Annotated in this window: 93 protein-coding genes, 1 tRNA gene, 3 pseudogenes and 1 riboswitch; of the genes and pseudogenes, 50 read left to right on the top strand and 47 right to left on the bottom strand. The window is 57.9% G+C overall.

Annotated elements, in window-relative coordinates:
• The 10 genes from mdtD to B3797_RS11145 form a co-directional block, all read left to right on the top strand.
• Positions 1-1205: multidrug transporter subunit MdtD (mdtD, locus tag B3797_RS11190; protein ID WP_311791105.1), on the top strand; the 1205-nt coding region annotated here is incomplete at its 5' end.
• Positions 1202-2590, top strand: coding sequence for a two-component system sensor histidine kinase BaeS (gene baeS, locus B3797_RS11185; protein WP_311782601.1), 1389 nt, complete (start codon positions 1202-1204; stop codon positions 2588-2590). The genes mdtD and baeS, both read left to right, overlap by 4 nt.
• A gap of 6 nt (positions 2591-2596) precedes the next feature.
• Positions 2597-3304, top strand: coding sequence for a two-component system response regulator BaeR (gene baeR / locus B3797_RS11180; RefSeq protein WP_311791107.1), 708 nt, complete (start codon positions 2597-2599; stop codon positions 3302-3304).
• A gap of 120 nt (positions 3305-3424) precedes the next feature.
• Positions 3425-4786: a tRNA 5-hydroxyuridine modification protein YegQ gene (gene yegQ, locus B3797_RS11175; RefSeq protein WP_311791104.1), complete on the top strand. Its 1362-nt coding sequence runs from the start codon at positions 3425-3427 to the stop codon at positions 4784-4786.
• A gap of 222 nt (positions 4787-5008) precedes the next feature.
• On the top strand, positions 5009-5908 hold the full coding sequence (yegS, locus tag B3797_RS11170) for a lipid kinase YegS (protein WP_311791103.1): 900 nt from the start codon (positions 5009-5011) through the stop codon (positions 5906-5908).
• Between the two features lie 322 nt (positions 5909-6230).
• Positions 6231-7445, top strand: coding sequence for a D-mannonate dehydratase ManD (manD, locus tag B3797_RS11165; RefSeq protein WP_120453254.1), 1215 nt, complete (start codon positions 6231-6233; stop codon positions 7443-7445).
• Between the two features lie 10 nt (positions 7446-7455).
• Positions 7456-8463: a Zn-dependent oxidoreductase gene (locus tag B3797_RS11160; protein ID WP_120453252.1), complete on the top strand. Its 1008-nt coding sequence runs from the start codon at positions 7456-7458 to the stop codon at positions 8461-8463.
• 77 nt (positions 8464-8540) lie between these two features.
• A complete protein-coding gene (locus B3797_RS11155; protein ID WP_311791102.1) occupies positions 8541-9824 on the top strand; it encodes an MFS transporter in 1284 nt (427 codons plus the stop codon).
• A 64-nt stretch (positions 9825-9888) separates the two neighbouring features.
• Positions 9889-11349 (top strand): mannitol dehydrogenase family protein, encoded by a 1461-nt coding sequence (locus B3797_RS11150; RefSeq protein ID WP_311791101.1) that lies wholly within the window; start codon positions 9889-9891, stop codon positions 11347-11349.
• A gap of 100 nt (positions 11350-11449) precedes the next feature.
• Positions 11450-12136, top strand: a complete 687-nt coding sequence (locus B3797_RS11145) for a GntR family transcriptional regulator (protein WP_311791100.1) — start codon at positions 11450-11452, stop codon at positions 12134-12136.
• A 109-nt stretch (positions 12137-12245) separates the two neighbouring features.
• On the opposite strand, the gene fbaB is transcribed toward B3797_RS11145, so the two are convergent.
• The 3 genes from fbaB to thiM form a co-directional block, all read right to left on the bottom strand.
• Positions 12246-13298 (bottom strand): class I fructose-bisphosphate aldolase, encoded by a 1053-nt coding sequence (fbaB, locus tag B3797_RS11140; RefSeq protein WP_033750266.1) that lies wholly within the window; start codon positions 13296-13298, stop codon positions 12246-12248.
• Between the two features lie 148 nt (positions 13299-13446).
• The gene (gene thiD, locus B3797_RS11135; protein ID WP_311791099.1) at positions 13447-14247 is read right to left on the bottom strand and encodes a bifunctional hydroxymethylpyrimidine kinase/phosphomethylpyrimidine kinase; all 801 of its coding nucleotides are present in this window, start codon (positions 14245-14247) and stop codon (positions 13447-13449) included.
• Complete coding sequence (thiM, locus tag B3797_RS11130) at positions 14244-15038, bottom strand: hydroxyethylthiazole kinase (RefSeq protein WP_311791098.1); 795 nt, start codon at positions 15036-15038, stop codon at positions 14244-14246. The genes thiD and thiM overlap by 4 nt, the downstream gene beginning before the upstream one ends.
• 34 nt (positions 15039-15072) lie before the next feature.
• Positions 15073-15169, bottom strand: a riboswitch (TPP riboswitch).
• A gap of 615 nt (positions 15170-15784) precedes the next feature.
• On the opposite strand from thiM, the gene B3797_RS11120 reads away from it, so the two are divergent.
• The gene (locus B3797_RS11120; RefSeq protein ID WP_311782610.1) at positions 15785-16744 is read left to right on the top strand and encodes an AEC family transporter; all 960 of its coding nucleotides are present in this window, start codon (positions 15785-15787) and stop codon (positions 16742-16744) included.
• A 60-nt stretch (positions 16745-16804) separates the two neighbouring features.
• Here the strand turns inward: B3797_RS11120 and ahpF are convergent, their stop codons facing one another.
• Both ahpF and ahpC read right to left on the bottom strand, forming a co-directional pair.
• Positions 16805-18373: an alkyl hydroperoxide reductase subunit F gene (gene ahpF, locus B3797_RS11115; RefSeq protein WP_311782611.1), complete on the bottom strand. Its 1569-nt coding sequence runs from the start codon at positions 18371-18373 to the stop codon at positions 16805-16807.
• Positions 18374-18444: 71 nt separating this feature from the next.
• Complete coding sequence (ahpC, locus tag B3797_RS11110) at positions 18445-19008, bottom strand: alkyl hydroperoxide reductase subunit C (protein ID WP_103794092.1); 564 nt, start codon at positions 19006-19008, stop codon at positions 18445-18447.
• Positions 19009-19235: 227 nt separating this feature from the next.
• Here ahpC and B3797_RS11105 point away from each other — a divergent pair, with 227 nt between their 5' ends.
• Complete coding sequence (locus tag B3797_RS11105) at positions 19236-19664, top strand: GNAT family N-acetyltransferase (RefSeq protein WP_120453215.1); 429 nt, start codon at positions 19236-19238, stop codon at positions 19662-19664.
• A 23-nt stretch (positions 19665-19687) separates the two neighbouring features.
• Here B3797_RS11105 and apbC read toward each other — a convergent pair whose 3' ends face one another.
• On the bottom strand, positions 19688-20800 hold the full coding sequence (apbC, locus tag B3797_RS11100) for an iron-sulfur cluster carrier protein ApbC (RefSeq protein ID WP_311791097.1): 1113 nt from the start codon (positions 20798-20800) through the stop codon (positions 19688-19690).
• A gap of 163 nt (positions 20801-20963) precedes the next feature.
• On the opposite strand from apbC, the gene metG reads away from it, so the two are divergent.
• The 6 genes from metG (at position 20964) to sanA (ending at position 27877) form a co-directional block, all read left to right on the top strand.
• Complete coding sequence (gene metG / locus B3797_RS11095) at positions 20964-22994, top strand: methionine--tRNA ligase (protein WP_311782613.1); 2031 nt, start codon at positions 20964-20966, stop codon at positions 22992-22994.
• Positions 22995-23084: 90 nt separating this feature from the next.
• Positions 23085-23474: a CidA/LrgA family protein gene (locus tag B3797_RS11090; RefSeq protein WP_311791096.1), complete on the top strand. Its 390-nt coding sequence runs from the start codon at positions 23085-23087 to the stop codon at positions 23472-23474.
• Entirely contained in the window at positions 23467-24159 is a 693-nt protein-coding gene (locus B3797_RS11085; protein WP_311782614.1) for a CidB/LrgB family autolysis modulator, read from the top strand. Before B3797_RS11090 ends, B3797_RS11085 begins: the two co-directional genes overlap by 8 nt.
• A gap of 120 nt (positions 24160-24279) precedes the next feature.
• Complete coding sequence (gene cdd / locus B3797_RS11080; RefSeq protein WP_311791095.1) at positions 24280-25170, top strand: cytidine deaminase; 891 nt, start codon at positions 24280-24282, stop codon at positions 25168-25170.
• Positions 25171-25324: 154 nt separating this feature from the next.
• Positions 25325-27022 (top strand): NAD-dependent malic enzyme, encoded by a 1698-nt coding sequence (locus B3797_RS11075; protein ID WP_311782616.1) that lies wholly within the window; start codon positions 25325-25327, stop codon positions 27020-27022.
• 135 nt (positions 27023-27157) lie between these two features.
• Positions 27158-27877, top strand: a complete 720-nt coding sequence (gene sanA / locus B3797_RS11070) for an outer membrane permeability protein SanA (protein WP_120453202.1) — start codon at positions 27158-27160, stop codon at positions 27875-27877.
• 197 nt (positions 27878-28074) lie between these two features.
• On the opposite strand, the gene mglC is transcribed toward sanA, so the two are convergent.
• The 7 genes from mglC to B3797_RS11035 form a co-directional block, all read right to left on the bottom strand.
• The gene (gene mglC / locus B3797_RS11065; RefSeq protein ID WP_120453200.1) at positions 28075-29085 is read right to left on the bottom strand and encodes a galactose/methyl galactoside ABC transporter permease MglC; all 1011 of its coding nucleotides are present in this window, start codon (positions 29083-29085) and stop codon (positions 28075-28077) included.
• A 19-nt stretch (positions 29086-29104) separates the two neighbouring features.
• Positions 29105-30625 carry a galactose/methyl galactoside ABC transporter ATP-binding protein MglA gene (mglA, locus tag B3797_RS11060; RefSeq protein WP_311782617.1) on the bottom strand — a complete coding sequence of 507 codons (1521 nt, stop codon included), beginning with the start codon at positions 30623-30625 and terminating at the stop codon, positions 29105-29107.
• 69 nt (positions 30626-30694) lie between these two features.
• Positions 30695-31690, bottom strand: coding sequence for a galactose/glucose ABC transporter substrate-binding protein MglB (mglB, locus tag B3797_RS11055; protein WP_120453196.1), 996 nt, complete (start codon positions 31688-31690; stop codon positions 30695-30697).
• Between the two features lie 314 nt (positions 31691-32004).
• Positions 32005-33045 carry an HTH-type transcriptional regulator GalS gene (gene galS / locus B3797_RS11050; RefSeq protein WP_311791094.1) on the bottom strand — a complete coding sequence of 347 codons (1041 nt, stop codon included), beginning with the start codon at positions 33043-33045 and terminating at the stop codon, positions 32005-32007.
• A gap of 147 nt (positions 33046-33192) precedes the next feature.
• A complete protein-coding gene (gene yeiB, locus B3797_RS11045; RefSeq protein ID WP_311791093.1) occupies positions 33193-34353 on the bottom strand; it encodes a DUF418 domain-containing protein YeiB in 1161 nt (386 codons plus the stop codon).
• A 249-nt stretch (positions 34354-34602) separates the two neighbouring features.
• Positions 34603-35268, bottom strand: a complete 666-nt coding sequence (gene folE, locus B3797_RS11040; RefSeq protein WP_120453189.1) for a GTP cyclohydrolase I FolE — start codon at positions 35266-35268, stop codon at positions 34603-34605.
• A gap of 125 nt (positions 35269-35393) precedes the next feature.
• Complete coding sequence (locus tag B3797_RS11035) at positions 35394-36521, bottom strand: YbfB/YjiJ family MFS transporter (protein ID WP_311791092.1); 1128 nt, start codon at positions 36519-36521, stop codon at positions 35394-35396.
• 104 nt (positions 36522-36625) lie between these two features.
• On the opposite strand from B3797_RS11035, the gene ptrR reads away from it, so the two are divergent.
• The 3 genes from ptrR (at position 36626) to fghA (ending at position 39605) form a co-directional block, all read left to right on the top strand.
• On the top strand, positions 36626-37537 hold the full coding sequence (gene ptrR / locus B3797_RS11030; protein WP_120453185.1) for a putrescine utilization regulator PtrR: 912 nt from the start codon (positions 36626-36628) through the stop codon (positions 37535-37537).
• Positions 37538-37625: 88 nt separating this feature from the next.
• Positions 37626-38750 (top strand): S-(hydroxymethyl)glutathione dehydrogenase/class III alcohol dehydrogenase, encoded by a 1125-nt coding sequence (locus tag B3797_RS11025; protein ID WP_120453184.1) that lies wholly within the window; start codon positions 37626-37628, stop codon positions 38748-38750.
• 12 nt (positions 38751-38762) lie between these two features.
• Positions 38763-39605 (top strand): S-formylglutathione hydrolase, encoded by an 843-nt coding sequence (gene fghA, locus B3797_RS11020; RefSeq protein ID WP_311791091.1) that lies wholly within the window; start codon positions 38763-38765, stop codon positions 39603-39605.
• A 51-nt stretch (positions 39606-39656) separates the two neighbouring features.
• Here fghA and B3797_RS11015 read toward each other — a convergent pair whose 3' ends face one another.
• The 5 genes from B3797_RS11015 to B3797_RS10995 form a co-directional block, all read right to left on the bottom strand.
• On the bottom strand, positions 39657-40445 hold the full coding sequence (locus B3797_RS11015) for an ABC transporter ATP-binding protein (protein WP_311791090.1): 789 nt from the start codon (positions 40443-40445) through the stop codon (positions 39657-39659).
• A complete protein-coding gene (locus tag B3797_RS11010; RefSeq protein ID WP_033750328.1) occupies positions 40442-41500 on the bottom strand; it encodes a FecCD family ABC transporter permease in 1059 nt (352 codons plus the stop codon). Before B3797_RS11010 ends, B3797_RS11015 begins: the two co-directional genes overlap by 4 nt.
• 224 nt (positions 41501-41724) lie before the next feature.
• A complete protein-coding gene (locus B3797_RS11005; protein ID WP_311791089.1) occupies positions 41725-43191 on the bottom strand; it encodes an amino acid permease in 1467 nt (488 codons plus the stop codon).
• 129 nt (positions 43192-43320) lie between these two features.
• Positions 43321-44187 (bottom strand): DNA-binding transcriptional regulator YeiE, encoded by an 867-nt coding sequence (gene yieE / locus B3797_RS11000; protein ID WP_311782623.1) that lies wholly within the window; start codon positions 44185-44187, stop codon positions 43321-43323.
• 9 nt (positions 44188-44196) lie between these two features.
• Positions 44197-44577, bottom strand: coding sequence for a YkvA family protein (locus tag B3797_RS10995; protein ID WP_311782624.1), 381 nt, complete (start codon positions 44575-44577; stop codon positions 44197-44199).
• A 222-nt stretch (positions 44578-44799) separates the two neighbouring features.
• Here B3797_RS10995 and nfo point away from each other — a divergent pair, with 222 nt between their 5' ends.
• Positions 44800-45645: a deoxyribonuclease IV gene (gene nfo / locus B3797_RS10990; protein ID WP_311791088.1), complete on the top strand. Its 846-nt coding sequence runs from the start codon at positions 44800-44802 to the stop codon at positions 45643-45645.
• Positions 45646-45740: 95 nt separating this feature from the next.
• Here nfo and fruA read toward each other — a convergent pair whose 3' ends face one another.
• The 4 genes from fruA to B3797_RS10970 form a co-directional block, all read right to left on the bottom strand.
• Positions 45741-47432 (bottom strand): PTS fructose transporter subunit IIBC, encoded by a 1692-nt coding sequence (gene fruA, locus B3797_RS10985; protein ID WP_311782625.1) that lies wholly within the window; start codon positions 47430-47432, stop codon positions 45741-45743.
• A 16-nt stretch (positions 47433-47448) separates the two neighbouring features.
• Complete coding sequence (gene fruK, locus B3797_RS10980) at positions 47449-48387, bottom strand: 1-phosphofructokinase (protein ID WP_311782626.1); 939 nt, start codon at positions 48385-48387, stop codon at positions 47449-47451.
• The gene (fruB, locus tag B3797_RS10975; protein WP_311791087.1) at positions 48384-49514 is read right to left on the bottom strand and encodes a fused PTS fructose transporter subunit IIA/HPr protein; all 1131 of its coding nucleotides are present in this window, start codon (positions 49512-49514) and stop codon (positions 48384-48386) included. The genes fruK and fruB overlap by 4 nt, the downstream gene beginning before the upstream one ends.
• Positions 49515-49788: 274 nt before the next feature.
• The gene (locus B3797_RS10970; RefSeq protein ID WP_311791086.1) at positions 49789-50043 is read right to left on the bottom strand and encodes a YkgJ family cysteine cluster protein; all 255 of its coding nucleotides are present in this window, start codon (positions 50041-50043) and stop codon (positions 49789-49791) included.
• A gap of 160 nt (positions 50044-50203) precedes the next feature.
• Between B3797_RS10970 and yeiP the strand changes: the two genes are divergently transcribed.
• The 9 genes and pseudogenes from yeiP to yejF all read left to right on the top strand — a co-directional run bounded on the left by yeiP (position 50204) and on the right by yejF (position 61079).
• Positions 50204-50776, top strand: coding sequence for an elongation factor P-like protein YeiP (gene yeiP, locus B3797_RS10965; RefSeq protein ID WP_103794119.1), 573 nt, complete (start codon positions 50204-50206; stop codon positions 50774-50776).
• A gap of 73 nt (positions 50777-50849) precedes the next feature.
• Complete coding sequence (locus tag B3797_RS10960) at positions 50850-51827, top strand: GTP-binding protein (RefSeq protein WP_311782629.1); 978 nt, start codon at positions 50850-50852, stop codon at positions 51825-51827.
• A gap of 42 nt (positions 51828-51869) precedes the next feature.
• The gene (locus tag B3797_RS10955) at positions 51870-52571 is read left to right on the top strand and encodes a phosphatase PAP2 family protein (RefSeq protein WP_311782630.1); all 702 of its coding nucleotides are present in this window, start codon (positions 51870-51872) and stop codon (positions 52569-52571) included.
• Between the two features lie 545 nt (positions 52572-53116).
• Entirely contained in the window at positions 53117-53686 is a 570-nt protein-coding gene (gene mepS, locus B3797_RS10950; RefSeq protein ID WP_311782631.1) for a bifunctional murein DD-endopeptidase/murein LD-carboxypeptidase, read from the top strand.
• A gap of 226 nt (positions 53687-53912) precedes the next feature.
• Positions 53913-55504 (top strand): annotated as a pseudogene (locus tag B3797_RS10945) (cyclic di-GMP phosphodiesterase).
• A gap of 50 nt (positions 55505-55554) precedes the next feature.
• Complete coding sequence (locus tag B3797_RS10940; RefSeq protein WP_311791085.1) at positions 55555-57360, top strand: extracellular solute-binding protein; 1806 nt, start codon at positions 55555-55557, stop codon at positions 57358-57360.
• Between the two features lie 10 nt (positions 57361-57370).
• Complete coding sequence (locus B3797_RS10935; protein ID WP_311791084.1) at positions 57371-58456, top strand: microcin C ABC transporter permease YejB; 1086 nt, start codon at positions 57371-57373, stop codon at positions 58454-58456.
• Complete coding sequence (locus B3797_RS10930; protein ID WP_311791083.1) at positions 58456-59478, top strand: microcin C ABC transporter permease; 1023 nt, start codon at positions 58456-58458, stop codon at positions 59476-59478. The genes B3797_RS10935 and B3797_RS10930 overlap by 1 nt, the downstream gene beginning before the upstream one ends.
• A 2-nt stretch (positions 59479-59480) precedes the next feature.
• Complete coding sequence (gene yejF / locus B3797_RS10925) at positions 59481-61079, top strand: microcin C ABC transporter ATP-binding protein YejF (RefSeq protein ID WP_414693066.1); 1599 nt, start codon at positions 59481-59483, stop codon at positions 61077-61079.
• Here yejF and B3797_RS10920 read toward each other — a convergent pair.
• The 3 genes from B3797_RS10920 to rsuA form a co-directional block, all read right to left on the bottom strand.
• Positions 61066-61386: a hypothetical protein gene (locus B3797_RS10920; RefSeq protein WP_311782635.1), complete on the bottom strand. Its 321-nt coding sequence runs from the start codon at positions 61384-61386 to the stop codon at positions 61066-61068. The two genes, yejF and B3797_RS10920, sit on opposite strands and share 14 nt — an antisense overlap.
• 396 nt (positions 61387-61782) lie before the next feature.
• Entirely contained in the window at positions 61783-62979 is a 1197-nt protein-coding gene (locus B3797_RS10915) for a Bcr/CflA family multidrug efflux MFS transporter (protein ID WP_311782636.1), read from the bottom strand.
• Between the two features lie 10 nt (positions 62980-62989).
• A complete protein-coding gene (gene rsuA, locus B3797_RS10910; RefSeq protein WP_311791082.1) occupies positions 62990-63709 on the bottom strand; it encodes a 16S rRNA pseudouridine(516) synthase RsuA in 720 nt (239 codons plus the stop codon).
• 164 nt (positions 63710-63873) lie between these two features.
• On the opposite strand from rsuA, the gene B3797_RS10905 reads away from it, so the two are divergent.
• Both B3797_RS10905 and rplY read left to right on the top strand, forming a co-directional pair.
• A complete protein-coding gene (locus tag B3797_RS10905) occupies positions 63874-65628 on the top strand; it encodes a DEAD/DEAH box helicase (RefSeq protein ID WP_311791081.1) in 1755 nt (584 codons plus the stop codon).
• Positions 65629-65758: 130 nt separating this feature from the next.
• Positions 65759-66043 (top strand): 50S ribosomal protein L25, encoded by a 285-nt coding sequence (gene rplY, locus B3797_RS10900; protein ID WP_033750384.1) that lies wholly within the window; start codon positions 65759-65761, stop codon positions 66041-66043.
• Between the two features lie 71 nt (positions 66044-66114).
• On the opposite strand, the gene yejK is transcribed toward rplY, so the two are convergent.
• A complete protein-coding gene (yejK, locus tag B3797_RS10895; protein WP_311782639.1) occupies positions 66115-67119 on the bottom strand; it encodes a nucleoid-associated protein YejK in 1005 nt (334 codons plus the stop codon).
• A gap of 158 nt (positions 67120-67277) precedes the next feature.
• On the opposite strand from yejK, the gene B3797_RS10890 reads away from it, so the two are divergent.
• From B3797_RS10890 to B3797_RS10860, 8 genes and pseudogenes are all read left to right on the top strand, one after another.
• Positions 67278-67505 (top strand): YejL family protein, encoded by a 228-nt coding sequence (locus B3797_RS10890; RefSeq protein WP_033750387.1) that lies wholly within the window; start codon positions 67278-67280, stop codon positions 67503-67505.
• A gap of 21 nt (positions 67506-67526) precedes the next feature.
• A complete protein-coding gene (gene yejM, locus B3797_RS10885) occupies positions 67527-69281 on the top strand; it encodes an LPS biosynthesis-modulating metalloenzyme YejM (RefSeq protein WP_311791080.1) in 1755 nt (584 codons plus the stop codon).
• Between the two features lie 71 nt (positions 69282-69352).
• Positions 69353-69429: transfer RNA gene (locus tag B3797_RS10880), tRNA-Pro, on the top strand.
• A gap of 509 nt (positions 69430-69938) precedes the next feature.
• Positions 69939-70043: pseudogene (locus B3797_RS19600) on the top strand (STM2901 family protein); the annotation flags it as partial.
• Positions 70044-70067: 24 nt separating this feature from the next.
• Positions 70068-70400, top strand: a complete 333-nt coding sequence (locus B3797_RS10875; RefSeq protein ID WP_311782641.1) for a DUF1493 family protein — start codon at positions 70068-70070, stop codon at positions 70398-70400.
• 172 nt (positions 70401-70572) lie between these two features.
• A complete protein-coding gene (locus B3797_RS10870) occupies positions 70573-70905 on the top strand; it encodes a DUF1493 family protein (RefSeq protein WP_311782642.1) in 333 nt (110 codons plus the stop codon).
• Between the two features lie 483 nt (positions 70906-71388).
• Positions 71389-71592, top strand: a complete 204-nt coding sequence (locus B3797_RS10865) for a hypothetical protein (RefSeq protein ID WP_120453133.1) — start codon at positions 71389-71391, stop codon at positions 71590-71592.
• A 61-nt stretch (positions 71593-71653) separates the two neighbouring features.
• Positions 71654-72391, top strand: a complete 738-nt coding sequence (locus B3797_RS10860) for a 4'-phosphopantetheinyl transferase family protein (RefSeq protein ID WP_311791079.1) — start codon at positions 71654-71656, stop codon at positions 72389-72391.
• Between the two features lie 124 nt (positions 72392-72515).
• On the opposite strand, the gene B3797_RS10855 is transcribed toward B3797_RS10860, so the two are convergent.
• The 4 genes from B3797_RS10855 to B3797_RS10835 form a co-directional block, all read right to left on the bottom strand.
• On the bottom strand, positions 72516-74186 hold the full coding sequence (locus B3797_RS10855) for a multidrug ABC transporter permease/ATP-binding protein (protein WP_311791078.1): 1671 nt from the start codon (positions 74184-74186) through the stop codon (positions 72516-72518).
• A gap of 84 nt (positions 74187-74270) precedes the next feature.
• Positions 74271-74912, bottom strand: a complete 642-nt coding sequence (gene alkB / locus B3797_RS10850) for a DNA oxidative demethylase AlkB (RefSeq protein ID WP_311782645.1) — start codon at positions 74910-74912, stop codon at positions 74271-74273.
• A 17-nt stretch (positions 74913-74929) separates the two neighbouring features.
• Positions 74930-75961, bottom strand: a complete 1032-nt coding sequence (apbE, locus tag B3797_RS10845; protein ID WP_311791077.1) for an FAD:protein FMN transferase ApbE — start codon at positions 75959-75961, stop codon at positions 74930-74932.
• A gap of 526 nt (positions 75962-76487) precedes the next feature.
• On the bottom strand, positions 76488-76943 hold the full coding sequence (locus tag B3797_RS10835) for a nuclear transport factor 2 family protein (protein WP_311791076.1): 456 nt from the start codon (positions 76941-76943) through the stop codon (positions 76488-76490).
• A 105-nt stretch (positions 76944-77048) separates the two neighbouring features.
• On the opposite strand from B3797_RS10835, the gene B3797_RS10830 reads away from it, so the two are divergent.
• Positions 77049-77612: a TetR/AcrR family transcriptional regulator gene (locus tag B3797_RS10830; RefSeq protein ID WP_311791075.1), complete on the top strand. Its 564-nt coding sequence runs from the start codon at positions 77049-77051 to the stop codon at positions 77610-77612.
• A 25-nt stretch (positions 77613-77637) separates the two neighbouring features.
• Here B3797_RS10830 and ompC read toward each other — a convergent pair whose 3' ends face one another.
• Positions 77638-78750 carry a porin OmpC gene (gene ompC / locus B3797_RS10825; protein WP_311791074.1) on the bottom strand — a complete coding sequence of 371 codons (1113 nt, stop codon included), beginning with the start codon at positions 78748-78750 and terminating at the stop codon, positions 77638-77640.
• Positions 78751-79681: 931 nt separating this feature from the next.
• On the opposite strand from ompC, the gene B3797_RS10820 reads away from it, so the two are divergent.
• The 3 genes from B3797_RS10820 to rcsB are packed head-to-tail and all read left to right on the top strand — an operon-like array spanning position 79682 to position 84166.
• Entirely contained in the window at positions 79682-80836 is a 1155-nt protein-coding gene (locus B3797_RS10820) for an MFS transporter (RefSeq protein ID WP_311782650.1), read from the top strand.
• Between the two features lie 23 nt (positions 80837-80859).
• Complete coding sequence (rcsD, locus tag B3797_RS10815) at positions 80860-83514, top strand: phosphotransferase RcsD (RefSeq protein WP_120454172.1); 2655 nt, start codon at positions 80860-80862, stop codon at positions 83512-83514.
• A 1-nt stretch (position 83515) separates the two neighbouring features.
• Complete coding sequence (gene rcsB, locus B3797_RS10810; protein WP_033750421.1) at positions 83516-84166, top strand: response regulator transcription factor RcsB; 651 nt, start codon at positions 83516-83518, stop codon at positions 84164-84166.
• Positions 84167-84231: 65 nt separating this feature from the next.
• On the opposite strand, the gene rcsC is transcribed toward rcsB, so the two are convergent.
• A complete protein-coding gene (gene rcsC, locus B3797_RS10805) occupies positions 84232-87084 on the bottom strand; it encodes a two-component system sensor histidine kinase RcsC (RefSeq protein WP_311782651.1) in 2853 nt (950 codons plus the stop codon).
• Between the two features lie 192 nt (positions 87085-87276).
• Positions 87277-89916: a DNA topoisomerase (ATP-hydrolyzing) subunit A gene (gene gyrA / locus B3797_RS10800; protein ID WP_120453115.1), complete on the bottom strand. Its 2640-nt coding sequence runs from the start codon at positions 89914-89916 to the stop codon at positions 87277-87279.
• A 177-nt stretch (positions 89917-90093) separates the two neighbouring features.
• Here gyrA and ubiG point away from each other — a divergent pair, with 177 nt between their 5' ends.
• The 4 genes from ubiG (at position 90094) to yfaE (ending at position 94975) form a co-directional block, all read left to right on the top strand.
• Positions 90094-90822, top strand: coding sequence for a bifunctional 2-polyprenyl-6-hydroxyphenol methylase/3-demethylubiquinol 3-O-methyltransferase UbiG (ubiG, locus tag B3797_RS10795; protein ID WP_311782653.1), 729 nt, complete (start codon positions 90094-90096; stop codon positions 90820-90822).
• Between the two features lie 395 nt (positions 90823-91217).
• Complete coding sequence (gene nrdA / locus B3797_RS10790) at positions 91218-93503, top strand: class 1a ribonucleoside-diphosphate reductase subunit alpha (protein WP_311791073.1); 2286 nt, start codon at positions 91218-91220, stop codon at positions 93501-93503.
• A 78-nt stretch (positions 93504-93581) separates the two neighbouring features.
• The gene (gene nrdB, locus B3797_RS10785) at positions 93582-94712 is read left to right on the top strand and encodes a class Ia ribonucleoside-diphosphate reductase subunit beta (RefSeq protein WP_120453110.1); all 1131 of its coding nucleotides are present in this window, start codon (positions 93582-93584) and stop codon (positions 94710-94712) included.
• A 2-nt stretch (positions 94713-94714) separates the two neighbouring features.
• On the top strand, positions 94715-94975 hold the full coding sequence (gene yfaE / locus B3797_RS10780) for a class I ribonucleotide reductase maintenance protein YfaE (RefSeq protein ID WP_081140402.1): 261 nt from the start codon (positions 94715-94717) through the stop codon (positions 94973-94975).
• Between the two features lie 175 nt (positions 94976-95150).
• On the opposite strand, the gene B3797_RS10775 is transcribed toward yfaE, so the two are convergent.
• Positions 95151-96347 (bottom strand): nicotinamide mononucleotide deamidase-related protein YfaY, encoded by a 1197-nt coding sequence (locus tag B3797_RS10775; protein WP_311791072.1) that lies wholly within the window; start codon positions 96345-96347, stop codon positions 95151-95153.
• Positions 96348-96525: 178 nt separating this feature from the next.
• Positions 96526-96837, bottom strand: coding sequence for a stress response protein ElaB (elaB, locus tag B3797_RS10770; protein WP_120453106.1), 312 nt, complete (start codon positions 96835-96837; stop codon positions 96526-96528).
• 272 nt (positions 96838-97109) lie between these two features.
• Here elaB and B3797_RS10765 point away from each other — a divergent pair, with 272 nt between their 5' ends.
• Entirely contained in the window at positions 97110-98768 is a 1659-nt protein-coding gene (locus B3797_RS10765; protein ID WP_311791071.1) for a glucan biosynthesis protein, read from the top strand.
• A gap of 120 nt (positions 98769-98888) precedes the next feature.
• On the opposite strand, the pseudogene B3797_RS10760 reads toward B3797_RS10765, so the two are convergent.
• The 12 genes and pseudogenes from B3797_RS10760 to B3797_RS19595 all read right to left on the bottom strand — a co-directional run.
• A pseudogene (locus B3797_RS10760) lies at positions 98889-99343 on the bottom strand (GNAT family N-acetyltransferase).
• Positions 99344-99406: 63 nt separating this feature from the next.
• Entirely contained in the window at positions 99407-100864 is a 1458-nt protein-coding gene (gene nuoN, locus B3797_RS10755; RefSeq protein ID WP_311782658.1) for an NADH-quinone oxidoreductase subunit NuoN, read from the bottom strand.
• Between the two features lie 6 nt (positions 100865-100870).
• Positions 100871-102391, bottom strand: coding sequence for an NADH-quinone oxidoreductase subunit M (gene nuoM / locus B3797_RS10750; RefSeq protein WP_311782659.1), 1521 nt, complete (start codon positions 102389-102391; stop codon positions 100871-100873).
• A gap of 202 nt (positions 102392-102593) precedes the next feature.
• Positions 102594-104429 (bottom strand): NADH-quinone oxidoreductase subunit L, encoded by a 1836-nt coding sequence (nuoL, locus tag B3797_RS10745; protein WP_311782660.1) that lies wholly within the window; start codon positions 104427-104429, stop codon positions 102594-102596.
• Positions 104426-104728, bottom strand: coding sequence for an NADH-quinone oxidoreductase subunit NuoK (gene nuoK / locus B3797_RS10740; RefSeq protein ID WP_120453094.1), 303 nt, complete (start codon positions 104726-104728; stop codon positions 104426-104428). Before nuoK ends, nuoL begins: the two co-directional genes overlap by 4 nt.
• The gene (nuoJ, locus tag B3797_RS10735) at positions 104725-105264 is read right to left on the bottom strand and encodes an NADH-quinone oxidoreductase subunit J (protein WP_311782661.1); all 540 of its coding nucleotides are present in this window, start codon (positions 105262-105264) and stop codon (positions 104725-104727) included. Before nuoJ ends, nuoK begins: the two co-directional genes overlap by 4 nt.
• 10 nt (positions 105265-105274) lie before the next feature.
• A complete protein-coding gene (gene nuoI, locus B3797_RS10730; RefSeq protein ID WP_120453090.1) occupies positions 105275-105817 on the bottom strand; it encodes an NADH-quinone oxidoreductase subunit NuoI in 543 nt (180 codons plus the stop codon).
• A gap of 11 nt (positions 105818-105828) precedes the next feature.
• Positions 105829-106806 (bottom strand): NADH-quinone oxidoreductase subunit NuoH, encoded by a 978-nt coding sequence (nuoH, locus tag B3797_RS10725; RefSeq protein ID WP_033750471.1) that lies wholly within the window; start codon positions 106804-106806, stop codon positions 105829-105831.
• Positions 106803-109526, bottom strand: coding sequence for an NADH-quinone oxidoreductase subunit NuoG (nuoG, locus tag B3797_RS10720; RefSeq protein ID WP_311791070.1), 2724 nt, complete (start codon positions 109524-109526; stop codon positions 106803-106805). Before nuoG ends, nuoH begins: the two co-directional genes overlap by 4 nt.
• Positions 109527-109629: 103 nt before the next feature.
• The gene (gene nuoF / locus B3797_RS10715) at positions 109630-110970 is read right to left on the bottom strand and encodes an NADH-quinone oxidoreductase subunit NuoF (RefSeq protein ID WP_311783017.1); all 1341 of its coding nucleotides are present in this window, start codon (positions 110968-110970) and stop codon (positions 109630-109632) included.
• A gap of 2 nt (positions 110971-110972) precedes the next feature.
• Entirely contained in the window at positions 110973-111488 is a 516-nt protein-coding gene (gene nuoE / locus B3797_RS10710) for an NADH-quinone oxidoreductase subunit NuoE (protein WP_120453084.1), read from the bottom strand.
• A 2-nt stretch (positions 111489-111490) separates the two neighbouring features.
• Positions 111491-111572 (bottom strand): hypothetical protein (locus tag B3797_RS19595; RefSeq protein WP_414693069.1); only part of this gene is annotated, 82 nt, incomplete at its 5' end.

Below are 111572 nucleotides of genomic sequence, written 5' to 3'. Positions count from 1 at the left end.
TGGCGGATCGCTTCGGCGTGCGTAATATCTTCTTCAGCGCTATTGTGCTGTTCAGCGTCGGTTCGCTGCTCTGCGCCTTCTCCTCAACGCTGGACCAGCTGGTGATGGCGCGCGTGGTGCAAGGCATCGGCGGCGCGATGATGGTGCCGGTCGGTCGCTTAACCGTTATGAAAATCGTGCCGCGCGAGCAGTATATGTCAGCGATGACCTTTGTGACCCTGCCGGGACAGATCGGCCCGCTGGTCGGCCCGGCGCTCGGCGGCGTGCTGGTGGAGTATGCCAGCTGGCACTGGATCTTTCTGATTAATATTCCCGTCGGCATCGTCGGCGCTATCGCCACCATCACCCTGATGCCGAACTACTCCATGAAGACGCGGCGCTTCGACTTTCTCGGCTTTCTGCTGCTGGCCGCCGGCATGGCGACGCTGACGATGGCGCTCGACGGCCAGCGCAGCAGCGGTGGTTCGCCGCTGCTGCTGGGCGCGATGATCCTGATCGGCGTTTTCTCACTGCTGTTTTATCTGATGCATGCGCGCAGCAATGACAACGCGCTGTTCAGCCTGAAACTGTTTGACAGCCCTGTCTACTCGATTGGTCTGCTCGGCAGCTTTCTCGGCCGCATCGGTAGCGGCATGCTGCCTTTTATGACGCCGATTTTTTTGCAGGTTGGCATGGGCTATACGCCGTTTCACGCCGGGCTGATGATGATCCCGATGGTGCTTGGCAATATGGGCATTAAACGCGTGGTGGTGCGCATCGTTAACCTGTTCGGCTACCGCAATACGCTGGTTGGCACCACGCTGGCGCTCGCCTTAGTGGTGCTGCTTTTCCCGGTGGTGGCGCTGCTCGGCTGGATATGGCTGCTGCCGCTGGTGCTGCTGATGCAGGGCATGGTGAACGCGCTGCGCTTCTCCTCCATGAATACGCTGACGCTGAAAGATCTGCCGGACGAACTCGCCTCCAGCGGCAACAGCCTGCTGTCGATGATTATGCAGCTGTCGATGAGTATCGGCGTCACCATCGCTGGCCTGCTGCTGGGTGCTTTTGGCCAGGACGCGCTGGGCAGCAGCGACAATACCCATTCGCTGTTTATGACCGCTTACGCCTGCATGGCGCTGATTATCGCCCTGCCCGCGCTGGTGTTCTGGCGCGTGCCGAAGGAAACCAGTAAAAACGTCGATCTGCGACGCCGGAGAAAACCATGAAGTCCCCTTTGCGCCTGGGCATCAGCGCCAAACTCTTTTTAGCGATTTTTTCTACCTGCATGCTGGTGCTGATCACCATGCACTGGGGCGTGCGTTTAAGTTTCGAACACGGCTTTGTCGACTATATCAAGCGCGGCAACGAGCAGCGACTCGCCATGCTGGGCGACGCGCTGGCCGATCAGTATGAACAACACGGCAGCTGGGATTTTCTGCGTCATAACGATCGACTGGTATTCACCATGCTGCGCTCGCTGGAGCAGAATCCCGACAGCAGCAACCAGCTGCCGCCACACGGCTGGCGTACCCAGTTCTGGATTATCGACCAGCAGTATAAGGTGCTGGCAGGGCCGCGCGCGCCGGTGCCGCCGGAAGGGTCGCGGCGCAATATCACCACCAGCAACGGCAAAATTGTCGGCTGGGTGGTCGGTTCGCCGCCGGAGCGCCTGACGCGCAGCACCGATATTAACTTCGATCATCAACAGAGGCGCACCAGCTGGCTGATCGTCGGCCTGTCGACGCTGCTGGCGGCACTGGTGACCTGGCTGATGTCGCGCGGCCTGCTGGCGCCGGTTAAACGCCTGGTGGCGGGCACGCACCATCTGGCGGCGGGCAACTTCGCCACGCGCGTCGAAGTCGGCAGCCACGACGAGCTGGGCCAGCTGGCGCAGGACTTTAACCGCCTCGCCAGTTCGCTGGAGAAGAACGAGAGCATGCGTCGCGCCTTTATGGCCGATATTTCCCACGAGCTACGCACGCCGCTGGCGATCCTGCGCGGCGAACTGGAGGCGATGCAGGATGGCGTCCGCCAGCTGACGCCGGAGGCGATCGGCTCGCTGCTGAGCGAAGTCGGCGTGCTGAGCAAGCTGGTAGACGATCTGCATCAGCTTTCGCTTTCAGACGAAGGTGCCCTCGCCTACCGCAAGCAGGCCACCGATCTGGTACAGCTGCTGGAAGTAAGCGCAGGCAGCTTTAACGAGCGCTATCGCAGCCACGGCCTGACGCTGACGCTGCAAATGCCGGACGAAGCGCCCTTTTTCGGCGATCCCGACCGACTGATGCAGCTGTTCACCAACCTGCTGGAGAACAGCCTGCGCTATACCGACGCGCCGGGCCAGGTTGAGGTGCGGCTCTGGTATGAAGCGCCCTGCTGGCAGATGAGTTTTGCTGACAGCGCCCCGGGCGTGGACGCGCAGCAGCAGGCGAAAATTTTCGAGCGTTTTTACCGCACCGAGGGGTCGCGCAATCGCGCCAGCGGCGGCTCAGGGCTGGGACTGGCTATCTGCAAAAACATTGTTGACGCGCATGGTGGTCATATCGCTGCGGAGCACTCTGATTTAGGTGGACTGAAAATCACGCTACAATTGCGCTATGTCCCCCAGCCGTAACTGATGATGAACCCCGAAAAAACCGACCCGCTGATTCTGGTAGTGGAAGACGAGCCGAAGCTGGCGCAGCTGATGATCGACTATCTGGAAGCCTCCAACTACCGCACCCATCATATTGCCCACGGCAGCGAGGTGCTGCCTTTCGTCCAGCAGACGCCGCCCGATTTGATGCTGCTGGACCTGATGCTGCCCGGCAGCGACGGGCTGACGCTGTGCCGCGAAATCCGCCGCTTCTCTGAGCTGCCGATTATTATGGTGACGGCGCGCACCGAGGAGATCGATCGCCTGCTTGGCCTGGAGATTGGCGCGGATGACTATATCTGTAAGCCTTTCAGCCCGCGCGAAGTGGTGGCGCGAGTGAAAACCATTCTGCGCCGCGTCAGACGCGCGCCGGAAGAGACAGGCAAAACGTCACTGCTGAAAATTGACGAGAACCGTTTCCAGGCGAGCTGGCACGACCAGCCGCTGGAGCTGACGCCCGCCGAGTTCCGCCTGCTGAAAACCCTGGCGCTGGAGCCGGGAAAAGTTTTTTCGCGCGAACAGTTGCTGAATCATCTTTACGACGACTACCGCGTCGTCACCGATCGCACCATCGACAGTCATATTAAAAATCTGCGGCGCAAGCTGGAAAGCCTCGACGCCGACCAGCCGTTTATCCGCGCCGTGTACGGCATGGGTTATCGCTGGGAAGCGGATCTGTGTCAGTTGATCTAGATCAATTGATTTGCTCTCTCTGCCGCCTACAATTCCGCACCTTTTGCAGGGCCGTTAAGGTGACGACCGCTGCACGTGCCGCACCAGGCGGCATGCTGACCTGACATCAGTGAGAACACCATGAAACCAGAACTGCTTTCTCCAGCGGGAACGCTGAAGAATATGCGTTACGCCTTTGCCTATGGCGCAGACGCGGTCTATGCCGGACAGCCGCGCTACAGCCTGCGCGTGCGCAATAATGAATTTACCCATGACAACCTTGCCAAAGGGATCGCCGAGGCGCACGCGCTGGGCAAGAAATTCTATGTTGTGGTCAATATCGCGCCGCATAACGCCAAGCTGAAAACCTTTATTCGCGACCTGACGCCGGTAGTAGAGATGCAGCCCGATGCGCTGATCATGTCCGATCCCGGTTTAATTATGCTGGTACGCGACGCTTTTCCGCAGATGCCGATCCACCTTTCCGTACAGGCCAATGCGGTCAACTGGGCGACGGTAAAATTCTGGCAGCAGATGGGGCTGACGCGCGTGATCCTGTCGCGCGAGCTGTCGCTGGAGGAGATCGCCGAGATCCGCCAGCAGGTGCCGGAGATGGAAATCGAGATCTTCGTCCACGGGGCGCTCTGCATGGCCTACTCCGGCCGCTGTCTGCTTTCGGGCTATATGAACAAGCGCGACCCGAATCAGGGCACCTGCACCAACGCCTGCCGCTGGGAATATAAGGTTGAGGAAGGCAAGGAGGACGAGGCAGGCAATATCGTTGAGGTACAGGAGGTGACGCCGACGCTGGGTATTGGCCAGCCTACCGATAAGGTGTTCCTGCTGGAAGAGAAGATGAAGCCGGGCGAGGTGATGAGCGCCTTTGAAGATGAACACGGCACCTACATTATGAACTCGAAAGATCTGCGCGCGGTAGCGCACGTCGAGCGCCTGAGCGCGATGGGAGTTCATTCGCTGAAAATCGAAGGCCGCACCAAATCCTTCTACTATTGCGCGCGTACGGCGCAGGTTTATCGCCGCGCTATCGACGACGCCGCAGCCGGTAAGCCCTTCGATCCAGAACTGCTGACCACGCTGGAGGGGCTGGCGCATCGCGGCTATACCGAGGGCTTTTTGCGCCGCCATACGCACGACAGTTACCAGAACTACGCGCAGGGCTATTCAATTTCGGAGCGCCAGCAGTTTGTCGGCGAATTTACCGGCGAGCGTCGCGGCGACTGGGCAGAAGTAGCGGTGAAAAATAAGTTTTTGCTCGGCGACAGCCTGGAGATCATGACGCCTAACGGTAATCTGAACTGCAGGCTGGAAGCGATGCAGGATGCGCGCGGCGCGGCTATTGACGTCGCGCCTGGCGATGGCCATCGCGTCTGGATACCGGTGCCTGCGGATGTCGGGCTGGCGTTTGGCCTGCTGCTGCGCAATTTTACCGACGGCAGCAGCACGCGCGATCCCCATAACAAATTACTCACGTCGCGAAAGTAAACGGATGAAGTTAGAACAGGATCACAGACCGCCGCTGCGCGCTCCTTTATAGTCGCGCCTGCTGCGAACGAGTAACAACTAATAGCTGTTGTATCAGGAACCACCTCATTCACCCGCCCGGCTCCCCCGTGCGGGTTTTCTTTTTTCCGCTTTTCTCCCGTAAATTTTCCCTCCTGACTATGCTATAAGCAGAAATCTTTGTGGGTTTTCAAGGAACGGATAATGGAAAAACAATCGCTTACTCTACTCATTCTTAATGGCAAAGGTGCAGGTAATGAGGATCTGCGTGCGGCTGTCACGACGCTGCGCGATGAGGGCTTTGCCATCGCCGTACGCGTGACATGGGAGAAAGGCGACGGCGAACGCTACGTCGAGGAAGCGCTGCGGCTGGGCGCAGAGACTATCGTCGCTGGCGGCGGCGACGGCACCATTAACGAAATCGCCACCGCGCTGACCGCCGTCGAGGCCGCCCGGCGGCCGGTACTGGGCATTCTTCCGCTTGGCACCGCTAATGACTTCGCCACCAGCGTCGGCATTCCCGCCGAAATGGAGCCCGCGCTGCGCCTGGCGGTTCAGGGCAAGGCCCACGTTATCGACCTGGCGCGGGTTAATCAGGATCGCTTTTTCATTAATATGGCGACCGGCGGCTTTGGCACCCGTATCACGACCGAAACGCCGGAGAAGCTGAAGTCTGCGCTGGGCGGCGTCTCCTATTTTATTCACGGACTGATGCGGATGGACACGCTGAAGCCCGACAGCTGCGAGATTTCCGGCCCGGAGTTTCACTGGCAGGGCGACGCGCTGGCGATTGGCGTCGGCAACGGGCGTCAGGCGGGCGGTGGCCAGCGTTTGTGTCCGTCAGCGCTGATCAACGACGGCCTGCTGGACGTCAGCATCGTCACCGCGCAGGAGCTGCTGCCCACCCTGCTGCACTCGCTGACCAGCAACGACGACAATCCGAATATCGTGACCGCTAAACTCACCTCGCTGCGCATCGTTTCGCCAAATGAGATGACCTTTAACCTGGATGGCGAACCCCTCTCCGGCCGCGAATTCGACATTGAGGTACTGCCCGGCGCGCTTAGCTGCCGTCTGCCGCCGCAGTGCGCGTTGCTGGCCTGACGTTAGCCTCCCGGGCGCTGAGTTAAGCTCTGCCTTGACTAAAACCGGCTGCGCTGGCGTGCGCAGCATGGCCCGATGGTAAAAACGCAACAGAAATATCCCTGCCTGCTCGTCCCGCGTCATTCACGGCGCGGGACGTTTTGCTTTTCGGGCCATGCTGCCCGCTTGTTAGCTTTTCTGCCGCTGCCGCGGGCTTCAGGGCTGCGCGCCAGCCCTGAAATTCTCTCTGTGATTGTCTTCACAACTCTGCAACCTTAACTTGTATGGTAGTATAAATGCGCGTACTTTTTCAGCATTGATTGCTGAATGAAGGCCACGGAAAATGAAAATTGTTAACGCTGAAGTCTTTGTTACCTGCGCAGGCAGAAACTTCGTTACGCTGAAAATTACCACCGATGAAGGCATTACCGGCATCGGCGACGCGACCCTTAACGGCCGCGAACTGCCGGTCGCCTCCTACCTGAAAGATCATGTGTGTCCGCAGCTGATTGGCCGCGACGCGCATCAGATCGAGGATATCTGGCAATATTTCTATAAAGGCGCCTACTGGCGTCGCGGGCCGGTCACCATGTCCGCTATCTCTGCGGTCGATACGGCGCTGTGGGATATCAAAGGCAAAGCCGCCAATATGCCGCTCTACCAGCTGCTGGGCGGCGCCTCGCGCACCGGCGTTATGGTCTATTGCCACACCACCGGCCATACCATCGATGAAGTGATGGATGACTACGCGAAGCACAAGGAGATGGGCTTCAAAGCGATTCGCGCCCAGTGCGGCGTGCCGGGCATGAAAACCACTTACGGCATGGCGAAAGGTAAAGGGCTGGCCTATGAGCCAGCAACCAAAGGGAACTGGCCGGAAGAGCAGCTGTGGTCAACGGAGAAGTACCTCGACTTTACGCCGAAGCTGTTTGAAGCCATCCGCGATAAATTCGGCTTTAACGAACATCTGCTGCACGATATGCATCACCGCCTGACGCCAATCGAAGCGGCGCGCTTCGGCAAAAGCGTCGAAGATTACCGCCTGTTCTGGATGGAAGACCCGACGCCCGCTGAAAACCAGGCGTGCTTCCGCCTGATCCGCCAGCATACCGTTACGCCGATTGCGGTCGGCGAAGTGTTTAACAGTATCTGGGACTGCAAGCAGCTGATTGAAGAGCAGCTGATCGACTATATCCGCACCACCATCACCCACGCAGGCGGCATCACCGGCATGCGCCGCATCGCCGATTTCGCCTCGCTCTATCAGGTGCGCACCGGCTCTCACGGCCCCTCGGATCTCTCGCCGGTCTGCATGGCGGCGGCGCTCCACTTTGACCTGTGGGTGCCGAACTTCGGCGTGCAGGAGTATATGGGCTTCTCCGAGCAGATGATGGAGCTGTTTGACGCTAACTGGCGCTTCGAAGATGGCTTTATGCATCCGGGCGACAAGCCGGGGCTGGGTATCGAATTTAATGAAAAGCTGGCGGCGAAATATCCCTATGAACCCGCTTATCTGCCGGTGGCCCGTCTGGAAGACGGCACACTGTGGAACTGGTAAGGAGCGCATCATGAAAAGCGTTGTTATAGAACAACCCGGCACGCTGGTTCTGGCGGAGCGTCCGTTACCTGCACCCGCTGCGGGCGAAGTACGCGTAAAGGTGAAATACGCCAGCATCTGCGGCTCCGACGTGCATATCTGGCATGGGCATAACCCTTTCGCTAAATATCCGCGCGTCATCGGCCATGAATTTTTCGGCGTGATTGACGCCGTCGGCGACGGTGTTGACGCCAGCCGCATCGGCGAACGCGTGGCGGTCGATCCCGTCGTCAGCTGCGGCCACTGCTATCCCTGCTCGGTAGGCCGCCCTAACGTTTGCACCACGCTGAGCGTGATCGGCGTACATCGCGACGGCGGCTTCAGCGAGTATAGCGTCGCGCCCGCCAGCAACGCCTATACCCTGCCGACGACCATCCCTGACAGGCTCGCCAGTATGGTGGAACCTTTCACTATCGCGGCCAATATTACCGCGTTCCTTAAGCCGCAGCCGCAGGATGTGGCGCTGATTTACGGCGCTGGCCCGATGGGCCTGACGGCGATTCAGGTGCTGAAAGGCGTCTATAAGGTAGCGCAGGTGCTGGTGGTGGATCGTCTGCCGGAGCGTCTTGAGCTGGCGCAGGCCAGCGGCGCGGATCGTGTCTTCAACAACGCCGAAGTGGCGCTGGCGGCGCAGCTGGAAGGGGTGCAGCCGACGCTGATTATTGATGCCGCCTGCCATCCGTCGATTCTGGCAGAAGCAGCGGCGATCGCCTCGCCCGCCGCGCGTATCGGACTGCTCGGCTTCTCCGGCGAGCCGTGTAGCATCACGCAACAAAGTCTCACCAGCAAAGAGCTGTCGCTGTTTACCTCTCGCCTTAACAGCCATCGCTTTCCACAGGTCATTGAGTGGATGGAACAGGGGCTGATCCAGCCAGAAAAACTGGTTACGCACTACTTTTCGCTCGACGAAATCGAACGCGCGATGACGCTGTTCGAAAAAGACCCCCGCACCTGCTGTAAGGTCGTTTTAGAGATGTAGCCGCCTTGCCTCACCGGGGATTCAGCCGGCAGCGCGCTGCCGGCCTACTATCACTATAAAAAAGCGTTGGAGCCACTATGTTTAAAAATCTGCGCTGGACAATTGTACTGCTGTTGTTTCTTGTTTACATGATCAACTACCTCGATCGTGTCGCCCTCTCCCTTACCCTGCCGCTGGTAGAAAAAGATCTGGCGATCAACGCTGAACAGTTCGGCATGATCTTCGGCAGCTTCTTCTTCGGCTATGCCTTGTTCAACTTCGTCGGCGGCGTCGCCACTGACCGCTTTGGCCCGAAAATCGTGCTTGGCCTGGCGGTTGGCATGTGGTCGCTGTTCTGCGGCATGACCGCGCTGGCGACTGGCTTCTGGTCGATGCTGATCCTGCGCGTGCTGTTCGGCATGGCGGAAGGCCCAATTTGCGCCTCGGCCAACAAAGCAATTAACGGCTGGTTCCCGAAAAAACAGGCCGCCACCGCGATGGGCCTGCTGAGCGCCGGTTCGCCGCTGGGCGGCGCGGTAGCGGGCCCCATTATCGGCTACCTTGCGCTCGCCTTCGGCTGGCGTCCCGCTTTCGTTATTATCTGCCTGATTGGTCTGGTATGGATGGCGGTCTGGCTGTTTGTTTCAGCAGACAACCCGGCAAAGAGCAAGCATGTCTCGGATGAAGAGCGCGCGCTGGTTGATAAACTGAAAGCTGAGCAGCCGGGCGAAGAGGCAGATCTGGCGCAGGCGTCCCACGGCTTCGGCTACTATCTGCGCCAGCCGATTATTCTGGTCACCGCCTTCGCCTTCTTCTGCTACAACTATATTCTGTTCTTCTTCCTGAGCTGGTTCCCGGCCTATCTGGTGCAGGCACACGGCCTCGATATTAAATCGATGTCGATCACCACCATGATCCCGTGGATTGTCGGCTTCGTCGGCCTGGCGCTGGGCGGCTGGATCTCAGACAAGATCTTCAATATTACCGGCAAGTTACTGTTGTCCCGTAAAATTGTGCTGGTGGTCTCACTGTTCGCCGCCGCCGTTTGTGTGGCGCTGGCGGGTACGGTAAAAGAGGTCAACTCTGCGGTGATGATGATGTCGATATCGATCTTCTTCCTCTATATCACCGGGGCCATCTACTGGGCGATTATTCAGGACGTGGTGCACAAGAGCCGCGTCGGCAGCATCAGCGGCTTTATCCATCTGGTAGGCAGCCTCTCGGGCATCATCGGCCCGATCGTCACCGGCTTTATCGTGCAGCATACCGGCAAGTTTGACAGCGCCTTTGTGCTGGCTGGCTGCGTCGCCGCCGTTGGCGCCTTCCTGGTGCTGTTCGTTATCCGCAGCCCGAAAGCGAGCAAGAAGCCGGTTTCGGTGTAAGCAGAACGTTTTACATGACTGAATCACGGGGCGCAGGACGCCCCGTTTGCCATAAGGACGGACTATGTTAGAGATTGATCGCCTTCCCGCCGACGTGCAGCGCCCGCGCTACGATCGCAGCAAACTGAAAACCCGCATGGTGCATATTGGCTTCGGCGCTTTTCACCGCGCGCATCAGGCGCTGTGCAGCGACAAACTGGCGGAACAGGGCAGCGACTGGGGCTATTGTGAAGTCAACCTCAACAGCGGCGAGCTGATTCAGGCGCTGCGTCAGCAGGATCACCTGTATACCCTCACGGAAATGGCTGACGACTCGCTGAATACGCGTGTCATCGGCGTCATCACCTCAGCGCTACACGGCAAAGGCGATGGCATTGAGGCGGTCATCGCCGCCATGAGCCAGCCGGACGTGGCGATTGTCTCTATGACGGTAACGGAGAAAGGCTACTGTCATCATCCCGCCAGCGGCGACCTCAACCATGAACATCCCGATATCCTGCACGATCTGGCCCATCCCGATGCGCCGCGTTCGCTGCCGGGTCTGATTCTGGCGGCGATCCGCCGACGCCGCGACGCGGGACTGCCGCCGTTCAGTGTGATGTCCTGCGACAATATGCCAGAAAACGGCCACGTCACGCGCAATGTGATTGTGCAGCTGGCGCAGCGGCAGGATGGCGCGCTGGCGGACTATATTCAGCAGCATGTCACCTTCCCTTCCACTATGGTCGACCGCATCGTTCCGGCGATGACCGACAGCGCCTTTGCTCAGCTTGCCGAACGCCTCGGCTGTAGCGACCCGGTCGCGGTCGAAGCGGAACCCTTTTTCCAGTGGGTCATCGAGGATAATTTCGTCAGCGGTCGGCCAGCCTGGGAGCAGGCGGGCGCAGAACTGGTTAAAGACGTACTGCCCTTTGAAGAGATGAAGCTGCGCATGCTTAACGGCAGCCACTCCTTTCTGGCTTATCTCGGCTTCCTCTCCGGCTATGAATACATCAGCGACTGTATGGCCGATACCAGCCTGCGCACCGCCGCGCGCAGGCTGATGCTTGATCAGCAGGCGCCGACGCTGCGCACGCCGGGCGTCGATCTCACCGCCTACGCCGACTCGCTGATCGCGCGTTACGAAAACCGCGCGATTAAGCACCGCACCTGGCAGATCGCAACCGACGGCACGCAGAAGCTGCCGCAGCGCCTGCTCGACAGCGTGCGCTGGCACCTGCGCAACGGCAGCAACTGCGATCTGCTGCTGCTGGGCGTAGCGGGCTGGATGCGCTATGTCGGCGGCGTGGATGAGCAAGGCGCGCCAATCGAGATCCGCGATCCGCTGAAAGCGGAGCTGGCGGAGCGCGTGGCGGCCAGTGCCGAAGGCGAAGCGCGCGTGAAAGCGCTGCTGGGGATGAAAGCGGTATTTGGCGAAGATCTGGCGCAGAATGCGGAAGTCGTCGCCACGCTGACGCGCTTCTGGCTGCAGCTGCGCGAGCATGGCGCGCGCGCCACCGTGGCGCAGATTGTTCATGCGCTGTAATTGTTCAGTAGCAAAAGCGCTGGCGCAGTCGCAGCGCGCTGATTAGACTGACACTTTCCCAACGGGCTGGCTACGGCCAGCCGTAATACGGATATGCCGCATGTCAATCGCCTATACCATCACCACCAGCGAACCGGTTAACCAGCAGATCTATCGTTATCTGCGGAAGGATATCGTGACCTGCGTCATCCAGCCGGGTTCACTGCTGTCAGAAAAAGAAGTTTCAGCCCGGTTTAACGTGTCGCGCCAGCCGGTGCGTGAAGCCTTTATCAAGCTGGCAGAGGCGGGTCTGGTGCAGGTGCTGCCGCAGCGCGGCACCTTCGTGCGGAAAATCTCCGCGCGCCGCGTAGCGGATGGCCGGTTTATTCGCGAAGCGGTAGAGGTTTCGGTCGTGCGGCGTGCGGCGCTGGAGATTGAACCTGCGGCGCTGATGACGCTGGAGCACAATCTTCAGCTGCAAAAAATGGCGGCCAGCCGTCAGGACAGCCAGGCGTTTCTGAGCCTCGACGATGAGTTTCACCGGCTGATTGCCGAGAGCATTAACTGCGCGCTGGCGTGGGAGACGGTAGAAAATATCAAAGCGGCGATGGACCGCGTGCGCTTCCTGACGCTGAGCGAAGTCTCGCCGCCGGATAGCCTGATAGAGCAGCATGAGGAGATTTTGTCAGCCTTGAAAAATCACGATGCTGACGCTGCCGAAGCAGCAATGCGCCGTCATCTGCAGGAGATGATTTTCTCCATTACCCCCATTGCCGAGCGCAACAGCGAGTGGTTTGAGTCATTGTAATCTCATAATAAAGAAGGCCAGCGCCCGGCTGGCCTTTTTCATCTCTTCACCTCAGGATCCGTAAACATCTTATCCAGACCCCTTAAGCCGTCGGCGAAGCCGGGTTTAATCAGGCGATGGTGACCTCTTTAGAGAGATAGACATCCTGCACCGCATTGATCAGCGCCACGCCATCCTTCAGCGACTTTTTAAACGCCTTACGCCCCAGGATTAGCCCCATGCCGCCCGCGCGCTTATTGATGACCGCGGTGCGCACCGATTCTGCGATATCGGTTTCGCCCGCCGACGCGCCGCCGGAATTAATCAGCCCGGCGCGGCCCATATAGCAGTTCGCCAGCTGGTAGCGCACCAGGTCAATCGGGTTATCTGTGGTCAGGGTGCTGTAAACGCGTTCGTCGGTGTGACCGAACTTCACCGCCTTGTAGCCGCCGTTATTTTCTGCCAGCTTCTGCTTGACGATATCCGCGCCGATGGTCGCCGCCAGATGGTTAGCCTGTCCGGTGAGATCGGCGCTGGCATGATAGTCCACGCCATCTTTTTTGAAATCGTTATTGCGCAGGTAAGCCCAGAGTACCGTGACCATGCCCAGCTCGTGCGCGCGTTCGAAAGCGGCGGCGATCTCTTCAATCTGGCGGCGCGACTGTTCAGAACCAAAATAGATAGTGGCGCCGACGGCGACCGCCCCCATATTGAACGCCTGCTCGACGCTGGCATAGAGCGTCTGGTCGTACTGCGTCGGATAGCTCAGGGTTTCGTTGTGGTTCAGCTTCACCATAAAGGGAATACGATGCGCGTAACGGCGCGCCACCGAGGCCAGCACGCCATAGGTTGACGCCACGCAGTTACAGCCCGCTTCAATCGCCAGCTCAACGATATGTTTGGGATCGAAATAGTGCGGGTTGGCGGCAAAGGAGGCGCCCGCCGAATGCTCCACGCCCTGATCGACCGGCAGGATTGACAGATAGCCGGTGCCCGCGAGGCGGCCGGTATTGTATAGCGTCTGCATATTACGCAGCACCGCAGGCGAACGGTTATTGTCGATCATCACGCGATCGACATAATCGGGGCCGGGCAAATAGAGGTTTTCCGCGGGCAGTGCCAGACAGCGATGCTGAAGAAGAGAATCCGCGTCCTGGCCCAGTAACTGTACGATGTCCGTCATGTTAACTCCTGTCAGAAAAGAGGTGATGCGCCGGCGCAGACCGGCGCGAGCCACCACAGCCTGAACGTCGCAGCATCACGACGCAAATTGCTGACTCCATTTTTCAGACGGATCCGTAGCAAGATTTCTCATTCCAGGGCGTTCTGCCCTACCACCAGCGATGAAAATGGTGCACCGGCCCGATGCCTTTGCCTACTTCCAGCGTATCGGCCTGCATCAGCGCCTGTTGCAGCCACGCTTTCGCCTCGCGCAGCGTTTGCGCCCAGCTGTCATGACGTGGGCGCAGCGCCGCCAGCGCGGCGGAGAGCGAACAGCCGGTGCCGTGTGTATGGCGCGTGTTGACGCGCGGCGCGGTAAAGCGCTCTGCGCCCTCGCGCGTGATCAGCCAGTCCGGGCTTTCGCTGTCGCCAAGATGACCTCCCTTCATCAGCACCGCCTGGCAACCGAGCTCCAGCAGCGCGTTGCCCTGCTCCAGCATCGCCTCTTCGCTGCGCGCTGGCGCGCCCTCAAGCAGCGCTGCCGCTTCCGGCAGATTTGGCGTAATTAACGACACCTGCGGCAGCAGCAGCTCGCGTACGCTGGCGATCGCGCCTGGCGAGAGTAAGGGATCGCCGCTTTTCGCCACCATCACCGTATCCAGCACCACAAAGGGGATGTCGGCTCGTTTCAGCTTTTCCGCCACTTTTTGCACGATAGCGGTTTCCGAGAGCATGCCGATTTTCGCCGTATCGATGCGTACGTCGCTCAGTACCGAGTCGAGCTGCGCCGCCACAAAGTCTGGATCGATACGATAGACCGACTGCACGCCGCAGGTATTCTGCGCCACCAGCGCGGTAATGACGCTGGTTCCATAGGCACCGAGCGCTGAAAAAGCCTTGAGATCGGCCTGTATGCCTGCGCCGCCGCTGGGGTCGGTTCCGGCAATAGTCAGGGCGTTGATACGCTTCATGCGCGCGCCTCCTGTGCCAGCTGCCATAAGGCATCAATAAACAGCGTGGCGAAGCTGCCCGGCGCGCCTGTCTGCGCAGCGGCGCGTTCACCTGCGCACGCCATCACGCGGCAGGCGCTGGCGACGTTGTGCAGCCGCTCGCCAGGCAGGCTGCAAAAGGCCGCCACTACGGCGGAAAGCGCGCAGCCGGTGCCCACCACGCGGGTCATCAGCGCGCTGCCGCCGGGTACGCTCAAGGTCGTATCCCCGTCTGTGACGTAATCGACCTCGCCGCTGACGACCACCAGCGTTTGCGCGCGCTTCGCCAGGCTGCGCGCCGCCTCCAGCGCCGCTTCCGCCTGATGCTGCGTATCTACCCCACGCCCGCCAGCGCTCTGCTGCGCCAGCGCAAGAATTTCAGAGGCGTTGCCGCGCACCGCGGCAGGCCGCCGCGCAAGAAGCTGCTGGCTGAATTCAGTGCGCAGCCGCAGCGCGCCGACCGCGACCGGATCGAGCACCCAGGGCGTCTGCGCCGCCTCAGCGGCCTGTACCGCCGCCAGCATCGCATCGCGGCGGTCGCAGGTCAGCGTGCCGACATTGATCAGTAACGCATCGGCTATCGCGGCAAACTGCGCGGCCTCATCAGGGTCGATCACCATCGCGGGCGAAGCGTGAAGCGCCAGCAATACGTTGGCGGTGAAGTTCTGCACCACGTCGTTGGTCATACAGTGAACCAGCGGCTGCTGCTGAACGAAACGGGCGAGAACGGGCGCGAAATGCGCGTCGGAAAAGCGTTGAGGTTGGTGGATCATTATTACTCCCAACCGGCGAACAAGAAGGCGAATGCGGTCAGGCATCTGACTTCCCTACGCTGGCATTATCCAGATCAGGTAATACGGGTATTTCTCAGCCTTCACGAAGAAGGGCACCCCGAGTCGAATGGTACGCTAGCAGCATAAGAGAGGCGGCCAGGGAAAGCAATATAGCTACCTCTAAAGAGGTATTACCAGTTAGCGTAGTTCAGCATGATCTCGATCAACCAGCCCGGGAGAAAAAAAGGGCTTAATGCTGCGGGTTTTAAATTAAGCGGCTGCCAGCAAAATATTTTATTAAATATTAGCGAGCCAAAAATATAGCGCATGGATCGGTTAGCGAAGCCTCTGGTTTCGCCAGGCTGCCCTGTCTGCCGCATAAACCCCGCCTGCCTGAGACAGTGAATAATAATGATAATTATCATCGCGTTAAAAACTTTCACTCAATTGCCGCCAGGCTCAGGAAAACAAAATGACGTTTTTTCCATTTATTCCGCATTGTCACCGCTGGCAGGACATTCATATTTCTCGCGCTTACGCCGTTGCGCCTAACGGCAGATCCTATTTTTCTACTTTTATTTCCGCCCGCTGTCGAAGATGCGACGAAATTATTCATCGCATTTATTACCGTGATATCAGCGATGCGCAGGCGCGACGCTGGCTGGGTTAAAGAGCCTGTTGCAAGGTGACGCTTTTGGCAACGTCATGTTAGGCTGATGTTACCCGATGCAGAAAACAGACGTGCCATGCCCAGCTTGCTTGATACGCTTACCCATCAGATTTACCTTTCCGCTCCGCTGTTTATTTTGATTTTCCTTGGCTATGCCCTGACGCGCATCGGCAAATGGCCGATAACCATCAGCGAAGGCATGAACCGCTTCGTGTTTAACGTTGCCCTGCCCTGCATGCTGTTCCGCGTTATGAGCGACTTCTATAAAAGCCCGCCGGTGGATGTGCGGCTGCTGCTGGCCTTTTTCGGCAGCTGCCTGCTGATTTTTATCCTCGGGCGTATTGTGGGCGCGCGTCTGTTTAAGCTCGACGGCGTTGCAGGTACGGTTTTCGCGCTCGGTGGCATCTTCTCCAACAACGTGATGCTGGGTATTCCAGTGGCGACGGTGCTGCTCGGCCCGCAGGCGCTGCCTTCGGTGGCGCTGGTGCTGGTGTTCAACAGCCTTATCCTCTGGACGCTGCTGACGCTCTCCGTGGAGTGGGCGAAACAGGGAAGCTTTTCGCTGAAAGGCATCGGTCATACGCTGCTGAGCGTGGCAAAAAATCCGCTCATTATCGGTATCCTCAGCGGCACCGCGTGGAGCTTTTTAAAACAACCGCTGCCAACTATCGCTGCCGAACCGCTGCGTATGCTCGGCTCTATTGCCGCGCCGCTGTCGCTGGTGACGCTCGGCATGAGTCTGGCGCACTACCGCGTGCGCGACGGGCTGCGTGAAAGCTATACCATCTGTTTGTTCAAGCTGATTTTACAGCCGATGACCATCTGGGCGATCGCCTGGCTGGTGCACCTTCCGCCGCTGGAAAGCCGGGTCGTGGTTCTGTTGGGTTCGATGGCGGTGGGCGTAAACGTCTATCTGATGTCGCAGAAGTTTAACGTGCTGACAGGCCCGGCGGCGGCCAGCATGCTCTTTTCTACCCTCTTTGCGGCGGTGACAACACCGGTGTGGATGATGCTGATGTCGATGGCGGGCTATTAAAAAAAAGGCCCCGAGACAGATATCCCGGGGCCGTTGCGTGGCTATCGCAAAAAATTAAACTTATTCAGCCGGTTTGGTGCGGATCAGGTAGTCAAAAGCGCTCAGCGAGGCTTTAGCGCCTTCGCCGCTGGCGATAATGATCTGCTTGTAGGGCACCGTGGTGCAGTCGCCCGCCGCGAATACGCCTTTCAGGCTGGTTTCGCATTTAGCATCAATCAGGATCTCGCCCATTTTGTTGCGCTCTACCGCGCCTTCCAGCCAGGTGGTGTTCGGCAGCAGGCCAATCTGCACGAAGATGCCGCTCAGCGCGATATCGTGCGACGTCTGGCTGTTGCGATCGATATAGGCAAGACCGGTCACTTTGCTGCCGTCGCCTTTCACTTCCGTGGTCTGCGCGTTAAGGATCACGTCAACGTTTTTCAGGCTGCGCAGTTTGTTTTGCAGCACCTGGTCGGCGCGCATTTCGCCAGCAAACTCCAGCAGCGTAACGTGCTCGACGATACCTGCCAGGTCGATAGCCGCTTCAACGCCGGAGTTGCCGCCGCCGATAACCGCTACGCGCTTGCCTTTAAACAGCGGACCGTCGCAGTGCGGGCAGTAGGTAACGCCTTTGGTACGATACTGCTCTTCGCCCGGTACGCCCATGTTACGCCAGCGCGCGCCGGTGGCGATGATAATGCTGCGTGATTTCAGCACCGCGCCTGACGCGGTTTCAATCGCGTGCAGGCCGCCCTCTTTCGCCGCCGGGATCAGCTTGATCGCGCTCTGGGTGTCAATCACATCAACGTCGTAGTCGTCAACGTGAGCGCGCAGCGAACCAGCCAGCTTAGCGCCTTCGGTTTTCTGTACGGAGATGTAGTTTTCGATATCCACGGTGTCGAGCACCTGGCCGCCGAAACGCTCGCCCATCAGGCCGGTGCGGATGCCTTTACGCGCTGAGTAAATCGCCGCTGCCGCGCCCGCCGGGCCGCTGCCGACAATCAGCACTTCATAAGCGTCACGCTTGTTCAGCTCTTCCGCTGCGCGTTTTTCCGCGTTGGTATCAACCTTACCGACGATTTCGGCGAGGCTCATGCGGCCCTGACCGAACTCTTTGCCGTTCAGGTAGACCGCCGGAACGCCCATTACGTTGCGCTCGGTAATTTCATTCTGGAACATGCCGCCGTCAATCGCCGTGTGCGAGACGCGCGGATTGATAATCGCCATCAGGTTCAGCGCCTGTACTACGTCAGGGCAGTTGTGGCATGAGAGCGAGTAGTAAGTTTCGAAATGCAGGTCGCTATCCAGCGAGGCAACCTGGTCGAGCAGGCTCTGCGTCTCTTTCGACGGATGACCGCCGGTCTGCAGCAGCGCCAGCACCAGCGAGGTAAATTCGTGCCCCATCGGCGAACCAGCAAAGCGTGGGCCGCTGTGTGAGCCAGGGTTAGTGATCAAAAACGACGGTTTACGCACCGGACGATCGTTCTCTTCGCGGAAGCTGACTTTTTCAGACAGGCTTGCGATATCCGCCAGCAAATCGCGAATTTCCGCTGATTTGGCGCCATCGTCCAGGGTGGCGATCAACTCAACAGGCCTGGTTAATTTCTCAAGGTAGGCCTTGAGCTGGGTTTTTAAGTTGGTGTCGAGCATAGTGAGTTCCTGTCAGAAGAAATCGGGTGCCGTAGCACCCGATAGAGAAGATCGAAAAACCGGTACAGAAATTAGATTTTGCCAACCAGGTCCAGAGACGGAGCCAGAGTTGCGTCGCCTTCTTTCCATTTAGCCGGGCAAACTTCGCCTGGGTGAGAAGCGACATACTGAGCAGCTTTCACTTTACGCAGCAGGTCAGACGCGTCGCGGCCGATACCTTCAGCAGTGATTTCGATCGCCTGGATGATACCTTCCGGGTCAACGATGAAAGTACCGCGGTCAGCCAGACCTTCAGCTTCGCGCATGATTTCGAAGTTGCGGGTCAGCGCGCCAGTCGGGTCGCCGATCATGGCATACTGGATTTTCGCGATGGTTTCAGAAGAACCGTGCCAGGCTTTGTGGGTAAAGTGGGTGTCGGTAGAAACAGAGTAGATATCTACGCCCAGTTTCTGGAATTCTTCGTAGTGGTCAGCCACATCACCCAGTTCAGTCGGGCAAACGAAGGTGAAGTCAGCTGGATAAAAGAAGAATACACTCCATTTACCTTCAACGTCTTTCTCAGTTACGTCGATGAATTCGCCGTTTTTAAACGCCGTGTTTTTGAACGGTTTAATTTTGGTATTGATGATAGACATCTGAAGTCCTCCGCTAAAAGATGTGATGTACGTTACAAAATTTTCGGGCCAACTTCTAATATGCAGTCGTTATCAATCAGATAAACGAAAGCTATCAAACGCGGCAAGCCGCACCGCTATTGACGCCGCCCCGGCATTCTACACGCAAAGCACATTGATTTAACGTCGTTTATCTTTTCACGGCAGAACTGCTAATTTTGTAGAAAAGGCGTTAAGGGAGTTTATCTGTGCTGATCCGTTCTTATACCGAAGCCGATCGTCCGTTTCTGAGAACCCTGTTTCTGGCCGCGCGCCGTCATAACTGGCGCTGGCTCGACGACAGCCACTGGCAGCTGGAAGATTTTGACAGCGTGATCCTGGGAGAGACCGTCTGGGTCGCCGAGCTTGAGGGTCATCGCGTCGGTTTCGCCGGCGTGCTGGAGAATGATAATTTTCTCCATAGCCTGTATGTCGATCCCGCTTATCAGGGCCGCGGCGTCGGCGCCGCGCTGCTGGAGAAAGTGCAGGCGCGCTTTACCAGCACCGGCGCGCTGAAGTGTCTGCTGATGAACAAGGCGGCGCAGGCGTTCTACCTTAAACACGGCTGGAAGATGATCGCGCAAGGCGAGAGCGAACAGGGAAAATATGTGCTGATGCACTTTCCGCTGGCGTCCTGACGCGACGCCAGCGGTACGCTGGCCTACAGCGCGCGGAAGGCGATATCGCCGGGGATCACTTCGCCCTGCCAGTAGAGCCGCGACGCGACGCGGCCCGCCAGCTGGCGATAGAGCGCGGTAAACTCGCTCTCCGGACGACGGATCACCGTCGGTTCGCCGTCATCGAGATCTTCGCGCAGGTTAATATGCAGCGGCAGCTGCGCCAGCAGCTGCGTCTGATAATCCGCCACCAGCTTTTCCGCGCCGCCCGTGCCGAAAATGGGCTCATGGAAGCCGCAGTGGCTGCAGATATGCAGGCTCATATTCTCTACGACGCCCAGCACCGGCACGTTTACCTTCTCAAACATCACCATGCCTTTGCGCGCGTCGATCAGCGCAATATCCTGCGGCGTGGTGACGACGATGGCACCCGTCACCGGCACGTTTTGCGCCAGCGTCAGCTGAATGTCGCCGGTGCCCGGCGGCATATCAAGCACCAGATAGTCGAGGTCCGGCCACAGCGTCTCATTGAGCAGCTGCATCAGTGCCTTACTCGCCATCGGGCCGCGCCACACCATCGCGTTATCGTCCGTCACCAGATAGCCGATAGAGTTAGTGGCGAGACCGTGAGCCATAATCGGCGCCATATGGGTGCCGTCTGGCGAGGTAGGACGCTCGTGCTCGGTGCCCAGCATATTCGGCACTGACGGGCCGTAGATATCTGCATCGAGAATGCCGACGCGCGCCCCTTCCGCCGCCAGCGCCAGCGCCATATTGACGGCAGTGCTCGATTTGCCGACGCCGCCCTTGCCGGAGCTGACGGCAATAATGTTCTTCACGCCGTTAACGCCGGGCTGGCCTTTGACGCGCTTCAGCGTGGCGATATCGTGGCGCAGCCGCCAGTCGATCGCCTGCGCGCCGGTCAGGCGCAGCAGCTCGGCGCTGGCCTGCGCTTTCAGCTCCTCAAAGGCGCTCGCCCAGGCGAACGGCATAACGAGTTCGATATGCAGCTTGCCGTCCAGCAGCGCCACATGATGCAGCGCTTTCAGCGTGGTGAGATTGTGATCGAGGGTTGGATGCCGGAAGCCGCTTAACACGCCCATAACCACGGCGCGCAGGGCTTCAGGTGAATGTGATGTCCGGGATTGTGCTGTCATCCCCACTCCTTGTTATTTTTTCTGTCGCTGGGTTCAGCGGTAACACAACAATCATATCAGATGTCGGCACCGTCGACGCCAGGCCGCCCTTGTGTTTACGCCCGCCAGGGCATGAGTTACCATCTAAGCCCGTTTTTTCAATCAACAGAAAGCTACGCAAACTATGACTCAAGTCGCTAAAAAAATAATGGTAACGTGCGCCCTGCCGTACGCGAACGGATCGATCCATCTCGGCCACATGCTCGAGCATATCCAGGCAGACATTTGGGTGCGTTACCAGCGAATGCGTGGCAATCAGGTCTATTTCATCTGCGCTGACGACGCACACGGTACGCCGATCATGCTGAAAGCGCAGCAGTTAGGCATCTCGCCGGAGCAGATGATCGCCGAAATGAGTCAGGAACATCAGGTCGATTTCGCCGGTTTCAACATCAGCTACGACAACTATCACTCAACGCACAGCGATGAGAACCGCGTGCTGTCCGAGCTGATTTACACCCGCCTGAAAGAGAACGGTTTTATTAAAAACCGCACCATCTCTCAGCTGTACGATCCGGAAAAAGGCATGTTCCTGCCGGACCGTTTCGTCAAGGGCACCTGCCCGAAATGTAAATCGCCGGATCAGTATGGCGACAACTGCGAAGTGTGCGGCGCGACCTATAGCCCGACCGAGCTGATCGAGCCGAAATCAGTAGTCTCCGGCGCGACGCCGGAAATGCGCGACTCGGAGCATTTCTTCTTCGATCTGCCTTCATTCAGCGCCATGCTGCAGGCCTGGACGCGCTCCGGCGCGCTGCAGGAGCAGGTCGCGAACAAAATGCAGGAGTGGTTTGAGTCCGGCCTGCAGCAGTGGGATATCTCACGCGACGCGCCCTACTTCGGCTTTGAGATCCCGGACGCGCCGGGCAAATATTTTTACGTCTGGCTGGATGCGCCAATCGGCTATATGGGTGCGTTTAAAAACCTGTGCGACAAACGCGGCGATATCGATTTCGACGAGTTCTGGAAGAAAGACTCCACCACTGAGCTTTATCACTTTATCGGCAAAGATATCGTCTACTTCCACAGCCTGTTCTGGCCGGCGATGCTGGAAGGCAGCGATTTCCGCAAGCCCAACAACCTGTTCGTGCATGGCTATGTAACGGTAAACGGCGCCAAGATGTCTAAATCGCGCGGCACCTTTATCAAGGCCAGCACCTGGCTGCAGCACCTGGATGCCGACAGCCTGCGCTACTACTATGCCGCCAAGCTCTCTTCGCGCATCGACGATATCGACCTTAACCTGGAAGATTTCGTACAGCGCGTAAATGCCGACATCGTTAACAAGGTAGTCAACCTGGCGTCGCGCAACGCTGGCTTCCTGACCAAACGCTTTGACGGCCAGCTGTCGGCCGAACTGGCGGATCCGGCGCTCTACCAGACCTTTGTTGACGCCTCTGAAAAGATTGGCGAAGCCTGGGCGAGCCGCGAGTTCAGCCGCGCCATTCGCGAAATTATGGCGCTGGCCGATCTGGCGAACCGCTACGTAGACGAACAGGCACCCTGGGTGGTAGCGAAAGAAGAGGGTCGCGACGCCGATCTGCAGGCGATCTGCTCTATGGGCATCAACCTGTTCCGCGTGCTGATGACCTGGCTGAAGCCGGTGCTGCCGAGCCTGAGCGAGCGCGCCGAAGCGTTCCTCAACAGCGAATTAAGCTGGGACGCTATCCCGCAGCCGCTGCTCAGCCATCAGGTAGCGCCGTTTAAAGCACTTTATGGACGTATCGAAATGACCAAAGTTAACGCGCTGATTGAAGCGTCGAAAGAGGATGCCGCAGCGGCCAGCAAACCGGCCGCTGGCCCGCTGGCGGATGCGCCGATTGGCGACACCATTACTATTGACGACTTCGCGAAAGTCGATATGCGCGTGGCGCTGATTGAAAACGCCGAACTGGTGGAAGGCTCCGATAAGCTGCTGCGTCTGCAGCTCGATCTGGGCGGCGAGAAGCGTCAGATTTTCTCCGGCATTCGCGCCGCCTATCCCGATCCTTCGGTCTTGATCGGCAAGATGACGATTATCGTCGCCAACCTTGCGCCGCGTAAAATGCGCTTCGGCGTTTCGGAAGGCATGGTGCTGTCAGCCGGTCCGGGCGGGAAAGATCTGTTTGTGCTCTCTGTAGACAGCGGCGCGCAGCCGGGTATGCCGGTTAAGTAAGGGGTACAGGCTGGATAAGGGCGACAACCATGTCGCCCTTTTTCATACTGTGTCCCGTATTATGTTGTGCCGTGAAAACAGGAGCCTGCTATGCCCACCGTGCTGTCTCTGTGCTGGCGCTACGTACGCGCCTTCGTCATCATCTATCTCTGTCTCTATGCGGGTAACGCTATCGCCATACTGCTGCCGATCACTATTCCCGGCAGTATCCTCGGTATGCTGACGCTGTTCGCCCTGCTGGCGACGCAAATCCTCCCCGTGGACTGGGTTAAGCCAGGCTGCCATTTGCTGATCCGCTATATGGCGCTGCTGTTTGTGCCTATAAGCGTCGGCATCATGAACTACACCGACGTGCTGAGCGCTCAGTTCGGGCCGATTGTGGTCTCTATCGTGGTCAGCACCTTTCTAGTTCTGACCATTGTCGGCTGGAGCGCCCATAAAATTCATACGCGAAGCGTGCAGGAGAAACCCGGTGAGTGACATCTGGTGGTCGCTGCCGCTCAGCGTCGGCGCCTTTATGCTGGCGCGCCGCCTGGCGGCAAAGCTGAAAATTTCGTTACTCAATCCGCTGCTGGTAGCGATGGCAATCATCATTCCGCTGCTGCTGCTTTTGCAAATCCCCTATACGCGCTATTTTGCCGGCAGCCAGATCCTTAACCAGCTGCTGCAGCCGGCGGTCGTTGCGCTGGCGCTGCCGCTCTACGAGCAGATGCATCAAATCCGCGCGCGCTGGAAGTCGCTTATCGGCGTCTGCTTTATCGGCAGCCTGACCGCTATGGTTTCGGGCACCGCTATCGCGCTGTGGATGGGCGCGACGCCGGAAATCGCCGCCACTATTCTGCCTAAATCCGTTACCACGCCCATTGCGATGGCGGTCTCCGCCTCGCTGCACGGCATTCCCGCCATCAGTGCCATCTGCGTGCTGATTGCCGGGGTGCTCGGCGCGGTATTCGGCCATATGGTGCTCAACCTGCTGGGGATAAAAACCCGCGCGGCGCGCGGACTGGCGATCGGCAATGCGTCTCACGCGCTCGGTACGGCGCGCGCGGCGGAGGTAGATTACCAGGAGGGCGCGTTCAGCTCGCTGGCACTGGTTCTGTGCGGCATCATTACCTCGCTGCTGGCACCCTTTATATTCCCGCTGCTGCTGCACGCGTTTGGCTAAAAACTTTGCGATTGATCTCGCAAAGTTGAAACGATGCAAATCTGTTGCATTGTCAGAGCGATACAGATCACATATAACCCTTCAGGCGGCAATGGGCCGCCTGATTTTGACGAGGCAATCATGCATCCACGTTTCACCTCCGCCTTCGACGCGCTGCCCGCTGCTCTGCAAAGCGCGCTGCGTCCGGTTCTTGACGACGCGCAGTTTCAGGCGGTGCTGACGCCGGAGCAGGTCGCATCGCTGATGCAGCAGACACAGCTGGACGCCGATGCGCTTGCTCTGGCGCTGCTGCCGCTGGCGGCAGCCTGCGCCGTCGTGCCGCTCTCGCGCTTCAACGTGGGCGCCGTGGCACGCGGCGTCAGCGGCCACTGGTACTTCGGTGCCAACATGGAGTTTACGGGCGTGGCGCTACAGCAAACGGTACATGCCGAGCAGAGCGCGATTGCGCACGCCTGGCTGCGCGGCGAGCGCCGTCTGGAAGCTGTTACCGTCAACTACACACCGTGTGGCCACTGTCGCCAGTTTATGAACGAACTCAACAGCGGCACCGATCTGCGCATCAGCCTGCCTGGCCGCCCCGTCAGCACGCTGGGCGACTATCTGCCGGACGCCTTCGGCCCGCGCGACCTGAATATCAGCACGCTGCTGCTGGATAAGGTGGACCACGGCTATCTGGCGGAAGGCGATAGGCTGGCGCAGGCGGCAATCGCGGCTGCTAACCAGAGCCATGCGCCCTACAGTGGCTCCCACAGCGGCATTGCGCTGCGCACCTCGGGCGGCGCGATAGCCACCGGACGCTACGCCGAGAATGCCGCCTATAACCCGAGCCTGCCGCCGCTACAGGCCGCGCTGATCCTGCTGAATATGCAGGGCGAAGCCTGCGAAAATATCGAGGCGGCAGCGCTGGCTGAAGTGGAAAACGCCACGCTGAACCAGTTCGCTGCCACTCAGGCGACCCTGGCCGCGCTGGGCTGCACCCGGCTCGCACGCGTCACGCTGCGCAAAGGCTGAGGCGCGCAACACGCTTTTCAACAATTGCAATATCTTTTATTTACAAAAGCTGTACATCGGCGAGAAATTTCATAGGATCGTGCGCCAGCAGTACAAAAAAAGAAGACTGGCGTCTGAGCTTTGCCAGACAACATCGCAACCGGAGCATCAATTCATGGAACATGAGTACGAAAGTAAGCGTCCGCTGTACATCCCCTACGCTGGCCCGATCCTGCTGGAATTTCCCCTGCTGAATAAAGGCAGCGCCTTCTCGCTGGAAGAGCGCAACGAATTTAACCTCAACGGCCTGCTGCCTGAAGCGGTCGAGAGTATCGAAGAGCAGGCTGAGCGCGCCTGGCGTCAGTTCCAGGATTTCAAAAACAATAACGATAAGCACGTCTACCTGCGCAATATTCAGGACACCAACGAAACCCTTTTCTATCGCCTGCTCGACAATCATCTCGAAGAGATGATGCCGATTATCTATACCCCAACCGTCGGCGCGGCCTGCGAACACTTTTCCGAGATCTACCGCCGCGCGCGCGGCGTCTTTATCTCTTATCCGAACCGCGCCCATATCGAAGATATGCTGCAAAACGCCACCAAGCAGAACGTGAAGGTGATTGTAGTAACCGACGGCGAGCGCATTCTTGGCCTCGGCGATTTGGGCATCGGCGGCATGGGCATTCCTATCGGCAAGCTGTCGCTCTATACCGCCTGCGGCGGCATTTCACCCGCCTATACGCTGCCGGTGGTGCTGGACGCCGGTACCAACAACCAGCAGTTGCTTAACGATCCGCTCTATATGGGCTGGCGTCATCCGCGCATTACCGGCGAAGAGTATGACGCGTTCGTTAATGACTTTATCCAGGCGGTTAAACGCCGCTGGCCGAACGTGCTGCTGCAGTTTGAAGACTTTGCGCAGAAAAACGCCATGCCGCTGCTGCAGCGCTACCGCGATGAAATCTGCTGCTTCAATGACGATATTCAGGGCACCGCTGCCGTGACCGTCGGCACGCTGATCGCTGCCAGCCGCGCCGCGGGCAGCCGCCTGTGCGAGCAGAAAGTGGTCTTCCTTGGTGCGGGTTCCGCCGGTTGCGGCATCGCCGAGCAGATTATCGCCCAGATGAAATCTGAAGGATTAAGCGACGAAGAGGCGCGCGCCCGCGTGCTGATGGTCGATCGCTTCGGCCTGCTGACCGACAAACTGCCAAACCTGCTCGACTTCCAGAGCAAGCTGGTGCAGAAGAGTGAAAACCTGAAGGAGTGGGACACCTCAAGCGATTCAATCTCGCTGCTTGACGTGGTGCGCAACGCCCGTCCCGATATTCTCATCGGCGTTTCCGGCCAGCCGGGGCTGTTTACCGAAGAGATCATCCGCGAGATGCACAAACACTGCGCGCGCCCCATCGTGATGCCGCTCTCCAACCCGACGTCACGCGTGGAAGCGACGCCAGCGGACATTATCGCCTGGACAGACGGCGCGGCGCTGGTAGCGACCGGCAGCCCCTTCTCGCCGGTGAGCTGGAAAGGCAAAACCTATCCGATCGCGCAGTGTAACAACTCCTATATCTTCCCTGGCATCGGCCTGGGCGTTATCGCCTCAGGCGCGACGCGCGTTACCGACTCAATGCTGATGACGGCAAGCCGCGCGCTGGCCGACTGTTCGCCGCTGGTGAACGAAGGCGAAGGGCCGGTGCTGCCGGAGATTAAAGATATTCAGGGCGTATCGAAAATTATCGCCATGGAAGTCGGCAAAGCCGCGCAGCTGGCTGGCGTCGCGGTAGTCACGTCGGAAGATGTGCTGTCGCAGGCGGTGGCTAATAACTTCTGGCTGCCGCAGTATCGCCACTATCGTCGTACCTCTATCTGACAGACCAACGCCGGGCCGTCTCAGGCCCGGCAGTCGCGCAAAAATCCATCAGCCAGCCGGCGGTAACTTGCTTCGTGGCAGGTCCTCAAGTAGCCTTGATGCACCGAATTTTCCTGACCTCGAGCGCCCACGCGTATGTTGAAACGCGTTTTTATTGGTCTTCTGTTCATCATCTTACTGGTGGTGGCGACCGCGCTCGGCCTGGATCGCTGGATCAGCTGGAAAACTGCCCCCTATATTTACGAAGACGTCGCCTCGCTGCCGCATCGTCAGGTTGGCGTGGTACTAGGCACCGCGAAGTATTACCGCACCGGCGTCTATAACCAGTATTACCTTTATCGCATTCAGGGCGCGCTGAACGCCTACAACAGCGGCAAGGTTAACTATCTGCTGCTCAGCGGCGACAACGCCATGAGTAGCTATAACGAACCCATGACCATGCGCCGCGATCTGATCAAAGCGGGCGTCGATCCGCAGGATATCGTGCTGGACTATGCCGGTTTCCGTACGCTTGACTCCATCGTGCGCACGCGCAAGGTGTTCGACACCAACGACTTTATTATTATCACCCAGCGTTTCCACTGCGAGCGCGCCCTGTTTATTGCCCTGCATATGGGGATTCAGGCGCAGTGCTATGCGGTGCCCTCACCGAAAAATATGCTCAGCGTCCGTTTCCGCGAGGTGGGCGCGCGTCTCGGCGCGCTGGCCGATCTCTATGTCATGAAGCGCGAGCCGCGCTTCCTTGGCCCGCTGGTGCCGATACCGGCGGTGCATGAGGTGCCGGAAGATGCGCAGAGCTATCCGGCGGTGACGCCGGAGCAGCTGCTGGAAAGCGAGCAGAAAGCGCAAAAATAGAAAGAGCGGCCCTCGGGCCGCTCATGAAAAACAGAATTGTACTCGCGCGGATGGCATGGCTCGATCGCAAAGTCGCTCAAGGCATCCATGCTCGCTCGGCCCGCGACATCCCTGTCGCGGGACGCTTTGCTCTTCGATCCATGCCACCCGCGCTTTGACGCCCAGGCCGTTTGCAAGAAGCCTGAGCGCTGCCCTTATTACTTCTTACGCGAGTACTTCAGCGAGTCCAGCGCCACGGCGAAGATAATGATGCCGCCCTTAATAATGTACTGCCAGTAAGGGTTCACGCCGATATAGGTCAGACCGTAGTTGATCACGGTAAAGATGATCACGCCGGTCACCACGCCCGCTACCGTACCCACGCCGCCCGCAAAGGAGACGCCGCCCACCACGCACGCCGCGATAGCGTCCAGCTCATACATAAAGCCGAGGTTGTTGGTGGCGCTGCCGATACGGCCCGCTTCCAGCATCCCGCCGAAGGCGTAAAACACGCCGGAAAGCGCATAGATAAGGATCAGGTTAAAGTTCACGTTAACGCCGGAAACCTTCGCCGCTTCCGGGTTGCCGCCGATAGCAAAAATGTTTTTGCCAAAGCGGGTTTTATTCCACAGGATCCAGACGAAAACGATAGCGATAATGGCGTAGAAAGTAATATAGGAGAGCTTAAAGTCGCCAAAGCGGAAGAAGCCCTGCGTGAACTTTGAGAAGCCCGTATCAAACCCGGCAATCGGCGACGCGCCAACAAAATCGTAATAGAGCGAGTTGATGCCGTACACGATAATCATGGTGCCGAGTGTGGTAATAAACGGGGTCACCTTGAGATAGGCGATAATAACGCCGTTCAGCAGGCCGATCAGTCCACCAATAACGCACACCACCAGAATAACCAGCGGAATCGGTACGGTTTCCAGCGTCGGGAAGACCTTATTGGCGTTTTCCATCGACTGCAGCAGCGTTGCCGCCACTACTGCCGCCAGCCCCACCTGACGACCGGCCGAGAGGTCGGTACCCTGCGTAACGATCAGCCCCGCCACGCCCAGCGCGATAATAATACGCACCGAAGACTGGGTGAGGATATTACTCAGGTTCATCAGGCTTAAAAATGTCGGATCCTGGAAAATAATAATAGCCAGTAAAACCAGCAGAACGACATAAATGCCGCCCTCTTTCAGCCAGGTTAGCGCATTCTTTTTAGTAGTCGCTTTCATGTTAACAGCCCTTGCTTCATTAAAGGTGTAATGACGCTAAACGCAATATTTCGTTCTGCGTGGTTGTCTTGGTATCTACAATGCCCGCTACCTGACCGTTGCTCATCACCAGAATACGATCGGTAATGCCCAACAGCTCCGGCATTTCAGAAGAGATAATAATGATGCCCTTCTCTTTCTTCGCCAGCTCGGCAATCAGCTGGTAGATTTCGAATTTCGCGCCGACGTCAATACCGCGCGTCGGTTCGTCAAGCATCAATATTTCAGGCTGGGTCAGCAGCCAGCGGCCGATAATAACCTTTTGCTGGTTACCGCCCGAAAGCGATCCAATTTGCGTGTGGTGCCCCGGCGTTTTTACACGCATGGCGTCGATAACCCACTGGGTATCGCTCTTCATGCGTTTATTGTCCAGCAGCCCGATATTGTTTTTATACTTCTTAATATTCGAGATTAACGAGTTAAACCCGATATCCAGATAGGCATAAATACCGGTAGAGCGACGCTCCTCCGTCACCAGCGCAAACCCATGATTAATAGCTTCGTTGGCGCTGTGATTATTAATCGCTTTGCCGTGGAGCTTAATAGTGCCGCTAACTTTCTCGCGAATACCAAACAGGGTTTCGACGATATCGGTACGCTTGGCGCCCACCAGCCCGGCAATGCCCAGAATCTCCCCTTTACGCAGATCGAACGAAACGTCGCGAATCGACGGCTGACGCAGCGACGTTAAATTACGCACCTCAAGAATGGTTTCGCCCGGCACGTTAGTTTTGTTGGGAAAACGCTGGTTCAGGGAGCGGCCGACCATCATGGCGATGATCTTATCCATATCCAGCCCTTCTAGCGGCTGGGTGGCGATCCACTGCCCGTCACGCAGAATAGTAATTTCGTCGCACAGCTGGAAAATCTCTTCCATCTTGTGCGAGATATAGACAATGCCGCAGCCGCGATCTTTCAGCTTGCGGATAATGGTGAACAGATGGTTCACCTCTTTCTCCGTCAGCGAAGAGGTCGGCTCGTCCATGATGACGATTTTGGCGTCATAGGAGAACGCCTTGGCGATTTCAATCATCTGCATCTGCGAGACAGAGAGCGTCGCCACTTTGTCACGCGGATCGATATCAATATCCAGCTCGTCGAAAATCGCTTTGGTATCGCGATACATTTTATCCTGATCGACGAACGGGCCTTTTTGCGGATAGCGACCCAGCCACATATTGTCCATGACGGTGCGCTGTAAAACCAGGTTCAGCTCCTGGTGCACCATCGAAACGCCATTTTCCAGCGCCTCTTTTGAACTTTTAAAATCTATTTCCTCACCCTGAAACAGGATGCTCCCCGTATCTTTTTTATAAATACCAAACAGGCATTTCAATAATGTCGATTTACCGGCGCCGTTTTCACCCATCAATGCATGAACGGAGTGAGGCCGCACTTTTAAATTCACATTATCTAAGGCTTTAACCCCTGGAAATGATTTTGACACATTCGTCATTTCCAGCAGATATTCACGCTGCGCGGTCGGATTATCACTGGCCATAATTTACCTGGCTAAAAAAAGCGTTGGTCAAGTGAAAACAGGACGCGGCTCAGCCGCGCCCGGACAGGATTACTTCTGGAACTGAGACAGATTCTCTTTATCGACCGGAACGTAAGGTACGCGGACGATTTTGTCGGTAATTTTATAGCTGGTGCCTTCGGTCGCGGCTTTGCCGTCCGCCAGGTTTTTCGCCATATCCAGCGTTGCTTTCGCCTGGTTTTCAGCATCGTTCAGGACGGTGCCCGCCAGCGCGCCCGATTTTACCAGCGCCAGCGCTTCTGGCAGCGCATCGACGCCGAACACAGGAATAGAGGTCTTGTTATGTGCCTTCAGCGCTTCAACCGCGCCCATCGCCATGGCGTCGTTGTTAGCGATGACCACTTCGATTTTGTTGGCGTTCGGGCCAGAGAGCCACGCGTCCATCTTGTCTTTAGCCTGCGCGGTATCCCACATTGCGGTATCCATCGCCAGCTGCTGAGTTTTGATGCCGTCTTTGTTCAGGGTATCGATGACATACTTGGTGCGCGCTTCGGCATCCGGGTGGCCCGGCTCGCCTTTCAGCAGCACGAACTGAATCTGACCATCTTTGTTCAGGTCCCAGTTCGGCGAGGCTTTCCAGTGTTTCTCAATCAGCTGGCCCTGAATAATGCCGGACTCTTTAGAGTCGGTGCCGACATAGTAAGCTTTGTCGTAGCTGGCCAGCACTTTCGCGTTCGGCTCTTTGTTGAAGAACACCACCGGCACGTCATTGCTGCGCGCTTTATCGATCACCACGGCTGCCGCAGCCGGATCCACCAGGTTAATTGCCAGCGCCTTCACGCCTTTCGCCATCAGCACGTCGATCTGGTCATTCTGCTTGGACTGGTCGTTCTGCGAGTCATTCATCAGCAGCTGCACGCCGCCGAGGTTTTTGGCTTCTTTCTCGATGTCCTTGCGTACCATCGACATAAAGTTGTCGTCATATTTATAGATGGTCACGCCGATACGCGTGTCCGCTGCGTGTGCCGTTGCGCCGAACATCATGCTGGCAACCAAAGCTGTAAGCGTGAAAACCTTCTTATTCATGGTATCTCCGGTTTTTTGCAGGGTAGTACTGGCTCAGACGCGTCAAACGCGTAAGAGCTTTCGGTAAAATAAGATTCGGCGAGTCAAAAAGAGGCGAGTGGTATCCCGCTACCCCGCTGAATCGCCGTCCAGAAACCTGACTTCCTTGTGCGACAACGCATCCTGAAGATGTGATGAACCTTTTCAACGGGTTGCTGAAACCACGCCAGCTGCGGTTATGGCGGCGTTACATAATGTTTCAGTCCGGTAAGACGCAGCCATCATAGTGAGCGGCATGTTAATTAACTGTGAATACAATCACAGATTGAAAACGGTTACATCAGGCTATCGCCTGAATTAGTGACAGACTCCACATTTTGTCGCTGAGCCACAGAATGACGACGCACCAGCGTCGGCATAAAGACATACTGCGCGCTGGCGTCCAGCTGGCCCGCCGCGCCGCTCAGCGCCAGCTCTGTCGCCAGTTTTGCCATTGAAACAATGGGATAGCGCACCGTGGTCAGTTGAGGATCGGTGTAACGCGACATGGGAATATCATCGAAACCGATAATGGAGAAGTGCTGCGGCACCTGAATGCCGTTATCTTTCAGCGCGGTAAGCGCGCCGGCCGCCATGCCGTCGTTGTAGGCAAAAATCGCGCTGAGATGCACGTTGCGCCCCAGCAGCTCTACCATCGCCGCTTCACCGCCCTGCATATCGGGTTCGGCGCTGGCGATCCAGCTCTCCTGCGGACGGATGCCCTGCTCCACCAGCGCCTGCTCCCAGCCTTCACGGCGCTGCTGTACATCTTCGATCGGATGGCTGGAGCAGAGATAGCCGACGCGGCTATGTCCCTGCTGCAGCAGCATTCTTGTCGCCATCAGCGCGCCAGCCACGTTATCCAGGCTGACGCAGCGATGGGCGAAGCCCGGCACGATGCGGTTTACCATCACCATGCCCGGCACCTGCTGCATAAAAGAGGCCAGCTCTTCGTCTGAAAGCGTTTTCGCGTGCACCACCAGCGCATTGCAGCGCTGACGGATCAGCACCTCAATCGCATGGCGCTCTTTATCTTCCTGATGCCAGGAGTTGCTGATCAACACATGTTTGTGCAGACGCTGTGCCACGGTATCCACCGCTTTAACCAGCGCGCCGAAGAAGGGATCGGAGACGTCCATTACCACCACGCCGATGGTATCGCTCACCTGCGTCGCCAGCGCCTGCGCGTTGGCATTGGGGCGATAGCCCAGCGACTCCACGGCCTGCAGCACCGCATCGCGCGTGTCGGCAGTGACGGCGCTGCTGTTATTCAACACGCGTGAGACGGTCGCCACCGACACGCCAGCCAGACGGGCAACATCACGAATCGTTATCATGCAGCTGTTCCACAGAGGAAAAAAAGGCATCACGCCAGGAAGTAAACCCGGCGCTATTCTGTCAGGCGCGGCTAAACAGCAGCGTGAATTACGTCACACTGATGAAAACGGTTACATACAATTATGTAACCTTTGTGATGAACATCATTATCTGAATGAGGGACGATGCGGTGTTTTGCCTGCCGCCAGACGCGTCAGCCGCCGCCAGAGCCATTCAAGCGGCCCCTGTGGGAAAAAGCGCAGCCAGATCACCGAGAAGAGGATATTGACGAGCCAGACAGCAGGGACAAACGCGAGCAGCTGCAGGCGGTCGAAGCGCATAAAGAGGTCAAAGCGATAAAACAGCGTGGTGCAGATCAGCGTCTGCAGCAGGTAGTTGCTCAGCGCCATACGGCCGACGCACTGGATCGCCGCGCTGAAGCGCCAGCGAGCCAGCCGCGGCCAGTAGGCCAGAATAAGCGCGGCATAGCCGAGACTGATAAAGGGGCTGGCGAGATCGCGCGGCACCTGCAGATAGAAGCCGCTCCAGCGAAACGACCAGTGCAGCATCCACTGCGACACCACGCCGGACAGGGCAATGGCATAGCCTGTTATCAGCAAAAGCGCGGCGCAGCGGCGATAGTGCCGCGCGCTGAAGCCGCCGGTCAGCCAGCCGCAGCGCAGCAGCGCCGCGCCCATCATCATCAGGCCTGCCAGCTGCCAGCCATACTGCGCCGCCAGCGCCATCAGGCTGGAAGAGAGATGATCGAGACGGTTATGCACAGCTTCCCAGCCGCCGGCCAGCTTCCAGAAGCGTTCATACTCCAGATCGGCCGCGCCTGGCAGCCATGAACTGCTCGGTTCGGGAGCGGAGATGGAACCGAAAATAAGCAGCACGCCGCAGCCCACCAGATAAAGCAGCGCGCCGGTATGAAACAGGCTGCGCGTTGAGGGCACGTCGCGCAGCATACGCCAGACGATCAGCCCGATAATGGCGTAATCAAGCAGGATATCCCCTTCCCACATCACAATGGCGTGGAACAGGCCGATAATCGCCAGCAGCGTCAGGCGCGCCGACAGCCAGCGGCCGCCGCGCGGCAGCTGGAGCTGCAGGCCCGCGCCGAACAACAGCGCGAACAGGGTAAGGAATTTCAGCTGCGCCAGGGTATCAAGCACCGCCCAGGTCCAGACCTCGTCGGTAGCCGGCTCGCCGTGCCAGGCAGGATTCAGATAAGCGGCGGAAGGTAAAGCGAAGCCGACGATATTAAGCAACAAAATGCCGAGGATGGCGCAACCGCGAATAAAATCCAGCGCATGATAACGTTGCATATCGGTCCCTGTTGAGGTGAGAAACAGAGGCGGCTTAAAGCCTGCTGGGGGATGGCGCAGACCGAAGAGCAAACGCCCCGCGTCAGGAACAAACGTCGGAAGCGTTCTTGCACAACGCGGAGCCGTGGCCCGATAACAAAAGCGCCTCAAATAAGGCGCCTGTTCGCGAGCCGCGATCTCCTGTTTGCGTCTTTACGATCGGGCTTTCTCACCCTCGCAGGCGCATAGCCAACAGCCTCGCCCTGAGATTTAAATATGGCGTACCGCGCGCAGGAATTCCTGGCGGGTATTCTGGCTCGACTTAAACAGACCGCCCAGCGAAGTGGTGGTGGTTGCGCTGGTGGCATCCTTCACCCCGCGCGCTTTCACGCAGTAGTGCACCGCATCGATAGAAACCGCAACGTTGTTGGTACCAAGCAGCGTCTGCAACGCCACCAGCACCTGCTGCGTCAGACGCTCCTGCACCTGCGGACGCTGGGCGAAGAACTGGACGATACGGTTGATCTTCGACAGGCCGATCACCTTGTCTTTTGGAATATAGGCCACGGTGGCTTTGCCGTCGATAATCACAAAGTGGTGTTCGCAGGTGCTGGTCAGCGTGATATCGCGCACCGTCACCATCTCATCCACTTTCATCTTGTTTTCGATGACGGTGATTTTGGGGAAGTTAGCGTAATCCAGGCCGGAGAACACCTCATCCACATACATTTTGGCGATGCGATGTGGCGTCTCCATCAGGCTGTCATCCTCAAGATCCAGATTCAGCAGCTGCATGACTTCAGTCATGTGGCCAGCGATCAGGCGCTTACGGGTTTCATCATCCATTTCACGCGTCGGCGCGCGTAACGGCGTCTCCAGGCCTCGCGCCAGCAGCGCTTCGTGAACCAGGATAGCTTCCTGACTAAGGGTGCTCATCGTACTCATCTCCGCAGGTGTAACGCCCGCCGGAGAGACCGACGGGTTCAATTCTGAGCGCGTATTGTGAAGCTTTCCGTTTGGGTAATCCAGTAATCAATCCAATCGGCGATGAAAGCTTTTCATTATGATCGTCGCCAGACCAGAAGACCGCCCACGGCCAGCCCCAGACCGGCGATCCACAGCGCCGGCTCCAGCCGATGTAGCAGCGCGGTAGAGAGCGACGACAGCACCGGCCCCACCAGCTGCCCAATGGCGTAGCCAGTGGTCAGCAGTCCCGCCATATAGCGCGTATGCTGCGGCGCCAGCTCACGCGCACAGGCCAGCGCAAGCTGCACCACGCAGAGAAAGCCGCCGCCCACCAGCAGCGCACCAATCAGCAGGCCGCTAAAGCCCGGCAGCCACGCCGCCGCCACTACGCCCAGCGCCTGCGCCCAGAGCACCAGCGCCAGCCGCCGGTGCGTGCTGGCGAGGCCGCGCGTCAGGATCCCCAGCGCGATGCCGACTATCGCCGCGCCGCCGAAAATCGGCCAGACGAACTGGGCAAATGCGCCGTCGGGAAAGCGCGCCGCCGCCATCTGTGACAGAAAAGTCGCAGGCAGAATATAGCCGAAGCCCGCCAGGCTATAGCTCAGCACCAGCCGTCGTAAATTTCTGGTCAGCACCAGCGGCTGCGGCGCCTGATCGGGTCGATGCAGATCGCCGACGCGGCGCGGCAAATTGCGCGCGACAGCGGCGATAAAGAGCAGCGCCAGCAGGCCGTAAGCCGCCCAGGCCAGCGAGGCGGAAACCTGAAGCGCATGCAGCTGCACCGCCAGCAGGCCGCTGATGAAAATCCCCGCGCCGGGTCCGGCGAAGACCGCCGCTGACAGGCTGGGACGGCCGTAATGATGCAGCTGTTCGCTGCTCCAGGCGGCAACCAGCACCAGCGCCACGCCGCTCGCCCAGCCGATAAGAAAGCGCACTGCCCCGTGTAGCCAGGGGCCGCTGACGCAGGCGGAGAGCAGCGTCAGGATCACCGCGCCCCAGACGCCCAGCTGCAGGCGCAGCTCGACGTGGCGCCTGGCGCGCATCGCGTCAAAGGAGCCGCACAGGTAGCCGAGATAGTTAAGCGCCGCGACCAGGCTGGCGCTGGTCAGCGTCAGCTGGCCGTCGTGTATCATCAGCGGCACCTGCGGCGTAAAGGCGAAACGTCCAATCCCCATCACCACGACCAGCGCCAGAAAGGCGCTGAGCGCCACGCGAAAAGCCATTTCCCTACTCCTGCGTTTTATTATCTCTTGCTTATAACATGCCAGCTTATTAAACTCACGAAAACTGAATAATTCGCATCAAGTTGTTTACGAGAAGAGAATACATGGATCTTGTCCAGCTACGTATGTTCTGTTCTGTGGCCGAAACCGGTTCGCTGGCGCGCGCTGCGGAACAACTCCATCGCGTCCCCTCTAATCTCACCACGCGGCTACGCCAGCTGGAAGAGGAGATTGGCGTCGACCTGTTTATCCGTGAGAAACAGCGCATTCGCCTGTCGCCGATGGGCCACAACTTTCTTAACTATGCACAGCGGATCCTGACGCTGAGCGACGAGGCGCTGAGTATGGCGCGCGCCGGCGAACCGGCGGGTAACTTCGCGCTCGGCTCGATGGAGAGCACCGCCGCGACGCGCCTGCCGGGCCTGCTGGCGGCCTACCATCAGCGCTTCCCGAAGGTCGCGCTGTCGCTGATCACCAGCACCTCCGGCGAGATTATCGACAAAGTGCGCGAAGGCACGCTGGCCGCCGCGCTGGTCGATGGCCCGGCGCCTTATGACGATCTCAACGGCTGTATCGCCTTCCGGGAAACCCTGACGCTGATCACCAGCCTCGATCATGCGCCGGTGGAGAGCGCGCGCGACGCGCAAAACGATACGCTGTTCGCTTTTCGCAACAGCTGCTCCTATCGCGTGAAGCTGGAAGCCTGGTATCGCGACAGCGGCGTCGCGCCCGGCAGCGTCATGGAGATCCAGTCCTACCACGCGATGATGGCCTGCGTAGCGGGCGGCGCGGGTGTAGCGATGATCCCGGAATCGGTTTTAGCGCAGATGCCTGAGCGCGCCCGCGTGCAGGCGCATGAGCTGCCGCCGGCGTACCGCGATACTGCCACCTGGCTGATGTGGCGACGCGACGCTTTTACGCCCAACGTCGAAGCCCTGAAATATTTGATTATTGATATGTTTGACGACCGGCCGCAGGACGATCGGCTACTGCATCCGCTGCAGGTCGCAGACTAATTACGCAGTTACGCGCTATTTTTATTGATATCACGACCACGGACGCGACCGTTTCGGCGCGTCCTCATCTGACCGCAAGAGGGAATGCATGAACATGATCAAAACCCGCGCCGCCGTTGCCTGGGCCGCTGGCGAACCGCTGAAAATCGAAGAAGTGGATTTGATGCCGCCGCAAAAAGGCGAAGTGCTGGTGCGTATCGTTGCCACCGGCGTTTGCCATACCGATGCCTATACCCTGTCGGGCAAAGATCCGGAAGGCGTGTTCCCGGCAATTCTCGGCCATGAAGGCGGCGGCATTGTAGAAGCGGTAGGCGAAGGCGTGACCAGCGTCGAAGTAGGCGATCATGTGATCCCGCTTTACACGCCAGAGTGCGGCAAGTGCAAATTCTGCCTGTCGGGCAAAACTAACCTCTGCCAGGCGATCCGCTCTACCCAGGGCAAAGGCCTGATGCCGGACGGCACGACGCGCTTCTTTAAAGACGGCAAGCCGATTTTCCACTATATGGGCACCTCGACGTTCTCCGAGTACACCGTCGTGCCGGAAATTTCGCTGGCGAAAATCAGCAAAGAAGCGCCGCTGGAAGAAGTTTGCCTGCTGGGCTGCGGCGTCACTACCGGCATGGGCGCGGTGATGAATACCGCCAAAGTTAAAGAAGGCGATACCGTAGCGATTTTCGGCCTCGGCGGCATCGGTCTGTCGGCGATTATCGGCGCGAAAATGGCGAAAGCCGGACGCATTATCGGTATCGACATCAATACCAGCAAGTTCGACCTGGCACGCAAGCTGGGCGCCACCGATCTGGTGAATCCGAAAGATTATGAGAAACCGATCCAGGACGTTATCGTTGAGATGACCGACGGCGGCGTAGATTTCTCCTTTGAGTGCATCGGCAACGTCAACGTCATGCGTTCCGCGCTGGAGTGCTGCCATAAAGGCTGGGGCGAATCGGTAATTATCGGCGTGGCCGGCGCGGGCGAAGAGATCTCTACCCGTCCGTTCCAGCTGGTCACCGGTCGCGTCTGGCGCGGTTCCGCCTTCGGCGGCGTGAAGGGCCGCTCGCAGCTGCCGGGCATCGTGCAGGACTATCTGGACGGTAAATTCGCCCTGAACGACTTTATTACCCACACCATGCCGCTGGAAGAGATTAATGAGGCCTTCGATCTGATGCACGAAGGTAAATCTATTCGTTCGGTGGTGCACTTTAACAAGTAATCGGGAGGCGATATGGCAACCACGCTGGAACTGCTGGAAGAACACCGGATGTTCGGCGGCTGGCAACAACGCTGGCGACATCAGTCAGACGTGCTGAACTGCCCGATGACCTTCAGCATTTTTTTGCCCAGTCCGAAAGACGACACGCCGCCGCCCGCGGTGTGGTTTCTGGCAGGGCTGACCTGTACGGATGAGAATTTCAGCACCAAATCCGGCGCGCAGCGCGTCGCCTCGGAGCTGGGACTGGTGTTAATTATGCCGGACACCAGCCCGCGCGGCGATGCGGTCGCCAACGACGCCGCTTACGATCTTGGTCAGGGCGCGGGGTTCTATCTCAACGCCACCCAGGCGCCCTGGTCAGCGCACTACCGCATGTTCGACTACCTGAGCCAGGAGCTGCCGACGCTGATCGCCGGCAACTTCAGTATCAGCGAGCGGCAGTCGATTATGGGGCATTCGATGGGCGGCCACGGCGCGCTGATGCTGGCGCTGCGCCTCGGCAACCGCTTCGCGTCGGCGTCGGCTTTTGCGCCTATCGTCAATCCCAGCGAAGTGCCCTGGGGTCAGAAAGCGTTCAGCGCCTACCTGGGCGAGGACCGCGCAGCCTGGCGCGACTATGACAGCTGCGCGCTGATGCGCGAGGTGCAGTCGCGTCTGCCGATCCTGATCGATCAGGGAGACAGCGATCAGTTCCTGGCGGATCAGCTACAGCCGGAGCGGCTGGATGTGGTGGCAAGAGAGGTGGGATTCCCGCTGACGCTGCGCGTGCAGCCCGGCTATGACCACAGCTACTACTTCATCGCGACCTTCGTCGAGGATCATCTGCGCTTCCATGCGCAGCATCTGCTGGTGTAGAACGTTCAGGGCCGCAATGCGGCCCTGAATTTTAGCTGTGCGGCACGCTATTTAAACCAGCGCTGAATCCGCCAGCCCGTCGATCATCACCTGCGGCATCCCCTGCGAGCAGCGCTCAATACGTCCTTTCACGCCATAGACCTGCGCCAGCGTTTCTGGCGTAATCACCCGATCCGGCGCGCCGTCCGCTATTAGCGCGCCCTCTTTCAGCATCAGCGCATGGTGCGCATGGCGTAAGGCGATATTAATGTCATGCACCACCACCACGGTAATGATATTGCGCTGGGCGGTTTCGCGCCGCACCAGATCCATCACATGGAACTGATAGTTAAGATCCAGCGCGCTCAGCGGCTCATCCAGCAGCAGCAGTTCCGGGCGACGGATCAGCGACTGCGCCAGGCCCACCAGCTGTTTCTGGCCGCCCGAAAGCTGATCGAGATAGCGCATCGCCAGATGCGAAATGCCAAGCTGTTCCAGCAGATACATCACTTCCGCTTCGCTGGCAGCGTTATGCAGCCCGCCGGACGCGCGCTGCGCCACGATGATCGACTCCAGCACATGCAGATGCACGCCCGCAGGCAGCGACTGCGGCAGATAGACCACGCGCCGGGCGCGGCGGGCAAAAGGCTGCTGCATCAGCTCTTCGCCGTTCAGCCAGAGTTCGCCCTGCCCTTTGTTCAGCCCGGCCAGCGCGCGCAGCAGCGTCGATTTGCCGCAGCCGTTCGGCCCCAGCAGCACCGTAATTTTGCCGCGCGGCAACAGCGGTACGCTGAGATCCTCAATGACTTTGCGTTTCGGGTAGCCCGTCGTGAAGTGTTTTAACGTCAATCCCTGGCTCATACATTCCCCCGGTGGCGCAGAATAATGCTCAGGAAGAAAGGCACGCCAACCAGCGAGGTGACGATGCCAACGGGAATAATCACGCCAGGGATCAGGTTTTTCGACGCCACCGACGCCATCGAAAGCACCAGCGCGCCGGTCAGGGCGCTGGCAGGCAGATAGTAGCGATGATCTTCGCCGAAAATCATGCGGGCGATATGCGGCGCCACCAGCCCGATAAAGCCGATCGGCCCGACAAAGGCAACCGCCAGCGCGGAAAGAATACTGATGCGCAGCAGCGTCGCGAGGCGTAAGCGGCGCACGTCGATGCCGAAACTGACCGCGCGGTCTTCGCCGAGGCGCAGCGCGGTCAGCTTCCAGCTGCTGAGCAGCGAGAACGGCAGCAGCAGCGCAAACGCGGCGCTCAGCACGCCCAGCTTCTCCCAGGAGGCACGCGCGAGGCTGCCCATGGTCCAGAACACCAGGCCCTGCAGGGTATCTTCACTGGCGATAAACTGCATCATCGACACCAGCGCGTTAAAGGTAAACACCAGCGCAATGCCAAACAGCACCACGCCTGAGGTAGAGACCCGCGTCCAGCGCGTCACGCCGTCGAGCATCAGCGCGGCGAACAGGGCAAAAACAAAGGCGTTGGCGGAAATCAGCCACTGATCCGGCACGCCAGGAATGCCGATGCCGAGAATAATCGCCAGCGCCGCGCCAAAAGCCGCCGCCGAGGAGACGCCCAGGGTAAAGGGGCTGGCCAGCGGGTTATTCAGGATGGTCTGCATTTCGGCGCCTGCCAGCCCAAGACAAAATCCCACCACCACCGCCATCAGCGCATAGGGCAAGCGGATATCCCAGACAATGACGCGCGTACCGGCGTCGACGGTTGCGGGGTGAAGCAGAGATTGCCACAGCGTCGGCAGCGAGAGTCCAGCCGGGCCAAGCGTAAAATCCAGCACCAGCGAGGCAATAATGGCCAGCACCAGTACGGCGATCATCAGCATGCGGCGGCGCAATACCTGATGATAGCGGCCCATAGCGCCCTGCGCGGGCAGAGTTGAGTCCGTCATAAAAAGCCTGTTCTAAAGGTTCGGTCGAAAACGCTGCCACAATAGAGCAGATGATAATAATTATCAATTCTTCAACCTAAACAAAAAGGCACCTTAACGCAAAAAGCGCGGCCCCGCCGCGCTTCCTGTGCTACCGCAAATAACAAGGCCCGAGCGCAAAGGCAACCCACGCTTCTGTGAGTCAGGCGCTTTGCTCTGCGGGCCTCGTCATCTGTTCTGTAGCCTTACTCTTTGTGGATCGGGAATTCCATGTCGCTGTACTTCACGAAACGGGTGCCTCGCGTCAGCCTGTAGCCGAACCAGATAATCAAAAACAGCGGCAGTCCGATATAGGTAGCGGCGACGCCGTACCAGTCGATTTTGTCGTTAAGGAAAGCCTGATAGTTCTGGCCCAGCGTGATGATCAGACAGAGCACGAAGGCAAAAATCGGGCCGACCGGGAAAAAGCCTGAACGGTACGGCAGATCGTCAAGGCTGTGGCCCTGCGCGATATAGCCGCGACGGAAGCGATAGTGGCTGATGGCAATGCCCAGCCAGGCGATAAAGCCGGTCATACCAGAGGTATTCAGCAGCCACAGATAGACCTCCTGGTTGCCGAACTTCGAGGTCAGGAAGCAGAGACCCGCCACGACGGTGGTCGCCAGCAGCGCGTTGCGCGGCACGCCGCCTTTCGACAGCTGCGCGAAAATGCGCGGCGCTTTGCCTTCGCTCGCCAGGTTATAGAGCATGCGCGTTGAGGCATACATGCCGGAGTTGCCCGCCGACAGCACCGAGGTCAGAATGACCGCGTTCATCACCGCCGCCGCCGACAGCAGGCCCGCATTCTGGAACACCAGGGTAAAAGGACTGACGCTGATATCGGTTACATCGTTATGCAGCAGCTGCGGATCGGTATAAGGCAGGATCAGGCTGATAATCAGGATAGCGAAGATATAGAACAGCAGAATACGCCAGAAAACCTGACGCACCGCGCGCGGAATGTTTTTCGCCGGATCTTCCGACTCCCCCGCCGCGATACCGATAAGCTCAGTGCCCTGGAAAGAGAAGCCGACTATCATCGCCACGCCAATCATCGCGGCGAACCCACCCGCGAACGGCGCGTCGCCGACCTGCCAGTTATGCCAGCCGGCATGTTCGCCGCCGCGCAGAATGCCAAGGATCATCAGTACGCCGACGACGATAAAGATAATGACGGTGGCGACCTTAATCAGCGAGAACCAGTATTCCGCTTCGCCGAAGCCTTTCACGGAGATGAAGTTAAGCAGGAACATCAGGCAGAGGAACAGCGCGCTCCAGATCCAGCCCGGCGTATCAGGGAACCAGTAGTTCATTACCAGCTGCGAGGCGACGAGATCCACGGCGATGGTGACCGCCCAGTTGTACCAGTAGTTCCAGCCCAGGGCGAAACCAAAGCCTTCTTCAACATATTTTGAACCGTAGGTGGCGAAAGAGCCGGAAACCGGCATAAAAGCCGCCAGCTCGCCAAGGCTGGTCATCAGGAAGTAGACCATCAGGCCAATCAGCGCGTAGGAAAGCAGCGCGCCGCCGGGGCCTGCCTGAGAGATCGTGGCGCCGGAGGCGACAAAAAGGCCGGTGCCGATCGAACCGCCGATGGCGATCATCGTCAGGTGACGCGCCTTTAACTCGCGTCGTAACGCAGGTTGTTGTGTTGTATTTGTGTCGTTATGCATGTGTAAACACTAGGCTCGCTAAAAATGAGGCGCGATTGTAGCAATTCACCCTGCCCTGTATAGCACTGGCGCCGTGTTATTAGTTACCTTCATGATCGCCGCTGAATTATAAGCAAAAACCTCTTGCGGCTACTCGCGGCAGTAAGAGAGAAAGCGATTAAGCGCCCTGGAAAGATGCTTCTGACGATGGTGAATACGGTAGAGGGTGCGCGTCAGGCGCGGCAGCGGAATCGACAGTTCCACCAGCGTTCCCGCCTCCAGCAGATCGGCGATAACGCGACGCGACAGGCAGCTGATGCCCATATTGTGCCGCACCGCATGCTTGATCGCCTCTGAATTACCCAGCTCCATGCCCAGCTGAAAGGCTGGCAGATGCGAGAGCAGCAGATAGTCAACGATTTCACGCGTGCCGGACCCGCGCTCGCGCAGGATCCAGGGCGCGTTGCCGAGGCTCTCCAGCGTGACCGGCTGGCGCAGAATCTCCGCATCGGGCGCGGCGAACACCACCAGCTCATCCTCCAGCCAGGGATCGCTCACCAGTTCGGTCATATGACACGGCCCTTCAATCAGGCCGACATCAACGCGGAAATCGGCCACGGCGTTAATAACGTCCTGGCTGTTGCCGACGCTCAGCTCCAGCGGCAGGCCGGGAAAGTCGCGGCGAAAAGCGGCTATCATGCCCGGCAGCAGGTAATTGCCGATGGTGCTGCTGGCGTAAATACGGATTGCGCCGTTGTCCTCTTTAAACAGCTGTTCGATTTCACTCGCCTGCTCCAGCAGGCCAATGGCGCGCGGATAGAGCAAACGACCGTGTTCGTTCAGCACCAGCCGCTTGCCGACGCGATCGAACAGCTGTACGCCAAGCTGGCCCTCCAGGTCCGCCAGCGCCGCACTCACCGCAGACTGCGAGAGCGCCAGCACCTGCGAGGCCTGAGTCGTCGAGCCGCTTTTCAACACCTCGGTAAACACTTCTATCTGACGCAGCGTGATATGCATGGTTTCTCCTCACATGGCGTAGCGATGCACCAGGTAAAACAGCACCGCCAGCCAGATCAGCACCATTAAAACCAGGCCAAAGCCGCTGACGACCTTTTTGCCGCGCGCGCGCTGTACTTCGGCGCGCTCCGCGCTGCTGATGCGCACGTCGCGCGGCAGCAGACGCAGCAGGATCAGCACGCCCAGCGGAATAATAATCGCATCGTCCAGCAGGCCGATAATCGGGATGAAGTCGGGGATAAGATCGATGGGGCTGAGCGCATAGGCCACCAGCCCAAACGCCAGCAGCTTAAACCACCACGGCGTACGCGGATCGCGGCAGGCGAACCACAGCGTCAGCACATCTTTTTTGATCAGGGCGGCCCAGCGGCGCAAACGGGCAAATAACATCTTTCGGCCTTATCGGTTTATCTGGTTGATTGCAAATATATTAGCAATTTCACCTTTAAGCCAGCGCGGCGCGTGGTTCACATGACATATAAAGACTGTGCGATGCCCAGAACGCCACGATTGCCGCCAGCCAGGTTCAATCTGCTGGCGCAGCATTTCTTGCATCAGGCGCATCGGGTATGATGCGGGCTTCTTTTAGTCAGCCTTTTCAGGAGAAGCGGCATGAAATATATCGGCGCACACGTCAGCGCTGCTGGCGGCGTAGATCAGGCAGTGATTCGTGCCCATGAACTGGAAGCCACCGCGTTTGCCCTGTTTACCAAGAATCAGCGACAGTGGAAGGCGGCCCCGCTCTCTGCCGCCACTATCGACGCGTTTAAAGCCGCCTGTGAAAAATATAATTTTGGCCCACAGCAGATCCTGCCACACGACAGCTTTCTGATTAACCTCGGCCATCCGGTTATGGACGCGCTGGAAAAATCGCGCGCAGCCTTTATTGATGAGATGCAGCGCGCTGAGCAGCTGGGTCTGACCCTGCTTAACTTCCATCCCGGCAGCCATCTGAATCAGATCGAGGAAGAAGCCTGCCTGAAGCGCATCGCCGAGTCGGTGAATATTGCGCTGGATAAGACGTCGCAGGTTGTGGCGGTGATTGAAAACACGGCCGGTCAGGGCAGCAACCTCGGCTTCCGCTTCGAACACCTGGCGACGATTATCGAGCTCGTTGAGGATAAATCCCGCGTCGGCGTCTGTATCGATACCTGCCACGCCTTTGCCGGCGGCTACGATCTGCGTACCGAAGCGGCGTGCGAAGAGACCTTCGCCGCCTTTGAGCGCATCGTCGGCCTGCAGTACCTGCGCGGCATGCACCTTAACGACGCCAAAAGCGCCTTTGGCAGCCGCGTCGATCGTCATCACAGCCTGGGCGAAGGCAATATCGGCAAAACGGTCTTTAGCTGGCTGATGAAGGATGCGCGCTTCGACGGCATCCCGCTGATTCTGGAAACCATTAATCCGGATATCTGGAAGGATGAGATCGCCTGGCTGAAGTCAGAGCAGAAAAGTTAAAGGCGCGCTGCTGCTTTAAAGCAGCGGGTAAGGCTGAGGCAATAAAAAAGAAGGGAGCCATCTGGCTCCCTTCTCCTTTTCTGTTACGCCGGGGTTCAGGCTTTCGCCAGCTCCTCTTCCGGGCGTTTCAGAATGGCGTAACCCAGACCCGCTACTGCGGTGCCGACGATAATCGATACCAGGTAGCCCAGCACCGGCGTAATCGCGCCAGGAATAAGCAGCACGAACAGCCCGCCGTGTGGTGCCATCAGCTTCGCGCCGATATACATAGAGATCGCGCCGGTAATCGCGCCGCCGACGATACAACACGGCAGTACGCGCATCGGGTCACGCGCCGCGAAGGGAATCGCGCCCTCGGAGATAAAGCAGAGACCCAACACCAGCGCCGCTTTACCGCCCTCCTGCTGACCTTTATTAAACTTACGACGCGCAACCAGCGTCGCTACGCCCATCGCCAGCGGTGGCACCATACCCGCAGCCATAATCGCCGCCATCGGCGCGTAGGTTTGCGAACTGAGCAGCCCGACACCGAAGGCGTACGCCACTTTGTTCACCGGGCCGCCCATATCGGTACACATCATGCCGCCCAGAATCGCGCCCAGCAGCACCGCATTCGCCGTACCCATATTCGCCAGCCATGCGGTCAGGCCGCTCATGATCGCCGCGACCGGTTTGCCTACTACGTAGATCATCAGCAGGCCGGTGATCAGGCTGGCAAACAGCGGAATAATCAGGATTGGCTTCAGCGCTTCCATACTCTGCGGCAGTTTGACCTTGCCGCTGATCAGCTTCGCTGCGTAACCGGCAATGAAACCGGCGATAATGCCGCCGAGGAAGCCGGCGTTAATGCTGGTGGCGATCATGCCGCCAATCAGGCCTGGCGTCAGGCCGGGACGATCCGCGATGGAGAAAGCGATATAGCCCGCCAGCACCGGTACCATCAGCGCGAAGGCGCTGCCGCCGCCGATCTGCATCAGCGCCGCTGCCAGCGTGCCCGGCTCTTTAAAGGCGGTAATACCGAAGGCGAAGGAGAGCGCAATGCTCAGACCGCCCGCCACCACCATCGGCAGCATATAAGAGACGCCGGTCAACAGGTGACGGTAAGCGCCCGCTTTCTCTTTTTTCTCGTCCTGCTGCTCGCCGCTCTGCGCGCCAGCCGCTTTATAAGGTCTGGCTTCGACAACGGCTTTATCCAGCTCCTGCGCGGTTTTCTTCAGCGCCAGCCCGGTTGAGGTGCGGTACATTGGCTTACCGGCGAACTTCGCCAGATCAACCTCGATATCCGCCGCGACGATCACCAGATCGGCCGCCGCCACTTCTTCCGGCGTAATCGCATTGCCTGCGCCGACCGAGCCGCGGGTTTCCACTTTCACCCACCAGCCGCGTTTGGTCGCTTCTGCCTGAATAGCTTCGGCGGCCATAAAGGTGTGCGCCACGCCGGTCGGACAGGCGGTGACCGCAACAATACGTTTCTGACCGCCTGACTGCGCGGCGGCTGGCGCCGCAGCGACAGCGGCTGGCTGCCAGGGTTTCGCTTCCGCTTTCGCCTGAGCAAGGAACTGCTCTGGCGCGCGTACGGCCTGCTGCACATCGCCCAGCCAGACCGGTTTGCCGTTCAGCGCGGCGTCGTTCGGCAGCTCGCGGCCGGCAACGATCACCAGCTCCGCTTCCGCCGGGTTTTCCGTCAGGGTTAAGCCAGCCTGCGCGGCGGCCGCCGCCAGACGCTGTTGCGCCATATAGGCAGAGGCCAGCCCAATAGAAGGATCTTTTATCAGCAGCGTTTTCATTATCGCTCTCCTGCTGTCAGTTAACGGGTTGTAAGTCGACGCGCGCCATCATTGCGGCCAACTGGGTACGATCGGTCACGCCGACGTTGCTCTGGCTGACGGCCATCGCCGCCACTGCCGTCGCAAGACGCAGCGTATGCTCGCTGGATTCACGCATCAGCAGGCCGTAGATCAGCCCGCCGACCATTGAATCGCCTGCGCCCACGGTGCTGACTACTTCACACACCGGCGGTTTGGCGATCCATTCGCCTGAGGCGTTCACCCAGAGCGCGCCCTCGGCGCCCAGAGAAATCACCACATGGGCGATGCCCTGCTCGCGCAGTTCATGCGCCGCGCCAATCACATCCTGCAGCGTCGGCAGTTTGCGACCGGCCCAGATTTCCAGCTCGCGGCGGTTTGGCTTCACCAGCCAGGGCGCGGCTTTCAGGCCCGCCACCAGCGCTTCACGGCTGCTGTCGAAAATAATGCAGGGGCAAAGGGTGCGCAGCTCGCTCATCCAGCGGGTAAAGGCTTCCGGCTGTACGCCCGACGGCAGGCTGCCGCTGACGCACACCATGTCGAACTGGCCCAGCCAGGTGAGCGAGTCGCTGGTAAAGCGATCCCAGTCCTGCTGGCTTACTTCAAAACCGGAGAAGTTAAGATCGGTAACGTCGTTGTTCTGCTCGGTGAGCTTGACGTTGATGCGGGTGCGGCCCGGCACCACCTGAAAACGGTTGGCGATGCCCAGCTCGCTGAACAGCTGCTGAAAGCCGTCCTGATTCTCTTTGCCAAGGAAGCCGCCGACCGTCACGTCAATGCCGAGATCCTTCAGCACTTTTGCCACGTTAATGCCTTTGCCCGCCGCGTGCAGCCCGGTAGTTTTCACCAGGTTGACTTCGCCGCGCTCGATCTCCGGGGTAAAACCCACCAGATCATAGGCGGGATTCAGGGTAATAGTTGCGACGCGTCTGCTCATGCTGCCCCCTCACCCAGACCGGAATTGATCGCCTCTTCAATGGCGTTCAGCGCCTGCTGCGCATCGTCGCCGCTGGCGGTAAAACGCAGACGGTGACCTTTCTTCACGCCCAGCGCGACCACTTTCATCAGGCTACGGCCGTTGGCGGGTTTGCCGCTGCCGTCGAGGTTAGTGACGGTAATATCACTGTTGAACTGTTTGATAACGCTGACCAGCGCCGTACCGGGACGCGCATGCAGCCCATGCTCGTTACGAATGGTGAACTCTGCGCTCAGCACCTCGGCCTGCTCGTCCACTTCGCTGGTCAGCAGCGCATAGAGGCCCGCTGCGTCCGCTTTCAGCAGGCGATCCGCCTTACCGTTGAGCAGCAGCGCGCTGAGATAGCTCAATACCTCCAGCGGACGATCGTCGACGGCGGAAACCGTCACCAGCAGCGCCACTTTTTCCCCTTCGTGCTCGCCAGGGGTGGCGGTGCGGCTGACCGCGACCGCGCTGCGCAGATTGCCGCGGCGGCTGTCGCTCAGCCAGATGCCCTGCCCCAGGCTCAGCGGCGTCGCGGCCACTACGTCGGCGACAAAGCTGGCGTCTACCGCGCCAGCCGCCTGCAGGCGACCGGCATTGAGCGCCTGTAGCGTAATCAGATCGTTTGCGGCCACGTCTAAGGTAATCAGCGAGGTGTCGAAGCTAAATTCAGCCGGCTGTTTTTCACCCATCAGCAGCGCGCGCAGATCTTCCGCCGAGGCGGTTTTCAGCTGTTCGGCAATGCTGTCGTCGCTCAGCACATGCGTCAGCTGACGCAGCAGCGCCAGATGTTCGTCAGATTTCGCGGCGATGCCGATCGCCACATACGCGATCTGATCTTCGCCCCAGGCGATGCCCTGCGGAAACTGAAATACCTGTACGCCGGTTTTCAGCACCAGGTCGCGCGTATCGGTGGTGCCGTGTGGAATGGCGATGCCGTTGCCCAGGAAAGTTGAGGTCTGCTGCTCGCGCGCCAGCATGCCGTTAACATAGCCCTCCGCCACGTTGCCCGCCGCGGTCAGCGCCGCGGCGACCTGGCGGATAGCCTCTTCTTTGTTTTGCGCACTGGCTCCGGTGTGGATGGCCTGCAATTCGAGCTGGAACATATTTCTCCTCGCTTACTGAAATTGAATCGTTTCAGCCTGATGGCCGTTTAAAGCGCGGCGACGTTGCGCAAGGCGCGTGTCTGCTACGCTGAAACGTTTCAAGGAGTCTGGTACAGCGCACAAGGCCATGCAAGGAAATGCGTAAAATGCGTAGCAGATTTTTGACGTTACGCACAATTCAGAAGGGCCGGACGAAATTAAGAGGGTGTAAGCTGAAAGCGATGCTGTAACGGCGCCTTAACGCGGCGCGAAAACGTCAGCACCGTCAGCAGGCTCAGGGCGCGGTATCCGCTTCCAGCTGCAGCAGGTAGACCATGGCATCATGGCGAGTGGCGCCGCACATTTCGCGCGACGGCTGTAAGCCAGCGCAGACGGCGGGCCGCAGCGGGGAGCCGAACAGTTTGCAACGCAGATCGGCATCAAGCTGGATGCAGGACGTATTCGCCGGTTTGCCATGCGGCATACCGGGGATCGGCGAAGAGATAGAAGGCGCGGTACAGCAGGCGCCGCACTGACTACGGCATTGCATGATGCGCTCCAGCGGGTATGAAGCCGCGACAATAACAGCCCGCGTGAACGAAAGCCATGACTGCGTTATGGCGCGCATTTTTTCCAGCGCCATATTGCCTGTTTAATCTGGCGCGAGTAACGTGGCGCGCATCGGAATCCTCCTTTAAGCGAGAGTTGCAATGCCAAGAGCGAATGAGATCAAAAAAGGGATGGCGGTAAGCTGGAACGGCAAGCTGCTGCTGGTCAAAGATATCGATATTCAAAGCCCAAGCGCGCGCGGCGCCGTCACGCTGTATAAAATGCGCTTCACTGATATTCGTACCGGTCTGAAGGTAGAAGAACGTTTTAAAGGCGACGATATTCTGGACGTTATCCAGCTCAGCCGCCGCAGCGTCACCTTCTCTTATATTGACGGCGACGAATACGTTTTTATGGATGACGAGGACTATACGCCTTACTCATTCAAGAAAGATCAGATCGAAGAAGAGCTGCTGTTTATCCCTGAAGGCGGCATTCCGGGCATTCAGGTGCTGACGATGGACGGTCAGGTGCTGGCACTCGAACTGCCGCAAACCGTGGATATGGAAATTGTCGATACCGCGCCGGGCATCAAAGGCGCCTCCGCCAGCGCCCGTACCAAACCGGCCGGCATGAGTACCGGACTGAGCATTCAGGTGCCGGAATACCTGAGCAACGGCGACCGCATCCGCATTCATATCGCCGAACGCCGCTATATGAGTCGCGCTGACTAACCGCCGCAATTCATGTTATAAAGTAACATTATGGCCGCCTTCGCGGCCATTCTTGTTTAAAGAGGCAGAGAGCATGACGCGCGTAAATCTTATTACCGGCTTTCTTGGCAGCGGTAAAACCACCCTGCTGCGCCATCTGCTGGCGGGCAAGCCGGAGCAGGAAAAGTGGGCGGTTCTGGTTAATGAGTTCGGCGAAATTGGCATTGACGGCGCGCTGCTGCGTGACAGCGGCGCGGCGCTGAAGGAGATTCCCGGCGGCTGCATGTGCTGCGTCAACGGCCTGCCAATGCAGGTAGGGCTGAATATGCTGCTGAAGCAGAACCGCCCCGATCGTCTGCTGATTGAACCCACCGGGCTCGGCCATCCGCGCCAGCTGCTGGAGATGCTAAACGCGCCGGTCTATCAGCCGCACCTGCAGCTTAACGCCACGCTGACCCTGCTTGATGCGCGTCAGCTCGCTGACCCGCGCGTAACGGCGAATGAAAATTTCCGCGATCAGCTGGCGGCGGCCGACCTTATTATTGGCAATAAAAGCGATTGCTGGAGCGAAGATGACCGTCAGCGCCTGCAACAGTGGCAGGACGCCACGCTTAACGGCCGCCCTTTTATCGCCACCCGCTTTGGCGCAATCGACCCTGCGCTGCTCGATCTGCCGCGCACAAACCGTCAAACGCTGCCGCAGCCTGCGCATCATCATGCTCACCTTAAACGCGACAGCGGCCTGGCCGCGCTGCGCCTTGATGGCGGAACGCGCTGGCGGCGCGCGTTAAATGAAGGCCAGGGTTACGTTGCCTGCGGCTGGATCTTCGACGACGCGACGCTATTTGATGGCGCAGCGCTGCTCGACTGGGCGCGTCTTGCGCCGGTCGATCGCATTAAAGGCGTGCTGCGCACGCCGGACGGCTCGCTGCGCATTAATGGCCAAAAGGGCGCTATAGATGTCGAAACGCTCGCTGAGGTTGCGCCCGATAGCCGTATTGAACTGATCCACTCGCAGCCGGTGGACTGGAATCGTTTGCAGTCCCAGCTGTTGAGGCTTCGTTTAAACTAGCCAGGTTAGTTTCTGCCGTTAATTTTTATTTGAGTGAATACGATGCGCGCAACTCGTCTTATCACAATTTTGCTGCTCAACGCGCTTGGCGTTGTCCTGTTTCTTTCCTGGTATCTGCCACCCGATCACGGTTTCTGGGCAGCCGTCGATAAAGGGATTTTTTTCAGCTTCAATAACCAGATGGTCGATCACCCTGGCTTTGCCATGCTGGTGGCGATCACCAACTTCCGTGGTTTCGATCTGGTATCGCTGCTGGCGATGGGTGCGCTTTACCTCTTTTACTGGCGTCGTGAAACGCCGCCGGGCCGTCGTCGTCTGCTGGCGATCGGCATTACCATGCTGTTCAGCGCGGTTATCCTCAACCAGCTCGGCCATCTGTTACCGGTGCAGCATAAAAGCCCGACGCTGTTTTTCGAAAATGCGCATCGCGTCAGCGAGCTGACCGGCATCCCGGCCAAAGACGCCTCATCCAACAGCTTCCCTGGCGACCACGGCATGATGCTGATGATTTTTGCCTGTTTTATGTGGCGCTATTTTGGCTTCCGCGCCTTTCTTATCGGCGCGGCTATCGTGGTGATTTTCGCGCTGCCGCGCGTGATGGCGGGCGCACACTGGTTTACCGATATTGCCGTCGGTTCGCTTTCGGTGCTGCTGGCTGGACTAAGCTGGGTGCTGCTGACGCCGCTGAGCGATGCCATTGTCAGTTTCTTCTACCGTAAACTGCCGGGCAAATATAAGCCCTGAATATTCCTGAACAGAACAAGACGAAATAGATTGATAAGCGCGGATGGAAGAATGGCCTTTTTCTTATCCCTCCGCGCTTAATAAAATCAGCTCATTATTATTAGCAAGCTAATTATCTGCTGATATAAAGAAAAGATTATGATGTTTTTTGCTGATAAAGGCCCTTTTTCCTGGCCTGTCCAGCCTCAACGCTCTTAAAAAGCGTCCTACCCGTAGAATTAGCCCTGTTTGTGCCGCTTATTTTAAGGATGATTTCTTAAAATTGTCGATAAAGTAACCACTCTGTTACAGACTGATTTCACATCAAAAAAAGCTATTAGAAATTACGTAAAACCACTCGCCACGGCGTCTGGAATCGGTTAACCTCCCATGCGTTGAGGGTACGGCAGCAGAAAATGCGGTTCTTTTTTATACCAAAACGTGTTCGTTAACACATTTTAGTAATTAAGGAATTGTCTTAGCGAGCATCGCTTATTAATCTCAATCCGTTTTGTCATCTGGCTGGCGACATTCTGTCGTAAGGACATCGAAGGAATATACGAACAATGGTCAAGTCTCAACCAATACTGAGATATATCTGGCGGATTGTGCCTGCAGTAGCGCTGGCAACTCTCCTCTCGGCATGCAGCAGTACCGGTCAACACGCAAGAAACGAGAATCATGACGTTAAAAACCAGAATGGTTTTTTACTTCAGGCGTCTCAGGATGAATTCGAAGAGATGGTGCGGAGCGTGGATGTTAAGTCCCGCATCATGGAGCAATATGCCGACTGGAAAGGCGTGCGTTACCGTCTCGGCGGCGACACCAAGCGCGGCATCGATTGTTCTGCTTTTGTTCAACGTACGTTCCGCGATCAGTTTGGTTTAGAACTGCCGCGTTCAACCTCTGAACAGCAGGACACCGGCAGTGAGATTTCACGCAACAAGCTGCGTCCGGGGGATCTGGTTCTGTTCCACGCCGGTTCAACGGGGCGTCACGTCGGGATCTATCTGGGCAACGATAACTTTGTCCATGCGTCCACCAGCAACGGCGTTATGATCTCCAGTTTGAACGACAGCTACTGGAAAAAACGCTACCGCGAAGGGCGTCGGGTATTAAGCCGTAATCCCAGCTAATTCCTGACCTTTGATCGTTTCTCAGCCAGAGAAAACAGAACGCTGCTTCGGCAGCGTTTTTTTATGCCCCTGTGCCAGATAAATAAGTAGTAATAACGTAAAAAGCGATTGTTTATCAGAAGAATAACGAGACATTTCCTGTCATCTCGTTATATTCTCATGACCTTCGCCAGAGAGCAGTCGTGCACAGTCAATAATAAAAGATAAGACAAGGGGAAAGCACTTCATGCCACTGTCCAGGGCGCTGATGCGCCAGGCCACCTATCCTCGCCGCATCGCCTGGAGCAGCGCGATTTTCGGTAGCCTGTTCTTTATTCTGTTTACCCTGACTCTGCTGACTTACACCTGGCATAAGCGGCAGAATCAGCATCAGCAACTGCTGCACGACAGCCGCGCAGATTTGCAGCAATTGCTGGATACGCTTGTCGCCAATACCCTGAATCCCCTTCTCTCTTTTACCCGTTTTGACTGCCATGCCATTAGTCAGGAGCTGACTTCCCGCGCCGCTTTCGCCAACGATCTGCGGGCGATTTTACTGGTGCGCGAGGGCAACGCCTTTTGCTCCTCGGCAACCGGGGCGTTTTCCCTGCCGCTTAATGCCATTTCAGACCAGACCGATCTCAGCCGGGATCGCGACCTCCGCCTGCTGAGCGGCACGCCTTTACAGCCCGGCAAGCCTGTTTTTGCGCTCTGGCTGCGTAATCCGCAAAGCGTGCAGTCCGGCGTGTTTGCGACCATTAACCTTAACCTGACGCCCTATCAGCTGCTGGCCTCTTACCATTCGGAAATCTCCGGCATGGCGCTGGTGGCGCAAAGCAGCGCGCTTACCAGCTGGCGGCAGACCGTTATCCCCAACAGCGAACTGCCGCAGCAGCCGCTGATGCAGCTGCCGCTCGACGGCTATCCGCTGCAGTTTGTTCTCTATGGCGATACGATATCGACGCGCGATATTCTTATGATTGTGCTGAGCGGTATTCTGCTGTCGCTGCTGGTCGGCGGCGGCTGCTGNNGGGCTGCTGGTTGCTGCTCTCGCTGAACCAGCGCCCCGGCAAAGAGATCCTGCTCGGCATAAAACGTGGCGAGTTCCATGTGGAATATCAGCCGCTGATCAGCACCCATAGCGGACGCGCTTACGGTCTGGAGGCACTGCTGCGCTGGAACCATCCCAGCGAAGGCATGATCCCGCCAGATATGTTTATCAGCTACGCGGAGTCGCTAAACCTGATTATTCCGCTGACGCGGCATCTGTTCGAACTGGTGGCGCGGGACGCCCACAGGCTCAATCCTTACGTGCCCGCCGGCACCCATATGAGTCTTAACCTTTCGCCGCTGCACCTGGCGTCGGAGAGTTTTCAGCAGGACGTTAAGCGCTGGATAGCGGCGATGCCGGATAACCATTTTAACTACGTATTTGAAGTGACTGAGCGCACTATGGTGCGGGATAAAAACGCCGGAGAAATTTTCGCCTGGCTTCATCAGAACGATATCCAGATTGCGATAGATGACTTCGGCACCGGCCACAGCGCGCTGATCTATCTTGAAAAATACCCCTTCGACTATCTCAAGATCGACCGCGGCTTTGTGCAGAGCATCGGGACGCAGACCCTGAACTCCCCGGTGCTGGACGCCGTACTCCATCTGGCGAAAAAGCTGAATCTGAAAACCGTGGCGGAAGGCGTGGAGACGGGCGAACAGGCGGCCTGGCTGGTGAAACACGGCGTCTGTCATATGCAGGGCTATCTGTTCAGCCGTCCCCTGAAGCCGGACCGCCTGATTGACTATTACCGCAGCCGCAGCCTGGCGACGCTGGCAGGATAGCGGGCCGCGCCGCCCCGGATGTTGAATGACGACAGGAGAGCGCTAACCTTATGCTGTTTCGCCTGATACTGCTGTTACTGGTCGCCCTTAGCGCCCCGCTGCGCGCGGAAGTGGTGCATGAAAGCCGCGCATTTGCCACGCTGGGCGAGCCCAAATATGCGGCCGACTTTAGCCACTTCGACTATGCGGATCCCGCTGCGCCTAAAGGCGGCAGGCTTATCCAGGCGGTAGTCGGCACCTACGACAACTTTAACCGTTACGCCTCGCGCGGCAATCCCGGCGCAGGCACCGAGGCGCTCTACGATCGGTTGTTTGTCGGTTCTGACGACGAGCCGGGCAGCTACTATCCGCTTATCGCCGAGTCGGCGCGCTATGCCGAGGATTTCCGCTGGATGGAGATACGCCTCAATCCGCGCGCGCAGTTTCACGACGGCACGCCGATTACCGCGCAGGACGTCGCCTTCACCTTCGATAAATTTATGCGCGAAGGCGTGCCGCAGTTTCGCGTCGTTTATCGCGGCGTGACGATCAAAGCGCTGGATAGCCAGCGCGTCCGTATTGACCTGCCGAAGCCAGAAAAAGATTTGATGCTGGGACTGCTGACCTTGCCGGTGCTGCCGCAGAAAGAGTGGCAGGATAAAAAATTCAATGAGCCACTGAGTTCGCCGCCGCTCTCCAGCGGCCCTTACCGTATCAGTCGTTACAAGCTGGGTCAGTATATCGAGTACAGCCGGGTGAAAAACTACTGGGCGGCCGATCTGCCGGTGAACCGGGGCCGGTTCAATTTCGATACCCTGCGCTATGACTACTATCTTGACGATAATGTCGCGTTCGAAGCCTTTAAAGCGGGCGCGTTCGACCTGCGTGAAGAGACCTCCGCTAAAAAATGGGCGACCCAGTATCGCGGCCGTAACTTCGACGATCAGCAGATTGTCAAAGAGACCACGCCCAACAGGGTGTCGACCAATACCACCTGGCTTGCCATGAACAATGAAAAGGAACTGTTCCGCGATCGTCGGGTTCGCCAGGCGATCACCCTGGCCTTCGATTTTGAGTGGATGAACAAAGCGCTTTTCTATGGCGCCTATCAGCGAGTCAGCAGTTATTTTCAGAATACCGAGTACGCCGCGCAGGGTCTGCCGGATGCGGCGCAACAGGCGCTGCTGACGCCTTTTAAAGATCAACTGCCGCCTGAGGTTTTCAGCGCGCCCTACGCGCCGCCGCGCACCGATGGCAGCGGCTACGATCGGGCTAACCTGCTGAAAGCGCTGGATCTGTTGCGTCAGGCGGGCTGGCAAGTGAAAAACCAGCAGCTGGTGAATGACCAAACCGGCCAGCCGATGCGCATTGAACTGCTGCTGCGCAGCGGCGCCAGCAACGACTGGGCCCTGCCTTTCCAGCATAGCCTGTCGCGTCTCGGCATCAGCCTGACGCTGCGCGTGGTGGATGCCTCACAGTACCTGCGCAGGCTGCGCGAAGGCGATTACGATATGATCGCCCGCGTTTATCTGGCGATGCCCACGCCCAGCTCAGATCTCCAGACCAGCTGGCAATCTGACTTTATCGACTCCTCATGGAACAGCGCGCGGCTCAAAGATCCGCTGGTCGATCACTTTGTCAAAGCCATCGTGGCGCATCAGGGCGACAAAGCGGCGCTGTTGCCGCTCGGCCAGGCGCTGGATCGCATCCTGCTGTGGAATGCGTATATGATCCCGATGTGGTACAACGCTGAAGATCGCATGGCCTACTGGGATAAATTCTCCCATCCCACGGTAAAGCCCGCCTATGCCAGCGGTCTGGAAAACTGGTGGTATGACGTGAACAAAGCCGCGCGTTTGCCGGCCGAACGACGCTGAGGAGCCTGAGTTGGCCGCCTATTTCTTGCGCAGAATGCTGCTGATTATTCCCACGCTGTGGGCGATTATTACGCTGAACTTTTTTATCGTGCAGATCGCGCCCGGCGGCCCGGTTGACCAGGCGCTGGCTAACATACAGTTCGGCCAGACCACGGGCCTGCCCGGCGGCGGCGAGAGCGGCGCGCGCGCGTCCCTGAACCGCGCCAGCCCCGGCGATAACCAGTACCGCGGCGCGCGCGGCCTCGACCCGGAAGTGATTGCTGAAATTAAAAAACGCTACGGTTTCGATAAGCCGATGTGGCAGCGCTATGTCGAGATGCTCTGGAACTATGTGCGGTTCGATTTTGGCGACAGCCTGTTCCGCAGCGCATCAGTGCTGCAGCTGATTAAAGAGAGCCTGCCGGTTTCCATCAGTCTGGGGCTGTGGAGCACGCTGATTATCTATCTGGTATCGATACCGCTGGGCATCAAAAAAGCGGTGCGCAACGGCAGCGCCTTCGACGTCTGGAGCAGCACCTTTATTATCATCGGCTATTCAGTGCCCGCCTTTCTGTTCGGCATTATGCTGATTGTCCTGTTCGCCGGCGGCAGCTATCTCGACTGGTTTCCGCTGCGCGGCCTCACCTCGCCGCAGTTTGACTCTTTCTCCTGGTACGGCAAAATCGCCGACTACCTGTGGCATATCAGCCTGCCGGTGCTGGCGACGGTGATTGGCGGCTTCGCCACTCTGACGATGCTGACCAAAAACAGCTTTCTCGATGAGATCCGCAAGCAGTATGTGGTGACGGCGCGCGCCAAAGGCGTGAGCGAGCGACGCATTCTTTACCATCACGTGTTCCGCAACGCCATGCTGCTGGTTATCGCCAGCTTTCCCGCCACCTTTATCAGCATGTTTTTTACCAGCTCGGTGCTGATAGAGGTGATGTTTTCGCTGAACGGGCTGGGCCTGCTGGGCTATGACGCCACTATTCAGCGCGACTACCCGGTGATGTTCGGCACGCTCTATATTTTTACCCTGATCGGCCTGCTGATGAATATCCTCAGCGACCTGACCTATACGCTGGTCGATCCCCGTATTGTTTTTGAGGGCCGCTGATGCGCTTGTCTCCCGTCAATCAGCAGCGCTGGCTGCGTTTCCGCCACAACCGGCGCGGCTACTGGTCGCTGTGGATTTTTCTGGTTATCTTCGTGCTTTCACTCGGCGCCGATCTGCTCGCCAATGAGAAGCCGCTGCTGGTGCACTACCAGCAGCGCTGGTTTGTGCCGCTGCTGGTTAGCTACAGCGAAAGCGATTTCGGCGGCGCGCTGCCGACCGCCGCCGACTATCAGGATCCCTGGCTGCAGAAACGGCTGAATGAGAATGGATGGGCGCTGTGGGCGCCGATCCGCTTTAGCGACAGCACCATCAACTTCGCGACCTCAACGCCCTTTCCCTCGCCGCCTTCGGCGCAAAACTGGCTGGGTACCGACGCCAGCGGCGGCGACGTGCTGGCGCGCCTGCTTTACGGCACGCGCATCTCGCTGCTGTTCGGGATTATGCTGACGCTCTTTTCCAGCGTTATCGGCATTATCGTCGGCGCGGTTCAGGGCTATTTCGGCGGCCGCATCGATCTTATCGGTCAGCGCGTGATCGAAGTCTGGTCCGGCATGCCCGCGCTGTTTTTACTGATCCTGCTCTCCAGCGTCATCCAGCCCAACTTCTGGTGGCTGCTGCTGGTGACGGTGATTTTCGGCTGGATGGGACTGGTCAGCGTGGTGCGCGCCGAGTTCCTGCGCACGCGCAACTTCGACTATATCCGCGCCGCGCGGGCGCTGGGAGTCAGCGACGGGCGCATTATGCTGCGGCATATGCTGCCCAACGCCATGGTCGCCACCCTCACCTTTCTGCCGTTTATCCTGTGCGGTTCAATCGCTACCCTGACCTCGCTCGATTTTCTCGGCTTTGGGCTGCCCGTGGGGTCACCGTCGCTCGGCGAACTGCTGTTGCAGGGTAAGAATAATTTGCAGGCGCCCTGGCTGGGGCTGGCAGGCTTCTTTACGCTGGCGATCCTGCTGTCGCTGCTGATCTTTATTGGCGAAGCGGTACGCGACGCCTTCGATCCCGCCTGGGGAGGCTGATTATGTCGCTGCTGGCCATTCACCATCTTTCCGTCGCCTTTACCCGCGGCGGCGTGACGCGCACCCTGGTGGAGGATCTCTCCTTCAGTATCGACGCCGGCGAAACGCTGGCGCTGGTGGGCGAATCCGGCTCGGGCAAAAGCGTGACTGCGCTTGCGGTGATGCAGCTGCTGCCTGCGCCTCCGATGCACTATTCGGGCGGCGAAATTCTGTTTAACGGCGAGGATCTGCTGCGCGTCAGCGAGCGCAGAATGCGCGGCCTGCGCGGCAACCAGATGGCAATGATCTTTCAGGAGCCGATGGTCTCTCTGAACCCCTTACACACCATAGAGAAGCAGCTTTATGAGGTGCTCTCCCTGCACCGCGGCATGCGGCGCGAAGCGGCGCGCGGGGAGATCCTCGGCTGCCTCGATCGGGTCGGCATCCGCCACCCCGCCTCGCGGCTGAACGATTTTCCTCACCAGCTCTCCGGCGGCGAGCGCCAGCGCGTGATGATCGCCATGGCGCTGCTTACCGAACCTGCGCTGCTGATTGCCGACGAGCCAACTACCGCGCTGGACGTCACCGTTCAGGCGCAAATCCTGCGCCTGCTGCGCGAGCTGCAGCGCGAACGTAATATGGGCATGCTGTTTATTACCCACGATCTGGGTATCGTGCGGCAGCTGGCGGACAACGTCAGCGTGATGCGCCAGGGTAAAATCGTCGAGCACAACAGCAGCCATGCGCTGTTCAGCCAGCCGCAGCATCCCTATACGCAGCAGCTGCTTGCGGCGGAGCCGGAAGGTCGCGCCGTACCGCTGCGTCCCGACGCGCCGCTGCTGTTGCAGGTGCGCGACCTGCGCGTGAGCTTTCCGGTCAGGCGCGGCCTTTTCAGACGGCAGGTGGCGGAAAAGGTCGCCGTCAGCAACCTCAGCTTCTCGCTGCGGCGTGGCGAGAGCCTCGGGCTGGTGGGCGAATCTGGCTCCGGCAAAAGCACCACCGGTCTGGCGCTGCTGCGGCTGCTCAGCGCGCAGGGCGAGATCTGGTTCGACGGCCAGCCGCTGCACGATCTGTCGCGCAGAGATCTGTTACCGCTGCGCCGTCGCATACAGGTGGTGTTTCAGGATCCGAACTCATCTCTGAATCCGCGTATGACGGTGCAGCAGATCATTGCCGAGGGGCTGGCGGTGCACGAACCCACTCTCGACGCTGCCCAACAGGAAGCGCGCGTGATTGCGGTGATGGAGGAAGTCGGATTAGATGCGGCGAGCCGCCATCGCTATGCGGCGGATTTTTCCGGCGGTCAGCGCCAGCGGATCGCTATTGCGCGCGCGCTGGTGCTTGAGCCGCAGCTGATAGTGCTGGACGAGCCAACCTCTTCGCTGGATCGCTCGGTACAGAAACAGATTCTGACGCTGCTGCGCAGGCTACAGCAGCAGCACCAGCTGACCTATCTCTTTATCAGTCACGATCTACAGGTGGTACGTTCGCTGTGTCATCAGGTGATGGTACTACGTCAGGGTGAAGTCGTGGAGCAAGGCGACTGCGAGAAGCTGTTCGCCGCGCCTGCCGCAGGCTATACGCGCGAGCTGCTGGCCTCAGCGCAACTCAGTGACCGTTAAAGGTTTCCGCGATCGCCACGCCCTGGTTTTTCAGGCAGCAGTTAGTTGCGCTTTCGTCGCTGCGCAAAATAAAGAGACAGGGCGACCCTTCGCACTCCGCCACTTTGCACTCGACCTGAATCGACGCCAGCGAATCCTGCAACTGATGCATGATCTCCCAGCCAAGATGGCCGTCATGGCTAATCAGGCGCAGCGCAATAAGATCCTGCTCGTTGGCGACGCCCTCTTCCGCCACGATAGCGCTATGAAGCTCGCTGGCCCAGCGAAAGCGCTGCGGCAGGCGATGCACGATGGAAAGTTGCAGCATAGTTAACAGATATCCCCAGAGCGATTAACTTCAGTCACGATGAACGTCGCATGCTGTTGCTGCTAAACGGCAGAAACGGACGTCAAGGCCTGCTCTCTCGTTTCCCACTAAACGAAGTGTGGAAAGATTGTTATTTGCGAGTCGGCTCGCATTTTGGCCTATTAGTACCGCGTTCATCGACAGTTAACAATCAGTTTAGACGCATTTCCGTTACTTTCTTAATCATTAATTTTCACATATAAGAAACATAACGGCTGTTGTGTCAGAGAACGAAGCGGGGAAAATGTAAAAAAGGGCGAGCGAAGGTGCTGTTGCAACGCGTTGACGCTGAAGGGGTTCCCCCTGTCGCAAGGCCGCTCAGGACATACCTGCGCGGCTTTACGCCAGGGCTGGCGCTTAGCGTCTGATTGCGCGGGGTCGCGACGCGTAGATAAAAAAGAGAACAGAGAGCGTGGCGCACGCCGCGATGGTGCCTACCATCGGCCAGGCGCTGTTAAAGCTGGCCGTTGACAGCAGCGCGCCGACCAGCGCGCCGACGCCAAAGCGCAGCGTGCCCGCCAGCGATGAAGCGGTGCCCGCCATATGGGGAAACTCATCCAGAATAACCGCCATGGCGTTAGATGAGACCATCGAGACGCAGCCGATAAACATGGCGACGCCCAGCACCATCGGAATAAAGCCCATGTGCAGCGCGCTAACCGCCAGCAGCCAGATGCCCATCGCGAACTGGATCAGCAGCCCGGCGCGGAACATCGCCAGCGGGCCAAAGCGGCGCACCGCGCGGCTGTTGATCAGCGTCATCACAAACAGAAACACCACGTTCAGCGCGAAGTAATACCCGAAGTTCTGCGGCGAAACGTGGTTTACCTCGATATAGACGAACGGACCGGCATTCAGAAAGGTAAACAGCCCGGCAAAAGAGAAGCCGCTCGCCAGCATATAGCTGAAGGCGCGCTTGTGGCGGAACAGCGTGACGAAATTACCCAGCATGGTGCGCAGGTGAAAACGCTGACGCTGTTCCGGCCTGAGCGTCTCGCGGATCTGCGTCATCACCATTACGGTGGTGATCAAGGCGGCGATTGCCAGCGTCCAGAAAATGGCGTGCCAGTCCCATGCCAGCAGCAGCCAGCCGCCGATAATCGGCGCCAGCAGCGGCGCGATGGTGGTGATCAGCATGACAAAGGACATCATGCGCGAGAAATCCTCTTTCGAGTAGCTGTCACGCATCAGAGCGTTAATCACCACGCTGGCCGCAGCGGCGGAAAGGCCGTGTAGAAAGCGCATAAGAATCAGCTGGTCAATCGACTGCGACAGCGCGCAGGCGGCGGCCGCACAGGCGAAAATCAGCGTGCCGAGCACAATCACCGGTTTGCGGCCGTAGCTGTCCGCCAGCGGGCCATATACCAGCTGACCGATGGCGAAACCAAGGATATAGAGATTAAGCGTCATCTGCACGCGACCCGCCGCTACGCCGAATTCGCGGGCGATCTGCGGCATCGCGGGCAGATACATATCAATGGAAAGCGGCATCAGCATCGCCAGCAATCCCAGAATCACTACCAGTCCTACCGCTGAGTTTTTATCCTTGCGCACGGCCGCTCCGCTATTTCTGTTTTAACTCGTCGGGCAGCCCGACGCTGGCAATTTCATCTTCCGTCAGCGGACGATATTCGCCCGGCTCCAGATCCGCATCCAGCACGATGCCGCCGATGCGCTCACGATGCAGCCCGACCACGCGATTACCAACGGCGGCAAACATGCGCTTCACCTGGTGGTAGCGCCCTTCGCTGATCGTCAGCAGCACCTCGGTCGGCGTAATCTCTTCCAGCCGCGCCGGTTGGGTCAGGGATTTTTCGCCGTGTAGCTGAATGCCTGCGGCGAACTGCTGCGCCACCTCTTCGGCGACGGGATGCTCCAGCGTGACGCGGTAGGTTTTCTCGCAGTGATGGCGCGGCGAGGTAATACGGTGCGACCACTGACCGTCATCGGTCAGCAGCACCAGACCGGTGGTATCGATATCGAGGCGACCTGCGGCGTGCAGCTTCCACGCGGTCGGCTCTTCAATAAAAAACAAGATGGTCGGATGATCGGGATCGTCCGTAGAGCAGACGTAGCCCTGCGGCTTGTTCAGCATAAAATAGCGCGGCCCTACCTGCAGCTGCAGCGGATTGCCGTCATATTCCACCTCATGCTCGGGCAGGATTTTGAAGGCGGTGTCGCGCACCACTTCGCCATTAACGGTGACTTTTTGCCCCCGGATTTCACGACCGGCAATAGCCCGGCTGACTTCCAGTTGCTGAGAGATGAATTTGTCGAGTCGCATGAATTCGCTTTGCCTGTTACTGCGGAGGGAAACTGAAACGGGGTTTTACCCGTTGAAAAAGTAGGGGAAGTATAGCCGGAACCGAGGCTGTCGCACAGAGCCGTTCCTGCGTTTCCTCTATTTTCATGGCATAATCTCGCTCAGTTTCGCAAAAGTGATCGGCAATGGCTTTTACTCTACGTCCCTATCAGCAAGACGCGGTTAACGCGACTCTCAATCATTTTCGTCGTCACGCCGAACCGGCGGTGATCGTACTGCCGACCGGCGCAGGCAAAAGCCTGGTGATCGCCGAGCTGGCGCGGCTGGCGCGCGGACGCGTGCTGGTGCTCGCACACGTCAAAGAACTGGTGGAGCAGAACCACAGCAAATATCAGGCCTATGGCCTTGAAGCGGACATCTTCGCCGCCGGTTTGCAGCGCAAAGAGAGCCAGCGCAAAGTGGTATTCGGCAGCGTGCAGTCGGTGGCGCGTAATCTGGATCAGTTCGACAGCGCCTTTTCGCTGGCGATCGTGGATGAGTGCCATCGCATCAGCGATGACGACAACAGCCAGTATCAGCAAATTTTCAATCATCTGCGCCAGCATAATCCGCAGCTGCGCCTGCTGGGCCTGACGGCGACCCCTTTCCGCCTCGGCAAAGGCTGGATCTATCAGTTTCACTATCACGGCATGGTGCGCGGCGATGAGAAAGCCTTTTTCCGCGACTGCATCTACGAGCTGCCGCTGCGCTATATGATCAAACACGGCTTTCTGGTGCCGCCGGAGCGGCTTGATATGCCGGTGGTGCAGTATGACTTTAGCCGTCTGACAGCGCAGGCCAACGGGCTGTTCAGCGAGTCCGATCTCAATCGCGAGCTAAAGCAGCAGCAGCGCGTGACGCCGCATATCATCAGCCAGATCGTGGAATTCGCCGAGGATCGGCGCGGCGTGATGGTGTTTGCCTCGACGGTAGAACATGCGCGCGAGATCCTTACGCTGCTGCCGGACAATAGCGCGCTGATCTCGGCGGAGACCCCTGCTAAAGAGCGCGATGCGACGATCGCCGCGTTTAAGGCGCAGCAGCTGAAATTCCTGGTTAACGTCGCGGTGCTGACGACCGGCTTCGATGCGCCCCACGTCGATCTTATCGCTATTTTGCGCCCTACCGAGTCGGTCAGCCTCTATCAGCAGATTGTCGGGCGCGGCCTGCGCCTGTCGCCGGGCAAAACCGACTGCCTGATTCTCGACTACGCCGGCAACCCGCACGATCTCTTTACGCCGGAAGTGGGCACGCCGAAAGGCGCCAGCGACAATGAGCCGGTACAGGTGTTCTGCCCCGCCTGCGGGTTCGCCAACACCTTCTGGGGCAAAACCACCGCAGACGGCATGATTATCGAGCACTTCGGCCGCCGCTGTCAGGGCGTGCTGGAAGATGACGAAGGCAACCGCGAACAGTGCGATTTCCGCTTCCGCTTTAAAAGCTGTCCTGACTGCGGCGCCGAAAACGATATCGCGGCGCGCCGCTGCCATCAGTGCGACAAAGTGCTGGTCGATCCCGACGATATGCTGAAGGCGGCGCTGAAGCTGAAGGATGCGCTGGTGCTGCGCTGCGGCGGCATGACGCTGGCGCATGGCCGCGATGATAAAGGCGAATGGCTGAAGGCGACCTATTTCGACGAGGATGGCACCAGCGTCGACGAGCGCTTTCGTCTGAGTACGCCCGCTCAGCGTAAGGCGTTCGAACAGCTTTTTATGCGGCCGCATCAGCGCGCGCCGGGCGTGCCGCTCGGCTGGCAAACCGCGGCCGACGTGGTCGCGCTACAGCCGCTGCTGCGCCACCCCGATTTTGTGGTAGCGCGCGCTAAAGGGCAGTTCTGGCAGGTGCGCGAGAAGCTGTTCGACTATCAGGGACGCTTTCGCCGCGCCAACGAGCTACGCTAAACGGCGGAATCATTTGCCCGCCCCGCCCATTACCGCTATACTGCCGCCCGCTTTTGCATTCGCATTAGCCTTTGAACAACCCTCCTGTTGCTGGGTCGCCTGTAGCAGGAATTATTAAAGAGACATGATAATGTTGACCATCAACGCAGAAGTACGTAAAGAGCAGGGTAAGGGTGCGAGCCGCCGCCTGCGCACAGCGAACAAATTCCCGGCCATCATCTATGGTGGTAGCGAAGCCGCTGTTTCTATCGAACTGGACCACGACTCAGTAATGAACCTGCAGACCAAGCCAGGCTTCTACACTGACGTTCTGACTCTGGTTGTCGACGGTAAAGAAACCAACGTCAAAGTGCAGGCTGTTCAGCGTCACCCGTTCAAGCCAAAACTGCACCACATCGACTTCGTACGCGCCTAATCCCCTGCGAATCGATATAAAAAACGCCGCTTATGCGGCGTTTTTTTTTCTGGCTGACAGCGCCTGCGCGCTTATTTGCCGCTGGTGCGTCGCTGCAGCTGATCGCGCAGGTTCGGCGGCGTGCCCTTAATGGTTAAGGTGTCGGTGGCCGGATCCCAGAAGATGCGCTCTCCCAGCAGCCCGGCGTCGAAGTTCAGCGTCAGACCGCCGCCGCTGCCAGAGAATTTGGTCAGCTGGCGCAGCGTGCTGCGATCCGCCGGAAAGTGCTCCTCCAGCTCATAGCCCTGCTCCTGCGTAAAGGCCTGAAAAGATTTCTCGCCAAGCGGCGGCAGTTCCTTCGACAGATCCTCCAGCGCGATCTCCTCGCCCGCCTGCAGCTGCTCGTTGCAATAGCTGTAAACCTGCTGGCGATAGTTCTGCCGCTCGTTCTTATCAAGCGCCGATTCCGCGCAGTAATCATCCACCGCCTGCAGCAGGCCGCGGTTTTGCGCTTTCGTATCAAGACCGACGCTGGCGCCGAGGAAGTCCATAAAGAAATCGGCGACTTTGCGCCCTACGCGGCCGCGCAGAAAAGTCAGATAGCGCGTGGAGTCCGGCGTCAGCTCCCACTCGGTTAAGTCGATGCGCGCCACGATATCGGCATGGTTGATGTCCAGATAGTGGGTGCTGCTGATGTCGAGCTGCTCATTGACGCGCATGCTGCTCTGGCTGTTGAGCACCGCCACCAGCAGATACTCCACCGCCAGATAGCGATAGTGCACAAACAGCACTACGCCGCCTTCGGCGAAAGGATATTTGGCCAGCTCGTCGCGAAGACGGCCGGTCGCCGCGCGGCTGAACGCCAGGAAGTCATCATTGCCCTTCCGGCAGTTGCGCAGCGCTTCGGCCAGTTCGCTATCTTCGTTAAACAGACCGTAAGCTTTATTTTTAGCGCTGTAGACGCGGTGCAATTCCTCTACCATCGCTTCCACGGTAGCGTTGGCGGGCAGCAGCGTATCGCGCAGCACCAGCTCAAGCTGATTCTCGTCGCGCTTGATAAGCTGATGCAGGGCAATCTGGTCGATATCCAGACTCATGGTAGACTCTCCTTTTGGTTCAGGCGCGTATTCAAACACCGCCCGCACCGGCTTTCAACTCCATGCGATAGCCGATCGGTGCGCTTTCGATAAAATTGCGGTAAAAACCCTGTTGTTACGGTACTATATCGCCTTTTGAAACGAGATTAGTCGACGATATGCCACAATCATCCCGTTACAGCGACGAACGCGTGGAAAAACTCCTCGCGCAACTGGCCCAGGTGCTGCAGAAAGACAATGCGCCGACCGACCTTTCCCTGATGGTGCTGGGGAATATGGTAACCAACGTGATCAACAGCGACGTTGCGCCGGCGCAGCGCCGTTCACTGGCACGATCTTTCGCGGAAGCCCTTCAGGCCTCCGTACGTGACGACAACGCCCATTAATCGCTGATTTGACCGCATAATATGGTAACCAACCGGCAGCGCTACCGCGAAAAAGTGTCCCAGATGATCAGTTGGGGGCACTGGTTTGCTCTGTTTAATATTTTATTCGCGTTGATTTTAGGCAGCCGCTATCTGGTGGTCGCCGACTGGCCTGCTTCGCTCGCCGGGCGCATTTACGCCTTCAGCAGCTGGATCGGCCACTTCAGCTTTATTGTTTTTGCCGTCTACCTGCTGGCGATATTTCCCCTGACCTTTGTTGTGATGTCGCAGCGGCTGCTGCGCGTCCTGTCGGCGATTATCGCCACCGTCGGGCTGACGCTGATTATGGTCGACAGCGCGGTGTTCAACCGCTTCCATCTGCACCTTAATCCGGTGGTGTGGGAGCTGGTGATCAACCCGGACCAGAGCGAGATGGCGCGCGACTGGCAGCTGATGTTTATCAGCGTGCCGCTGATTTTCCTGGTGGAGATGCTGTTCGCCACCTGGAGCTGGCAGAAGCTGCGCAGCCTGAACCGGCGCTCGTTCGGCAAGCCGCTGGCGGCGCTGTTTATCAGCGCCTTTTTCGCCAGCCATCTGCTCTATATCTGGGCCGATGCCAATTTCTATCGTCCAATTACCATGCAGCGCGCTAACCTGCCGCTCTCCTATCCGATGACTGCCCGACGCTTCCTTGAGCGCCACGGCTTGCTGGACGCGCAGGCTTATCAGCAGCGCCTGATCCAGCAGGGCGATCCAGAGGCGGTTTCGGTGCAGTATCCGCTTAGCGATATCACTTTCCGCGATGGCGGCACGCGCAATAACCTGCTGGTAATCACCGTGAAAACGCTGAACGGCGGCGATATGGCAAAAACGCTGCCGCAGCTTAATCAGTTCGCCAGCGATAACGTGCGTTTTACCCAGCATTACAGCGCGGGCGATATCCCGGAAAAAGGGCTGTTTGGCCTGTTCTACGGTATTTCCGCCAGCTATATGGACGGCGTGCTGGCGGCGCGTATGCCGTCGGCGCTGCTTAGCGCATTAAGTTCGCAGGGCTACCAGTTTGGGCTTTTCTCATCGGAGGGCTTTAACCAGCCTCTCTATCGCCAGGCGCTGCTGACGGACTATACGCTGCCGAATACCGACAGCCAGCCCAACGCCAGCACTGTCACCCAGTGGCAAAACTGGCTGAACGGGCAGAAAGGCGACGGCAATCCCTGGTTCTCCTGGCTTGCACTGGACGGCGTCGATCTGAGCGGCACGACGGTAAAAACGCGTCAACGCAGCTACTTGCGCCAGGCTGCGACGATTGATGAGCAAATTCATAACGTGCTCGCCACGCTGGAGCAGCGCAATCTGTTGAAAAATACCGTGGTGGTGATTACTGCGCAACAGGGCGTGGCGCTGGACGGCACCGCTGGTAACGTGGGCAATCGCGCGAACCTGCAGGTTCCGCTGGTCATTCACTGGCCGGATACGCCTGCGCAGACCATCGATCGTCTGACCGACCATCAGGATGTGATGGCGACGCTGATGCAGCGCCTGCTGCATGTGCGCACCAGCCCGGTGAATTATTCGCAAGGGGAAGATCTCTTCGCCGCGCAGCGCCGCCACGACTGGGTCGCCAGCAGCGAAGATAACCGTCTGGTGGTGACTACGCCTCAGGTGACGCTGGTGCTCAACAATAACGGCAGCTATCGCGCCTACGATGCGCAGGGCAATCTCCTGAAAGATCACCGGCCAGAGCTGGCGTTATTGCTGCAGGTGCTGACGGAAGAGAAGCGCTTTATCGCTAACTGATTATTTATGAGGCAGTTAGACGCCAGCTGCTTGCATTCCGGCGAAGAAACAGTAGACTAAGCCCCACTGTTCGGCACGTAGCGCAGCCTGGTAGCGCACTGTCATGGGGTGTCAGGGGTCGGAGGTTCAAATCCTCTCGTGCCGACCAAAATTCCCAACTAAAGCAGCCTGTTAAGGCTGCTTTTTTTATGCCTGGATTTTACGATGACAAAACCAGAGCAAGAAAATGCGTCTATGTAATGGCTTTACAGGCTCGCTATCCTTCCAGACGCGCATAATGATGTAAGTTACGTTTCCGGCACACTGGCCTCAGCGGTCGCCTTGCCCGCAATGTTTTATCCGTCGTCTGTGCGCCCTTCCAGGTTTTTAACCTGCTTAGTACCTCTTCGCCGCGCTCTGTGAACGGTGTGCTTCGAACTTATGTGCCATGACGAGTGCTTCATCGAAGGATGGATACAAAAACAGCCAGAGCACGCGAAATTTTATCAGGTTAATTTCATTCTCAAATGAGAAGGAATACGTTCACCTCTTCTGTTTACTGAAGAGAGAATTTTCTTAATATAGAAAACGGTTCGCTGGTCGCCCTTTCTGAAGAATTGTATTCTGATAATCCTGCGGCCAGTTCCTCCTCCACAAGAAAAGCGTCGAGGGCAACGTATGGATACAGTTGAAGAGCTTAACGGAACATATTTCTATGCAGGACGATCAAACCTTACCGCCCCTGAGCTTTTTTTCATGGTTTTTGTAATGAATACTGCGAATTACTGCACGAGGTAAGGATAAATCATGGCAGATGATATTGAGAAGCGTATTTACTCGTTAGTCAGACGCTACAACGGCGTTTATTTATTTAATAACGAGAAAAAACAAAGAAAGCTCAATCCAAAGACCGATTTAGATACAGATATGCAGTTAGATGTAGGTGAAGCCGAAGATCTTATGGACGATTTTTTTACAACTTTCAACATTGATAAGGGCAACTTTAAAATAGAGACCTATTATCCTGACGTGCCTGTTTCATGGAACCCCTTTAAAAAAGTCCCGCCGATACCCGTCCCGGATTTCACCATCGGTATGCTGATTGAATCAGCGAAGGCCGGTCGCTGGTTATACGATTAAACACAAGCAAGGAGCGTCAGGACGGCCAAACTGATAACGGTGCGTAAGGTCAGCACCTTCACTGGGCGAACGGTTCCGCTGACTGGTGAAGTTATTTTAATTACCGATGTCTCCCGTATCATTTACTGTTCTGTACGTGACTACAAGGCTCTGACACAGAACAAAGTAAATTATGGTAGATGATATTGAACAACGTGTTATCGCTTTAGTTACCCGCTATAGCGGGAAATATATGTTCAGAAAGAAAAAGTATGACACCTACACAGCATCCTCAAGCATTCATTTTGACGTAAAGTTAGATCAGGATGATGTTGAAGCGTTTGTCGAAGATTATTCACGCGATTTGAGTGTAAACATGTCAGATTTTGATATGCAAATCTATTATCCTGAAGTGAAATTTTCCTGGAACCCATTTAAAAAACCAGAGCCGGTTGATATTCCTGATCTCACTATTGACATGTTTATTCAGTCTGCGAAAGCAGGAAAATGGTTATATAAAAAATGAAAAGCATGAAGCGTTACTATGGGCGTAACTGTTCACTTATTTTTTGACCGATGAGGACGGTTCAGTGAGCCAGGGAGCTTGCCGCCCCCCTTTTGTTACTGCTGTGCCGGGCCTGAACCGCTCCTTTCCGCCATCGGGTCAGAAACATGGTCTATACTGACCTTTATGTGTGGGTAACAAGAGGAGAGTTTATGCATTACATAGAAAAAGACGATCCAAACAACGCGCCGGAGTCAGGCGATAAACGTCCTGAGCCGGATCAGAAGCAGTAACCCACCAAGGCCGCCATGCGCGGCCTTTTTAATGGCTGTAATATATAAGAGAGTAAAAGATTTCTAACCCCTTCAGCTGCTTACTCTGTGCAATTATCCCTGACCGGTCTCACAAAAGTCGCAAGCCGCCGCGCTTTTTAACCTTATTGAAACAAAAATGTCATAAAAAGTGATTATTCTAAAGTCCTCTGAATTTCGGATGGATATCACAATGGTTATCAAAGCGAAGAGCCTGCAGGATGCGGAAGAACTGCTTCATTCAGGCGTCAGTAAAGTGGAACTGGCTTACAATATCGGCAGCGACGATTTTTTTCGGCTGGCCTCTCGCTGGTGCGATCGCGGCGCGCGCATCACCAAGGGTCACAACCATTTCGTCGTTTCCGTGAAGGGTTTTGCCATTCCGCCTAACGACTAAACGGTTGTCGCAACCATGGCGGGCTGCTTTAATGCCCTTTTGCGCACTGCCGTGGAACCTCATGAATCTTCAAATGATTTCCCTGCCGCCTCCCGAAGGCGGCTTTATTTATGCTTCCCATATGCGCTGTGGCGATAACGTGCTGGCGCAGGCGCGCTTCGATCTAAACCTGTATGACGACGACCTCAGCCTGCGCTGGAACCTGCCCATCCCTCCCGCTTTGCACCGGGCGGTGAAAAAGCGTCGCGCCGAGTACCTTGCCAGCCGCTGGCTGACGCGCGAAGTGATGCGCAGCTTTGGCATCTCTGATTTCCTGCTGCAAAACCACAGCGATCGCTCTCCTGTCTGGCCGCCGGGCATTCAGGCGTCGCTGTCGCACACCGATGGCGCGGTGGCGCTGGCCGTTACGCAGCAGCCGCGCTGCATTGGCGTCGATATCGAAATGACCATGAGCCAGCGCACCGCCGAGGAAACCGCCGCGGTACTGATGAACGATGATGAGAATGCACGACTGCGCGCGCTGCCGCTGCCCTTTCCACAGGCCGCGACGCTGCTCTTCTCGCTGAAAGAGAGCCTGTATAAAGCGCTGTGGCCGCAGCTGCATCAGCCGATGGATTTTCATCAGGCGAGCCTGCAGGAGATCGACTTAACAACGAGCAAGGCGGTAATTTGTCTGAATGACTCTTTTAGCCGGGCTTTTGCCGCTGGTACGCGGCTGGAGGCGGAATTTCAGCTGGAGGCGGATCGGGTGCTGACGCTGCTGACCCATCCGCTTGTGGGCAATAAAAAACCGGCTTAGCAAGAGAGGCTAAACCGGTATAAACACAAGACGACAGAAAATATTCCAGGGAGGCAAAAACAGCTGTTTTTGCTGAAGCACAGCTTAACGCCAGCGCCAGGACCCCCGCCACTAACCCTTTACGCTAAGCTTTTTCATTTTGCGGATAAGACAGATCGGTGCGCTGTACCGCATCCAGCGTCGCCATTTCGCGCTCGCGTCCGGTCAGTTCGCTGAGTTTACCTTCGCGCATTTCAAGCAGACGGTCAGCATGAATAAAGTAGTGATCGTCGTGGCTGATAGCGAACACGGTTTTGCCTGACGCCTGCAGCCAGGGCAGCAGTTCGCGATAGAAGACGCGGCGGAAATGGGGGTCCTGATCCGCTGCCCACTCGTCCAGCAGCAGCACGTCGCGCTCCTCAGCCGCCGCCAGCAGCAGCGCCACCCGCTTGCTCTGCCCTTTCGACAGCTGCAGGTTGAGTATTTTGTTGCCTTCGATTTTTAGCTTGTCCTGCATTTTCAGACGCTCAAGCCAGGCCTGTACCAGTTTAGGATTAGCGGGCACGCCCTCCCGGCCAATCAGCCTGTCGAACAGGTGCACATCGGTAAACACGGCGGAGAAATGCTTGCGCCAGTGGTCAAGCGCTTCCGCGCCGATCGGCTTGCCGTCCAGCAGCAGCGTGCCGGCGTGCGGCTGATAAAGGCCCGTCAGCAGCATCGCCAGCGTTGACTTGCCGCTGCCGTTGCCGCCAATCAGAAACACCAGCTCGCCGCGTCGCAGCGTCAGGTTGATCGGCCCGACTTCAAAGCCGTTTTTCCCGTAGTGGAAACTGACGTCGCGCAGCTCCAGCGTGCGCCACTCCGCCAGCGGTGGCAGCGTATGGAAGCCTTCCTGATAAGGAGCAAGATCGAAGGCGTTAAGCTTGCGAAACGCCACCTGCGCGCTGAGCAGCGTCGGCAGCGCGCCAACCGCCGACAGCAACGGCGTGCGCAGAAACAGCAGCGTCAGCGAGAAGGTAGCCGCCACCGCGGTGTTCGCCCAGCCAAGACTGTTCGCCATAAAAAACACCATGCCGATAGCGCCAAGCGTCATGATATTTGACCAGTTCACCGCGCTGAGATGGTAGGTGTCGGCGCGCACAATATGGTGACGGTAAGCCTTCGCGTCCTCCTGATAAACGGTCTCGTAGATCAGCTGGGCACGCTCGCGGTTAAGATGCAGCTCTTTGCGCCCTTCCGTCACCGTCTGGAAATCGCGGTAGAGATCATCTTCAACCTCGCGCAGTTTCGCCATATGGCGATAAACGCGCGACACCAGCAGCCAGCCGCCCACCAGCGTAATCGCCATCCACAGGCTGGAGACCATCAACATTTTCGGCGACAGCCAGGCGAGATAGAGAGCAGAGCCCAGCGTGATGATGATGCCCTGAATCAGCTCCGGCAGGCGGACAAAGGCGATCGTAATCGCGCGGATATCGCTGGTCAGCCCGGCCAGCAGCTGCGCGTTGCCGATCTGCTCCAGCCGTTCGACGCGGGTATCAAGAATGCGCTTAATAAATTCGCCGCGCAGCCGCCAGACAAACTGGTGCCCCAGCAGCGTCAGCGCCAGCTGCGCGGCGAGCGTCACCGCCATCAGCAATACCAGCTGCAGCAAAAAGCCGGGCAGCACAGAGAAAGAGGTATTGATGGCCGAGATCATTTCGCTGTTGATATAGGCGATCATGGCGATGCCGAGTACGGCGCTGAGCAACGTCAGCAGAATGACGCCGATAAAAGGCCAGCGAAACTGGCGGAAAACAACCTTGAGCAACGCCATAAATAAATCCAGCAGTCAGGAAAGCAGCCAGCAGTTTAAAGCGATGCGGAATGATAGCAATAGTTATTCGCAACAACGCCGCGCTCAGAAGGCGCGGCGGAAGGTCAGGTTGTAGCGGAATGCACCGGTAAGCGGATGGTCGCCAGGCTTGAGCGGTAAAATCCCGTGATAGCGCAGGCGCGACGGCCCGCCCCATACCACCACGTCGCCATGCTCCAGCAGCACGCGCTGGGTGGCGTCACCGCGCGCGAAACCGCCGAACTGAAACACCGCCGGTAATCCCAGCGAAACCGATACGATCGGCTGATGCAGATCCTTCTCATCTTTGTCCTGATGCAGCGACAGCTTTGCGCCAGGCTCGTAGCGGTTTATCAGGCAGGCGTCGGGATTAAAGTGCGGGAACCCCGCCTCGCGCGCACAGTCGAGCGCCAGCTGACGAAACAGCGGCGGCATTGGCGGCCACTTGCGTCCACTCTCGCTGTCCTGTTCGGTGTACTGATAGCCGCGCGAGTTGCTCGACCAGCCGAAATCACCGCAGTTAGTCATCGCCACCGACATGCGATGGCCGCCCGGCGTGATGCGATGATAAAACGGATTTTGCTGCGCTACCGCCAGAATTGCCGCCATCAGGGCAGGCGACTCTTCGCGCGCGCGACGGCGCAGGATCACCGCGCCTTCAGCCAGCGGCTCCTGCCACGGCGCTTCTTCGCTAAACAGGTCGAGCATTATTCCCCCTTGCGCTTTTATTCGCTGTCGATCAGAAATGCAGCAAACTGAGGCGACATCCAGCTGACGAATTTATCGCCCTCTTTACTGATAAGGTAGACCGCCAGATGCTGCTGCAGCGCCAGCGCTTTCGCCTTCTCGCTGCCCAGCACCATCAGTCCGGTATCCCAGCCATCCGCCTCCAGCGCCGTCGTGGCGATAACCGTGGCGGAGACCAGTTTATGCTCGATGGGACGGCCGGTCGCCGGATCGATGACGTGCGAAATGCGTTTGCCATCCAGTTCATAATAGTTGCGATAGCTGCCGGATGTGCTGATGCCGTGTCCCTGCAAATCGACGCGCGCCTGTACGGCGTTCTCGCTGTCGGTGGGCTTCTGAATCGCCACGCGCCAGCTCTGTCCCTGAGCATTCTGGCCACGGCTCAATACCGCCCCGCCTACCGAAACCAGATAATTATTGATCCCTTCGCGCTCCATCAGCCGCGCCAGATGGTCGGTCGCGTAGCCTTCGCCCATCGTAGAGAGATCGACATAGAGCCCGGGTAGATCTTTTTGCAGCCACTGCCCTTCCACCGTTTCGATCACGCGCAGGTGCTGCAAGCCGGTTTGCGCTTTCGCCGCGGCGATTTCGGCATCCGTTGGGGGGTGCGCAGGCTGTTTTGCCGGGCCGAAGCCCCAGAGATTGACCAGTGGCCCCACGGTGATATCCATCGCGCCGCCGGTTTTCGCGCCGATACGCAGCGACTCAGTCACGATATCCGCCATATCGGCGCTGACCGGCTGCGGCGCGCTCCCCTGATAGCGGTTAAAACGTGACAGCACCGAATCGGGCTTCCAGGTTGAAAGGGTCTGGTCGTCCGCGTCAAGCTGCTGCTGGATCGCCTGCTGCAATCCCGCTTTGCGAGCGGCGTCGACGCCCGCCAGCGATACGCGCCACACTGTCCCCATGGTTTTGCCTTCCAGCACCATCGCCTGTTGCGGCGTCGCCTTATCGCAGGCGCTCAGGAGGCAGATCGCCGCTGTCATTAGCAGAATATTCCAGTATCGCATTCTTCCCTCATCTGTAACGCTATATTCCAGCCTGAAACAAAGCATAACTAGTCAGTAAAGTAACCAAAAGCGGCTTGTAAACCCGCACAGCCTGGCACACTCTCTGGTGCTGTCCCGGCTGATAACAGGAGGCTTCTATGATCTATCTGATTCTCGCCATCGCTGGCGGCGTATTTATTTTCAGCATCATCAAGCTGCTGCAACAGCGGCGTCAAAAGCGGCTCGCATGGGGCGCGGCGCGCCAGCGCTGAGCAGAGCTGCACCAAAATGCTGCGGCAGTGTAGCAAAGTGCGTAAAGAATCCGTGGCTGTGAGAGCGATCGAGCTGGCATGAATAGTGCACTGTTTAGACCGGGTTTAATTCCGGGAGGTGCAGCATGCACAAATCATCGTCAATGTTCAGTCAGTGGCAACAGTGGCTGAGTTTTTCCGCGTTTACTCTGGCAGGAACAGGATTTGAAGGCAGCATCCCGCCGAAGCCTGAGAAAAAACAGGCGGCAAGGCGCAGGCGCATGCCGCAGTCATAATCACATACCCAGCTCGCTAAGCCCCGGATGGTCATCCGGGCGCCTGCCGAGCGGCCAGTGGAAACGTCGTTCGCTGGCCGTAATCGGCAGATCGTTGATACAGGCGAAACGCTCGATCATCAGGCCATTAGCTCCGAAGCGCCAGTTTTCATTACCGTAGCTGCGAAACCAGTTGCCGCTGTCATCATGCCATTCATAGGCAAAGCGCACCGCCAGCCGATCCTCATGCCACGCCCACAGCTCTTTAATCAGCCGGTAATCCAGCTCTTTCGCCCATTTGCGGCTGAGAAACGCTACCACCGCGTCGCGCCCCTGCACGCTTTCGCTGCGATTGCGCCAGCGCGTCTCCAGGCTATAAACCTGTGATACTCGCTGTGGATCGCGGCTGTTCCAGGCATCTTCCGCCATACGTACTTTTTGTATTGCACTCTGTTCGCTAAACGGAGGAAGCAGCATTGTCGTCTCCTGTGGTTGAAGTCAGTATGTAGACAGGTTTGTCTACTTGCTTTACTCTGCTGCATGTAGACAATTCTGTCTACTAAAAAAATCGCAGGCCTGATTATGCTCGCTCCGCTCCTTTTTGATCCTGACGCTTCGGCTCGTGACCGCATTCTGACCACGGCGCAGCGGCTCTTTTACCAGCAGGGTATTCGCGCCACCGGCATCGACAGAGTGATTGCAGAGGCAGGCGTGACCAAGGTGACTTTCTATCGCCATTTCCCGGCGAAAAACCAGCTTATCGCTACGGTGCTGGATTTACGGCATCAGCGCTGGATGCAGGGATTTCAACAGGCGCTGGCACAGATACCCCTGTTGCAGCACGCCCTGCCCGCCGCGCTGAAAAGCTGGTTTGATGAAGAGGACTATCGCGGCTGCGCCTTTATTAACGCCAGCGCAGAACTGGGCGATAGCCTGCCCGATATCGGCGAGCTGATTCGGCGGCATAAGCGAGAGATGGCGGAAGCCATTGCGCTGCGGCTGGTGCCAGAAGAGCGGCGGAAAACCGGACAGATTATGTTGCTGGCGGAAGGCGCGATTGTGCGGGTACAGCTGGGAGAGGAGGCGGAAGCGGTAACGGCGGATTTAGCGGCTGCGCTGGCGGCCATTCTGCAAACGGGAGCGTAACCCGCAGGCTACGCTCCTGACGGGTTTAGAACTGATAAACCAGGCCCAGCGCGACGATATCGTCGGTATTGATACCGGCAGCGTCGGTGAAGGCGTTGTCGTCCAGCAGGTTGATCTGGTAATCAACGTAGGTCGACATGTTTTTGTTGAAGTAATAGGTCGCGCCTACATCAACATATTTTTTCAGGTTCTGTTTGCCCCAGTTCTGCACGTCGGTGCCGCGTGAGCTAACGAACGCCAGAGACGGACGCAGGCCGAAATCGAACTGATACTGCGCCACCAGCTCCCAGTTATCCGCTGTATCAGCGAAACCGTATATCGTGTTTTTCGTGGAGCCGAAGCGCGTCGCGTTGTAGGAACGGCTGTACATCGCCGCCAGGTAGATGTTGTTGGCATCATACTTCAGGCCGCCGGTATAGACTTCCGCCTTGTCGCCGCGGCCCAGGACGCCTGGCGCTGCGCCGTTCTGGTTGTTGGTGCGGTCAGACTGGAACATCGCCGCGCCGATACCGAAGCCGGAGCCGAGATCGTAGGTGGTGCTCAGGCCCCAGCCGTCGCCGTTCTCGCCCAGCACGTTACGGCCAGAGGTTTCGCGGCTCGGGTTGTCGTTTTTGCCCTGATACTGAACGGCGAAGTTCCAGCCGTCCACCAGACCGAAGAAGTTAGAGTTACGGTAGGTTGCCATACCGTTACCGCGCTGGAACATAAAGTTGTCCGCGCCGTAGGTATCGCCGCCGAACTCCGGCAGCACGTCGGTCCATGCGCCGATATCGTAAGCTACGCCGTAGTTACGGCCGTAGTCGAAGGAGCCTGCATCGCCGAACTTGATACCGGCGAAGCCAACGCGGGTGTAGCTGTCAGCGGTGCCTTCATTTTCCGACGTGTTCAGCGCCGCCTGATACTCCCACTGGCCGTAGCCGGTCAGCTCGTTGGAAATCTGGGTTTCGCCTTTAAAACCGAAGCGCAGGTAAGACTGATCGCCGTCATTACCGTCGTTATCTGAGAAATAGTGCAGACCGTCGACTTTACCAAACAGGTCTAATTTGTTGCCGTCTTTGTTGTAAATTTCCGCTGCGCTTGCAGAACCTGCTGCAACCAGCAGCGCGGGGATCATCAGGGAGAGAACGCGACGTTTCATTTTATTTACCCTCTGTTATGTGCCTTATTTTTGCCACTGCGAGCTGAACGCTTAAAAATTCAGCCGGCAAGCCATTGTTATTTTATAAAGGGCAATAAGCTATCACGAAAATGCTACGAAATTTCCAAAACTGTTTCATATTTCGAAATAGTTATTTCTAGATGTAAATTTTGCGGAACTAATAACCAGCACGTATCGGTAAAAATTATCGCACAAAATAACAAGTGAATTTTTTATCCTTAAATTTCATGTTATTAGAATCACTAATTTCTGAGCACTGAATGATAAAACACAGACGTCATCTGTGAATACAATAGATCCCGCTATCATCATTTATTTCATTATTACCTTCATTCACCCCGAATGAGATGTTTACCCTAATTCCCGCCGGGCCTGTATGCCCGGCATTTTTTTGCCCGAAAATTCCCTTTTAACCTGCCTCGTAAGTCAAAGCGGTAAATACGTTTAAAATATTCGCGCCTCGTCTTAGCACTTATTGTTAATAATCGCACATCAAGTTAATCGTTGTGTTTAATATTCTCACTAATAATTTATCACGGTAACAAAGCGTTATTTATCTTGTAGCTACTGGACTTATTTCTCTTCAGCGCTGCGTTCGTCGGGCTATATTTCGCTGGAAAATGCGCATTTCCTTATCGCTTTGCTTATGACCAGAACGGCCATTATGCGCCCTGCCTCGGGCGAGGTTTTAAACGCGCTAAACAGGCTTTTTTCAGAGAGGGGCCTGGCTTTAGCGTCGCGGCATGTCACAGGTGAGCCAGGAAAGTTCTGGAAAAGCGTTATGGCGGGGTAAAAGTCGTTAAAATGCCGGTTCTTATATGGAATTATCGTTACCCTGCCTTTACCGGCAACGCGTGCGGCTATGGCTTTAATGCTACACTTCGTCGCTTTAACACTCACGAAAATGACTATGACCGCACTGGACGCCGCATCACCCAGGAAACTTCACAACCGTGTCAGTCTGGGGACACGCCTCGTTTTTCTTATCGCCGGTCTCGGCATGTCCTCCTGGGCGCCGCTGGTACCCTTCGCCAGCCAGCGTCTGGCGCTGAGCGGCGCTTCGCTGGGCGCGCTTCTGCTCTGTCTGGGTATCGGTTCGCTGGCGGCAATGCCAGTAACCGGATCGCTGGTCGGCCGTTTCGGCTGCCGCCGGGTGATGCTCGGCTCTACGCTGGTGATCCTGGCGACGCTTCCGCTGCTGGCGACGCTGAACGTCATGTGGATGATGGCCGCGACGCTAATGATCTTCGGCGCCGGGCTTGGCATGCTGGATGTCGCCATGAACGTGCAGGCGGTTGAAGTGGAAAAAGCGGCGCGCAAACCGATGATGTCCGGTTTCCACGGCTTCTTTAGCCTTGGCGGCATCCTGGGCGCAGGCGCGATCAGCCTGCTGCTGGGCGTTGGCCTGTCGCCGCTCATGTCGGTCACGCTGGTGATGGCTCTGATGCTGCTACTGCTGGCTGTAAGCCTGCCGACGCTAATGAGCGAGCGCCTGCATCAGCCCGATCAGCCGTGGCTGGTGGTTCCGCGCGGCTTCGTCGCTTTTCTTGGCCTGCTCTGCTTTATTCTGTTTCTTGCCGAAGGCGCCGTACTCGACTGGGGCGCGCTGCTGCTGTTGCAAAGCCCGGATATGACGACCGCGCACGCGGGCCTGGGCTATGCGCTCTTCTCAGTGGCGATGACCATTGGCCGTCTGACCGGTGACAGGATCATTCACCGTTTCGGCCGTTTTCTCGTTATGCTCACGGGCGCGCTGACGGCGGCGGCCGGTCTGGCGCTGGCGGTATTTCTGCCCTGGCCGCAGATGGCCCTGCTCGCTTTTCTGCTGGTGGGCTTTGGTTTATCCAATACGGTGCCGATGTTATTTAATGCCGTCGGGAATCAAAAGGATATGCCCTCAAATCTGGGGATTTCCGCCATGACAACGCTGGGATATGCGGGTATTCTCTCAGGTCCGGCCTTAATCGGATTTATTTCTCAATGGCTGAGCCTCAGCGGTGCCTTTCTGCTCATCGCGCTGCTGCTGCTGGCTGTGGCCGCCAGTGCCCGACTGGTTGCGCGATGATTTCAGGTGCCTGACACGCTATGTTGCCCTTTAAGTTTCCACTGACATCCGGCAATGTCACTCGCTTTTTTGTGATTTTTAATCTGGTGCTGCTGCTGGCGCTGGGCTTTATGGTACACAACTCGGTCAACGCCTGGCTGACCGAGAAACGCTATGCTATGACCGATCTGGCGCGAGCGACGCAAAAACGTATTGACGCCTATCGCTTCGCCACCTGGCAAATCTATGAAAATCTCGCCACCAGCGCGGCGGGAAGCTCGCCGAACAGTAGCCTGCAGGAGACGCGGCTGCGTCCGGACGTCTACTATCTGGAAAAAACCCGCCGCAAGACGGAAGCGTTGATTTTCGGCTCGCACGACAGCAGCACGCTCGATATGACAATGCGCATGTCGAGCTACCTGGATACGCTGTGGGGCGCGGAGAATCCGACCTGGTCGATGTATTTCCTCAACGGTCAGGACAACAGCCTGATTATGATCTCTACCCTGCCGCTGAAAGATATGGCGACGCGCTATAAAGAGAGTGCCATCAGTTCGCTGGTGGATGGCCGTCGCGCCGAGATGCTGCAGCAGGCCAATGCGCTGGACGAGCGCGAAAGTTTCTCGCCGCTGCGCCATTTCGCCTTTCAAAACGATCACTACTTTACGCTGCGCACGACTTTTAACCAGCCGGGCCATCTGGCGACGGTGGTCGCCTTCGATCTGCCGATCAACGATCTCACGCCGCAAAACATGCCGATTGAGAATTTCCAGCTGCGCCAGGACGCCACCCTGCCTGCCGCAAACGATCAGGAAGAGAGCGAGAACACGCAGATCGCTATCGTTAATCCAGACCTGGAGATAGCCGCCACCCTGCCGAGCACGCCGCTGCAGCTGGTCTACCGCGTGCCGCTCACCAGCCTGATGATGGATACGCTGCATAATCTGCTGTGGCCGCTGCTGGTAAACCTGGTGCTGTTTCTGCTCTCTTTCGCTGGCATGACGCTGCTGCGCCAGCAGTCGCTGCGCCCGAGCGAAAACCAGAGCGCAGAGCTGGATTCGCTGCGCGTGCTGAACGAAGAGATTGTCGCCAGCCTGCCGGTCGGCCTGCTGGTGTATGACTTCGCCAGCAACCGCACCATTCTCAGCAATAAGATCGCAGAACATCTTTTGCCGCATCTGAACCTGCAAAAAATCATTAATATGTCTGACCAGCATCAGGGCGTTCTGCAGGCGACCATTAACAACGAAGTGTATGAGATTCGCCATGCGCGCAGCGTGCTCTCGCCGCATACTCAGCTCTTTTTGATGCGCGACCAGGATCGCGAGCTGCTGGTGAACAAAAAGCTGCAAAAGGCGCAGCAGGTGCTGGATCGCAACCATCAGATGCGGCAACAGCTGCTGCAAAACCTCGGCCACGCGCTGAATCGTCCGCTGGAGAAAGTGGTGGCGCAGCTGGTGCAGCTTAGCCAGCGCGACGAAGATGAAACCGTACTCGACCTGCTGGACCAGAGCCAAAGCCTGGCGCGGCTGGTAGACGATATTGTGCTGCTTAACCGGCTGGAAGCGCACGACTGGTCGCCCGACGCCAGCGTTTTCAGCCTGCAGGAGCTGCTGGATGAGATCGCCCTGGAAAGCCTGCCGCTGATGCGGCGTAAAGGGCTGTCGCTGGTGGTGAATAATCTGCAGCCCAATGATGAACAGCGTTTCGGCGACCGCCGCGCGCTGCGTAAAGTGCTCGCCACGCTGATGCACTATGCGCTGACCACCACGCGCTGGGGCAAGATTTCCCTGACGGTGAGCGCCGATGAGGCCCGTCCGGAGCGTCTGATGATTGAGCTGGTGGATACCGGCGCGGGGCTGACCGTCGATGAGCTGGCGAACGCCGACTTCCCGTTCCTGGGCGAAACCAGCCAGGATCGTTACGGTCAGGCGTCCGGCATGGCCTTTTTCCTCTGTAAGCAGCTCTGCAAGCAGATGGGCGGCAGCCTGGACATTATCGCCAAGCCGGACATCGGCACGCGCTACTCTATTCAGCTTCCGCTGGCGGTAGAGCCGCAGACGGAAGAAGAAGAGGAGAAGCTGCTGGATGGCGTGACCGCGCTTATCGAGATTGAGGTGGAAGACGTATACAAAATCGTCTGTCGCCATCTGGAAAACTGGGGCGCGCGCTGCCTGTCCCCTGAAGAGCGGCTGTCAGGCCAGGAACATGACGTGCTGGTGACCGACGATCCCGCCAGGCTGAGCGGCTGGGCGCTGCTGCTGGCGGAGGATGAGTTGGGACATCACGCGCTAAACGATCGGCAATACCGGGTCAACTTCAATCTCAGCAATGCGCTCCAGGATGCGCTGCTGGCTCTGATTGAACAACAGCTGGCCCATGATTCCATGGAGGAGAGTACAGAAGACGAGGAACTGACCCCGCTGCTCAGCGGTGGCTACTTCCAGCTGTTTACCGAGACAGTACCGCCTGATGTAAAGAGACTGTATACTGAGTCGGCGGAAAAGGACTACGCCATGCTTGCTCAGACAGCGCATCGCCTTAAAGGCGTGTTTGCCATGCTCAACCTGACGCCGGGCAAACAGCTTTGTGAAGAGTTAGAACAGCACATCAAAGCATGTGACGATTCAAACATTACAAATACCACCAGTGCCATCGACGCTTACGTCAATGAACTGCTGCAGCAAGGTAACCAATAAGATGAATAACTTAAATGTAATTATTGCCGATGACCATCCAATTGTTCTTTTCGGTATCCGAAAGTCTCTGGAGCAAATTGAATGGGTCAACGTTGTAGGTGAGTTCGAAGACTCAACAGCACTGATTAACAGCTTGTCAAAGCTTGACGCCAACGTCCTGATCACCGATCTCTCCATGCCTGGCGAGAAATATGGCGATGGCATCACGCTGATCAAATACATCAAACGTCACTATCCCGATCTGTCGATTATTGTTCTGACCATGAACAATAACCCGGCAATCCTCAGTGCCGTACTGGATCTCGATATCGAAGGCATCGTGCTGAAACAGGGCGCGCCAACCGATCTGCCGAAAGCGCTGGCCGCTCTGCAAAAAGGTAAAAAGTACACGCCGGAAAGCGTGGCGAAGCTGCTGGAGAAAATCAGCGCCGGCGGCTATGGCGATAAGCGTCTGTCACCGAAAGAGAGCGAAGTGCTGCGCCTGTTTGCCGAAGGCTTCCTGGTAACAGAGATCGCCAAGAAACTGAACCGCAGCATTAAGACCATCAGCAGCCAGAAAAAATCGGCGATGATGAAGCTGGGCGTAGATAACGATATCGCCCTGCTGAACTACCTCTCTTCCGTCAGCGCCACTCAAATCGACAAGGATTAACGCGCTGCACAGACGGCGCTAACGCGCCGTCTGTTTTTCCTTTCTCAAACCACGCTGACGCCAGCCTACCCTTCCCGCGTTTTCCTTACGCGCTCGGCGTAAATCGCCAGCGTGGTTTTCAGCACATCCAGCGTTACGGGTTTCGACAGGCAGTTATCCATACCGGCTTCCATACAGCGCTGCTTCTCTTCCGCCAGCGCGTTGGCGGTCACGCCGATCACCGGGAAAGCATGGCCGAGCTGGCGCAGACGCTGCGTCAGGCGATAACCGTCCATATTCGGCATATTCACATCGCTCAGCACAATATCGATCTCGCTGCGGCTGATTACGTTGAGCGCATCGACGCCATCCTGCGCGGTTTTCACCTGATAGCCCAGGGTGCCCAACTGTTCCGACAGCAGCATACGGTTGATAGGATGATCGTCGACAATCAGAATCATAATGTCGTCGTTGCTGATCACCTCCTCCGCCGGCGCAGAGAGCGCCAGGTTGGTCGCCGTATCGCTCTGGATAGCGATGCGGTAGATGCGCGCCAGCAGGCTCGGCAGCTCGTGCGGCGTCGCCGTACTGTGCAGCCAGCGTCCCGGCGCGATTTCACGCGGCATATCGATATGCGCGCCGCTGAAGATAATAACCGCGTGCAGCGGCTGGTCGGTTTCGGGTTCGTAGTCGGTGATTAATACGTCGTCACTGCCCGCCTTGCCGGTATAGGGCTGGATATAAATGCCCTGCTGTTGCAGATCGCGCTCGATAAAGCTGGCGAGATAGTCGTTGCGCATATCGATCCACAGGGTTTTATCGTGCAGCCCGTCGAGAAGCGGCGGCGCAGGATGCTGGCCGTTATAGATCGGAATACGCACAATAAACTGGCTGCCCATGCCAGGCTCGGAGTCCACTTCAATATCCCCGTCCATCATATTGGTCAGCTTTTCACAAATGGCCAGCCCCAGCCCGGTGCCCTGGAAGTTGCGCTGTACGCCGTTACCCACCTGGAAAAAAGGATCGAACAGTCGCGTAATCTCTTTCGCAGGGATGCCGACGCCGGTATCGCGAATGCGGAACGCCAGATAGCCCTCTTTCACGCTGGCATGCAGGATAATGCAGCCGGTGTGCGTGAACTTAATGGCGTTACTGAGCAGGTTGGAGATCACCTGCTGCAGCCGCAGCGGATCGCCATCCAGCGCCAGCGGCACGTCATGCTCGATAAAGCAGTAGAGCGTCAGCCGCTTTTTCATTACCAGCGACAGGTAGTTCCCGGCGATATGGCTAAGGACCTCACGCGGCGAGAAAGGACGCGGCTCGATTTTCAGCTGTTCCGACTCGATTTTTGAGAAGTCCAGAATATCGCTGATGATCTTCAGCAGCAGGCTCGACGAGTTATTCATCGCGGTCACCAGCGAATCGACCTCTTTCGGCAGCTGTTTGGTCTGCAGCAGGTCAAGATTGCCGATAATGCCGTAGAGCGGCGTGCGCAGCTCATGGCTGACGGTGGCGAGGAACATCGACTTCGACTGGCTCGCCTGCTCCGCCGCCTGCGCCATCTCCTGCAGCGACTGCTCCATGCGCACGCGCGCGGAGACATCCACCAGCACGCAGATCGCCACATTCTCATTGCGATAGCGCGAATGCACGAAGCTGATTTGCAGGTTGGTGTTGCTGCCGGTCAGCACGTCGACGAAATTAACCTGCTGGCTGCCGATAATTTCATTGAGCCGCTGGCGGTCTTCCTGCGTCAGCAGCGTCAGATAGTTATGCGCCAGCTCGTTACTGAGGATATTCGTGCCGTCGCGGGTGCGTAAAATACAGATGCCCACCGGCGCCGACGCGACGATTTTGCGGTTGAACTGCTCATGCTCCTCTAGCCGGTGCGCATTCTCTTCGGCTGGCAGGAACATCCGCCGCTCGAAAAGCCAGGCCAGGGTAAAAAGCACAATCGCACTTAGCAGATTCAGCAGCAGCGCGTTAATGATCATCAGCTTGAGCTGATCGACCAGCACGCGCGTCGATACCGACCACACCACGCTTAAATCAGAGGGCGGCAGCGGCTTTTTCAGCACCAACTGCCGGTAGCCGTCAAGGTAGCCGAACCAGCTTTTATCATCCGACAGATCGTCCAGCGAGAAGCCAGCACCGCCGCGGCGCGACGTCAGCAGCGGGCGGTAATTCTCATCAATAATGGTGGCCACCACCGGCAGGCTGCCCGGCTGAATAAACTCGTCCAGGCGGATATTCTGCTCGACGCCCAGCAGCGCCTGCAGCTTATTGGCGACATAGACCGGCACCATCATATAAAAGGTGCCGACGCCGGGCTGCGCGCTGGCGTTGACCCAGTAGATCGGGTTGCGGCGCTCTTCGTCGTTGCCGTTGCGATAGCGCAGCACGCGCTCGCGCAGCGCCTTCAGGCTGCGTTCGCGATCCACCTTGCTGCTGCCGATGCTAAAGTCCGCCAGACACTGGCTTTCGCCGCCGATAAAAAATACGCGGTTCAGCTCGTAGGTTGAGGCGAAGTTGCTTTTCCAGTAGTTGATGTAGTAGCTGAGGGTGTCCAGCGAGTTGCGCCAGGTATTGCTCATCGAGGAGCAGTCGCCATCGGAAAAGAGCGGCGTAAACTGCGGCAGCGTCGATTTGCCCGGCAGCACGCCGTTAAGCATATCCAGACCGCTGCTGGCGCTGGTAAGGCGGTTTTCAGTAATGTACTTCAGTTCGCGCATCACGTCGGCGGAGTGGCGCACATACCATTCCGCCTGACCGTAGTTGCTGGCGAACTCTTGCCGCACGCTGCTCTCTTTATCATGCAGCACGCTGATGATAAAGAAGGTGGTCAGCACCGCGCCCAGCGTCCAGAGCAGCAGCGCCAGCGCACGGAACAGGTAGCGTGAGATACGCAGCGTGGTTCGGAAAGAGACCAGATATTTCAAGGGAAACTCACTACGGCAAGGTTAATGACGGGCTGGCTTCAGAATGCTCATTACACTAGCTTTATCAGGAAAGAAAAGCCAGTCGGCATCTGCGCGTAACAAGCCGCGCCGTAAAAAACAACGGCAGGTCGGGTTGCCCTTTCCTGCCGTAAAATTCAGTGCCGCCCTCCCTGGCGGCGTGAGCCTGAAGCGTTACTCTTCTTCGTCCGCTTCCGGCGCGTCGTCGTCCGTTTCAGCTTCCGGCGCGATATCCTCTTCGCCTTCCGCCACGCTGCCGTCGATGGCGTCGAGCTCTTCCTCTTCCACCGGTTCGGCTACGCGCTGCAGGCCAACCACGTTCTCATCTTCCGCAGTACGGATCAGGATAACGCCCTGGGTGTTACGACCCACGATGCTTACCTCAGAGACGCGGGTGCGCACCAGGGTACCGGCATCGGTAATCATCATGATCTGATCGCTGTCGACAACCTGTACCGCGCCAATCACCGGGCCATTACGCTCAGTGACCTTAATGGAGATCACGCCCTGAGTCGCGCGCGACCGGGTAGGATACTCGCTAATCGCGGTACGCTTGCCGTAGCCGTTTTGCGTCACGGTGAGAATCGCGCCCTCGTCGCGCGGCACAATCAGCGACACCACGCGATCCCCTTCCGCCAGCTTGATGCCGCGCACGCCTGATGCCGTACGGCCCATGGCGCGGACGGCGCTTTCCGCAAAGCGCACCACTTTACCGCCGGCAGAGAAGAGCATCGCCTCGTCGTTGCCGTTGGTCAGCGCAACACCGATCAGCTCGTCATCTTCGCGCAGGTTCACGGCGATGATGCCCGCGCTGCGCGGACGACTGAACTCCTGCAGCGCCGTTTTCTTCACGGTGCCGCTGGCGGTCGCCATAAAGATATTGAAGCCTTCGGTATATTCGCGCACCGGCAGGATGGCGGTAATACGCTCGTCAGGCTGCAGCGGCAGCAGGTTGACGATCGGGCGGCCACGCGCGCCACGGCTGGCTTCTGGCAGCTGGTAGACCTTCATCCAGTAGAGACGGCCGCGGCTGGAGAAGCAGAGGATAGTGTCGTGGGTATTGGCTACCAGCAGACGATCGATAAAATCCTCTTCCTTGATGCGCGCCGCCGACTTGCCTTTGCCGCCGCGACGTTGCGCTTCGTAATCCGAAAGCGGCTGATATTTGACGTAACCCTGATGCGACAGCGTTACAACCACATCTTCCTGATTGATCAGATCTTCGATGTTGATATCGGCGCTGTTGGCGGTGATCTCGGTGCGGCGTTCGTCGCCGAACTGGTCGCGCATGGCGATCAGCTCTTCCCGGATCACTTCCATCAGACGCTCGGCGTTCATCAGGATATTGAGCAATTCAGCAATCTGTTCCAGCAGCTCTTTGTACTCGTCGAGCAGTTTTTCATGCTCAAGTCCGGTGAGCTTCTGCAGACGCAGATCGAGGATCGCCTGCGCCTGCTGTTCGGTCAGGTAGTAGCGACCGTCGCGGATGCCGAACTCTTCGTCCAGCCATTCCGGACGCGCGGCGTCATCGCCCGCACGTTCCAGCATGGCGGAGACGTTGCCCAGATCCCACGGCTGCGCGATCAGGCCCGCTTTCGCCTCGGCCGGGTTCGGCGCGCGGCGAATCAGCTCGATAATCGGATCGATGTTAGCCAGCGCGATCGCCAGACCTTCAAGGATATGCGCGCGGTCACGCGCTTTGCGCAGTTCGAAAATGGTGCGGCGCGTAACGACTTCACGACGATGGCGCACAAAGGCTTCGAGGATCTCCTTCAGCGTCATGATCTTCGGCTGGCCCTGATGCAGCGCCACCATGTTGATGCCGAAAGAGACCTGCAGCTGCGTCAGCGAGTAGAGATTGTTCAGCACCACTTCGCCGACCGCATCACGCTTCACTTCGATCACGATGCGCATACCGTCTTTATCGGACTCGTCGCGCAGCGCGCTGATGCCTTCGACGCGCTTCTCTTTCACCAGCTCGGCAATTTTCTCAATCAGGCGCGCTTTGTTGACCTGATAAGGGATCTGGTGCACCACGATGGTTTCGCGGCCGGTTTTGGCGTCGGTTTCCACCTCGCCACGCGCGCGAATATAGATTTTGCCGCGCCCGGTGCGGTACGCCTCTTCAATGCCGCGGCGGCCGTTGATAATGGCCGCAGTCGGGAAGTCGGGACCCGGGATGTGCTCCATCAGCCCTTCGACGCTGATATCTTCGTCGTCGATATAGGCGAGACAGCCGTTGATCACTTCCGTCAGGTTGTGCGGCGGAATATTGGTCGCCATACCTACGGCGATGCCGGATGAACCGTTCACCAGCAGGTTAGGGATTTTGGTCGGCAGAACTTCAGGGATCTGCTCGGTGCCGTCATAGTTCGGAACGAAGTCGACGGTCTCTTTTTCCAGGTCAGCCAGCAGATCGTGCGCGATACGCGACATACGCACTTCGGTATAACGCATCGCTGCGGCGGAGTCGCCGTCAACGGAGCCGAAGTTGCCCTGTCCGTCCACCAGCATGTAACGCAGGGAGAAAGGCTGAGCCATGCGGACGATGGTGTCGTAAACGGCGGAATCCCCGTGTGGGTGATATTTACCGATAACGTCACCGACCACACGGGCGGATTTCTTATAGGGTTTGTTCCAGTCGTTACCCAGTTCGCTCATCGCGTAAAGTACGCGGCGGTGGACAGGCTTCAGGCCGTCACGAACATCGGGTAAGGCTCGGCCAACAATGACCGACATGGCGTAATCGAGATAGGAGCTCTTTAACTCTTCTTCGATATTGACCGGTGTAATTTCTCTTGCAAGGTCGCTCATGGAGCCGCTTTCCCTCTACATATGCCCGGATTTTAAAGGTGCGAAAGTATATCACACCCCAGCCCGCTGGTGAACGTTAACCACCGTTTTCACGCGCTTTTCCTCGTGCCGGAAAGGTGCCCCCGGCGGCAATAAGCGTTTATACTCAGTCAACATTTTTTCCGGAGTAATGATTCAATGAATGCACAACCGCAGGAAACGCAGCCCAACGTCGATGCGCAGGAAATCGCTAAGTTTGAGGCCGTCGCCTCACGCTGGTGGGATCTGGAAGGCGAATTTAAACCTTTGCACCGCATTAACCCGCTGCGTCTGGGCTTTATCGCGCAACACAGCAACGGTCTGTTCGGCAAGAAGGTGCTGGACGTAGGCTGCGGCGGCGGCATCCTGGCGGAGAGCATGGCGCGTGAAGGCGCAGAGGTTACCGGTCTCGATATGGGCGCCGAGCCGCTGCAGGTGGCGCGCCTGCATGCGCAGGAAAACGGCGTGACGCTCGACTACGTGCAGCAGACGGTGGAAGACCACGCCGAGGCGTTTGCCGGTCGCTATGACGTGGTGACCTGCATGGAGATGCTGGAGCATGTGCCCGATCCCCGTTCGGTGGTGCACGCCTGCGCGCGTCTGGTGAAGCCGGGCGGCGAGGTTTTCTTTTCCACCATCAACCGCAACCCGAAGGCCTGGCTGATGGCAGTGTTCGGGGCGGAATATGTGCTGCGCATGGTGCCGCGCGGCACGCACGACGTGAAAAAGTTTATCCGCCCTTCTGAACTGCTGGGCTGGGTCGATGAAACTGCGCTGCGCGAGCAGCACATCACCGGACTGCACTACAACCCGCTGACCAACAAATTTCGTCTGGGGCGCGGCGTCGACGTGAACTACATGGTGCATACCCGCCACGTCAAAAAGTAACCCTCTGGCGCGCAAGCTTTTTGCGCGCCTGTCATCTCGCTGTCATCACTTTTTCTTACCCTGCCGCTCCTTCGGTAGACGGTTGTCGGGAAAAAACACAGCGATGTGCGAAAAATCAGCGGTCGATCAAAATCTCGAATTTTTTACCGCGGCAGTTGACACGCCATTGAGCCTTATAAGTCGCGGGGTTAAGAAATTCCGCAAAAAATACAAGTCCCAGGGGCATCATTTTTCCGTCTTGTTATCTGGCGTCAGGTCACTAGAATAACCCCCATATTGTTACTTAATCTCTCCCAACCCCCAACATATAGTGTTTATCCACAGAATTATTCACATTGAATAACCCTGTGAATAAACAGGGGACTCTTTTTCACTTACGGATGGTATAACGCGACATGAATCAAAGTCTGCTCGTTACTAAACGCGATGGCCGCCAGGAACGCATTGATCTCGATAAAATTCACCGGGTACTCGACTGGGCCGCTGAAGGGCTGAACAACGTCTCTGTTTCCCAGGTTGAACTGCGCTCCCATATCCAGTTTTACGATGGCATCAGAACTTCTGATATTCATGAAACCATCATCAAGGCCGCAGCAGACCTGATCTCGCGCGACGCGCCAGACTATCAATACCTTGCTGCCCGCCTGGCGATCTTCCACCTGCGTAAAAAAGCGTACGGCCAGTTCGAGCCGCCGAAGCTTTACGATCAGGTGGTGCGCATGGTGGAGATGGGCAAATATGACCGTCACCTGCTGGAAGACTACACGGCTGAAGAGTTCGAGCAGATGGACGGCTTTATCGACCACTGGCGCGATATGAACTTCTCCTACGCGGCGGTAAAACAGCTGGAAGGCAAATATCTGGCGCAGAACCGCGTCACCGGCGATATCTACGAGAGCGCGCAGTTCCTCTACATCCTCGTCTCCGCCTGCCTCTTCTCCGGCTATCCGCGCGATACCCGTATGGACTACATCAAGCGCTTCTACGACGCGATTTCGACCTTTAAGATCTCGCTGCCGACGCCGATCATGTCTGGCGTGCGCACCCCGACGCGCCAGTTCAGCTCCTGCGTGCTGATTGAGTGCGGCGACAGCCTCGACTCTATCAACGCCACCTCCAGCGCCATCGTGAAGTATGTGTCGCAGCGCGCCGGTATCGGCATCAACGCTGGCCGCATTCGCGCGCTGGGCAGCCCGATCCGCGGCGGCGAAGCCTTCCATACCGGCTGCATCCCGTTCTATAAGCATTTCCAGACTGCGGTGAAATCCTGCTCGCAGGGCGGCGTTCGCGGCGGCGCGGCGACGCTGTTCTACCCGATGTGGCATCTGGAAGTAGAAAGCCTGCTGGTGCTGAAGAACAACCGCGGCGTTGAAGGCAACCGCGTCCGCCATATGGACTACGGCGTGCAGATCAACAAGCTGATGTATCAGCGCCTGCTGAAGGGCGAAGATATTACTCTATTCAGCCCGTCCGACGTGCCCGGCCTCTACGACGCTTTCTTTGCCGATCAGGAAGAGTTTGAGCGTCTGTACACCAAATATGAGCAGGACGAGAGCATCCGCAAGCAGCGCGTTAAAGCGGTCGATCTCTTCTCGCTGATGATGCAGGAGCGCGCCTCCACCGGTCGTATCTACATTCAGAACGTCGACCACTGCAACACCCACAGCCCGTTCGACGCCAGCATTGCGCCGGTGCGCCAGTCTAACCTCTGCCTGGAGATCGCGCTGCCGACCAAACCGCTGGAAGACGTTAACGACGAGAACGGCGAAATCGCGCTCTGTACGCTGTCGGCGTTTAACCTCGGCGCGATTGAAAGCCTGGACGACCTGGAAGAGCTGGCGACCCTGGCGGTACGCGCGCTCGACGCCCTGCTCGACTATCAGGACTACCCAATTCCAGCCGCCAAACGCGGCGCGATGGGCCGTCGTACCCTGGGTATTGGCGTTATCAACTTCGCTTACTATCTGGCGAAGAATGGCGTGCGCTACTCCGACGGCAGCGCCAACAACCTGACGCACAAAACCTTCGAAGCGATTCAGTACTACCTGCTGAAAGCCTCGAACGAGCTGGCGAAAGAGCAAGGCGCCTGCCCGTGGTTTAACGAAACCACCTACTCGCAGGGCATTATGCCGATCGATACCTATAAGAAGGATCTCGACAGCATTTGCAACGAGCCGCTGCACCTGGACTGGGACGGCCTGCGCGAGTCGATCAAGACTCACGGTCTGCGCAACTCTACGCTCTCTGCGCTGATGCCTTCTGAGACCTCTTCGCAGATCTCCAACGCCACTAACGGCATTGAGCCGCCGCGCGGCCATATCAGCATCAAAGCCTCCAAAGACGGCATTCTGCGTCAGGTGGTGCCAGAGTACGAGCGTCTGAAAGATCAGTACGAGCTGCTGTGGGAAATGCCGTCCAACGACGGTTATCTGCAGCTGGTCGGCGTTATGCAGAAGTTTATCGACCAGGCGATCTCCTCTAACACCAACTACGATCCGTCGCGCTTCGCCAACGGCAAGGTGCCGATGAAGCAGCTGCTGAAAGACCTGCTGACCGCCTATAAGTTCGGCGTCAAGACGCTCTACTATCAGAACACCCGCGACGGTGCGGAAGACGCGCAGGACGATCTGGCGCCTTCCATTCAGGATGACGGTTGCGAAAGCGGCGCTTGTAAGATTTAAGGTTGGGCGGGAGCGCGTCTCCCGCCTGCGTCATTTCACGGGGCTGCGCTGCGCCCCGTTCACATTTGGACAGTTTGTATGGCTTACACTACGTTCTCACAGAATAAAAACGATCAGCTGAAAGAGCCGATGTTCTTTGGTCAGTCCGTCAACGTGGCGCGCTTCGACCAGCAGAAATATGACATCTTTGAAAAGCTGATTGAAAAGCAGCTCTCCTTTTTCTGGCGTCCGGAAGAGGTAGATGTCTCGCGCGACCGCATCGACTATCAGGCGCTGCCGGAGCATGAGAAGCACATCTTTATCAGCAACCTGAAATATCAGACCCTGCTCGACTCTATTCAGGGCCGCAGCCCGAACGTCGCGCTGCTGCCGCTGATCTCGATCCCCGAGCTGGAAACCTGGGTGGAAACCTGGGCCTTCTCCGAGACTATTCACTCGCGCTCTTACACCCATATCATTCGTAATATCGTTAACGACCCTTCGCTGGTCTTCGACGATATCGTGACTAACGAGCAGATCCTCGCGCGCGCGCAGGATATCTCGAAGTACTACGACGATCTGATCGAGATGACCAACTACTGGCATCTGCTGGGCGAAGGCACGCATCAGGTTAACGGTAAAACCGTGACCGTGAATCTGCGCGCGCTGAAAAAGCAGCTCTATATCTGCCTGATGAGCGTTAACGCGCTGGAAGCGATTCGCTTCTACGTCAGCTTCGCCTGCTCTTTCGCCTTCGCCGAACGCGAACTGATGGAAGGCAACGCCAAGATTATTCGTCTGATCGCACGCGACGAAGCGCTGCACCTGACCGGCACCCAGCATATGCTGAATCTGATGCGCACCGGCGAAGACGATCCTGAAATGAAAGAGATTGCCGCCGAATGCCGTGAAGAGTGTTTCGATCTCTTCAAGAAAGCGGCCGAGCAGGAGAAAGAGTGGGCGGAATATCTGTTTAGCGGCGGTTCGATGATCGGCCTGAACAAAGATATTCTCTGCCAGTACATTGAGTACATCACCAATATCCGTATGCAGGCGGTGGGCCTGGATCTGCCCTTCCAGACGCGCTCCAACCCGATTCCGTGGATCAACTCCTGGCTGGTATCGGACAACGTGCAGGTGGCGCCGCAGGAAGTAGAAGTAAGCTCCTATCTGGTGGGTCAGATTGACTCGGAAGTGGGCGAAGACGACTTCAACGATTTCCAGCTGTAAGTATGAGCCGTGCCGTTGTTATCCTGCGCAGTTCCGGTCAGCGACTGGAGTGCGCAGAGCATCATCCCAACCTGCTGACGACGCTGGAAGCGCATAATCTGTGCGTGGAGTTTCAGTGCCGCGAAGGCTACTGCGGTTCGTGCCGCACGCGGCTGCTGAAGGGCGAAGTGCACTACGCCGAAACGCCGCTGGCGTTTGTTCAGCAGGGGGAAATTTTGCCCTGCTGCTGTCTGGCGAAGGGTGAGATTGAAATCGAGCTATAGCAAGGCCGGTTATCTGCGATAGCAGTGCCAACGCGGGTGTCATGGCCCGATCGCAAAGACGCAAAAGCGGCATCCCTGCCAGCTCGGCCTGCGCCATCCCTGGCGCAGGACGCTTTGCTCCCCGGGCCATGACACCCGCGCTTTAACATTTCAGCCGTCTGTTATCGGTGCCCCACTACAGCTTCACTGACTCCAGAATATCAATCCAGCCGTGACCGGTGCTGACCTCGCTGCCGTGTAGCCAGCGACGCAGCATATTCATCGCCATCATCGCCACCACCTTCTGCCGCGTTTCCAGATTATGGCGGCCGTGGGTGAACTTCACTCGCTGTCCCCAGCTCGCTTCCGGCGTATGCAGCGCCAGCGAGACCTCGCCCTCTTCCAGCGCGCCGGTCGATAATGCCAGCACTGTGCCGTGATGCGCCGCCAGCGCGCGTGTACGTTGAACCTGCTCTTCCAGCCCCTCCTGATGCGCCGGGAGGATTTCCGCCGCGCTAAGGGGTACTTCTGCCGCGGCCAGCTGCCAGTTCAGCAGCCCGGCGGTGTACTGCTCGCTGAGCGCCAGACGGAAACCGCGCTCCTTCAGCTCGCGCGCCAGCAGCGCTGGCAACCCTTCGGTGCCTTCAAAAATAGTGCACTCCGCCAGCAGCAGACGCACCTGCTGCCAGACCTGCTCCATGGCCACGCGCTGGCTGGCTGGCCCGGTCAGCTTTATCTCAATAATCGGCATTGAAGAGCGATAACCCATTACTACGCCCTCGGGGAGCGCCAGCGGCTCCAGCTCGGCGGCGATGTCGCTTTCGCCGCGACCGAACGTCGTCAGGCGCAGACAGAGCGGCGGCTCCGGCAGCTCAAAATGCTGTTTGAGGCGCGGCAGAATCTGCTGCTCCACCATCACCTTAAATTCAGACGGCACGCCAGGCGTAAAGAAGATCCAGCAGCGGTTAAGCCGCAGCGCAAAGCCGCAGGCGGTGCCTACCGGGTTATCGATCATCTCAGCATTGGCGGGTATCTCCGCCTGCTTGCGGTTGCTTGCCGCCATTACGCGTCCGCGGCTGGCAAACCACGCCTCGATGTTATCGAGCCATTCCTGATGCAGCACCAGCTCGACACCGCTCGCTTTCGCCGCCGCCAGCGCGCTGAGATCGTCGCTGGTTGGGCCGAGGCCGCCATTCACGATAAGCACATCTGCGACTTCGCTACGCGCCTGAAGCGTTTCCACCAGCGATGACAGCGAATCGCCTACTGTGCTGCGGCTGGTCATTGGCAAACCGTGTTGAAACAGCAGATCCGCCAGCCAGGCGGCGTTGGTATCCACGATTTGGCCGTGTAGCACCTCGTCCCCTGTAGACAACATCTCGACTCTTATCACGTTTGATCTCCTTTTGTCCGTCGATCTACTGTAGGAAGCGCGCTGATTAAACTCAACACTATCCTGCGCTTTTCGCATCAGGAGCATAGAGAGGGAGAAGAAGAACGGCGCGGGGGTAATACGAGGAAGGTAGCAAAACAAACGGCGGGAAAGTCCCGCCGTTTTCAGTGGCGTAGCCTTAGCGACGCGCCAGCAGCAGACCGAGCACCAGGCCAGCGGCTGCGCCGATGCCGATACCCTGCCATGGCTTCTCATGCACGTAGTCATCGGCGCGGTAAGCTACATTTTTAGCGCGATAGTAGTAGCTGTCAGAGGCCTGGCTGACGCGTGATTTCACATCTTCCAGCGCCTGCTCCGCTTTGGTTTTAAGCTCAACATACTTCTGATCGGTCGGATCGCCTGATGACTTCAGCACCTCTTCCAGCGTCTCGGTCAGCAGCGCCAAATCATCATCCAGATTGGTGTCGAAAGCTTCTGTCTCTTTTACCATCATTTCCTCCGTGTCATTTATAAAGCAGTCTCTTAACTATAGCGGCTAAATCGCCTTTTGCAGGATGGTTTCGCCAGGATTCTCCTGAGTTTCCTGCTGAAGGAGTCAATACGAAATTCCTCAGCCTTCTTGATTAATCTGATAAATTTAAGGCGGACTGAATTTTTCATCTACCAGACTGTCGTACCCTGCTGTTATCTGCGCTTTTGGCTCACCTGGGCGCAGAGCTGGACAGTCACAACACACTCGAACGCTAAGGAATAATTTCTGGCATGAATCGAAGAATGTTTATGAAAGCGTCAATGGCCTTCTCCGCCGTCAGCGGCATGACCGGCCTGTCCACGCTGTTTGCGCAATCCGCCTGGGCAGAAGATGGCATTGCTGACGGCGCCGCTGTGCGCTTCGATTTCGATGTACTGAAAAAGAAAGCCGCCGCGCTGGCGAAACAGCCCTGGGGCGGAGCGCCAGGCGCGCTGCCGGAGACGCTGGCGACGCTGACGCCGCAGGCGTACAACGAAATTCAGTACGACGCCGGTCATTCGCTGTGGAACACCATCCCCGATCGTCAGCTCGACGTGCAGTTTTTCCATGTCGGCATGGGCTTTAAGCGTCGCATCCGCATGTTTTCCGTTGACGCTGACAGCCGTGAGGCGCGTGAGATCCATTTCCGCCCTGAGCTGTTTAACTATAACAACGCGAAGGTAGATACCCAGCAGCTGGTGGGCAAAAACGATCTCGGCTTCGCCGGTTTCCGCGCTTTTAAAAAACCAGAGCTGGCGCGGCGCGATATCGTCTCCTTCCTTGGTGCCAGCTATTTCCGCGCGGTAGACGATACCTATCAGTACGGCCTCTCCGCACGCGGCGTGGCGGTCAATACCTTCAGCAACGGCAGCGAAGAGTTTCCCGACTTCACCGCGTTCTGGTTTGAGACGCCGAAAGCGGACGACACCACGTTTGTCGTTTACGCCCTGCTGGATGGCGCCAGCGTTACCGGCGCCTATAAGTTCACCATCTACTGCGAAGCGCAACGCGTAGTGATGGAGGTGGAAAACCATCTCTTCGCGCGCAAAGAGATCCGCCAGCTCGGCATCGCGCCGATGACCAGCATGTTCAGCTGCGGCACCAACGAGCGCCGCATGTGCAACACCTATCATCCGCAGATCCATGACTCCGATCGCCTGGCGATGTGGACCGGCAGCGGCGAATGGATCGCGCGTCCGCTGAATAACCCGCAGAAGTTACAGTACAATGCCTATCAGGATGAGAACCCGCGCGGTTTTGGCCTGTTACAGCTTAACCACGACTTCAAAGATTATCAGGACGTTATCGGCTGGTACGACAAGCGTCCCAGCCTGTGGGTCGAGCCGGTGGGCAAATGGGGCAAAGGCGCTATCAACCTGATGGAGATCCCGACCACCGGGGAAACGCTGGATAATATTGTCTGCTTCTGGCAGCCAGCCGAGCCGGTGAAAGCCGGTAGCGAGTTCAGCTTCTCCTATAAACTCTACTGGAGCAGCCTGCCGCCGGTTCGCAGCGGACTGGCGCGTGTCGATGCGACCCGCACCGGCATCGGCGGCTTCCCGGAAGGCTGGGCGCCGGGCGAGCACTTCCCGGAGCAGTGGTGCCGTCGCTTCGCCATCGATTTCGTCGGCGGCGATTTGAAAGCAGCTGCGCCGAAGGGCATCGAGCCGGTTATTACTCTCTCATCCGGCACCTTCAAACAGGTCGAGATCCTCTACGTCGAGCCGATGAACGGTTATCGCATCCTGTTCGACTGGTATCCCAACAGCGATGCTACCACGCCGGTAGAGATGCGCCTGTTCCTGCGCACCAAAGATGAAACCCTGAGTGAAACCTGGCTCTATCAGTATTTCCCACCGCCGCCGGACCAGCGCAAATATGTGGATGACCGGCAGATGACGTCAGGCTAAAAGAGAGAGCGGCGAGCCCAGGCTTGCCGTTTAAAGTCAGCTATCGAACTGTGCGGGTGCTGTAGCCATCTCACCTGCTTAGCTGTCTGTAACGGCGAGTCGCTGCTGGCTCGCCGTTTTTTATTTGCGCATATTGATATGGGGAATATTGTCTTCGAGGTAGATATCCCCGACCGCCTGAAAACCGAGACGTCCATAGAAATTTTGCAGATGCGCCTGCGCAGAGAGATAAACCTCGCGCCCTGGCCAGTGCTGTTCGCAGCTGAGCAGTGCCTGCTCCATCAGCCGGTTTCCGAGGTTCAGACCACGCGCGCTGGCGGAGACAATCACGCGCCCTATCGCCACAGGCGCAGCGTCATCCGCAGGGGTAAGAATACGCGCATAAGCCACCAGCTCATCGCCGCGCATCCCCAGAATATGGCGGTTATCGGCCGTCAGATCCTGGCCGTCCACATCCAGATAAGGGCAGGTTTGCTCGACGATAAAAACGGCGCAGCGCAGCGCAGCGCCAGCACCGCATAAAGCTGCTTCGCGCTCAGTTCGCTGTGATGCTTATCTTGCCAGTTAATCTCCATAGGCTCTCCTGAAGGCAAAAAAAATCAGGCCCGTGGGCCTGATTTCATCAAGGGAAAAACAGTTTACATCAGCGGCTGAGCCATCTGCACCAGCGTAATCAGCGGCTGCGGATAGACGCCGAGCAGCAGCACCAGAATCGCTGAAATCAGCACGACTACGCCGCCCGCGGTAAACGCCCAGTTAGCTGGCGTATCGCGCGTATGCAGCTCCGGCGGGCTGAGGTAGAGGCTCACAGTCACGCGCAGGTAGTAGTAGAGGCCGATGGCGCTACCGATAACCACTGCTGCCGTCAGCCACCACAGGTGGGCATTGACGCCTGAAGCGATAACGTAAAACTTGCCGATAAAGCCGAGCGTCATCGGGATACCCGCCAGCGACAGCATCATCACCGTCATTACCGCCGACAGCACAGGACGATGCCAGAACAGGCCGCGATAGGAGTAGAGCGAATCAGCATCCGGGCCGCGGTAAGGGCTGGACATCAGGCTGACGACGCCGAACGCGCCGAGGCTGCTGAACAGGTAACCCGCCAGATAGACGCCCGCAGTCTCCAGCGACAGCTGATGGGTTTTCACCGCAATCAGCGCCACCAGCAGGTAGCCGAGATGCGCGATAGAGGAGTAACCCAACAGACGTTTGATATTGCTCTGCGAAATCGCCATCAGGTTGCCGAACAGAATCGACACGAAAGCGATCGCGCCCAACACGGTGCGAACGGCTTCGCTGTCGGTCAGCGGTGCGTACATAAACAGACGCATGATAACGCCGAAAATAGCGATCTTGCTGGCGGTCGCGAGGAAAGTCGATACCGGCGCAGGCGCGCCCTGATAAACGTCCGGCGTCCAGAGATGGAACGGCACCAGCGACAGCTTAAAGCCCAGGCCGATAATCATCATGCCCAGACCAACCAGCAGCAGCGGCTGTTGGATCATGGTGTCGTTCAGGCTCTCTCCCAGCTTAACGAAGCTCAGGCTGCCGGAATCGGCATAGACCAGCGCGATGCCGAACAGCAGGAAAGAGGAGGCAGCCGCAGACAGAATGGTATATTTCAGCGCCGCTTCTAAAGAACGCTTCTGACGGAAGGCGTAGCCAATCATACCGAACAGCGGCAGCGACAGCAGCTCGACGCCAATAAACAGCGACGCCAGATGGTTGGCGCTGGCCAGTACGATCCCGCCCAGCGCCGCGATCAGCACCAGCAGATAGAACTCATCCTTGTTGTCCGGGAAACCGGCCAGCCACGGATAGGCGAAAGTACAGGTTGCCAGGCTCGCCAGGATCACCAGCGCGGTATAGAACACAGAGTAAGGATCGACCCGCAGCAGCGGCGTCACGTCCATTGCGCCCGCGTGCGCCACAAACCAGAGCGAAACCAGCGCCAGGTTCAGGCCAATGACCGTCAGCGTGGCGTTAACAAAGTGGTTGCGTCGCCAGGCAATGGACAGCATCACAACTACCACCGTCAATCCGACGATCAACAGCGGCAGTAGCGCGATCAATTGTTGAAAAGTTATTGTCATGGCGAATTACGGCCTTGTAGTTGAAATTGAAGCGGTAAACCACTGCTGAATATTGCTCATGGCGGCATGGGACGTATCCAGAATCGGCTGTGGGTAAACGCCCAGCAGCACCAGCAGAACCACCAGCACCATGATCATCGTGAATTCACGCGGCGACATGCCCGGCAGCGGATCTTTCGATTTCGCTTCGCCGTAGTAGGCGCGCTGCATCATGATCAGCGAGTAAACCGAGGCGAAAACCAGGCCGAAAGTACCGATCACGATAATCACCGGCACCACCTGGAAACTGCCCGTCAGGATCATAAACTCGCCCGCGAAGTTGCCGGTACCCGGCATCCCCAGGTTCGCCACTGCAAAGAAGAGCGACAGGCCCGGGATCCACTTAATGCGTGACCAGAGACCGCCCATCTGACGCATATCGCGCGTATGCAGACGCTCATAGAGCTGACCGCACAGGATAAAGAGCGCGGCGGCGGAGAGGCCATGCGCAATCATCTGCACGACTGCGCCCTGGAAGGCGAGCTGGCTGCCGGTGTAGATGGCGATCAGCACAAAGCCCATATGCGAAATCGACGTGTAGGCGATCAGGCGTTTAATGTCGGTCTGCGAGAAGGCCATCCACGCGCCGTAGAAGATGCCGATAATGCCCAGCCACATAGCGATCGGAGCAAACTCCGCCGAAGCGTTGGGGAACAGCGGCAGGCTGAAGCGCAGCAGACCGTAGGCTGCGGTTTTCAGCAGGATCCCCGCAAGGTCCACCGAACCGGCAGTCGGCGCCTGGCTGTGTGCGTCAGGCAGCCAGCCGTGTAGCGGCACCACCGGCATTTTTACCGCGAAGGCGATAAAGAAGCCCAGCATCAGCAGATATTCCACCGTGTGCGACATCGGCGTTTTCAGCAGTTGCTCGTAGTTAAATGTCCAGACGCCGGTCGCGTTATAGTGCACAAACACCAGCCCCAGAATCGCAATCAGCATCACCAGACCCGAAGACTGGGTATAGATGAAAAACTTGGTGGCTGCGGTGATACGGGTTTTGCCGTCGGATGCCTTATGACCCCAGAGCGCGATGAGAAAATACATCGGCACCAGCATCATCTCCCAGAAGAAGAAGAACAGGAACATATCGATAGCCAGGAAGACGCCGATGACGCCGCCCAGAATCCACATCAGGTTAAGGTGGAAAAAGCCCTGATACTTTTCGATCTCGTTCCAGGAACAGAGCACCGCCATCAGGCCGAGCAGGCCGGTCAGCACCACCATCAGTAGCGACAGACCATCCAGCGCCAGATGGAAATTGATGCCGAAACGCGGGATCCAGGAGGCGGAGAACTCCGACTGCCACTGCGGCATGCCCGCTGCCTGCGTCAGTGAATAGCCGCCCTGCAGCCAGAGCTGCAGCGAAATCGCCAGCGTCAGGCCCATGGTAATCAGGGCTATCCAGCGCGGCGTCTTCGCGCCAAGGCGCTCAGCCAGCCAGCAGAGTAAACCGCCGACGAATGGAATGATTATTAGCCAAGGTAATAGCACTGAAGTCTTTCCCTTATATGTCCTTTGTATAAGCTATCCAGCTTGCCGTTTCCGCCGCCGACAGCGCTTGCAATCTTTACGTAGTTAAATACGTTCCGGTTGCTGCGCGCTGCCGACGAAGAACTGACTGCGCCGATAACGCTTACTACTCAGGCACTTTTTGCATATCCGATGAGATGAAAATCTTTCATCCCGCTCATCTTTAAACCACCAGCATCAGCGCCAGCACCACTACGGCGCCTACGCCCATTGAGGCGACATACCAGCGCAGATAACCGTTTTCGCTGACCACCAGACCTTTATTGGCGATACGCGACACCAGCGCGGGCAGGTTCATCACCGCATTCAGCGGATCGCGCTGCAACAGCCAGGCGATACCGAGATAAGGTTTGACGAACACTTTGTCATACAGCCAGTCGAAGCCCCATGCGGCGAACCACCAGGTGCCGAAGAAACGGCCCGGGGCGCTGTTGGCAACGCGGCTGACCAGCTGGCGTTTACCCAGCCAGAGCGCAGCAGCGATCAGGATGCCGACCACGGCGACTACGCCAGAGGCAATCTCCAGTCCAACCTTGCCCGCTTCGCCCGGTTCACCCTGCGGCAGTACGCCAGCCAGCGGCGGCGTAATCAGCGCGCCGACGAAGGTCGACAGCACCAGCAGCACGATCAGCGGCAGATGATGAGTAATACCTTTACCCGCATGCGCGTGGATCTTCTCTTCGCCGTGGAACACGATGAAGATCATGCGGAAGGTGTAGATTGAGGTCAGGAAAGCGCCTACCAGACCAGCCACCATCAGATTGATATGGCCGTTCGCCAGCGCGCCGAACAAAATTTCATCTTTACTGTAGAAGCCTGCCGTAATCAGCGGCAGCGCAGCCAGCGCGGCGCCGCCCACCAGGAAGCAGACATAAACCAGCGGAATGCTCTTACGCAGGCCGCCCATTTTAAAGATGTTCTGCTCGTGATGGCAGGCAAGGATCACCGAACCCGATGAGAGGAACAGCAGCGCTTTAAAGAACGCGTGCGTCATCAGATGGAAAATCGCCGCGTCCCACGCCTGTACGCCGAGCGCCAGGAACATATAGCCGATCTGGCTCATGGTCGAGTAGGCCAGCACGCGCTTGATATCGGTCTGTACCAGCGCGGCGAAGCCCGCCAGCACCAGCGTAATCGCGCCGACGATACCAACCAGATGCAGGACTTCCGGCGTCAGCAGGAACAGGCCGTGGCTGCGGGCGATAAGGTAGACGCCCGCCGTTACCATGGTCGCGGCGTGGATCAGCGCCGATACCGGAGTCGGACCCGCCATCGCGTCCGCCAGCCAGGTCTGCAACGGCAGCTGCGCGGATTTACCTACCGCGCCGCCCAGCAGCATCAGCGTCGCCCACTGCAGCATATGGTTATCCGCCGCGAAGTGCTGCGGTGCCAGTTCCATCATTTCACGGAAGTTGAGCGTACCCAGTTCGTTGTAGAGGATGAACAGGGCAAAAGCGAGAAAGACGTCGCCGACGCGGGTGATGATAAAGGCTTTCATCGCCGCTTTGCCGTTTTCCGGATTGCTGTAGTAGAAGCCGATCAGCAGGTATGAGCAGAGCCCCACCCCTTCCCAGCCGAGATACATCAGCATCAGGTTATCGGCTAGCACCAGCACCACCATGCTCGCGATAAACAGGTTGGTATAGGCGAAAAAGCGCGAGTAGCCCTCTTCGCCACGCATATACCAGGAGGCGAACATATGGATCAGGAAGCCGACGCCGGTCACCACAGAGAGCATGGTGAGCGAAAGCCCGTCCAGCGTCAGGTTAACCTTAATGTCGAAATTGCCGACCTGCATCCAGGTCCAGAGCGCCTGAGTAAAAGGCTGCTGACCATTAGCAAAAAAGTCGATGCCGACATAGAGCGTCACCAGCGCCGCCAGGCCCACCGAGCCCATGCCGATCGCAGCCGACAGGTTCTCCGACCAGCGACCACGGGAAAACGCCAACAGCAAGAAGCCGATCAGCGGAAACAGGATTGTTAAATAGAGAAGATTCATCCGCGCATCTCGCTCACAGTATCAATGTTCAGCGTCAGACGACGACGATAGAGCTGGAGCAGCAGCGCCAGGCCGATGCTGGCTTCCGCCGCCGCAAGGCTGATCGCCAGGATATACATCACCTGTCCATCCGCCTGTCCCCAGTAGCTGCCCGCTACAACCAGCGCCAGCGCGGCCGCGTTGATCATAATCTCGAGGCCGATCAGCATAAACAGCAGGTTGCGACGCAGCACCAGTGATGTCAGTCCAAGGACAAACAGCACGGCGGCCAGAATTAAACCGTGTTGTAAAGGGATCATGCATGCTCCTCCTTATTGGCGTCACGATTGCTCATCACTTCGCCCTGACGCTCTTCGCGCCCGACGTGGAACGCCACCACCAGACCCGCCAGCAGCAGCATTGAGGCGAGTTCCACCGCCAGCACGTAAGGCCCGAACAGGCTGATACCTACCGCTTTGGCGTCGATGACCGTACCGTCGATGCCCTGATCGTTAGCGGTCAGAATGGCGTAGACCATGACCACCAGCAGCAAGAGCGAAACGATGCCAGGACCAATCCACAGCGAAGGCTGCAGCCATTCGCGCTCCTGCTTCATCGTGGCGTTGCCCATATTGAGCATCATCACCACGAAGACAAACAGCACCATAATGGCCCCGGCGTAGACGATGATCTCCAGCGCGCCGGCGAAATAGGCGCCGAGCGAAAAGAAAACGCCCGCGACGGAGAGCAGCGACACGATCAGATACAGCAGCGCATGTACCGGATTGGTGTGGGTGATGACGCGCAGCGTCGTCAGCACTGCCACCAGACCGCAAAGATAAAACGCAATTTCCATGCCGGGCTCCTTAAGGTAACAAACCTTTGACGTCGATAGGTTTGGCTTCGTTTTCGGCGTCGCCCTTATCTTTCCCTTCGATCGCCATACCTGCCATGCGGTAGAAGTTGTACTCGGGGTATTTGCCCGGACCAGAGATCAGCAGATCTTCTTTTTCATACACCAGATCCTGGCGCTTAAACTCGCCCAGTTCGAAATCGGGCGTCAGCTGGATCGCGGTAGTCGGACAGGCCTCTTCGCACATCCCGCAAAAAATGCAGCGTGAGAAGTTGATGCGGAAAAATTCCGGGTACCAGCGGCCATCTTTGGTCTCTGCTTTCTGCAGCGAAATACAGCTGACCGGACAGGCCACCGCACAAAGGTTACAGGCTACGCAGCGCTCTTCACCGTCGGGATCGCGCGTCAGCACGATACGACCGCGATAGCGCGGCGGCAGATAGACCGGCTCCTCCGGGTACATCTGAGTTTCGCGCTTGGCGAAGGCATGCATGCCTATCATCCAGATACTGCGCACTGTCGTGCCGAAGCCAACGACAATATCTTTTAAAGTCATCTCAACACCTCTTACTGCGCGTTGTACAGAATCACTGCGGCGGTCGCCAGCAGGTTCAACAGCGTCAACGGCAGACAGACTTTCCAGCCGAACGACAGCACCTGGTCATAGCGTGGACGCGGAAGCGCAGCACGAATCAGGATAAACATCACCATAAAGAACGCCGTCTTAAGGGCGAACCAAATGAACGGCGGCAGGAACGGGCCTTGCCAGCCGCCGAAGAACAGCGTCACGATCAGCGCTGATACGGTGGTGATAGCCACATACTCGCCGACGAAGAACAGGCCGAACTTCATCCCGGCATATTCAATATGGTAACCGTCCGCCAGCTCCTGCTCCGCTTCCGGTTGGTCGAAGGGATGACGGTGACACACCGCCACGCCCGCGATACAGAAGGTCAGGAAGCCGAAGAACTGCGGAATGATGTTCCACAGATGCGCCTGGCTTTCAACGATAGCGGTCATATTGAACGAGCCCGCCTGCGCCACCACGCCCATCAGCGACAGACCGAGAAACACTTCGTAGCTCAGCGTCTGCGCGGAAGCACGCATCGCGCCCAGCAGCGAGTATTTGTTGTTACTCGACCAGCCGGCGAACAGCACCGCGTAAACCGCCAGACCCGCCATCATCAGGAAGAAAAGCAGCCCGATGTTGAGGTCGGTTACCATCCAGCTCGGCGATACCGGCACGATGGCGAACGCCAGCAGCAGGGAGACGAACGCAATAACCGGCGCAAGGGTAAAGATAAAGCGGTCGGTAAAGGGCGGAACCCAGTCCTCTTTAAAGAACATCTTGATCATATCCGCCGCGAGCTGCAGCGAACCGCCCCAGCCCACGCGGTTCGGCCCGTAGCGGTTCTGCCACAGACCGAGCAGGCGGCGTTCGGCAAAGCTCATAAACGCGCCACACGCCACGACGACCAGCAGAATGACAATCGCCTTTACCACGGTCAGAATGATGTCGATAACGTCCGGTGTTAACCAGCTCATCGCGCCGCCTCCTGCAGTTTGTCAATGTGCGCGCCCGCCAGGAACGGCGGAACGCCCGGCATACCCAGCGGCAGGCCAATCTGGCCCGGCTGCAGCGCGCTGGAGAAGCGCACCGGCAGACGCAGGGTCTCGCCTGAACAGGTGAACTCAACGGCCGCGCCTTCATTCACGCCCAGCTTCGCCGCATCATTCTGGTTAATCACCAGCATCGGCTGCGGCATACGCTTCTGGAACACCGCCGAACGCTGGGTCATCTCCTCGCTACCGAACAGCTGGTAGTAAGGCGCGACGCGCCACTGCTCGCCGCCGACAAAGGCGGTCGGGACCTCAGTGAACCACGGCAGGGACGCATCGCCTGCTTCGAACAGACGCACACCCGGGTCGCCGTTGCGCAGCTTGCCGCCCACTTCGGCCTGGAACTTGTTCCACGCCTGCGGGGAGTTCCAGCCTGGCGCCCAGGCGAACGGGATTTGCGAACGCGGCGCGCTCGGCTGGTTGTTACCTTCCATAGAGAAGGCGAACATGCTGTCCCGATCCTGCGGCTGACGCGGCTCGTGCACGCTGATATTGGCGCGCGCGGCGGTACGTCCGCTGGAGCGGTTTGGCGAGCGGGCCAGTTTTTGTCCGCGAATGCGGAAGCTGGCATCCGGCGCGGCTTCTTTAATGCCTTTCAGCTGCGGCAGCTTCGCCACCACGGCGTCGATGACGTGATCGAGCTGCGTCCAGTCGGGATGGCGGCTTTCCAGCGTGCTGTGCAGCGAGTGCAGCCAGCGCCAGCTCTCCAGCATCACGATGCTGTTGTCGTAGTAAGCCGGATCGTAAACCTGGAAGAAGCGCTGCGCGCGGCCTTCATGGTTGATCGAGGTGCCGTCGCTTTCGGCGAAGCTGGCGGTAGAGAGCACCAGGCCCGCTTTCTCCAGCGTCGCGGTGCGCTGATGATCGACCACAATCACGTTCGTGGCGTTAGCCAGCGCGGCATCTACCTGCGCTTTCGGCGCATGACGATAGAGGTCGTTCTCCAGCACCACCACCGTATCCGCTTCGCCGTTGCTCAGCTGTTCCAGCGCGCTGTCGAGCGTGTTGCCGCCCATCAGGCCCAGACCCATGCTGTTCGCCGCACCGGCCAGCAGCGTAATGCCGACGTCGGCACCACGCGCCTTCAGCGCTTTAGCGACGTTGGCCGCCGCTTCGATCATCGCCGTGCTGCCCGAGTGGGTGCCGGAGATAATCAGCGGTTTTTTCGCACCGGCCAGCGCCTGCACCACGACGTCCAGCTTGCCGCTAAGGCTGCTGTCGAAATCGCTGACTACCGGCGCGCTTTCATCCAGCGCGCTGGCGATGGCGAAGCCGAGACGTGCCTGATCTTCCACCGGCGCGCGATAGCTCCACGCGGCGATATCATCAAGGCGGGTTTCGTCAACGTTAGTGACGAACAGCGGATGTTTAGCGTGCTGACCGATATTAAGAATGGCGGCGATCTGCCAGTCGGCGACTTTCTGCGCCGCGGCCATTTCGCGCGCTTTGCCTTTTACCGCCTGACGCACAGAGAGTGCCACGCGCGCGCCGACCTGGGTCAGATCTTCGCCCAGCACCAGCACAGCGTCATAGCTTTCTATTTCGCGCAGGGACGGTGTATAGATGCCGCTTTCGCGCAGAATTTTAAGCATCAGTTCCAGACGCGCCTGCTCCCCCGCCGGCATACCGGTAGAGAAGTTTTCCGCACCCACCAGCTCACGCAGCGCAAAGTTGCTCTCCACGCTGGCGCGCGGGGAGCCGATGCCGATAACGCGCTTCGCCTGACGCAGCACGTCAGCCGCCGCGTTAACCGCCTGCTCCGCATTCAGCGTAACCCAGTCGTTGCCGCGCAGCAGCGCAGGATGACGAGGACGATCTTTACGGTTGACGTAGCCGTAGCCGAAACGGCCGCGGTCGCACAGGAAGTAGTGGTTTACCGTACCGTTGTAGCGGTTTTCGATACGACGCAGTTCGCCATAGCGCTCGCCGGGGCTGGTGTTACAGCCGACGCTGCACTGCTGGCAGATGCTCGGCGCGAACTGCATATCCCATTTACGGTTATAGCGCTCGGAGTGCGTTTTGTCGGTGAAGACGCCGGTCGGGCAGATCTCCACCAGGTTGCCGGAGAATTCGCTCTCCAGCGTGCCCTCTTCCGGACGGCCGAAGTAGACGTTATCGTGCGCGCCGTAAACGCCCAGATCTTTGCCGTCGGCATAATCTTTGTAGTAACGCACGCAGCGGTAGCAGGCGATACAGCGGTTCATTTCATGGGAGATGAACGGGCCGAGATCCTGATTCTGGTGAGTACGTTTCGTAAAGCGGTAGCGACGGAAGCTGTGGCCGGTCATCACCGTCATATCCTGCAGGTGACAGTTGCCGCCCTCTTCGCAGACCGGACAGTCATGCGGGTGGTTGGTCATCAGCCACTCCACCACGCTTTCGCGAAACTCTTTCGCTTCGCCGTCGTCAATGGAGATAAAGGTGCCGTCGGAGGCCGGCGTCATGCAGGACATGACGAGACGGCCGCGGGTATCTTCGGCATTCTGGAATTGCTTCACCGCGCACTGGCGGCAAGCCCCAACGCTTCCCAGCGCCGGATGCCAGCAAAAATAAGGAATATCAAGGCCCAGAGAGAGACACGCCTGCAGCAGGTTGTCCGCTCCGTTCACATCATATTCTTTACCGTCTACATGGATTGTAGCCATAGTGAACATGCTTCCGTAAGGCTCGTCAGGGACGAGCGTTAATCATATTCTTGCCCCGGTTTTGGGGCAGCGGCGCAGAGCCGATTCCGTGTGCTGCGGTGAATTACCAGCGTGCTTTCAGCAGGTTAGGCTGAATACCGCCGATTGCGCGCGTATTGCCGAAGACCTGCGGCGCAATGCCGGCTTCAAACTCTTCACGGAAATATTTAATGGCGCTCTGCAGCGGCTCCACCGCGCCAGGCGCGTGGGCGCAGAAAGTTTTGCCAGGGCCAAGCTGGCGGCAAAGCTGCTGCAGGGTTTCGATATCGCCCGGCTGCCCTTTGCCCTGCTCCAGCGCGCGCAGGATTTTCACGCTCCACGGCAGGCCGTCGCGGCATGGTGTACACCAGCCGCACGATTCACGCGCGAAGAACTCTTCCAGGTTGCGCACCAGCGACACCATATTGATCTCGTGGTCGACGGCCATCGCCAGCGCCGTACCCAGGCGGCTGCCCGCTTTACCAATGCTGGCGAACTCCATCGGCAAATCGAGATGCTGCTCGGTCAGAAAGTCGGTCCCCGCGCCGCCCGGCTGCCAGGCTTTAAAGCGCAGACCGTCGCGCATGCCGCCTGCATAATCTTCCAGGATTTCACGCGCGGTAATGCCGAACGGCAGCTCCCATACGCCTGGATTTTTTACGCGGCCGGAGAAGCCCATCATTTTGGTGCCGGCATCGTCGCTTTTCGACAGGCCTTTGTACCATTCGACGCCGTTGGCCAGGATCGCCGGTACGTTGGAGAGCGTTTCCACGTTATTAACGCAGGTCGGCTTGCCCCACACGCCCGCACTTGCCGGGAACGGCGGCTTGGAACGCGGGTTGGCGCGACGCCCTTCCAGCGAGTTGATCAGCGCCGTCTCTTCGCCGCAAATGTAACGACCCGCGCCGGTGTGCACGATCAGCTCGAAGTCGAACCCGGTGCCGAGAATGTTTTTACCGAGGAAGCCCGCTTCGGTCGCTTCCGCGATAGCGCGACGCAGGTTCACAGCCGCTTCGATATACTCGCCGCGCAGGAAGATGTAGCCACGATAGGCTTTCAGCGCGAAGGCGCTAATCAGCATGCCTTCCACCAGCTGGTGCGGCATCTGCTCCATCAGCAGGCGGTCTTTATAGGTGCCCGGCTCCATCTCATCGGCGTTACACAGCAGGTAACGGATGTTCATGGATTCGTCTTTCGGCATCAGGCTCCACTTCAGACCAGTGGAAAAGCCTGCGCCGCCGCGTCCTTTCAGACCCGAATCTTTCACCGCCGCGACGATTTCGTCCGGCGCCATGCCGTTCAGCGCTTTTTCCGCGCCCGCATAGCCATTTTTACTGCGATATTCTTCAAACCATACCGGCTGTTTGTCATCGCGCATACGCCAGGTGAGCGGGTGCGTTTCCGCAGTACGAATGATCTGTTTGATGGTCATTGATACTGCTCCAGTAATGAGGCGATGCCTTCCGGCGTCAGATGAACGTGGGTATCTTCATCCACCATCATGGTCGGGCCTTTATCACAGTTGCCCAGACAGCAGGTCGGCAGCAGCGTAAACCGGCCGTCCGCCGTGGTCTGGCCAGGCTTGATATTGAGATTCTGCTCCAGCGCCGCCTGAATGCCCTGATAGCCAGTGATGTGACACACTACGCTGTCGCAATAGCGGATAACGTGACGGCCGACCGGCTGACGGAAAATCTGGCTGTAGAAGGTGGCGACACCTTCGACGTCGCTCGCCGGAATGCCCAGCACCTCGGCGATAGCGTGAATAGCGCCATCCGGCACCCAGCCGCGCTGCTTCTGCACAATCTTCAGCGCCTCAATCGACGCCGCGCGCGCATCTTCATAGTGGTGTTTTTCGTGCTCGATAGCGTGATGCTCTTCCGCGCTCAGCACGAAGACCTCGTTCGGGTCGATCGTATGAATGGCAATTTTTTGATCGTGCATAATTAGCGGTCCACGTCTGACATAACAAAATCGATACTACCGAGGTAAACGATCAGGTCGGATACCAGGCTGCCGCGGATCACC

It is taken from the genome of Pantoea sp. UBA5923, assembly GCF_002431095.1.
Classification (GTDB): Bacteria; Pseudomonadota; Gammaproteobacteria; order Enterobacterales; family Enterobacteriaceae; genus Pantoea; species Pantoea piersonii.
The sequence above is the reverse complement of the archived record's forward strand: the minus strand, read 5'-3'. Positions and strand labels throughout refer to the sequence as shown.

What these genes read in the sequence shown, in the direction of transcription:
- baeS (WP_311782601.1), top strand. Translation starts at nt 1,202, where the DNA reads ATGAAGTCCCCTTTGCGCCTGGGCATCAGCGCCAAACTCTTTTTAGCG.
- baeR (WP_311791107.1), top strand. Translation starts at nt 2,597, where the DNA reads ATGAACCCCGAAAAAACCGACCCGCTGATTCTGGTAGTGGAAGACGAG.
- yegQ (WP_311791104.1), top strand. Translation starts at nt 3,425, where the DNA reads ATGAAACCAGAACTGCTTTCTCCAGCGGGAACGCTGAAGAATATGCGT.
- yegS (WP_311791103.1), top strand. Translation starts at nt 5,009, where the DNA reads ATGGAAAAACAATCGCTTACTCTACTCATTCTTAATGGCAAAGGTGCA.
- manD (WP_120453254.1), top strand. Translation starts at nt 6,231, where the DNA reads ATGAAAATTGTTAACGCTGAAGTCTTTGTTACCTGCGCAGGCAGAAAC.
- B3797_RS11160 (WP_120453252.1), top strand. Translation starts at nt 7,456, where the DNA reads ATGAAAAGCGTTGTTATAGAACAACCCGGCACGCTGGTTCTGGCGGAG.
- B3797_RS11155 (WP_311791102.1), top strand. Translation starts at nt 8,541, where the DNA reads ATGTTTAAAAATCTGCGCTGGACAATTGTACTGCTGTTGTTTCTTGTT.
- B3797_RS11150 (WP_311791101.1), top strand. Translation starts at nt 9,889, where the DNA reads ATGTTAGAGATTGATCGCCTTCCCGCCGACGTGCAGCGCCCGCGCTAC.
- B3797_RS11145 (WP_311791100.1), top strand. Translation starts at nt 11,450, where the DNA reads ATGTCAATCGCCTATACCATCACCACCAGCGAACCGGTTAACCAGCAG.
- fbaB (WP_033750266.1), bottom strand. Translation starts at nt 13,298, where the DNA reads ATGACGGACATCGTACAGTTACTGGGCCAGGACGCGGATTCTCTTCTT.
- thiD (WP_311791099.1), bottom strand. Translation starts at nt 14,247, where the DNA reads ATGAAGCGTATCAACGCCCTGACTATTGCCGGAACCGACCCCAGCGGC.
- thiM (WP_311791098.1), bottom strand. Translation starts at nt 15,038, where the DNA reads ATGATCCACCAACCTCAACGCTTTTCCGACGCGCATTTCGCGCCCGTT.
- B3797_RS11120 (WP_311782610.1), top strand. Translation starts at nt 15,785, where the DNA reads ATGCCCAGCTTGCTTGATACGCTTACCCATCAGATTTACCTTTCCGCT.
- ahpF (WP_311782611.1), bottom strand. Translation starts at nt 18,373, where the DNA reads ATGCTCGACACCAACTTAAAAACCCAGCTCAAGGCCTACCTTGAGAAA.
- ahpC (WP_103794092.1), bottom strand. Translation starts at nt 19,008, where the DNA reads ATGTCTATCATCAATACCAAAATTAAACCGTTCAAAAACACGGCGTTT.
- apbC (WP_311791097.1), bottom strand. Translation starts at nt 20,800, where the DNA reads ATGACAGCACAATCCCGGACATCACATTCACCTGAAGCCCTGCGCGCC.
- metG (WP_311782613.1), top strand. Translation starts at nt 20,964, where the DNA reads ATGACTCAAGTCGCTAAAAAAATAATGGTAACGTGCGCCCTGCCGTAC.
- B3797_RS11090 (WP_311791096.1), top strand. Translation starts at nt 23,085, where the DNA reads ATGCCCACCGTGCTGTCTCTGTGCTGGCGCTACGTACGCGCCTTCGTC.
- cdd (WP_311791095.1), top strand. Translation starts at nt 24,280, where the DNA reads ATGCATCCACGTTTCACCTCCGCCTTCGACGCGCTGCCCGCTGCTCTG.
- B3797_RS11075 (WP_311782616.1), top strand. Translation starts at nt 25,325, where the DNA reads ATGGAACATGAGTACGAAAGTAAGCGTCCGCTGTACATCCCCTACGCT.
- sanA (WP_120453202.1), top strand. Translation starts at nt 27,158, where the DNA reads ATGTTGAAACGCGTTTTTATTGGTCTTCTGTTCATCATCTTACTGGTG.
- mglC (WP_120453200.1), bottom strand. Translation starts at nt 29,085, where the DNA reads ATGAAAGCGACTACTAAAAAGAATGCGCTAACCTGGCTGAAAGAGGGC.
- mglA (WP_311782617.1), bottom strand. Translation starts at nt 30,625, where the DNA reads ATGGCCAGTGATAATCCGACCGCGCAGCGTGAATATCTGCTGGAAATG.
- mglB (WP_120453196.1), bottom strand. Translation starts at nt 31,690, where the DNA reads ATGAATAAGAAGGTTTTCACGCTTACAGCTTTGGTTGCCAGCATGATG.
- galS (WP_311791094.1), bottom strand. Translation starts at nt 33,045, where the DNA reads ATGATAACGATTCGTGATGTTGCCCGTCTGGCTGGCGTGTCGGTGGCG.
- yeiB (WP_311791093.1), bottom strand. Translation starts at nt 34,353, where the DNA reads ATGCAACGTTATCATGCGCTGGATTTTATTCGCGGTTGCGCCATCCTC.
- folE (WP_120453189.1), bottom strand. Translation starts at nt 35,268, where the DNA reads ATGAGCACCCTTAGTCAGGAAGCTATCCTGGTTCACGAAGCGCTGCTG.
- B3797_RS11035 (WP_311791092.1), bottom strand. Translation starts at nt 36,521, where the DNA reads ATGGCTTTTCGCGTGGCGCTCAGCGCCTTTCTGGCGCTGGTCGTGGTG.
- ptrR (WP_120453185.1), top strand. Translation starts at nt 36,626, where the DNA reads ATGGATCTTGTCCAGCTACGTATGTTCTGTTCTGTGGCCGAAACCGGT.
- B3797_RS11025 (WP_120453184.1), top strand. Translation starts at nt 37,626, where the DNA reads ATGAACATGATCAAAACCCGCGCCGCCGTTGCCTGGGCCGCTGGCGAA.
- fghA (WP_311791091.1), top strand. Translation starts at nt 38,763, where the DNA reads ATGGCAACCACGCTGGAACTGCTGGAAGAACACCGGATGTTCGGCGGC.
- B3797_RS11015 (WP_311791090.1), bottom strand. Translation starts at nt 40,445, where the DNA reads ATGAGCCAGGGATTGACGTTAAAACACTTCACGACGGGCTACCCGAAA.
- B3797_RS11010 (WP_033750328.1), bottom strand. Translation starts at nt 41,500, where the DNA reads ATGACGGACTCAACTCTGCCCGCGCAGGGCGCTATGGGCCGCTATCAT.
- B3797_RS11005 (WP_311791089.1), bottom strand. Translation starts at nt 43,191, where the DNA reads ATGCATAACGACACAAATACAACACAACAACCTGCGTTACGACGCGAG.
- yieE (WP_311782623.1), bottom strand. Translation starts at nt 44,187, where the DNA reads ATGCATATCACGCTGCGTCAGATAGAAGTGTTTACCGAGGTGTTGAAA.
- B3797_RS10995 (WP_311782624.1), bottom strand. Translation starts at nt 44,577, where the DNA reads ATGTTATTTGCCCGTTTGCGCCGCTGGGCCGCCCTGATCAAAAAAGAT.
- nfo (WP_311791088.1), top strand. Translation starts at nt 44,800, where the DNA reads ATGAAATATATCGGCGCACACGTCAGCGCTGCTGGCGGCGTAGATCAG.
- fruA (WP_311782625.1), bottom strand. Translation starts at nt 47,432, where the DNA reads ATGAAAACGCTGCTGATAAAAGATCCTTCTATTGGGCTGGCCTCTGCC.
- fruK (WP_311782626.1), bottom strand. Translation starts at nt 48,387, where the DNA reads ATGAGCAGACGCGTCGCAACTATTACCCTGAATCCCGCCTATGATCTG.
- fruB (WP_311791087.1), bottom strand. Translation starts at nt 49,514, where the DNA reads ATGTTCCAGCTCGAATTGCAGGCCATCCACACCGGAGCCAGTGCGCAA.
- B3797_RS10970 (WP_311791086.1), bottom strand. Translation starts at nt 50,043, where the DNA reads ATGCAATGCCGTAGTCAGTGCGGCGCCTGCTGTACCGCGCCTTCTATC.
- yeiP (WP_103794119.1), top strand. Translation starts at nt 50,204, where the DNA reads ATGCCAAGAGCGAATGAGATCAAAAAAGGGATGGCGGTAAGCTGGAAC.
- B3797_RS10960 (WP_311782629.1), top strand. Translation starts at nt 50,850, where the DNA reads ATGACGCGCGTAAATCTTATTACCGGCTTTCTTGGCAGCGGTAAAACC.
- B3797_RS10955 (WP_311782630.1), top strand. Translation starts at nt 51,870, where the DNA reads ATGCGCGCAACTCGTCTTATCACAATTTTGCTGCTCAACGCGCTTGGC.
- mepS (WP_311782631.1), top strand. Translation starts at nt 53,117, where the DNA reads ATGGTCAAGTCTCAACCAATACTGAGATATATCTGGCGGATTGTGCCT.
- B3797_RS10940 (WP_311791085.1), top strand. Translation starts at nt 55,555, where the DNA reads ATGCTGTTTCGCCTGATACTGCTGTTACTGGTCGCCCTTAGCGCCCCG.
- B3797_RS10930 (WP_311791083.1), top strand. Translation starts at nt 58,456, where the DNA reads ATGCGCTTGTCTCCCGTCAATCAGCAGCGCTGGCTGCGTTTCCGCCAC.
- yejF (WP_414693066.1), top strand. Translation starts at nt 59,481, where the DNA reads ATGTCGCTGCTGGCCATTCACCATCTTTCCGTCGCCTTTACCCGCGGC.
- B3797_RS10920 (WP_311782635.1), bottom strand. Translation starts at nt 61,386, where the DNA reads ATGCTGCAACTTTCCATCGTGCATCGCCTGCCGCAGCGCTTTCGCTGG.
- rsuA (WP_311791082.1), bottom strand. Translation starts at nt 63,709, where the DNA reads ATGCGACTCGACAAATTCATCTCTCAGCAACTGGAAGTCAGCCGGGCT.
- B3797_RS10905 (WP_311791081.1), top strand. Translation starts at nt 63,874, where the DNA reads ATGGCTTTTACTCTACGTCCCTATCAGCAAGACGCGGTTAACGCGACT.
- rplY (WP_033750384.1), top strand. Translation starts at nt 65,759, where the DNA reads ATGTTGACCATCAACGCAGAAGTACGTAAAGAGCAGGGTAAGGGTGCG.
- yejK (WP_311782639.1), bottom strand. Translation starts at nt 67,119, where the DNA reads ATGAGTCTGGATATCGACCAGATTGCCCTGCATCAGCTTATCAAGCGC.
- B3797_RS10890 (WP_033750387.1), top strand. Translation starts at nt 67,278, where the DNA reads ATGCCACAATCATCCCGTTACAGCGACGAACGCGTGGAAAAACTCCTC.
- yejM (WP_311791080.1), top strand. Translation starts at nt 67,527, where the DNA reads ATGGTAACCAACCGGCAGCGCTACCGCGAAAAAGTGTCCCAGATGATC.
- B3797_RS10875 (WP_311782641.1), top strand. Translation starts at nt 70,068, where the DNA reads ATGGCAGATGATATTGAGAAGCGTATTTACTCGTTAGTCAGACGCTAC.
- B3797_RS10870 (WP_311782642.1), top strand. Translation starts at nt 70,573, where the DNA reads ATGGTAGATGATATTGAACAACGTGTTATCGCTTTAGTTACCCGCTAT.
- B3797_RS10865 (WP_120453133.1), top strand. Translation starts at nt 71,389, where the DNA reads ATGGTTATCAAAGCGAAGAGCCTGCAGGATGCGGAAGAACTGCTTCAT.
- B3797_RS10860 (WP_311791079.1), top strand. Translation starts at nt 71,654, where the DNA reads ATGAATCTTCAAATGATTTCCCTGCCGCCTCCCGAAGGCGGCTTTATT.
- B3797_RS10855 (WP_311791078.1), bottom strand. Translation starts at nt 74,186, where the DNA reads ATGGCGTTGCTCAAGGTTGTTTTCCGCCAGTTTCGCTGGCCTTTTATC.
- alkB (WP_311782645.1), bottom strand. Translation starts at nt 74,912, where the DNA reads ATGCTCGACCTGTTTAGCGAAGAAGCGCCGTGGCAGGAGCCGCTGGCT.
- apbE (WP_311791077.1), bottom strand. Translation starts at nt 75,961, where the DNA reads ATGCGATACTGGAATATTCTGCTAATGACAGCGGCGATCTGCCTCCTG.
- B3797_RS10835 (WP_311791076.1), bottom strand. Translation starts at nt 76,943, where the DNA reads ATGCTGCTTCCTCCGTTTAGCGAACAGAGTGCAATACAAAAAGTACGT.
- B3797_RS10830 (WP_311791075.1), top strand. Translation starts at nt 77,049, where the DNA reads ATGCTCGCTCCGCTCCTTTTTGATCCTGACGCTTCGGCTCGTGACCGC.
- ompC (WP_311791074.1), bottom strand. Translation starts at nt 78,750, where the DNA reads ATGAAACGTCGCGTTCTCTCCCTGATGATCCCCGCGCTGCTGGTTGCA.
- B3797_RS10820 (WP_311782650.1), top strand. Translation starts at nt 79,682, where the DNA reads ATGACCGCACTGGACGCCGCATCACCCAGGAAACTTCACAACCGTGTC.
- rcsB (WP_033750421.1), top strand. Translation starts at nt 83,516, where the DNA reads ATGAATAACTTAAATGTAATTATTGCCGATGACCATCCAATTGTTCTT.
- gyrA (WP_120453115.1), bottom strand. Translation starts at nt 89,916, where the DNA reads ATGAGCGACCTTGCAAGAGAAATTACACCGGTCAATATCGAAGAAGAG.
- ubiG (WP_311782653.1), top strand. Translation starts at nt 90,094, where the DNA reads ATGAATGCACAACCGCAGGAAACGCAGCCCAACGTCGATGCGCAGGAA.
- nrdA (WP_311791073.1), top strand. Translation starts at nt 91,218, where the DNA reads ATGAATCAAAGTCTGCTCGTTACTAAACGCGATGGCCGCCAGGAACGC.
- nrdB (WP_120453110.1), top strand. Translation starts at nt 93,582, where the DNA reads ATGGCTTACACTACGTTCTCACAGAATAAAAACGATCAGCTGAAAGAG.
- yfaE (WP_081140402.1), top strand. Translation starts at nt 94,715, where the DNA reads ATGAGCCGTGCCGTTGTTATCCTGCGCAGTTCCGGTCAGCGACTGGAG.
- elaB (WP_120453106.1), bottom strand. Translation starts at nt 96,837, where the DNA reads ATGGTAAAAGAGACAGAAGCTTTCGACACCAATCTGGATGATGATTTG.
- B3797_RS10765 (WP_311791071.1), top strand. Translation starts at nt 97,110, where the DNA reads ATGAATCGAAGAATGTTTATGAAAGCGTCAATGGCCTTCTCCGCCGTC.
- nuoN (WP_311782658.1), bottom strand. Translation starts at nt 100,864, where the DNA reads ATGACAATAACTTTTCAACAATTGATCGCGCTACTGCCGCTGTTGATC.
- nuoL (WP_311782660.1), bottom strand. Translation starts at nt 104,429, where the DNA reads ATGAATCTTCTCTATTTAACAATCCTGTTTCCGCTGATCGGCTTCTTG.
- nuoK (WP_120453094.1), bottom strand. Translation starts at nt 104,728, where the DNA reads ATGATCCCTTTACAACACGGTTTAATTCTGGCCGCCGTGCTGTTTGTC.
- nuoJ (WP_311782661.1), bottom strand. Translation starts at nt 105,264, where the DNA reads ATGGAAATTGCGTTTTATCTTTGCGGTCTGGTGGCAGTGCTGACGACG.
- nuoI (WP_120453090.1), bottom strand. Translation starts at nt 105,817, where the DNA reads ATGACTTTAAAAGATATTGTCGTTGGCTTCGGCACGACAGTGCGCAGT.
- nuoH (WP_033750471.1), bottom strand. Translation starts at nt 106,806, where the DNA reads ATGAGCTGGTTAACACCGGACGTTATCGACATCATTCTGACCGTGGTA.
- nuoG (WP_311791070.1), bottom strand. Translation starts at nt 109,526, where the DNA reads ATGGCTACAATCCATGTAGACGGTAAAGAATATGATGTGAACGGAGCG.
- nuoE (WP_120453084.1), bottom strand. Translation starts at nt 111,488, where the DNA reads ATGCACGATCAAAAAATTGCCATTCATACGATCGACCCGAACGAGGTC.